The sequence below is a fragment of the Nonomuraea sp. NPDC003214 genome, from assembly GCF_053590035.1.
Map to the genome: position 1 here is coordinate 113,997 of NZ_JBSFSX010000012.1, position 100,991 is coordinate 214,987.

Below are 100,991 nucleotides of genomic sequence, written 5' to 3' on the forward strand. Positions count from 1 at the left end.
CCGATCCTGCACGGCGACGTGTCGCGGCCGGAGCCGATCACGGTCCGGTGGGCCCGTCACGCCCAGTCGCTCACGGACCGGCCGGTCAAGGGCATGCTCACCGGGCCGGTGACGATCGTGGCGTGGTCGTTCGTCCGTGACGACCTGCCGCTGCGTGACGTGGTGTTCCAGGTGGCGGCGGCGGTGCGCGAGGAGGTGCTCGACCTGGAGGCGGCCGGCGTGTCGATCATCCAGGTGGACGAGCCGGCGCTGCGCGAGCTGCTGCCGCTGCGGCAGGCGGCGCGGGCCGGCTACCTGGAGTGGGCGGTGGCCGCCTACCGGCGCGCGACGTCGGGGGTCGCCGACCGCACCCAGATCCACACGCACCTGTGTTATTCGGACGCCGACCAGATCCTCGACGCGATCGACGGCCTGGACGCCGACGTGACCACGATCGAGTCGGCCCGCTCGGGCGCCCGCATCCTGGACGCGGTGGGCTCGTTCGGGCGCGGGCTGGGCCCGGGGGTGTACGACATCCACTCCCCCCGGGTCCCGTCGTCCGCCGAGGTCGAGGCGCTGCTGCGCCGGACCCTGGCCGCGCTCCCGGCCGAGCGCGTGTGGGTGAACCCGGACTGCGGCCTGAAGACCCGCACCTACGCGCAGGTGGAGGCGGCCCTGGCGAACGTCGCCGAGGCCACCGGCAGGCTGCGCGCCGAGCTCACCCGCGACGTCGGCTGAGCCTCACTTCAGGGCCCCCATCGTCAGGCCGGACTGGATCTGGCGCTGGAAGACCGTGTAGACGATCAGCATCGGCAGGATGGCGAGCGTCAGCGCGGCGAACAGCGCCGCCCAGTCCGCGTCGTAGCCGGCGGCGGTGGAGATGTCGGCGATGCCCTGGGTGAGCACCCACTTGTCCCGCTCCTGGAGCAGGACCAGCGGAAGCTGGTACTGGTTCCACTGGCCCAGCACGTTGAAGATCGTGATGCTGATCAGGCCGGGCCGCGCCATCGGCAGCATGATCTGGAAGAACACCCGGGTGTGCGACGCGCCGTCGACCATGGCCGCCTCCCCCACCGCCGTCGGCAGCGTGCGGAAGAACGCGGCGAGGAAGAACACCGTGAACGGCATCGAGTACGCGATGTACACCAGCACCAGGCCGGCATGCGTGTTGAGCCCGATGAACGGCCCGATCAGCGGCACGCTGCCCATGTTCTGCACCACGAAGAACAGCGGCGTCAGCGCCAGGTAGACGGGGAATGCCAGGCCGGAGACGAACAGCAGGTAGACCGCCCGGTTGCCGCGGAAGGGGTAGCGGGCCAGGACGTAGGCCGCCATCGCGCCCAGCAGCATGGTCCCGGCCACGCTGAAGGCCACGACGATCACGCTGTTGACGAAGTACTGCCCGATGTTCACCTGGTCCCAGGCGCGGGCGAAGTTGTCCCAGCGCGGCGTGGCCGGCAGCGACCAGGCGTCGCCGAAGATCTCGTCCTCGCTCTTGACCGAGGCCAGGAACGTCCACAGGATCGGCACCACGGTGAGCACGGTCCACAGCAGCAGCGCCAGATGGGTGAGCGTCGCCAGTGGGCCCAGCCGCCGGCGGCGCTCCTGCCGGGCGGCCTTGCGCGAGTTCGCGACCGTCCACGAGGTCATCGTCGTCATCTCTCAGTACTCGATTCGCTCACGACGCGACAGCCGCAGCGACAGGATCGCGAAGCCGATGGTGAAGAAGAACATCACGACGCCCAGCGCCGAGGCGTAGCCGAAGCGGAAGTACTCGAACGCGTTGCGGTAGATCTCCGTCGCCATCACGGTCGTGGAGTAGTCGGGGCCGCCCTGCTGGTCGGTCATCACCCACACGATCGCGAACACGTCCAGCGCCAGGATGCCGAGGTAGACCCAGGCGACCTGGACGGTGTCCCACAGCAGCGGCAGCGTGATGCGGAAGAACAGGCTCACCCGCCCCGCGCCGTCGATCGAGGCGGCCTCGAACATGTCACGCGGGATCGAGGCCAGCCCGGCGGAGAACAGCACCACGTAGAAGCCGACCGCCTGCCACACCATGACGCCGAGCACCGACCAGAACGCGATGCCAGGATCGGACAGGAAGGAGACCGGGCCCAGCCCGAGCGCCATCAGCGGCGCGTTCAGCATGCCGCTGTCGTCGGGCCGGAACACCTGCTGGAACAGCACCGCCACCACGGTCACGGCCAGCACCTGCGGGAAGAAGAACACCACGCGGTAGAACTTCGACCCGGGCACGCCGCCCACGCCCCGCCCTCCGCTGCCCACGTTGAGCAGGAACGCGAAGAACAGGGCGATGACGATCGTGATGAGCGGCAGCAGCACGAGCAGGGCCGCGTTGTGCGTGACCGCCTTCCAGAAGACGCCGTCGGCGAACAGCCTGACGAAGTTGTCCAGCCCGACGAAGTTCGGCGTGGCGCTGACGCCCCGCCAGTCCGTCATCGCGATGTAGAACGCCTGGATGTACGGGGAGATCACGTACACCAGGTAGAGCGTCACCGGGGCCGCCAGGAACGCGGTGATGAACAGGCCCCGGCGATAGGTGTTGAACATCAGCGCGTGTACTTCTTGATCGAGGAGTCGTTCTTGATCTCGTCGGCCTTCTTCTGCAGGCGCTCCACGTACTTGGCGGGGGTGACGCCGCCGGACATGAGCTGGCCGGTGGCGGCCACGGCCTCGTCGTGCAGCTGGGCGTACCAGGTGCGCCAGCGGTAGTAGACGGTGTTGGCGCCGGCGGCGGTGAGCGCGTCGGTGGCGCTCTGCGCGCCCGGCGTCAGGTTGCGGCCCTCGCCGGCGCCCTTGACCACGGACACCGTGCGGACGAGCTCGCTGAAGTCGCCGGCCGCCTTCTTCGACAGCATCGCGCGCAGGTACTCCATGCCGCCCTGCGGGTTGGCGCCCTTCGACGGGACGATGAACGACTCGCCCGGCTGGGTGTGCAGGGTGCCGTACGGCATCTTGTCCGAGGAGGTGAAGTCGGGGATGGGGAACATGCCGTACTCGAAGTCGTCGGGCGTGGTGTCCTTCTGCTCGTTCTCCAGCCAGGAGCCGGAGGGCAGCATGGCGACCTGGTACTTGTTCTGGGCCGTCTGGGTCTGCACGTGGTCGAGGCCGGTGGTGCCCTCCATGAGGTACTTGGCGCCGACCTCGGCCCACGCCTCCGCCGCCTGCCTGACCGGCTCGGCCGACCAGGCGCCGTCGGCCAGGTTGTCGATGTTGACCAGCACCTCGTTGCCGCCGATCTTGGCGGCCATGGTCAGCAGCGGCTCGTACAGGTACTGCGGGTGCTTGCCCGCGTAGGTGAACGGTGCCATCTTGCCGGACTTCTTGATCGTCTCGCAGAGGGCGAGGAAGGCGTCCCAGGTCTTGGGGATCTCCCAGCCGTTGTCGCGGAAGGCCTTCTGCGAGTACCAGATGCCGTGGATGTAGTTGACGTAGCCGAGGACGCTGAACTTGCCGTCGTAGGTGCCGAACTCGGTCACGGCCGGGTCGAGGATGTCGCGGACCTTGACGTTGGGGTCGTCCCAGCTCGGCGCGTCGAGCAGCGGGGTCAGGTCCTGGAGCTGGCCGTCCTGGGCGAGCGCGCCCATGTCCATCGCGTTGGCGCCGGAGTTGTCGATGACGTCGGGCGGGTTGCCGCCGGCGAAGCGCGGCTGCAGGACCTTGGTGATCTCCTTGGTGGCGTTGTGCTTGATCTCCACCTGCGGGTACTTCGACTTGAACAGCGGCTGGTGGATGTCGGTGGCGTACTTGTTGCCGAACCCGCCGTCGAAGATCCAGATCTCCAGCGGCTTGTCGGCGGCCACGCCGAACGGGTTGGCCGCGCTCGTGGCGGCCGGCGCGGCCGAGGCCGTGGGCGCCTGCTGGGCGGGGGTGGCGCAGGCGGCGAGCGCGCCCGCCATCGGGGCCAGGGCGGCGGCGCGGAGGAGACCGCGCCGGGTGATGTGGGGGGTGTTCGACATTGCTGTTCTACTCCTTGGGCTACTTCATGTTCCGCGCCTGATGCGCCCTGCGTAGCGGCTTTCCAGTGCCTTGTTGTGCTCGTCGCCGCCGGCCACGTTGACCGACAGGTAGACGGGCGGCGTCTCGCCGAGCGCCACCAGCCGCTCGACCGCCTCGGTGACCACCATCTGGGCGAGCAGCGCCGAGGTGATCGTGGAGACCGCGCCGTAGCTGCCGCCCCCGGGCAGCTCCAGGATCGCGTCGCCGTAGGGGGAGCCGTTGTCCAGCACGATGTCGGCCAGGTCGAGCAGCTTGCGGCCCGACGGGTGGCGCGAGGTCATGCGGACGCTGTGGCTGACGGAGGTGATCGCGATCAGCGGGTGGCCGCGTTCCTTGACGAGCGTGGCCAGCTCGACGACGGCGCCGTTCACGCCGGAGCTGGAGACGAGCACGAACACGTCCTGCGGCTCCACCGGCGCCAGCTCGTAGATCCGGTGCGCGATCGCCGGGTCGCGCTCCAGCTCGGGGGTGAGCACGCTCGGCGGCTCCCCGCCGTACAGGACGAGGTCGCGCGGGGTGAGCCGGTTGCTCGGCACCAGCCCGCCGGCCCGGCCGGCGATCTCCATCGCGATCGCCTCGGAGTGCCCGGACCCGAACGCGTTGACCACTCCCCCGGCGCGCAGCGACGTCACGATCGCCTCTGCGGCCTGACCGACCTGCTCCACCTGCGATTCGGCCACCCGGCGGGCCGTCTCCAGGGCCTTGGATGCGTACGTCATTCAGCCTCTCTCCACGCGGTGGCTCTCCACGGCGCTGATCGTGAGCTCGAACGCCTCGTTGGTGCGCTCGTACGTGCGCTGCGCGACCGCCACGTAGACGGCGTCGAGCACGAACAGTTGCGAGTGGACGGCGGCCAGCCCGCCGAGCCGGAACGTGGTCTCCCTGCTCGCGGTGGTCAGCACCAGGTCGGCCAGCTCCGCCAGCGGGGAGCGGGCGAACGAGGTCACCGCGACCGTCAGCGCGCCGTGGCTGCCGGCCTCGGCCAGCGACTCCATGACCTCGCGGGTGCGGCCCCGGTGGCTGATGCCGATCGCCACGTCGCCGTCGCGCAGCAGCGCCGCCTCCGACAGCGCCACGTGCGCGTCGCCCGCGCTCCAGCACGGGATGCCGATCCGGCGCAGCCGCCCTTCGAGCATGGTCGCCACGTTGCCGCTGGTGGAGACGCCGACCAGGAGCACCCGGCGGGCGGCGGCCACGCGGTCGGCCACGGTCGAGACCACGGACGCGTCGAGCTGGGCGGCGGTGTCCTGGATGAGCCGGGCGTCGGCGGCGGCCATCACCTCGATGGCGGCGTCGATGGGGTCGTCGGGGCCGATCTCGTGCCCGACGCCCGCGCCCCAGCCGGCCTGCGCGGCCCGGCCCGTCTCGGTGGCCAGCGCCACCCTCAGCTCGGCGTAGCCGGAGAAGCCGAACGCCCGGCAGAACCTCGTCACGGTCGCGGGTGAGCTGCCGGCCCGCTCGGCCAGCGCGATGATCGTCGAACGGGCGGCCTCGGCCGGGTCGCCGAGAATCACCTCGCCGACGCGCCTCAGCGCCTCCGGCAGGCCGGGCAACTCGGTCTCGACGCGCCCCAGCGCTCCTGAAGTCACGAATATTCCTTCCGGATACCCGGTCTTCTGGCGAAAATTATTCTTGCTTCTCGGTCACGTCAAGACCCACAATCTGATCGTGACTTATTCGCTCGTGATCGGCGTCGACGCCGGCGCGACCTCCTCCCGCGTGGCCGTGCACGCCCTCGACGGCACCCGGCTGGGCTACGCGCGCGCGGGCGCCGGCAACCCCACGGCCCACGGGCTCGACAGCGCGGTGGCCGCCATCGCCGCCGCCACGCGCGAGGCGCTCGGCACGCATCCGGGCTCCCGCGTGGTCGCCTCCCTGGCGGGCGTCGCGGGCCACGTCCGCGAGCTGGAGCCGGCGCTGGGCAAGGTCTGGGCGGAGCTGGGCATCCCGGCGGGGCCGCAGGTCAGGGGCGACACCGAGATCGCGTACGTGGCCGGCACCCCGGAGCCGGACGGCACCCTCCTGCTGTCGGGCACCGGCGCCATCGCCGCCCGCGTCACCGGTCACCATCACCGCGCCGCGGTCGCCGACGGGCTCGGCTGGCTGCTCGGCGACGCGGGCTCGGGCTTCTGGATCGGCCGCGCCGCCGCCAAGGCCGTCGTCGCCGCCCTGGACCGCGACGAGCCGCCCTCCCTCCTGACCGAGCTCGTGCTCGGCCACTTCCTCGGCGCCGAGCGCGGCGCCACCGCCCGCGAGAGCGCCGACCGTCTCGTCCGGATCGCGCAGGCGGCCCACATGCGCCTGGCCGAGCTGGCCGCGCCGGTGAGCCGGGCCGCCGCCGAGGGCGACCCGGTGGCGCTCGGCATCGCCCGCCAGGCCGCCGCGCACCTGGTGGACACGCTCGGGCGGGTCCACCGGGGCGGGCCGATCGTGCTGGCGGGCAGCGTCCTGACCAACGACGGGCCGGTACGGGAGGCCGTGCTCGGGCTGCTGCCGGGCGAGACGGTGACGACGGCGCGCGACGCGGCGGGCGGCGCTGCCTGGCTGGCCGCCTTCGACCTGCTGCCGGAGGGCGAGCGCGCGGCGCTGCACCCCCGCTTCACCCCTTGACGGCCCCCGCGGTCATCCCGACGCCGACCCTGCGCTGCAGGAAGAGGAAGAGCAGCAGCGCGGGCAGCGCGAACAGGCTGGCCGCGGCCATCGTCGCGCCCCAGTCGGTGCCGAACACGTCGCGGAACGACGACAGCCACACCGGCAGCGTGCGCCGGTCCTGCTCCTTGATGATCAGCACGTTGACGAACGCGAACTCGTTCCACGCCGTGATGAACCCGAACAGCGAGGTCGCCATCAGCCCCGGCGCCAGCAGCGGGAACACCACCCGGCGGAAGGCCACCAGCCGGCTGCACCCGTCGACCTGCGCCGCCTCCTCCAGCTCCAGCGGGATCGCGGCGAGGAACCCGCGCAGGGTCACGATCGTGAACGGCAGCGTGATCATGAAGTAGACGCCGGTCAGCATCGCCAGCGAGTCCAGCAGCTCGGTGTCCCTGGCGATGATGAACACCGGCACCAGCAGCGCCTCCCACGGCGCCATCTGCGCGGCGAACACCATGACCACGAACGCGCCGCGCCCCCGCCAGCGCATCCTGGTGACCGCGAACGCCGCCAGCAGCGCCACCACGAGCGCCAGCAGCACGGCCACGACGGTCACGAGCAGACTGTTGCGCCAGTAGGTCCAGAACCCGGGCGCGTTCACGGCGGTGACGAAGTGCTCCAGCGTCGGCGCGGACGGCCAGAACGACGGCGTGCGCGCCTGGATGTCGCGGGTCGGCTTGAAGGCCGTCAGGAACATCCAGTAGACGGGGAAGATCGTCATCACCAGCACGGCGAGCGCGGCGGCGTTGAGCGCGAGCCTTCTCATGAGCGCACCATCCGTCGCAGGTTGGCGACCAGGGCCACGGCCAGCAGGACGACGGTGAGCAGGGCCACGGCCGAGCCCAGGTCGTACCGGTGCAGCACCCGGGCGATCTTGAACGCGTAGACGGGCAGGGTGGTCGTGGCGCCGTCGGGGCCGCCCTGCGAGAGCACCCAGATCTGCGGGAAGCACTTGGCCACCCAGATCACCTCCAGCGCGACGATCAGGGCGAACAGCTGGCGCAGCATTGGCAGCGTGACCCGCCAGAACACCTGCCAGCCGGTGCCCCCGTCGATCCTGGCCGACTCGTACAGCTCTCCCGGGATGGTCGTCAGCCCGGCGTAGAGGGTGAGCGCGCCGAACGGCACCGACTGCCACACCACCAGGACCACCAGCACGGCGAACGTCGCGGCGCCGTCGGCGAACCAGGTGTAGCCGCGGAACGACTCGAACCCGAGCGAGGACAGCGCCCAGTTGACCACGCCCAGCTCCGACTGGAACAACCACTGGAAGACCGTGGTGGCCGCGATCACGGGGGTGGCCCAGGCCAGCGCCAGCGCGCTCATCAGGGCCAGCCGCATGCCGCGCCGCAGCCGTACCAGCATGAGCGCGACGCCGGTGGACAGCACCACGATGAGCACCACGTTGATCGCGGTCCACGCGAGCGTGCGCAGCACGACCTGCCAGAACTCGGCGCCCGCCAGCAGCTCGGCATAGTTGCCGAGGCCGGCGAACTCGGCGCCGCCCCGGATGAGCTCGCCCATCCGGAAGTGCTGCAGCGAGATCAGCGCGGCCTTGAGCATCGGATAGAGCAGGAGGAAGGCCCCACCCGCCACCGTGGGCGCGATGAGCAGGTAGGGCCAGAGCGAACGGTTGCGCACGGGCTCAGGACCCGCTGTTGAGCGTCGTGGTGATGGACTCGGAGACCTTGCGGGCCTCTGCCCGCGGGTCGCCGCCGGTGAGCACCGCGGTCATGTACTGCTTGATGACCGAGGTGGCCTCGACGGCCGCCCAGTTGGGGGTGTTGGGCGTCGCGCGGCCCTGCGCGGCGCCGGCGGCCATCGCGGCCGTCGCCTCGTCACCGGCCAGCACGCCGGCCAGCGACGTGCGGTTGGGCACGAAGGCCATCTCCTTGGCCAGCTCCGTCTGGAACCGCTCGCCGGTCAGCGCCTTGACGACCTCGTACGCCTGCTCCTGGTGCCGGGAGGCGACCGGGACGATCAGGTCGGAGCCGCCGGTGAAGACCGCGCCGGGCTTGTCGGCCGTCTTGCCGGGGATGGGGAAGAAGCCGAGCTTGTCCTTGAAGCCGGGTTCGACCTCCAGGACGCGGGCCGCGATGCCCGGGGCGGCGATGATCTGCGCCACCTTGCCCTGGGCGAACACCTCGTGCTGGGGCGGGTTGGCCTCGTCGGCGTCCTTCGGACCCTTGCCGAGGGCCTGGAGCCGCTGGTAGAACTCCATGCCGGCCAGGGCCTGCGGGGTGTCGAGCACGCCCTTCCAGGCGCCGCCCTCCTGGATCGCCAGGTCGCCGCCCTCGTCCCAGACGAACCCGGCGAGGGCGTACCAGGTCTGGCCGGTCAGGTAGATGCCCTGGTTACCGCCTTTGTTTAGCTTTTTGGTGATATTCAGCCATTCATCCCTCGTTTTCGGAGGCTCGTCGATGTCCGCCTTCGCGAACAGGTCCTTGTTGTAGACGACCACCCGGTTCGCGGCGTACCAGGGGATCCCGTACTGCTTGCCGTCGATGTTCCCCGGCTGGGCCAGGCCCGGGAGCCAGTCCTCGCCCTGGAGGTCGGCGATCCTGGCGGTCAGGTCGGTGACGCCGCCGCTGGCCGCGTACTGGGCGACCTGGGTGTTGCCCACCTCGATCACGTCGGGCGCGTCGGTGCTGGCCAGCGCGGCGGTGACGCGCTCGCCGATGCCGTCCCAGGGCTGGATCTGCAGGGCCAGGTCCACGTCCGGGTGCTCGGCCTCGTAGCGGGTCTCGAACGTCCTGAGCAGGTCCTGCGTGACGCTGCCGTCCATGATCCAGACGGTCAGCCTGGCGGGGCCGGTGGGCTCCTGCTGCCCACCGCCGCCGCCGCACGCGCCCAGCGCGAACACGGCGGCCAGGGCCAGGATGCGGTTCTTCATGGCTTTCCTCGTCACGGGTTCGGAACGGTGTCCTGGAAGGCGGTGCCGGCGGTGCGGAACGCGCCCACCCTGCTCTGGATCTGCGCGGGCGAGAGGACCTCGTTCTTGGCGTGGTAGACCCAGTCGACCTGCTGCCGGTACGTGCGCGTCCCGGTCGCCGCCTGGAGGTCGATGAACCACTGGTTGAACATGATCCACATGGGCGTCTCGGGGTAGTAGATGCCGCTGTGGTCGGCGAACAGGCGGCCGTCGACGTAGTACTTGATGTGGCCGCCGGACACCTGGATCACCAGGTCGTGCCAGCCCGCGAAGCTCGTGCGCTCCTCGGTGTGCGTGTTGACGGCCTGCCACGGGTCGCCCTGGTAGGTCTCCCAGCTCGTCGCGTACAGGATGTTCGCCGGTTCGCCCCAGCCGCCGTTCGGCAGATACTCGAAGTCCAGCTCGCCGTAGTCCGGGTCCAGGTTGAAGCGGAGCGGGGTGATCGTGAAGAACGTCTGCACGACGTGCTCGCCGTCCGGGCCGCTCACCGGCGCGTCGCTGAAGCGCACCCGGGCCGCGTACGTGCCCTCGTGGAACTTGCGGTTCGCGGTGGACAGCTCGGTCTGGACGGTGCCCGAGGCGGTGCCGTCCGTCGAGGAGTCCAGCGTCAGCAGGCCGCCGGGGAACGAGACCGCCGACGCCGACCAGGTCGCCCCGGGCACGCCGGGCCCGCCCTGGCTGGAGCGCACGGTCCAGCCGCGCTGTTGCAGGCGCGGGTCCGACGCGTTCGTGTAGGTGAAGTCGTCGAACAGCTCGCCGCCAGGCCCCGGCGGATCGGTCGGGTCCGGGTCCGGCTCGCTGCCGCTGGGGTTGCCCCAGGCGAGCTGCCCGTTCACGTACACGGTCGCCTTGTCCCAGTTCGTGTAGGAGGTGTGCGGGCCGAAGGAGGGGTCGTCGCTCTGCGTGAAGCTCTGCCAGTCGGCCCGGTAGAAGCGGAGCTGCAGGTCGCGGGTGCTCGTCCCGGGGGCCAGCGTGCCGGAGGTGAAGCCCACCTCCAGGTACTGCCTGCCGTCCGCCTGCGGGACGAAGTGCCCGGTGACCGTCGAGCACGACACCACCGCCCAGGAGCAGGCGAAGCGGTACGACTCGGCGCCCTTGAGGTAGTAGCGGATCTTGATCTGGTTCAGCGGGATCGAGGTCGTGCCGTCGTTGAAGACCTGGAACCAGGGTTCGGCCTGGGCGGTCGTGGCGCCGGTCGAGCTGGTCCGGTACTGGAGGCGTACCGCCTGGTCGGCGTCGGCCGGGGCGGCGACGGCCACGGCGAGGGCGGCGGGGAGGGTCAAGGCCAGCAGGATCTTTCCGATTTTTCGGGACATGGGTGGGGTTCTCCTTGGTTCAGCGGGCCCCCGAATGGCATGCCGAAAAGAGCTGTCGTGCTCCTGGGTTTCGTGCGGCTGGGTTTCGAGCTTCTGGATTTGGCGCTTCTGGGGTCAGGCGCCGCGGCGGATGCGGCCCGCGTACAGCGCTTCGAGCCTGAGGTTGTGCGCGTCGCCCTCCGGCACGTTGGCCGACAGGTAGACCGGCGGCACCTGGCCGGCCGCCAGCAGGTCGCGCACCGTCCTGGCGACGACGAGCTGGGCGATCAGCGCGGAGGTGATGGTGGAGACGGCACCGGTGGCGCCTCCGTCGGGCAGGGGCAGCACGGCGTCGCCGTACGGGGCCCGGTTGTCGAGCACGACGTCGGCCAGGTCGGCGAGCTTGCGGCCCGAGGGGTGGCGGGAGGCGACCGCGCCGCTGTGCGCGTGCGAGGTGATGGCGATCAGGTCGTGACCGCGCTGCTTGACGAGGGTGGCGAGCTCGACCACGACGCCGTTCACGCCGGAGTTCGAGATGATCACGAACAGGTCGTCGTCGTGGACCGGGGCCGCCTCCAGGATGGCCCGGGCGACGGCCGGGTCGCGTTCGAGGTCGTAGCGGTCCAGCGCCTCACGGGGGGCGTCCCCGTACAGGACGATGTCGCGGAGGGCGAGGCGGTTGGTCGGCACCAGGCCGCCGGCGCGACCGGCGATCTCCATGGCGACCGCCTCGGAGTGGCCCGAGCCGAACGCCTGGATGACCCCGCCTCTGGTCAGCGCCCTGGTGAACAGCTCGGCGGCCTTCTCGATGGCCGGGTCGTCAGGGATCGTCCGGACGAGCTCGGCGATGTGGTCGGCGAATTGTTGCGGATTTATCGTCATAAATCTCCCTCGGGGAGTCCGTCTTCCGGCAGGCGATGCCCTTCCACGGCCCGCACCGTCACGTCGAACGCCTCCCGCGTCCGCTCGTACGTCCGCTGCGCCACCGACACGTACACCACGTCCAGCACCAGCAACTGCGAGTGGATCGCCGCGAACCCGTCGGCCCGGAACGTCGTCTCCCGGCTCGCGGTCGTCAGCACCAGCTCGGCCACCTCGGCCAGCGGCGAACGGGGATGCGACGTCACCGCGACCGTGATCGCGCCGTGGCTCCCGGCCTCCGCCAGCACCTCGATGACCTCGCGCGTCCGGCCGCTGTGCGAGATGCCGATCGCCACGTCACCCTGCCCGAGCAGCGCCGCGTCCGTGAGCGCGCTGTGCGCGTCGGACCTGCTCCAGGTGGGCACCCGCATCCGCTGCAGCCGGTACTCCATCTCGCTGGCGACCGCCGCGCTGCTCGACACCCCGAACAGCAGCACCCGCCCGGCGCCCGCCACCGCCTGCGCCACTTTCTCCACCACGGCCAGGTCGAGCTGGTCGCCGGTCTCCTGGATCAGCCGGATGTCGTTGCCCGACACCACGCCCAGCACCTTCTCCAGGCTGTCACCGGGCAGGATCTCCTGGCCGATGTCGGTCTGCCAGGTCTGCTGCTTGACCCGCCCGGTCTCGGTGGCCACGGCCACGCGCAACTCGGCGTAGCCGCCGAAGCCCAGCGCCCGGCAGAACCGGGTGATGGTCGCGGTCGAGGTGCCGCTGCGCTCCGCCAGGTCCACGATCGTCAGCCGCGCCGCCTCGCCCGGGCCGGCGAGGATGGCGTCGGCGACCTTCCGCAGGGCTTCCGGCATCTCATGCCGTTCGGTCCTGATGCGGCCGAGTAGTTCCATGTGGTGATAATTATGCTCAACTCTTGGCTTGGTCAAGGCTTGTGGCGATAATTCTTGACATGAGGCTGGTTCTGGGCGTCGACGCCGGCGGCACCTCCACCCGCGCGGCAGCCTTCACCGTGGACGGCGAGGAAGTGGGACGCGGCACCGCCGGCGGCGGCAACCCCGGCACCCTCGGCCTCGACCACGCCTGCGCCAACGTGTCGTCCGCCATCGCCTCCGCGCTCGCGGGAGCGGACCCCGCCCAGGTGGCGTCGCTCGCGCTCGGCCTGGCAGGCAACCCCGCCCTCGCCGACGCCCTGACCCGGCGGCTCTTCGCCGGCGGCGCCCCCTGCGGTCTCCCCCGCACCCTCCGCCCGCGCCTCGTCCGGAACGTCGGCGACGTCGTCACCGCCTTCTGCGCCGGCACCCCCGCCCCCTCGGGCACCGTCCTCATCTCGGGGACGGGGGCGATCGCGGCAAAAATTACCGGCCGCGCCGTGGTCGCCACCTCGGACGGCTACGGGTGGCTCCTGGGCGACGACGGCTCCGGCTTCTGGCTCGGCCGCACCGCCGCCCGCGCCGCCCTCCGCGCGCTCTCGGAAGGCCGGCCCTCACCTCTGGTCGACCTGGTCACCCGCCGCCTCCTCCCCGCCTCCCCACCCCACGATCCGGCCCCGGGTCCCACCCTGGGCCCCGCCATGGGTCCGGCCCCGGGCCCGGCGCTGGCGGACCGCCTGGTCGCCGCCGTGCACTCCCGGCCGCCGCTGGCCCTCGCCGAACTGGCGCCCCTGATCTCCGAAGCCGCAGCCGCCGGCGACCCGGAGGCCGTGGCCATCGCCACGGAAGCCGCCCACCTGCTGGCCGCCACCGCCCTGCGCGTACACGATCCGGGCTCGCCCCTCGTCCTCGCCGGCAGCGTCCTCACCTCACCGGGCCCGGTCCGGGACTCCGTACGGGGCCTGCTGGGAACCGTCCACACGGCGGGAGACCCCGCCGGCGCAGCGGCCTGGCTGGCGACCTTGTCCCTCCTCGACCCGGCCGATGCCGAGAAACGCCATGCCCGCTTCGTCCCATCTTCAGACCTAAGGGGCTACTGACATAGCATCACCGCACCACCTCGCCCCAAATTCCAGCTTCGCGCAACTATCACTGAACGCCTGCGACTTCATGCGGCCTGTGTTGATCCGGTGGTATCTAGGACGGCGATGGCCTTACGCCGGTGGCCAGCCTGGGAGGGCTGCAACGTAGCTTCCACAACATCCTCCAACTTCAGCTTGGGCGTTGGCGCGTTCGCCAGGACCGCGCAGTCTGGCGTGGGCGTGGTTGGCCTACCTCTGCGACTCGGCTGTTCTTACCCTGCGCGGGGTGCGGGCCGGCCTTCGGCTCCTTCATACGCCGTGTCCACAAAGACGATGTTTCCCCGCCTGCTCAAGTGTTTGGACGATGCGCATATGCGGGCGGGACTCAGGCTGTGGGCTTGCACCGACAGGGCGCCTCCTGCCCACAGGACCGTTCTCTCTGGAGAGGCGATGACCTGAGTGATCATGTATACGCGCGACGCATTCCGAGAAGTGGACCGGCCTGGCAACGATCCGATCGATATGAACCAGCGTGCCGGCCAGCAGCAGGTAGTGCAGCCCGCCATGTTTCGCTTTGCGTAGGACCAATCCGATTATGGGTGAGCGTTCCGACAAGAGCATCACGGCCTCTGCCAAACATCGCCACGCGATGTCAAAGGAGGCTTCGTATACAGCTCCGAGCTCAGAAGGTCACCTCTTGGCACAGGCGGGGCCAGCAGGAGCAGGGCCTGCTAGCCCGCTGAACGGAGTCGCCAAACCCATCCGCCGGCACCGAGGCCATCCGGGTCGACATGGTGGCTGCTCAACCCGGGGTTGGGCGGGACAGTCGACGGCTGAACCGCATCCGCGGACCCTGGTCGTGGCGGATGTGGTTGTGGTGACGAGTCCGCATATCAGGGCCTTCGCCATGCCATCAGGCGCACGCCAACCTCACCTTTAGGCCGTGATCAGCAGTCGGCCGCACACGAATGAAGACGACCCACTGGGCCGGTGAAAGCACACCAGACAATAGCGCTGAACACCTATTCTACCGAATAATCACACAGTCGCCGCCCCGCAGGGCAGCTTCTGAGACAGCAGCTCAAACTATTGTCTCTCTTATACGCTAGCGCCACTCGAGCGATCAGCAGGGGGATTGGTATTACGTACTTTCTCCCACCTATTTAAGTACACAAAAGATCGAGGTCAGCCTCGCATTGGGCGACATATGGCCGCGCTATCAGACTCACAGCGAAGGCTTACATCGGCCACATAAACAGTCTTCACCATGGGATGCTGCAAAATTGCAAGAAGTGGCGCAGCACCATAATTCTCGTAGATCATTCCATAGATCTTTCCCGCGACAGCAGCCGCCCGCAGTCTTTTCAAACTGAGGCCAAATGACTTCAACACAGGCTCGTCCATCGGCGTGAGCGTAGAAACCCATTCCCTAAAGGACGCCACATACGATTGCTCATCACACGATCGCTGGCAATAGATGCTGTTTCCGAGAGGCAACTCACCTTCTCCATAAGAAAGGAGGGCGCGCTGCGGTTCGGGCAACCCTAGCTTCGCATCAAAAACATCGCCCTCAGCCATTGGTTTCACGAGTTCTACCAAGACAGTCACTTCCACACTCTCTCCCATATTCGAAAGAAACTCCCGCGCCTCCTCCTTACCATCTGCACGTGTGTGTGCGGAACCAAATACTTCGAGAGCCCGGCCGAGACGGGTCCTCGGGAAGCTGGAAATCTGTACGCCCGTCGAATCTACGGCAGGTGAGACTGTTATTTTCAATGCACCGGAGCGTCCTGCCATCACGTCGCCAAGACGATACGCCGAATAAGATGTAGTTAAGCCTTCCCCAGAATCCCCGAGTACTGGCCCCGGGTACAGTCCATAATCGGGATGGGCTACCCACAAGGCACTTTCTGTGAGATTCCGAAAGTCTTCTGGATCCCGCAATGCACTCGTAGAATATGAGCCAATGCTGCAGCTACCTATAAGTGCCGCCGCTACCCATAAGGAGACCCAAAGCCGTAGAGTGCCGATCGCCATTCTCACCGCTTCGATCATCATCCGCATCCTAGCTGAACACCCGATGGGTTGGCGAACGGCTGCACGCCCGCCAACCCATCGGAACAGATCATTATGCGTCGCGCCGACTATTGAGGCTTCGTATATTTGCTATATGTGGTCAGGCGTAGCAGTTTACCATTCTTTGTCGCCTCGCCTCCGCATGGCGTGTTTATAGAGACTGGCCTAGACGTGGGAGGGACATAAACATCCTTGCCCACGGACCAGGATGCAAAGTTAAGCGGCCGGCTTGTTCTGCTGCTTCGCCTCCGCCACCGCTGCGCGCAGGGCCGCGTCGGGGTCCTCCGGGCGGGGGAACGTGGTGACCGACGGACTTGAGGGTTCCTGGGGGTCCGGCTCGGCCGCCGCCTGCCTGACCGGTCCTGCGACCAGCAACGATGCTGCCACCGTGAGCACCGTCGCCGACACGAGACTTCGGCCCGGTTTCCTGAGGAGCCGGGTCCTTCTTCCTAACTCGTTCACAAACACCTTCAATCCCCGTGAGTCTGGATTGTCAGGTTTGATCATCGAGCGGTAGGTCTATTCGATCAATATGGCGTAGATCACAATAAAATCAATATAAAAACCCGTAACTTTTGCCCTGTTACCGACGATTCCAGACGGGTACGGCTACCCGGCAAGAGGAAATTCGAGTTTCCCTTTTCCGGTGGATCGGTTGCCGCCTTCAGGGCGTGATCGTAAGGTCACAGCCAGCACTGGAATGAGCGCACTGGAGGCGCCGTGGGCAAGCATGAGCGGGATCCGAAGAAGGACAAACCGTTCACCCCAGACAAGCCTCAGCCGGACGCCAGAAAAGGGGGCGACGGAAAGCACGCCGGTGGCAGCGGCACCAAGAAATGACGCCGACAGGTCCCGTACGGGAGGGCGTACGGGACCTGTCGGATTCGTCGGACGTCAGGCGGTCTTGGTGAAGCGGAACGACGTCAGGCCGTTTCCGTCGTTCCAGACGTCGGCGGCGGTCGAACGGCCGAGGCTGTTGATGCGGCGCACCTCCAGCACGATCCTGGTCGGCTCGTCGACGGTGATCCGCTCGCTGATCGGGCTGGTGGTGTTCTGGCCGATGTGACCGGCGCCGTTCCCGGCGCGGGTGTGGTCGGCGATCTGGTTGAGTATCCGCGCGCTGCGCGGCAGGAGGGTGTTGGTCGTGGCGTTGCGGAGGCGGCCGACGATGTACGTGTTGACCGGGGGAACCCCTGAGAGCCGGGTGCGGACGTTCAGGTCGAGCGAGTAGGTGCCGGCTTCGGGCAGGGTGACCGCGAGCCGGGTGTTGACCCAGGTGCCGGACGCGGTCGGCTGCAGGTTGACCCGGGCGGGCAGATAGGAGATGCCGGACGGCATCGGGTGGAGCTGGGCGACGGCGGCCGCCGGGGAGACGGGGGCCGTGACGGTGCCGCCGATGGCCAGGGCGGCGGCTGTGGCGGTGAGCGCGGCTGCACGGATGAGGGTGTGCATGAGGGGCTGACCTCCCGATAAAGAGGGACTGGGTCTGGTGACGCCCACTCTATGAATTACTCAGAGTATCTGTAAGGTTACTATCCGTTTTATGGTTACAGTCCCCATTGCTACAAATGCGCGTCAGTGAAACGCGGGGAGGAAAGTTGAATGGGGCGGAAAACGTCCCCGGGGTTGAAGCGCTGATCGCGGAGATCGGCCCGGTGGACGGCCCGATCGCCTCGGCGCTGCGCGCGGTGCATCGGCACCGGTTCGTCCCGTCCGTCGGGCTGGCTCATGCGCCCGACGACACGGTTCGCCTCATCGACCGGGACGCCGATCCGGCTGACTGGATGGCGGCCGTCTACACCGACACCAGCATCGTGACCCAGCTGGACGACGGCAGGAGCGCCGTCGAGGATCTGGACGGCGACTACACCTCGTCCGCCTCGGCGCCCAGCACCGTGGTCGAGCTGCTGCGGTGGCTCGGCGCCGAGCCCGGGCAGCGGGTTCTGGAGGTGGGCACCGGCACCGGCTGGACGGCCGCCCTGCTCTGCCACCTGGTGGGCGCGGCGAACGTGACCTCGATCGAGATCGACCCCGTGGTGGCGGGCCAGGCGGCCTGGAGGCTCGCGGAGGCGGAGCTCCGTCCCCATCTGGTCGTGGGGGACGGGGCGGACGGGTGCGCGGAGCGCGCGCCGTTCGACCGGGTGCACGTCACGTGCGGCGTCCGGACGATCCCGTACGCCTGGGTCCGCCAGGCCCGGCCGGGGGCGGTGATCGTGCTTCCCTACAGCCCGGGGTTCGGCACCAGCCACGGCCTCCGGCTGGTCACCACCCGAGACGGCGCCGCGTACGGCCGGTTCCCGGGGTTCGCCTCGTACATGATGATGCGCTCCCAGCGGCCCCGCCCGGTCCGGCCGCCGCGCGGGCCCGAGGACAGGCGCCATCTGACCACCCGCGTCGATCCCCGGACGATCGCGCACGCCCCGGCGGGGGCGGATCTGGCCGTCGCGGCGCTGACCGGCGTGGCCTGTCACGGCAGCGCGGAGCCCGACGAGGACGGGGAGCTGTATCGGATGTGGCTGTCGGACCCGGAGGACCCGGGGTCGTGGGCGGTCGTGGACTGGCGGCCGGACGCCGAGGAGTACGAGGTCTTCCAGGTGGGCGGCCGGCCGCTGTGGGACGAGGTGACCGACGCCTACTTCCGGTGGGTGAGCTGGGGTGAGCCGGGCCGTGAACGGTTCGGGATGACGGTCACGGCCGACGGGCAGCGGGTGTGGCTGGACGACCCTGGGCGACCGCTGTAGCCGGCCGATCTGCTCTGTCCGCGGCCTATCGGACATCCCTACATGTCCGTAGAAGCACGGGCAATTCACCGGGGCCCTTCACGACGCATGTCAATTTCTGTAAGACAGAGTCGAGGTGAGGGATGGACCTACGCCATATCCGGTACGCGATCACCATCGCCCGTGCCGGCAGCCTGCGCCGAGCCGCGGCTCTTCTGCGCGTCGCCCAGCCGACCCTGTCGGAACAGCTCAGGGCGCTGGAGAGGGAGCTCGGCGTCGAGTTGTTCAGCCGTTCGCCGTCCGGGGTGCAGCTCACCGAGGCGGGCGAGGTGTTCCTGGCCCAGGCGACGGTCGCGGTGGACGCGCTGGGCCGGGCGGCCACGGCGGCCCGGGGCAAGGGGCGGACCGCCAGGCTGGGCGTGGCCGACGGGCTGGGCGACGTGGCCGCCCGCCTGCTCGCGCAGCTCCAGCAGGCGCGGCTGCGCATGGCGCCGATGGGCACCGCCGAGCAGCTCGTCTCGCTCATGGACGGCACGCTCCAGGCGGGCCTCGGCTACGCGCCGGGGTCGCTGCCGCGCGGGGTGGCGCGCGTGCTCGTCCACCGCTCCCCCGTGCGCGCCCTGCTGCCGCGCGACCACGAGCTGGCCGCGTACGTGCGGCTGCCGCTGGCGGCGCTGGCGGGCGAGCCGCTGGTGATGCCGGAGTCGGAGGCGGTCGCGGGGGCGCGCCGGTTCCTGGAGGCGTTCGTGCGCCATCGCCTGCATCCCCGGCTGGGGCCGTCGGCGGCCACGCACGACACGGTCGTCGCCATGGTGGGCGAGGGCGCGGGTTACGCGCTGTGCGTGCGCGAGGGGGTTCCGGTGCCGGAGCGGCTGGCGTTCGTGCCGATCGAGGAGGAGGTGCCGCCCATCGAGGTGGTGCTGCTGTGGAACCGCCAGGCGGACGTGCAGGACGTGGTGAGCGCGGCGCGGCACCTGGCCCGATCTGGATAGCACTATTATCCAGTGATGCGCATGTCCGAACTGAGCGCCGAGTCCGGCGTGCCCATCGCCACGATCAAGTACTACCTGCGCGAGGGCCTGCTCCACCCGGGCGAGCAGACGTCCGCCACCCGGGCCGAGTACGACGCCACACACCTGCGCAGGCTGCGCCTGATCCGGGCGCTGCTGGAGGTGGGCAGGCTGCCGGTGTCGGCCATCAAGAAGGTCGTGGAGGCGGTCGAGGACGAGTCGCTGCCGGTCCACACGATGCTCGGCACCGCCCACTACGCGCTCAGCCCGCGCGTCGAGCCGGAGGCGACGCCCGAGTGGGACGCCGCGCTGGCCGAGGTCGACGCGTTCCTGGCCGGCCTGGGCTGGAAGGTGGAGCCGGAGGCGCCCGCCCGGCACGAGCTGGCGCACACGGTGATGCGGATGCGCCAGCTCGGCCACACGCCCGAGCTGGCCCCGTACGCAGCGGCGGCCGGCAGGCTGGTCGAGGAGGTCGAGATCGACACGATCCCGTACGACGGCCCGCGTGACGCCGCCGTGGAGGCGCTGGTGCTGGGGACGGTCCTGTACGGGCGGGCGTTCGACGCGCTGCGCCGCCTGGCCCACGAGTCGACCTCGGCCCGCCGCCTGTCCGGCAGTTCCTGAAATTCCGGTTGCCGGCGGCCCGCGCCGCTCGGCAAGATCGAGCATGGCGCTGACACCCGAGCTCGTCGCTTACTACGCCCAGGACCTGGAGCACGAACGGCTGCGCGAAGGGCGCAACCGGCTGGAGCTGTGGCGCACGCAGGACGTGTTGCGCCGGACGCTGCCCCCGGTCCCGGCCCGGGTGCTGGACGTGGGCGGCGGCACCGGGGTGCACGCCGAATGGCTGAGCGCCGACGGCTACGAGGTCGAGCTGCTGGACCCGATCCCGCTGCACGTCGAGCGGGCCGCGCGGCTGCCCGGGGTGCGGGCCCGGCTGGGCGACGCGCGCCGCCTGCCGGTGCCCGACGCGAGCGCCGACGCGGTCCTGCTGCTGGGCCCGCTCTACCACCTGCCCGAGCGCGCCGACCGGGTGCGGGCGCTGGCGGAGGCCCGGCGCGCCGTGCGGCCGGGCGGGCTGGTGGCGGCCGCGACCATCAACCGCTACGCGGCCGTGCACGGCACCATCCAGCTCGGCCACTACGTGCGCGCGCCGGAGCGGCAGGCCGCGCTCGCCGCCGCGACCGGCGGCGTCATGCTGTCGCCGGGGCGCGGCTTCACCGCCTACTTCCACGATCCGGACGACGTGCCGGGCGAGTTCGCCGACGCCGGGTTCCCCGAGGTCGGCAGGTACGGGCTGGAGGGGGCGTTCTGGCTGTACGGGGACCTCGACGACTGGCTCGACGACCCGGGGCGGCGGGCGCTGCTGCTCGACGCCCAGCGGGTCATGGAGTCCGAGCCGTCGCTGCTCGGGGTGAGCGGTCACCTGCTCACGCTCGCCCGGCGCCCTCTCTGAGCAGCCCGACGATCCCGGCCAGGCCCTCGTCGCCGTGGCCCTGCGCGACCCGCCGGGCCATCAGGTCCATGAACGGCGTCAGCAGCCCGGGGTCGACGCCCTGCTCCCGCGAGGTGTCCAGGAACGTGGCGTTGCCCGCGGACATCATGGCCAGGTTGGAGTGCACGCCGAGCGTGTAGTCGCCGCTCTCCAGTTGGGCGGCCATGCCGTGGGCGGCACCGGACATCGCGCCGAGCCAGCCGGCGAGCAGCGTGGCGAACCGCGACAGGTCCACCTCCTTCTCGCCGTCGACCAGGGCGAAGGCGTGGGTGGTGCCGGCGAGCATCGCGGTCATGGCGCTGAGCAGCGCGACGTCGTACAGCGCCGCGTGGCCGGCGTCCGAGCCGACGTAGTTCACCGCCGCCGGGACCTCCAGCGCCTCCCGGTGCCGCTCGAACAGGGCCTGGTCGCCGCTGTAGAGGATGTAGCCGCCGCTCTCCGGGACGCCGATCATCGGCGGGACGGCCATGATGCCGCCGTCCAGGAAGCGGGCGCCGCGTTCCTCCGCCCAGCGGGCGCGCCGCCTGCCCTGCTCGGGGGTGCCGGTGGTCAGGTTGATCAGGTCCTTGCCGGCCAGGTCGGCGCCGTCCAGCGTCGCGCCGACGGAGTCGTCGTCCAGCAGGCACAGGATCACGGGACCGGTGGCCGCGGCCACCGCCTCGGCGGCGCTGCCCGCCGCGCGGGCGCCCGCCTCGACCAGCGGTCCGGCCTTCTCCGGGGTACGGTTCCAGACGGTCAGCGGGTGCCCGGCGGCGAGCCAGGACCGGCCCAGCGCGGCGCCCATGTCGCCGAGGCCGAGCAGGGTGATGGGAGTCTTGGACGTGTTCATGCCGTCCAGGCTCGCGCCCGCCCCTGATCAAGATCAAGAACGCACTTTATTGTGGGTGGTTACCTTATGGTGGGTTCATGACCAGGCGGGATACGTACGTGTGCGGGATCGACGCGGCGATCGACGTGGTCGGCGGGAAGTGGAAGGTGCTCATCCTGTGGGAGCTGAACGACGGGCCGTGCCGGTTCGGCGAGCTGCGACGCGGGATTCCCGGTGTCACCGAGAAGGTGCTCACCTCGCACCTGCGCGAGCTGGAGTCCGACGGGATCGTCTTCCGGGAGGAGGCGGTCGAGGGGGCGGTGCGGCGCGTCACCTACGCCCTCACCCCACTCGGCGTCTCGCTCAACGCGGCGCTCGCGCCCCTCGGCGCGTGGGGGCGTGAACACCTGCTGAACGGGCGCGCCGCCCACGACCACGCGGCGGCCTCCTAGCCTCGGCCTCAGAAGCAGGTCAGGCCGGGGTTCTGGGCCGGGGCGCAGGGGCCCTGGTTGCCGCCGCCGTCGACGACCTGCCCGGCCGGGGCCCAGATCATCGGCCCGGCGTTCCCGGCGCCGACGTTGCGCGCGAGCATGATCCGGGTGGCCTCGGCGCCGTCGGTCCACACGTGGATGCCGCCGCGCACCGGGTTGCCGCCCGGGTCGCTCACGCCGCTCGGCCGGTGCCCGTTGCGCCAGAACACGTTCCGGATCGCGCCTTCGGGGCTGGCCGCGGGAACCTGGTTCATCAGCAGCATGCCCGCCGTGTGGTTGCCGCTGAACACGTTGTCCCGGACGACCACGTTGCGGAAGCCCGTGGCCCGCAGGCCGATGTCGTTGCCGGTGAACAGGTTGCGCTCGACCACCCCGGCCGCCTCCGGCTGGTAGACCTCGCCGGCCCTCATGGCGACGGCGGCGTTCCTGAACACGTTCCCGGCGAACCGGTTGCGGCGGCTCTCCACGCCCGTGCTGACGGGGAAGGCGTCGAACGTGTTGCCCGTGTAGACGCCGCGGTCGGACTGGACGACGTTCAGCCACCCGGTGGTGAGCCGGCTGTCGCGGATGGCGGAGCTGTTGGCGTCGCGCAGCACGACCCCGCCCGTCACCGAGCACCGGTCGACCGTGACCGCGCCGAGCTGCCTGTCGAGCCCGTCGAGCCGGCAGGTGGCGGGCGTGCCGCCGATCGTCAGCACCCCGGCGAACACCCGCACCGGCGCCGCCGCGAACCGCACCGCCTCGATCGTGAGCGGCGAGCTCAGGTCCTTGGCGAACTGGTGGATCCCGTACGTGAATCCGCTGATGGCGCCGTCGCGCACGGTCACGCCCGCATGCCCGGCCACGTCGATCCCCCTGCCGGCGCCGGAGCCGGTGACCGTGTGGCCGGCGAGGTCCACCACGACGCCGTCGGCCCCGATGACCAGGCCGCCGCCCGCGCAGTTCAGGTCGGCGTCGAGCGTGACGTCGGCGGTCACGACGTCGCCGCAGGCGACCGCCGCCGTGCGTGCCCCGGCGGGCACGGCGAGCGCTGCCGTCGTCAGGGCCGCGCACAACGCCGCCGCCACCACTGCCCGTACCGTCATGAGGTCTCCCGTCCCCGTAGCTGACCGGCGAGCGCCAGCATCCCCCCGTGGACGCCGCCCGGTGAAGCGCGGAACCGGACGCCGAAAAGGGATGAAACCATGACGGTCCTGGGCCTTCCCGGCATGCCCCTAGGGTGATCACATGACTGAACTTGATCGCATTCGCTGGCAGTTCGACCTGAGCTGGTCGCTGCTGACCCTCCACCTTGACCAGCTCACCGACGAGGACGCCCTGTGGGAACCGGTGCCGAACTGCTGGACCGTGCGACCGCGCCCCGACGGCACGTGGACCGCGGACTTCTCCCTGGAGGAGCTCGACCCGATCCCGCTGCCGACGATCGGATGGGTGATGTGGCACATGGGCATGTGGTGGGAGAACACGTACGCCGGATGCTTCGGCGACGGCGCCTCCGCCGACTGGGCCGCCGTGGCGGCGGCCACCACGTGGCCGGGCGACGTGCGCTCGGCCGTGACCTCGTTGACCGGCCACCACGACCGCTGGCGCGCCGCCCTGGACGCGCTCTCCGACGCCGACCTCGACGCGACGGACCGCACCACCTGGTTCGCCGAGGGCGGCCTGACCCTCGGCCACGTGCTGGCGTGGGCGAACGTCGAGCTGATGAAGAACGCCGCCGAGATCGGCAGCCTGCGCCTCCAGCGGGCGAACCTCCGCTGACCGCCGCGTACACCCTCTCTGTGACCGCCGAGTGCTCTCGCTGCTGAACGAACTGTATGACGGGCCCGCGGCGCCGGCCGTCGGGGCGTTCCTGGACGCGGTGGACTCCGTCATGAACAGCAACACCTTCCTGCTCAAGGTGCGCGCCGACGTGCCGGTGACCGGCGGCGACCCGGCCGAGGTCCTGGCCGCGTTCCTGCGCGATCCGCTGTTCGAGGAGATGATGCTCGCCGTCGACCGGGGCCGGGGGTGGTGGAACCTCCAGGACGGCGACGGCCCGCTGGTGGTGGATGACCCGGTGCGGCCGGACGTACGGGAGCTGGGCGCGGACGGGTTCTGGCGGCGGCTGCGCTGGATGGTGCGGGAGGCGTTCAGTCCTTACGGGCGGCGCCTGGACGACGAGGCGGCCGGGGCGGTGCTGGGGCCGTTGCCGGAGGCGCTGTTCGGGGGTGACGTGGCGGGGTGGTCGTTCTGCGAGGTGCGGCCGGACTTCCTGCGTGGCACGGGCTATTACTCAGGTGCGGCTTGTGCGGGCTTGGCCTACTTTGATGGTGGAGAGTCGGACACGGCCACGTTCTTCTACCGTGGGGATGTCTTCTACCTGCTGCTGACCAACGGGTCTCCATGACGCGGCGGCGGGCCGGTGATCGGGTGGCGGTTGTCGAGGTGTGAGGGGCGGGTGGCGAATGCGGGCGTCAGATGGTCTGCGGGCGGTGGCCGCGGCCCGGTCCGTCGCCTCGTCGCTCGGCCTGGCGGCCGACGACGCGGTCGTGCTCCAGGACTCCAACAAGCTCACGCTGCGGTTGACCCCGTGTGACGTGCTGGCCAGGGTGGCGCCCGAGGCGGAGCACGTCGCGCCGTTCGAGGTCGAGCTGGCGCAACGGCTCGCCGCGACCGGCAGCCCGGTGGCCGCGCTGGACCCTCGGGTGGAGCCGGGCGTGCACGAGCGTGACGGATTCGCGATCACGTTGTGGACGTACTACGAGCCGGTGACGCCGGACGCGGTCGCGCCACCGCCGGACGCCTACGCCCGGGCGCTCGAACGGCTGCACCACGGGATGCGCACGCTCGATGTCGCCGCGCCGCACTTCACCGATCGGGTCGAGGAGGCTCTGCGGCTCCTGGCAAGCCGTGACCGCACCCCGGCGCTCTCCGACGAGGACCGGGACCTGCTCGGCGACACGTTGCGAACCCTGGGCCGGGCCGTGGACGAGCGTGGCGGCGCCGCCCAGCAGCTGCTGCACGGCGAACCCCACCCGGGCAACGTGTTGACGACGAAGGACGGGCTGCTGTTCGTCGACCTCGAGACGTGCTGCCGCGGACCCGTGGAGTTCGACCTCGCCCATGCGCCCGAGGACGTGGGCGAGCACTATCCGGGCGTGGACCCGGGCCTGCTGCGCGACTGCCGGACCCTCGTACTGGCGATGGTCACCACGTGGCGCTGGGACCGCGACGACCAGCTCCCGGACGGGCACCGGCTGGGCGTGGAATGGCTCGCCCAGCTCCGCGCCACCCTCGATGCCGCCTCGCATCGCGCTGGTTGACGCCGTTTCTCACGAAGCCATCGAGGTGGCGCGCATGGCCAGGTAGCGGGCGAAGGCCTCCTGACCGTCGGGCACGAACGGCCAGCGGCACATCGCCAGCCGCAGCTCCGCCTCCCCCATCCAGCCGTACCACGGCACCTCGGCCGGGTCCGGACGCAACGGGCCGGTGATCACCGCCTCGTGCACCCCCATCCAGTACGGGCCCAGCATGCCCCGGCACAGGAACTTGACGACGAACTCCACCGGCGCCCCCACGCCCAGCTCCTCGGCCAGCTCCCGGCGGGCCGCCTCCTCGTAGGACTCGCCGATGTCCACCCCGCCGCCGACCAGCACGTCGTAGTAGCCCGGGAAACGGGGGGAGTCGTCAGGGCGGCGGTGCACGAGGATGCGGCCCCGCTCGTCCCTGCACACGGTGGTGGCGATGCGGTGCAGCCAGCCCCGCCGGGTGGCCTCGTCGCGATCCGCGACACCGACCACGTCGTCCTGCTCGTTCACCAGTTCTATACGTTCGTCCACGGGGCCACGATCTCAGACGGGTGTGACAGTTTCGACACCCCTAGGGGGACGCGGGGGCGGGTTGGGGGTCGGGGGCCGGTCGTCGTGGGGGTGGGTGGGCGTTGTCGCGCTCCTGCCGTGGTGTTCTCCGGGCCGCCCATCCCCGGCGGCTGACGCCGCGCCACCCGTCCAGGCGGCTGACGTCGTGTCACCCCCCATCCGAGCCGGCTGACGCCGCGCCGCCCATCCCAGGTGGCGGACTCCGGGCCGCCTCTCCGCGGCGGCTGGCGCCGCATGCCCTCACGGGCGGGGCGCTGCGCGCCGGGCAGTTCGGACGTTCTTCCAAGGCGGCTCACGCCGCAGCGGAACGCCCCGATGCCGCCGAAAGGCCCACTGGCCACAGCCCACTCGCATCGTCAAGCCTTTCGGGGCGCAACGCCTCGCCTGTGAGGGCCTTGCGTTCCGGTGTGGGCCGTCCACCGTGACCGCGTGAACCGCCCGGCGCGAAGCGCCCCCATGTGAGGACGATGCCCTGCGGCGCCAGCCGCCCTGGAAGGACGTCCGAACCACTCGGCGCGCAGCGCCCGGCCCGTGAGGGCCTTGCGGTGCGGCGCCAGCCGCCCTGGAAGGACGTCCGAGCCGCCCGGCGCGCAGCGCCCCACTCGTGAGGGCCTTGCGGTGCGGCGCCAGCCGCCCCAAACGACCGGCTGAGCCGCCCGGCGCGAAGCGCCCCCACGTGAAGACGACGCCCTGCGGCGCCAGCCGCCCTGGAAGGACGCCCGAGCCGCTCGGCGCGCAGCGCCCCGCCCGTGAGGGCCTTGCCGTTTGGAAGGTCGAGACCGTAGGTGCGCAACCCCGGTGACCGGTTAAAGCCGTTAGGCGGTTAGTCGGTGATCGTGGTGGGGCGTTTCAGGAGCCAGAGCGCCGCCCGTTGCAGCAGGGTCCGGTGGATCTCGTTCTCGTACGACCGCGTGTCATGCCCGAGCGCGTCGTAGAAGACCCTCCCCCGCCGCACCGGCCGGGCCCAGATGAGCGGCTGGCCGTGGGAGGAGGCGAGGGGCCGGACGTCGGGCAGCACGTCGAGGTCGCTGTACACCTCGTCGACGACGTCGAAGTCGCGCAGCCCGTCGACGATGGGGTGGCCGCCGTGGACGCGGACGCCGGTCCAGCCGAGCGGCGGGTGGTGGGACTTGGGCCAGGTCCAGCAGCCGCCGAGGACGCGGGGCCAGCCTTGCCAGTCGTCGAAACAGATGGACGCCGTGTGCATGCACAGCAGGGCGCCGCCGCGGTCGAGGTGGTCGAGGAGGGTGGTGCGGGCTTGGGCGGGGAGGTGGAAGCGCCATTGGTCGCGCTGGTCGGCGAAGCGTTCGTGGGTCATCTGCCAGCGCAGCGCGTTGATGGTGATGAGCTGGACTTCGGGTGGTTCGCTGAGGGCGCCGGCGATGTCTTCGGTGGTCTCGGATTCGACGCCGACCTCGGCGAGCGCGTCGGCGAGGGCGGCCGACGTGGCGTCGAAGTCGTGGTACAGGCCTCCGGAAAGGATGAGATTTCGCGCCATTTCCCAAGCTCATCATGCTCATCGCGGTATTTCTACCCATCGGCTGTCACATTCGGTGATGCCGGACCGTCCTCTCGGGAGGAGGGAAGGAGCGGGCATGCTTGATACGGGTACCCTGCCCGGCATGACGGGGACCGCTGAGTTCGAGGAACACCGTCCCGCCCTGCTCGGCCTGGCCTACCGGCTGCTGGGCAGCATGTGGGACGCCGAGGACGTGGTGCAGGAGGCGTGGCTGCGCTGGCAGGGCACGGATCGTGACGTGGTCCGTGAGCCGCGCGCGTTCCTGATCACGGTGGTGTCGCGGCTGGCGCTGGACCAGCTCCGCTCGGCCCGGGTGAAGCGGGAGGCGTATCCGGGGCCGTGGCTGCCTGAGCCGGTGGCGTCGGCTGAGGCGGGGCCGCTGGACACGGCGGAGCTGCGGGACACGGTGGCGTACGCGACGCTGCATCTGATGGAGCGCCTGTCGCCGCCGGAGCGGGCGGTGTTCGTGCTGCGGGAGGCGTTCGAGCTGCCGTACGACGAGATCGCGGAGATCGTCGGCGCGTCGGTGGCGAACGCCCGGCAGATGCACCATCGGGCGTCGGTGCGGCTGGCGGAGGGCCGGGACCGGTTCCGGCCGTCGTCGCGGGAGCACGAGGAGCTGCTGGCGCGGTTCATCGCGGCGGCCGGGGACGGCGATCTGGGGCCGTTGACGGATCTGTTGCACGAGGACGTCGTGATGTGGAGCGACGGCGGCGGCCGGGTCCGGGCGGCGCTGCGGCCGATCGAGGGCCGCGACAAGGTGCTGCGGTTCCTGGAGGGGGTGCTGGCCCGCTACGAGTACGGCGGGCTGTCGGTGGTGGACGTGAACGGCCATCCGGGGATCTGGATGGAGATCGGCTCCGATCATCAGCTGGTCGTCCTCGACTGGCACGAGGGGCGCGTGCGGGGCATGTACGGCGTGCTGAACCCGGACAAGCTCGCCCGGGTGCGGGCGTCGTCTCTATAGTCGCCGTTATGGATCTCGGCATCGCAGGCAAGGTCGCACTCGTCACGGGTGGCAGCGCGGGCATCGGGCTGGCCGCCGCCCGGAGTCTCGCCAGGGAGGGGTGCCACGTGTGCGTGTGCGCCCGCAGTCCGGAGAAGCTGGCGGACGCGGTGGTGGAGTTGCAGGAGTTCGGCGGCGTGGTGCACGCGGTGCTGGCGGACGTGGAGGACCCGGAGGCGGCCGAGCGGGTGGTGCGCGAGACGCAGGACGTGGTGGGGCCGGTCGACATCCTGGTCGCCAACGCGGGCGGGCCGCCGCCGGGCCGGTTCGTGGACGCGAGCCTGGCCGAGTGGGACGTGGCGGTGCAGCGCAACCTGCTCGGCACCGTGCGGCTGGTGCGGGCGGCGCTGCCGGGGATGCGCGAGCGCGGCTGGGGCCGCATCGTGACGGTGACGAGCCGGTCGGCGCGGGAGGCGATCGACGGGCTGGCCCTGTCCAACGCGACGAGGTCGGCCGTGGCGGGCATGGTCCGCACGCTGGCCCGTGAGGTGGGCGGCGACGGGGTGCTGGTCACGAACGTGATGCCGGGCCCGATCGACACCGACCGGCTGCGTGAGGTGGCGGGCGGCGAGGACGGGCTGGCGGAGCGGGCGGCCGTCGTGCCGCTGGGCCGGATCGGCCGGGCCGAGGAGGTGGGCGACGTGGTGGCGTTCCTGGCGAGCGAGCGGGCGTCGTTCGTGAACGGGATCTCGATCCTGGTGGACGGCGGCGAGAGCCGCGTCATCGCCTGACGAGGGCCCCGGCGGCCTCGCCTGGCCGGAGTCCGTTCCCTGCCGCATGACATCCTTCTCCCAAGGACGATGTGAGAGGCAGGGGAATGGACAAGCCGGTCATCGTGACGGTCGACGACGATCCTGGCGTGTCGCGGGCGGTGGCCCGCGACCTCAGACGCCGCTACGGCCGCGACTACCGGATCGTCCGCGCGGAGGCCGCCGTGCAGGGCATCGAGGCGGTCAAGGAGATGCGGCTGCGTGGTGACGAGGTGGCCGCCATCCTGGCGGACTACCGGATGCCGCAGATGAACGGGGTCGAGTTCCTGGAAAAGGCGATGGACATGTACCCGTTCGCGCGACGGGTGCTGCTGACCGCCTATGCCGACACCGACGCGGCGATCCAGGCGATCAACGTGGTGGATCTGGACCATTATCTGCTCAAGCCGTGGGACCCGCCGGAGGAGAAGTTCTACCCGGTGATCGACGGGCAGCTCGACGCCTGGCAGCGGACGGACCGGGTGCCGGTGGCGGAGCTGCGCGTGGTGGGCGACCGCTGGTCGGCGCCGTCCTACCAGGTGCGTGACTTCCTGGCGCGCAACCACGTGCCGTACCGGTGGATGCTGGCCGAGGAGCCCGACGGGGCGCAGCTCGTGGCGGCGGCGGGGCAGGAGTGCCGGCTGCCGCTGGTGGTGACGTCCGACGGGTCGTCGCTGCAGGCGCCGGACCAGTCGACGCTGGCCTCGGCGGTGGGGCTGTCGACGACGCCGGCGACGGACTTCTACGACCTGATCGTGGTCGGCGGCGGCCCGGCGGGGCTGGGCGCGGCCGTCTACGGCGCGTCGGAGGGGCTCAACACGGTGCTGGTGGAGGCGCACGCGTCGGGCGGGCAGGCGGGGCAGAGCTCCAGGATCGAGAACTACCTGGGCTTCCCCGACGGCGTCTCGGGCCAGCAGCTCGCCGACAGGGCGCGCAGGCAGGCGCTGAAGTTCGGGGCGGAGCTGCTGACCGCGCGGAAGGTGACGCATCTGGAGCCGCGCGGCCAGGCCCGGGTGATCGGGTTCAAGGACGGCGGGGAGATCGCGGCGCACGCGGTGATCCTGGCGACCGGCGTGACCTACCGGCGGCTGGACGCGCCGGGCCTGGACGACTTCGTCGGCCGGGGCGTCTACTACGGCGCGGCCCTGACCGAGGCGCCGTCGTGCAGGGACAGCGAGGTCTACATCGTGGGCGCGGCCAACTCGGCGGGCCAGGCGGCCGTCCACCTGTCGGGGTACGCCAGCCGCGTGCACCTGCTGGTGCGCGGTGACGGCCTGGAGAAGTCCATGTCGCACTACCTCGTCGAGCAGATCCAGGCGATCGGCAACATCGAGGTGCACCTGGAGAGCCAGGTGACGGGCGGTGCGGGCAACGGGCACCTGGAGAGGCTGTCGATCGCGCGCAAGGGCGAGGAGCGGACGGTCGAGGCGCAGTGGCTGTTCGTGTTCATCGGCGCGGAGCCCTACACCTCGTGGCTGGGCGAGACGGTCGAGCGGGACGCGAAGGGGTTCGTGCTGACGGGGCCCGACCTGGTGCAGGGGGGCAGGCGGCCGCGTAACTGGACGTTGCGCCGGGAGCCGTACTTCCTGGAGACGAACGTGCCGGGCGTGCTGGCGGCGGGTGACGTGCGCGCCGAGTCGATCAAGCGGGTGGCCTCGGCCGTCGGGGAGGGCGCGATGGCCGTCGCGCTCGTGCACCGCTACCTGGAGAAGCAATGAGCCCGGTATCTGGAGAAGCGATGAGCACTGTGGACATCGATGAGCTGCGCAAGCTCTTCCTGTTCGAGCGGCTGACCGACGAGCAGCTCGGCAAGCTGGCCGACAGCGGCAGGATGCGGGAGTTCGAGGAGGGCGCGGAGATCGTCCGCCAGGGCGAGCCGGCGGAGTGCTTCGCGGTGCTGGTGGAGGGCGAGGTGCAGATGATCTCGGAGACCGTCAGCGCCGGGACCGTCGCCATGCCGCGCACCGGGCAGCCGGGCGTCTACGGCGGCGCGACCTCCGCCTACCTGGGTGACCGGGCGCCGCAGACCTACCAGCACACGTTGCGCGCGACGGCGCCGTCGCGGGTGTTCATCCTGCCGGCGCGCAAGTTCGCCTACATCGTGGCCGAGTGGTTCCCGATGGCGATGCACCTGCTGGACGGGCTGCAGTCGGGCGGCCGGTTGCAGCGGGAGATCATCGACCGGCGGCAGCGGCTGACGGCGCTGGGCACGATCACGGCGGGCCTCACCCACGAGCTGAACAACCCGGCCGCCGCGGCGGTGCGGGCGGTGAGCGAGCTGCGCTCGCTGATCAGGTCGTCGCGGGTGGAGCTGGCCAGGCTGGCGGAGAACGGCATCCCGCCGGAGCGGCTGCGGGCGCTGGTGGAGATGCAGGAGGCGTGCATGGAGGCGGTCGGCAAGCTGCCGGCGCGCACGCCGCTGGAGATCTCCGACGCCGAGGACGAGCTCGGCGAGGCGCTGGACGAGCTGGGCGTGGAGGACGCCTGGGAGCTGGCTCCGGCGCTGGTCAACGCCGGGTTCGGCGGGGAGCACCTGGAGAAGGTGCGGCTGAAGGTCGGCGAGGAGCACGCCCCGGCCGCGCTGCGCTGGCTGGCGGAGGCGGTGGAGATCTCGCAGATGCTGGGCGAGGTGACGGAGGCGACCGAGCGGATCACCTCGCTGATCGGCTCGGCCAAGCAGTACTCGCAGATGGACCGCGCCCCGTTCCAGGTGCTGGACGTGCACGAGCTGCTGGACAGCACGGTCGCGATCTTCCGCGGCAAGATCCCGCCGGGCATCACGGTGACGACCGACTACGACCGGACGCTGCCGCCGATCCCCTGCTACGGCGGCGAGCTGAACCAGGTGTGGACGAACCTGATCCACAACGCGCTCGACGCCATGGGCGAGGAGGGCACGCTGACGATCCGGACCGCGCACGACGAGGACGAGGCGATCGTGGAGATCGGCGACACCGGCCCCGGCGTGCCGGAGGCGATCCGGGACCGGATCTTCGAGCCGTTCTTCACCACGAAGTCGGTCGGCCAGGGCACCGGGCTGGGGCTGGACATCTCCTACCGGATCGTGGCGGGCCGGCACGGCGGCGACCTGAAGGTCCGGTCGGAGCCGGGCGCGACCTGGTTCGAGGTGCGGCTGCCGCTGCGCGAGCCTACAGCGGGTCCGTCACCATCCGCATGAGCCGGGGCACCACCTGGTCGGCGGCGACGCGGAAGCCGTCGTGCTCGAACTCGTTGGTGACCCAGGCGCGCACGTTGCCGACCCGGGCGGCGGTCTCCAGCGAGAGGCCGGCGTCGACGTACATGTCGTCGTGGTAGACGACGGCGGCGACGGGCACCTCGTTGGCGGCCAGCCGGGCCGGGTCGTAGAGCGGCGGCCAGTCGTCGGCGGCGGCGAGGATCTCGGCGGCGCCCTTGAAGGGACGCAGCGCGCGGATGTCGTCGAACATCCACGGGTAGATCATCTCGCCGGTGAACATCTCGAACGTGTCGAAGTCGGCGGGGCGCAGCCGCTCCGCCGACCAGCGGGTGGCGGCGCCCTGGGCGTAGATGGACTCGTGCAGGACGGCGTAGAGGGGGCTGCCGACGAAGCCGGTCTCGATCATGACCGCGTAGAGGAACTCGTCGGACAGGCGGTCGCCGTGCCACGCCTCGGCGAGCTGCCAGTGCAGGCGTTCGGAGCCGTCGCCCATGCCGAGCTTCTTGCCGAGGGTGCGGAAGCGCTCGACGGTGAGCCGGTCGCCGTCGGGCAGCAGGACCTCGTTGCCGGCCAGGTGCTCGGCGATGCGCCTGGCGCGCTCGGCGTCGCCGGGGTAGCGGCGGTGGTGGCGGGCGACCTTGGCGCGGACGCGCTCGTACGTGCGCGTGTAGACGTCGTCGGCGGTGGCGTCGAGGCCGGGCAGGCCGCCGGTGATGTGGCAGGCGCGCAGCGCCTCGGGGGCCTGCGACAGATAGGTGAGGGTGACGAAGCCGCCGTAGCTCTGCCCCCAGGTCTCCCACTGCTCGATGCCGAGGGCCTTCCTGATGTGCTCGCAGTCGGCCACGATGGCGTCGGCGCGGTAGTGGCGCAGCCGGGCCGCCAGCTCCTCGTCGGTGCCGGTGGCGGTGGCGGGGCTGCTCAGGCCGGTGCCGCGCTGGTCGAGCAGGAGCACCCGGTGCGTCTTGAGCACGTGCCGCCAGTGCGCCTGGCCGGTCAGCCGGGGGGACTTGCCGCCGGGCCCGCCCTGGAGGAACAGCGCCCACGGCAGGTCGCCGGTGTGGGCGGGGTCGCGGATCTCTCGGGCGAACACCTGGATCGTGGCGCCGCCGGGGTCGGCGTGGTCGAGCGGCACGGTGAACACATGGTCGGCGGCCGTCAGGCCGGGCATCGTGACTTTCACGCCCAGCACCTTACGGGCTGACCAACCGGCCGTCCTCCCGGTAGATCCAGTAGCGGCGCAGCATCTTGAGCACCACGGAGACCTGGAGCGCGGTGATGCCGGGCAGGTGGGCGAGGTCGCGCGTGAGGAAGTCGCCGAGGTCGTCCTCGTGGCGGAAGACGCCCTGGTGGATGACGGAGGTGGTGCCGGCGACGATGGAGACGTAGCGGGCGGACGGGTGGCGGGCGAGCTCGTCGGCGACCGGCTGGATGGCGCCGGGCGAGACGGTCAGCGCGATGACGACCTCCAGCGAGTAGCCGAGCAGCGCGGGCTCGATCTCGACGCGGGGGCGGACGACGCCGCGCCGCAGCAGTGACTGGATCATGCGGTAGGCGGTGGACTGGCTGAGGCCGAGGGCGCGGGCGGCCTGCGCGGCGGTGATGCGGCCGTCGGTGCGCAGCAGGCGCAGCACGCCGTGCTCGTCGGCGCCGCGGGCGGGCTCCTCGGCCTGTTCGGCGGGCTCCGACAGGGCGCGGACCTGGGCGTCGTCGAGGCGGTGCAGCCGCCAGGAGTCGGCCTTGGTGAGGGCGCGCAGCACCAGCTCGGAGTGGGTGGCGACGATGCCGGGGACCGAGGGGATGCGGGCGGTGAGCAGTTCGCGGGCCTGCGCCCGGTCGACGGGGTGGACGGCGCAGTAGACGTCGGACTTGCCGGACGTCTCGGCGACGAGCTGGGCCTCGGGCAGGTCGGCCAGGGCGCGCGCGACGCGGCTGGAGGCGCCGGGCTCGGTGGTGACCCAGACGTGGCGCGGGTTGCCCTCGGCGCGGGCGGCCCAGTCGACCTGGCCGATCACCCGCAGGATGCGCTGCTCCTCCATCCGGGCGAGCCGCCGCCCGGCGGTGCTGGCGGACATGCCGAGCACGTCGGCGAGGGCGGCGGCCGAGGCGCGGGGGGCGATCTGCAGCGCCGCGACCAGGTCGAGATCGGCGTCGTCGAGCATGTCAAGACTGTATCTTCCAGCCAGGCGTGTTTGGACGACTGATTCAGCCAGCCAGAACATTTTACTTGCCAAAATCGGTCATCGCCCCTGTAATGGGTGACCATTAACGGGAAAGGAGCCTGACCGATGAACGGCCTGCTGCGCGTCCTGGGAGGGATCGAGCGCCTCGGCAACAAACTGCCGCACCCGTTCTGGCTGTTCGTCATCCTGGCGGGAGTCCTGGCACTGGTGAGCTGGGGCCTGGCCGCGGCCGGCGTGTCCGCGGTGAACCCGGCCAGCGGCAAGCAGGTGGTGGCCAAGAACCTGCTGTCCGCCGACGGCGTCACGACGATGATCGACGGGGCCATCGACAACTACACGTCGTTCGCGCCGCTCGGCACGATCCTCGTGGTGATGCTCGGCGTGGCCGTCGCGGAGCGGTCCGGGCTGCTGGCCGCGGTGCTGCGCTCGGGCGTGGCCAAGGTGTCGCCCCGGTGGGTGACGTTCGCGCTGGCCTTCACCGGCATGGTGTCGCACGTCGCCTCCGACGCCGCCTACGTGGTGCTGATCCCGCTCGGCGCGCTCGCCTTCCGCGCGGTCGGCCGCAGCCCGATCCTCGGCATCGTGGTGGCGTTCGTGTCCATCTCCGCCGGTTACGACGCCAGTCCCCTGGTGACGCCGGTCGACGCCATCCTGTCCGGGCTGACCACCGCCGCCGCGCAGACGATCGACCCGGCCTACGTGGTCACGCCGCTGGCCAACTACTACTTCTCGATCGCCTCCTCCGTGGTGCTCGCCGCCGTGATCACCGTGGTGACCGAGCGGGTGCTGGCCCGCCGGGTCGAGTCGCTGCCCGTGGACGAGGACGCCGAGGAGGACGACCTCGGCTCGCTCACCCTGCGCCCCGAGGAGCGCCGCGGCCTGCGGGCCGCGCTGATCGCACTGGTCGTGTTCGTCGTCGCGCTGGTGCTGGCCGTGCTGCCCGCCGGATCGCCGCTGCGCGGCGAGGGCGGCAGCCTCGTCCAGTCGCCGCTGCTCGGCTCCATCGCGATCTTCCTCGCGCTGGCGTTCCTGGCCGCCGGCTGGGCGTACGGCAAGGCGGCCGGGAGCATCACCAGCAGCCGCGACATCCCCGACTTCATGGCGCACGGGCTGCGCGAGATGGCGCCGATCCTGGTGCTGTTCTTCGCGATCTCGCAGTTCCTGGCCTTCTTCAAGTGGACCGGCATCGGCGAGATCATCGCGATCAACGGCGCCGACCTGCTGAAGTCGGCCGGGGTGTCGGGGCCGGTGGTGTTCCTGGGCATCCTGATCGTGGTGACCGTGATCAACCTGGTGGTGACGAGCGGGTCGGCGCAGTGGGCGCTGGTCGGGCCGGTGTTCGTGCCGATGCTCATGCTGCTCGACATCCCGCCGGAGTACACCCAGGCGCTCTACCGCATCGCCGACTCCTGCACGAACGCCATCACCCCGATGAGCCCGTACTTCGTGATGGCGCTCGGCTTCCTGCAGCGCTACCGCCGCTCGGCCGGGATCGGCACACTGGCTTCGATGACCATCCCGCTCGCGTTCACCCTGCTCGTCGTCTGGACGCTGCTGTTCCTGGTGTTCTGGTGGCTCGGCATCCCGCTCGGCCCCGGCGCGCCCGTCGCCTAGGAAGGATCTCCCTTGTCCATCACCGACTGGAGCCGGCAGGCTCTGCCGGCCATGCTCGACGACATCAAGAACCTGGTCGAGCTGGAGACGCCCAGCTACGACAAGGCGGCGCTGGCCGCCGGGCTGCGGGCGGTGCGCGCGCTGGCCGTCGAGCGGCTCGGCACGCCGGACGACGAGGTCGTGCACGACGGCGGCGCGCACGGCGACGTGCTGGAGCTGACCTACCGGGGCACCGCGCCCGGTGAGGTGCTGATGATGAGCCACTACGACACGGTGTGGCCTGCCGGGACGCTGGCCGGGTGGCCGTTCGCTGTGGTCGACGGCAAGGCGACCGGGCCCGGCGTGTTCGACATGAAGACCGGGCTGGTGCAGTCGATCTGGGCGCTGCGGGGGCTGCGCGAGCTCGGGCTGCCGCATCCGGGCGTCAGGTTCCTGTTCAACGGTGACGAGGAGATCGGCAGCCCGGCCTCGCGGCAGCACATCGAGGCCGCCAGCGCCGACGTGCTGGCCAGCCTGGTGTTCGAGGCGTCGCTGCGCGGGGCGGTGAAGACGGCGCGCAAGGGAGTGGGCCTGTTCGACGTGACGGTGACGGGCGTCGAGGCGCACGCCGGGCTCGACCCGACGGCGGGCGCGAGCGCCGTGCACGCGCTCGCCGAGCTGGTCACGGTGATCGCCGCCGGGGGCAGGCCGGAGCTGGGCACCACCGTGAACGTCGGCCTGATCAGCGGCGGCACCGGCCGCAACGTGGCCGCCGGGCTCGCCACCTGCGGCGTCGACGTGCGGGTCAGCGACTTCGCCGAGATGGAGCGGATCGACGCGCTGTTCGCGGGCCTGCGGCCGAGCGACCCCCGGGTGAGCGTGTCCGTGGCCGGCTCCTGGAACCGGCCGCCGATGACGCCGAACCCGCCCTCGCGGCGGCTGTTCAAGGAGGCGCAGGCCACGGCCGCCGCCCAGGGCTGGACCCTGGAGGAGGCGTCGGTCGGCGGGGCCAGCGACGGCAACTTCGTCTCCGGGCTGGGCCGGCCGGTGCTCGACGGCATGGGCGCGGTCGGCGACGGCGCGCACGCCCGGCACGAGTACGTGCTGGTCGAGCACATCCCGGAGCGCACCGCCCTGACGATCGGGCTGATCTCCGCGCTCGCCTAGCGGGACCCGCCGGGTCAGCCGGACCGGCGGCCGTACCGGGCATGGAGGGCGGACTTGTCGGGCTTGCCGGAGCCGGTGCGGGGCAGGTCGTCCATCAGCCACAGCCGCCGGGGCTCACAGGCCGGGCCGAGCGCCCCGCGCACCAGCTCGCGCAGCTCCGGCTCATCGGCCCGCCCGGCGACGGCCGCCCCCACGCCCCCGTCCGGCAGCGCGAACACGGCAGCGTCGGACACCCCGGGGTGCCCGGTGAGCACCTGTTCGACCGGATAGGCGTGCACGCCGGGCGGCAGCCCGCTCCCGGCCCGGTCCACCAGGAACAGGTGGCGGCCTTCCGCGGGCGGCGTGAGGCGGCCGAGGTCGCCGGTGCGGACCCAGCCGTCGCGCAGCGTGGCCGCGGTGAGCCCGGGATCGCCCAGGTAGCCGGTCATGACCTGCGGCGAGCGCGTCCACACCTCGCCCACCTCGCCGTCCGGCACGCGAGCCCCGCGCTCGTCGCGGATCTCCAGCTCCACCCCCGCCACGGCCCGGCCCACGGACGCGAGCAGCCCCGGCCGCGCGTGGTCGGCGGGCGACAGGGTGGTGACGAACCCGCCCTCGGTCAGCCCGTACGACTGCCGCACCACGCGGCCCAGCGCCTCGACGGCCTCCCGGCTGCGGGCCGGCACCGCCGGGGCTCCCCCGTACAGGATCTGGCGCACGCCGGGCACGTGGCCGAGCCGCCGGGCCAGGCCGTAGAAGCCGAACGGCGGCCCGGCCAGCACATGGGTGACGCCCTCGCGGGCGATCAGCTCGCGTTCGCGCCCGGCGTCCTCGCCGGTCGCCAGGACCGCCGTGCCGCCGGTCGCCAGCGTCCACAGCGCGGTCAGCGTGGGCAGGTGGAAGCCCGGCCACACCAGGAAGCGCCACGCCCCGGGCCCAATCAGCGCCCTGGCCGCGCCGAGCTGCGCGGCCTCGACGGCATGGCTGTAGGCGACGGCCTTGCGCTCCCCCGTCGTGCCGTTGGTGAACGTCACCGACGCCAGGCCCCGGCCGGCCGGGATCGTCGCCGTCCCGGCGCCCGCGGTGGCGAGCAGCCGGTCGAGCGGGCCGTGGACGGGCACCGGGCAGATCCGCAGCAGCGCCTCGGCGTCCTCCTGCCGCCCGGCCTCGTACAGCAGAGTCGTGGCGCCCGTCGCGCGCATCGCGCGGGCGGCGGTCTCCGGCGGCAGCCCGGCGGGCACCAGGATGGCCGGGCAGCCGAGCGCGAGCGTCACGAGCCGTCCGGCAAGCGACTCCGGCCGACCGCCGTACAGCAGGGCGATCGCCTGCCCGGCGCGCACGCCGCGCGCCTCCAGAGCGGCGGCGGCCGAGGCCGTCATGGCCAGCACCCGCTCCCCGCTCAACCGCTCCTGCCCGCACACCAGCGCGTCCCGGGGCCCGGCCGCGGTCAGCCCGCGCACCAGCGCCTCCCCGAACCCGGGCGTCCGGGCGGGCCTGGACCGCCCGGAGGCCCGGCGGCCGGCCCGCAACGGGTCCGGCCCGCCGGGCGGAACCCGGCGGGCCGTCGTCCCGCTCATCCCGCCCGCCTGCCCAGCAGCACCGGCAGCGACCGGGTGCTGTTGCCCAGCACCGTGCCCAGCGGCCGGGTGCCGCTGGCGGGCCCGGCGAGCTTCATCTCCGGGAAGGCCGTGAACAGCGCGGCCAGCGCCACCTCGCCCTCCATCCGGGCCAGCGGCGCCCCCAGGCAGAAGTGCGGCCCGTGCCCGAACGACAGGTGCCCCGACTGCGGCGCCGCCGCGTCGAACCGGCAGGCCCGCTCGCCGTACTGGTCGGGGTCGCGCCCGGCGGAGGCGAAGCAGGCCAGCACCGCCTCCCCCTTCCGCACCGTGACCCCGTCGATCTCCAGGTCCCGTACGGCGTAGCGCATCGGGAAGTGGGCGACCGGCGAGTCCCAGCGCAGCGTCTCCTCCACGACCGCGCTCCACGGCAGCGAGCCGCCGAGCACGAGGTCGAGCTGGCCCGGCTGGGTGAGCATGGCCCGGATGGCGTTGGTGATGAGGTTGACGGTCGTCACGTGCCCGGCGATGAACAGCAGCTCGATCGTGTCGAGCAGCTCCGAGCGCGTCAGCCGCTCCCCGTCCTGCTCGCGCACGCTGATCAGGTCGGTGATCACGTCCTCGCCCGGCGTGCCGCGCCGCACCTCGATGACCTTGTCGAGCAGCACGTACAGGGCGTCGCGGGAGCCGCTGACGTCGTCCGGGCCGTCGCCGACGCGGGCGGCCACGTCGGTGAGCTCGTGCAGCTCGTCGCGCATGCCGGGCGGGATGCCCATCAGCTCGGAGATGACGTCGCGCGGCAGCGGGTAGGCGTAGTGCAGCCGCAGGTCGACGGGCTCGGGCGGCAGTGCGGCCAGCTCGTCGACGAGCGCGGCGGCCATCCGCTCGATCCTGGGCCGCAGCCCCTGCACCCGGCGGGCGGTGAACGCCTTGATCAGCGGCCCGCGCAGGCGCTTGTGGGTCTCGCCCTCGGAGTTCAGCATGGACGTGTCCGAGGTGATCTTCTCCACGGCCGTGGCCTTGCGGACGGCGGCCCGGCCCTCCGGAGCCCAGTGGCTGACGTCCCTGGACAGGTCGGGGTGGGCCAGCACGGCCGCCAGCGTCGCGTAGCGGGTGGCCGCCCACGCGCGCACCCCCTCGACCTCGACCGGGACCAGCGGCCCCGCCTCCCGCAGCCGCTCGTTGTCGGCGTGCACGTCCGGGGTGGCCGGGTCGAGCACGAAGGCCCGCCCGGTCTCCCGGCTCTCCTGTTCGGTCGTCATGGTCATCCGGCCCTTTCCACGGCCAGGTCCGCGACGTCGAGCCACGGGTCCTTGCCCAGGTAGAGATCGCGGACGAGCTCCCCGGCGGCGGGCGCGTTGCACAGCCCGTGCCCGGAGAACCCGGCCGCGTACAGGAACGCGGGCGGCCCTGGCCGGTGCCCGATGAACGCCGTCTTGTCCGGGCTGGCGTCCCGCACGCCGCTGATCGCCGGGTGCAGCGCCACCCCGGCCAGGCGCGGGTACGTGTCGGCCAGCCGCTCCGCGACGCGGGCGCGCCAGGCCTCCCTGTCCCGGTCCGGGTAGCCCATGCCGATCAGGATCCGGTCCCCGCGCAGCCGCATGAGCAGGCCGCTCGCCGCGTGCAGGGTGACCGGGACGGACGGGATGGGCGACAGCTCGGTCAGCGGGTCGGTCAGCAGCAGCTCCTGGGTGACCGGCTCGGTGAGCGGCAGGTCGACGCCCGCCGACCGGGCGAGCGGCGCGGACCAGGCGCCGGCGGCGCACACGACGGCCTCGGCCGTGATCGTGCCGTCGGTGGTCTCGACCCGGCCCCGGTCGGGGTCGACGGAGAGCACCGGGCAGCCGGTGCGCAGCTTCGCCCCGGCCCGCCTGGCGCCCTCGGCGTATCCGGCCACGATCGCCGCCGTGTCCGACACGTACGCCTGGGGCGACCAGGCGGCGGCCAGCAGCGGCAGGTCGGGGCCGACGAGCGGGTTGAGCCGGCGGGCCTCTCCCGCGTCGACGAGCTCGACCCGCACCCCGGCCGCCCGCTGCGCGGGCAGCTCGGCCTCGATCGCCGCCACCTGTTCCGGCTCGGTGAGCAGCACCAGGTAGCCGACCTGCCGCAGCGGCACCTGGGCGGCCGGCCGCGACCCGAAGGCCTGGTAGGCCTCCAGGCTGCGGACGGCCATCGCCGAGCTGACCGGGTTGCCCGCGAAGTACGACCTGACGACGTCGGCCGTGGCCCTCGACGCGCCGGACCCGAGCTCGCCGCGCTCCAGCAGCACGGTGCGCACCCCGGCCTCGGCCAGGTGGTAGGCGATCGACAGGCCGATGACCCCGCCGCCGATGACGACGACCTGCGCCTGCGCGTTCACCCGAGCGCTCGCACGCGCCGCAGGTGGTCGCCCACCTGCCAGGGGAACAGATGCAGGTTCCAGCCGCCGAGGCAGTTGACGTACAGGGCCATGTGCGACATGACCGCGACGAAGTCCTCGCGGTCGTCGAGCCGGTCCAGGACGTCGAACAGCCTCTCGGTGAACCCCCACAGCGTCTGCAGGCCGCAGTAGCCGAGGAACTCGGCCGGGGTCTTGGCCAGGACCCTGGCCATCTGGTGCAGCGACTCCATCGGCATCTGCTCGTAGGCGGCCCGCACCAGCCCGCCGTAGCAGGCGTAGCCGAGCGGCCGGGTCTCGCCGTTGACGAACAGCAGGGTCGTGAGGACGGTCTCGAAGCTGCCCGCGTTCGAGGTGATGCGGCCTTCGTGCAGGTCGACCAGCTCCTGCGGCGGGACCAGCCAGATCCGCTCGGTCTCGGCGTGCAGGTCGGCGATCAGGGCGTCGACCTCCGGGTCGGAGACGGTCAGGCGGGGCAGGCTGTGCCCGAAGCTCTCACCGGCCCTTCTGACCTCGGCGATGACGGGTTTCTTGGTGCGGTAGACCGCCTCCCAGACGGCCTGGCCGGCTTCGACGAGCGTGTCGAGGTCGCCTTCGGTGATGCGGCCGATGGGCGTGGCCGGCATCGGCTCGGTGAGTTCGCCGTACTTGATCCCGAGGTGTTGCAGCCGGGATGAGAAGATCGTGCCGTCGGGCACGGTCCGCCGGTCCACCGAGTGCGTGGCTGCTTGGTGCAGCATCTGGTGGACCGGTGCTACGTGATAGAGGTGATGGCCCGCCACCAGGGCATGGCCCTGCAGGCTGCGGTACGGCAGCGCGTCCCACAGGCTCTGTGCCAGAGCGGCGTTGCGCTCGTCCAGTTCTGCCGTGACGGCCATGCCCAAGCTGGGCCAGCCGATTTCTACGCGTCTCACAGTAGTCACAGTGTGTATTTGTACCCATGCATATCGTGACATATCAGGAGGGGTGCCTGGTTGTCCTTTGCGTTGTTACGCTCGGCTGGCCAAGTAAGCGCTTCCTTGCCCCCGGAGGGACGATGCACTGCGATCCACGGTTCGCCCGCGTGCGCGAGGTGTTCGAGCGGCAGTTCGCCGACGGACAGGAGCTCGGCGCCGCCTTCGCCGTCTACCATCGCGGCGAGCTGGTCGTCGACCTGTGGGACGGGATCGCCGACCGGCACACCGGGCGGCCGTGGCTGCGCGACACCCCGGCGTTCGCGTACTCCTGCACCAAGGCGCTCACCGCGACCGTCCTGCTCCAGCTCGCCGAGCGCGGGCTGGTGGACCTGGCCGCGCCGGTGGCCGACGTGTGGCCGGAGTTCGCCGCCCGTGCGGTCACCGTCGAGCATCTGCTCACCCACCAGGCCGGGCTGCCGGTGATCGAGACGCCGGTGCCCGTGGCGGAGTTCGGCGACCAGCCGGCGATGGCCGCCCGGCTGGCGGGCCAGGAGCCGCTGTGGGAGCCCGGGTCGGCGCACGGCTATCACGCGCTCACGTACGGGTTCCTCGTCGGCGAGGTCGTGCGGCGGGTGACGGGCAAGTCCGTCGGCGAGCTGGTGGCGGCGGAGATCGCCGGGCCGCTCGGGCTGGACCTGTGGATGGGCGCGCCGGACGACGTCATCGCCCGCGCCGCCCGGATCACGGGCCCCGCCCGCCGCCCCGCGACGCCCGCCCCGGAGCCCGCCGCGGAGCCCGTCCCGGAGGCCCCCTCGGAGACCCCTTCGGAGACCGTCGCGCCCCGTGAGGCCCCTGGTGGGGGTGACGTGATCGACCGGATGGCCGCGGCGGCGCGGGACCCGGAGAGCCTGATGAACCGGGCGCTCGGTAACCCGGCGATGCGGCTCCTCGACGGCGGCGCGAACCACCCCGTCATCCTGCGCGCGGGCTGGCCGGCGGCGGGCGTCGTCACCACGGCCGCCGGACTGGCCGGCTTCTACCGGGCGCTGGTGGCGGGCGAGCTGCTGCGGCCCGCGACGCTGGCCGACGCGATCCGGCCCCGGGTCGCGGGGCCCGACCGGGTGCTGGTGGTCGACAGCTCGTTCGGGCTCGGGTTCATGCGGCCGTCGATGACGTTCCTGATGCCGTCGCGCACGGCGTTCGGGCACAGCGGGATGGGCGGGTTCCTCGGGCTGGGCGATCCGGAGCACGAGCTGGCCGTGGGCTACGTGATGAACCGGATGGCCGACATGGTGTCGGGCAGCATGCGGGCCTACCACCTGACGGAGGCGGTGTACGCGTCGCTGCCGGATATTTCGTGACAACCGGAACCTCGGGTGAGAACGTCGAATCCTGGACGGTCTGCCTTGGGGGTTCCACTTGGTCCCTGGTTATCGCGACGTACGCCAGCTGGGCGAGGGCCGGACCGGCCGCGTCTTCCTCTCCACGTACCAGGCCACCGGGGCGCACGTGGCCGTCAAGTACCTGAACGCCACCCTGCGCCGCGACGACGCCTTCATGGCCCGCTTCGCCGAGGACGCCGCGATCCTGGTGGACCTCGACGACCCCGGCGTGGCCAGGACGTACGAGTACGTGCGGACGGGCAGCCGGGCGGCGGTCGTGACCGAGCTGGTCGACGGGGTGTCGCTGCGCGCGATCCTGGCCGAGCACGGCCGGGTGCGCCCCGAGGCCGCGCTCGCCCTGGTCAAGGCCGTGCTGGGCGGTCTGGCCGCCGCCCACGAGCGGGGGCTGGCGCACCGCGACGTCCAGCCGGGCAACGTGCTCGTCCAGGCCGACGGGGCCGTCAAGCTGACCGACTTCGGCGTCGTGGCGCACGCCGAGGAGCCCGGCGTCCCGCCCGGCAGCCCGCCGTACATGTCGCCCGAGCTGTGGACGCGCGGCGAGGCCGGGCCGCCCGCCGACCTGTACGCGACGGCGTGCGTGCTCTTCGAGGCCGTACGGGGCCGCGTGCCCTACCGGGGTGACAGCGTCCCGGCGCTGCGCGACAGGCACCTGGTGGAGCCGGTGCCGCTGGAGGTCGCCCCGGACTCCCTGCGCAACCTGCTCCGCCTCGGCCTCGCCAAGGACCCCGCCGCCCGGTTCGCCTCGGCCCGCCGGTTCGCCGCCGAGCTGGAACGTGACGCCCTCACCGCGTACGGGCCCGAATGGGAGAAACGCGGACGCCGCCACCTGGGCGAGCTGGCCACCCTGCTGGCCCTCCGGTTCCCGCTGGCCGACGCGGCCCCGGCCGCACGCCCTCGCGCAGAGGTCACTGCTCGCAGCTCCCCCGCCGCCTCCCCGTCCGGGGACGCGCCCCGGCCCTCCCGTGGGGCGCGGAGGGGGCGCGGGACGGCGTGGGCGGCCGGGGTGCCGACGCATCTGTGGCTGGCGGGCGCGACGGTGGTGGCGGTGGCGGTCACGCTGCTGATGGCCGAGGGCCGGGTCCCGCCGGGCGCGGTGCTGCTCCCCCCGGACGACACTCCGAGCGCGCTGGACCCGGTCACCACCCTCGACAGGCGCGACCCGCCGGACACCCCGCCGCCCGGCACCGCGCCCCCCGCCGACCGCCGCGCCACGCGCACGCCTACACGCACGCCGCCGTCCACGCCCCGGGCCCCTACGGCGACGGCGTCGGCGGTGCGGCCGTCCGCCGCGCCCACCCCGTCCCCGACCCCGCCCCCGACCCCGACCCGGCCGCCGGCTCCCCCGTCGGTGCGGGAGGCGGGCGTCCTGGCCTGGGACGGCTCGGCGGGCTCGGTGCGCGTCCTGGCCGACGGCCCGGGCCCCGTACGCCTGCGGATCGCGTACCTGCGACGGGAGAACGGCGGCGAGGCCCGCGAGGTGGGCCAGGAGACGCACACCCTCACGGGCCGCACCGCGTACACGGCCCAGGTGGGCCGCACCCCTGCGGCGGTGCCCTGCGGCGACCGGGCGTACCTGGCGATCCTCGCCATGACGGAGCCGGCCGCCGCCAACGGCCCCCAGATCCGCGAGGTGCCCGTGGACGGCCCGCCGTGCCCGACCCGCACCCCCGCCACGCCGTCCCCGTCGCCCGCCACCACCCGCCCGACCCCGGAGGCTGCCCCGGCCACCGGCTGAGGCCGGGCACACAGCAGGATGCGGCGGCGCGCCCGGACGCCGGATGCTGGGAGCACGACCAGCTCAGGGGAGGCCAGTGTGAGGCTCGGCAACGTGCTGATTCCCGTCACCGATCTGGACCAGGCGATCGCGTTCTACGGGCTGCCGGTGCGGTTCCGGGACGGCGACAGGTTCGCGGCGCTGGACGCGGGCGGGGTGACGATCGCGCTGGCCGGTCCGGCCGAGCACGTCACCGCGTCGGCCGCGCCCTCGTACCGGGTGGACGACACGGCGGCGGCGGTGGCGGAGCTGGCGGCGCGCGGCGCCGAGGTGGTGCGGGCGCCGGAGGCGGGGCCGCACGAGACCCGGGCGGTGCTGCGCGACCCGTCGGGCAACGTCTTCGTGCTCTATTCGCCGCTCTGAGCGGCGCCCCGGACCGGCAGCCCGTCGCGCACCCAGGCGGCGGGGGTGACGAACAGCCCGGCCGCCTCCACGAGCACCGTGCCGTCGGGCGCGCTGATGCGGCCGCCGGCCCAGTTCTTGCGGCCCTCCGACCGCGTGTGCTCGGCCGTGGCGACGACGGGGGCGCCGTACGGGACCATCGCCCGGTAGGTCATGGTGAGCGAGACGGTCACGCCCGCGAACCCGGCGGCGGCGTTGGCCTGGCCGAGCAGGTGGTCGAGCACCATCGCGCTGATGCCGCCGTGGACGCCGCCGGGCGGCCCCTCGTGCAGCGGCCGGAACGTCACCTCGGCCCGCACCCCGGCCGCTGTCCGCTCGACGACGAGCGGGAGGGCGAACGGGTTCGCCGCGCCCACGACGGCGTTGCCGAGGGCGCGCAGGCTGCCGTCGGGGGCGATCTCGTACGGGTGCGGGGCCTGGCCGGTGGATCCGCCGAGCCGCCTGGTCAGGGCCTCCAGCTCGGCGGCGACGGCGGCCAGCTCGTCCGGGGGCGCGCCGGTGGTGGCCACGGCGTCCATGAGGCGTCTGGTCCGCTCGGCCAGCTCGGTCAGCGCCTCAGCTCTGGCTCCGTCGGTGGCGGCCTCGATCGTCATGATGGTCCACGCTACCGAATTCCGTTCTAAACGGGAACGACACGCCCGGTTCGGTAGATCTTTTGAGGTTTTATCACCTTTGTCGTGACACTTCCGTAACATAGCTGACCTGCGGTATCGGCCATGGACAACGGATGGCAGTGTCTTTGCGCGTGCTTGACCTGCCGTTACGTGCCGGTAGCCTCCTGCATCACGGACGAACACAGGTCTCCGGTTCGTCACGACCGTCCCAGGACTACCCCTGGTACCCCGGGACGCTCGTGCCGAAACCGGCCCGGCTCGGAAGGGTTCCCCCGCACTTCCATGACGACCCCAGAGATGAAGAAGTTCATCGATCTTCTCGAGAGCCAGCTCGGCTACTCGGAGAAGGCCGGCGCGTACACCAAGTTCGGCGACTGGTACGGCTCCAACGTCGAGTTCGACGCCGACTACACCGGCGCGCCCTGGTGCGACATGTTCCTCTCCTGGGCGGCCACCAAGCTCGGGTACGAGGAGTGGATGGGGCAGTTCGCCTGGACCGTGGCGCACGCCAAGTGGTTCAAGCGGCAGGACGCCTGGGGCACCAAGCCGCAGCCCGGCGCGTTCGTCTTCTACGACTGGAGCGGCACCAACGACATCGACCGCATCGACCACGTCGGGGTCGTCACCCGCGTCGAGGGCGGCCGGATCTTCACCATCGAGGGCAACATCGACGGCGGCGTCGCCAAACGCAAGGAACGCGACACCAGCAAGGTCGTCGGCTACGGCTACCCGTGGAAGATCAAGGAACGGCTGGACGAGAAGGAGGCCCAGCGCGTCCTGAAGGAGGCCGGCACCCGATCCGCCGAGGCCGGCACCTCCCAGCCGTCCGAGCAGCTCACGACGCTGATCCCGCGCGCCGAGAGCGACCTGCGCATTCCCCTCGCCGCCCCCACGCCCGGCGCCCGCACCGGCTCGCTGCAGAACCTGGAGATCGCCTCGCCCGACTCCGGGCGGACCGAGTCAGGGCGCACCCAGCCCAAGACCGAGTCCCGCACGCGGCCCGACGCCCCCGCCACGGCCGCCAAGCCCTCCAAGGACGCCAAGACCGCCACCGCGCCCCAGTCCCAGGTGGGAGCGCCGTCCACCGACGGCAAGGCCGCCTCCGCCGCGCCCAAGCCCGGCAAGCACGCCAAGCACTCGACCGCCGACACCAGCGCGGCCACCACCGGGCCGATGCCCGCCATCGTGGACGCCTCCATCGCCACCCCGGCCGCGCCCGCCGACTCCACCACGCTGGTCACCTCCGCCCTCGTCGCGGCGCTCGCGGTGCTGGCCATCGCCAAGACCAGGAGCCTGCGCCTGCGCCCGGCCGGCCGTGCCGTCGCCGCTGTCGCCGCGCCTCCCGCCGCCCCGGCCCACCGCCGCCGCAAGCCGCGCAAGCGCGTCTCCCTGGCCGCCAGGCGCGACGCCGTCGAGCTCGCCGCGCCGCCCAAGCTCCTGGACGCCGCCGAGCCCGTCAGCGCGCTCCGCTCCCTCCAGGACACCGCCACGCCGGTCACCACCCCGCGTGAGCCCCTCGTCGTCCCCACGCCCGCACCGGCGACCACGGGGCCGTTCGAGCCCATCGTCATCCCGGTCACCGCCTCGGTCGCCCCCATCGTCATCCCCCCGGCGACCACCCCCTTCAACGCCTTCACCCGCCTCCCGGAAACCACCGGGGAGTTCGCCCGCATCCCGGCAGGGACCGGGGAGTTCGACCGCCTGCCGGAAACCACAGGCGAGTTCGCGCGCGTCCCGGCGACCACCGGGGAGTTCGACCGCATCCCGGCGACCACTGGGGAGTTCGCGCGGCCGGTGTTCTCGGACGGGGCCGCGCTCGTGCCCGGGGGCAGCGCCGACACGTTCGACGCGTTCGACGCGTTCGCCCGGCCTCCCGTCCGCCAGCACGGTTACGCCGGGCGGCGGAGGCGCTACGAGCACCCGATCGAGGAGCCGGGGTTCGCCGCCGACGCTCCCCCGCGCGGGCGCCGGCACCGCAACGGGGGCGTGTCGCCGCAGTACCTGGAGCCGTTCGCGCAGGACGCGCCGCTGCGTGGCCGCCGCCACCGCACGGCCGCCCAGCAGGCCCGTACGGCGGCGCACCAGCAGATGGCGCTGACGGGCCCGCCCCAGCGGCAGTCGTCGGAGGACACCGCCCCCTCCCGGGGCGGCGGCGCCCGCCGCACGGCCCACCAGCGCCGGGGCCGTCACCGCGCCTGACCGGACCCCCGGGCCGGAGGGCGGGCGACGGGCCCGCCCTATGCTCGGGAGGACCACGAGCCGCGAAGGAGCCTCATGTCCTACCCCGAACCCCGCTATTTCGGCGAGAGCGGCGAGCGGAACGCCGTGCTGCGCCCCGCCGACGCGCCGCCCGACCTGCGGATGGGCGGCGGAGGCGCCGCCCACTACCTGGGCACGGGCGCGAGCACGAACGGCGCGTTCGGGCTCTACCGGTGGGAGATGGGGCCGCGGCCGTCAGGCCCGGCGCCGCACTTCCACCGGACCATCACCGAGTCCTTCTACGTGCTGTCCGGCACGATCTGGCTCTACGACGGCACGACCTGGATCGACGGGAAGCCGGGCGACTTCCTGTTCGTGCCCGAGGGCGGCGTCCACGCCTTCCGCAACGAGTCCGGCGAGCCGGCGTCGATGCTGATCCTTTTCACGCCGGGCGCGCCGCGGGAGGCGTACTTCGAGGAGAGCGTGGCGCTGATGGCGAGCGGCCGGCAGCCCAGCGCCGAGGAGCTGGCCGACCTCTACCTGCGCCACGACCAGTACATGGTTTAGATCAGACCCAGGGCGAGCATCGCGTCGGCCACGCGGCGGAAGCCGTCGATGTTGGAGCCGGCGACGTAGTTGCCCGGCATGCCGTACTCGTCGGCGGTCTGCAGGCAGCGGCCGTGGATGTCGCGCATGATCTCCTGGAGCCGGTGCTCGGAGAACTCGAACGTCCAGGAGTCGCGGCTGGCGTTCTGCTGCATCTCCAGGGCGCTGGTGGCGACGCCGCCGGCGTTGGCGGCCTTGCCGGGGCCGAAGGCCACGCCCGCGTCAAGGAAGACCTTGATGCCTTCGGGCGTGGTGGGCATGTTGGCGCCCTCGCCGACGGCCAGCAGGCCGCCTTCGACGAGGTGGGCGGCGTCGCGGCCGGTGATCTCGTTCTGCGTGGCCGACGGCATGGCGACCTGGCAGGGCACCTCCCACACGCTGCGGCCGGGCACGAACGAGACGTGCTCGCCGCGGCGCTCGGCGTAGACGTCGAGCCGGGCGCGCTCGACCTGCTTGACCTGCTTGAGCAGCTCCAGGTCGATGCCCTTGTCGTCGAGGACGTAGCCGGAGGAGTCGGAGCAGGCCACGACCGTGCCGCCGAGCTGCTGGACCTTCTCGATGGTGTAGACGGCGACGTTGCCGGAGCCGGAGACGACGACCCGCTTGCCGTCGAACGACGTGCCGCGCGCCTTGAGCATCTCGTCCACGAAGAAGGCGCACCCGTAGCCGGTGGCCTCGGTGCGTACCTGGGCGCCGCCGTAGGCGAGGCCCTTGCCGGTGATGACGCCGGACTCGTACCGGTTGGTGATGCGCTTGTACTGGCCGAACAGGAAGCCGACCTCGCGCCCGCCGACGCCGATGTCACCGGCGGGGACGTCGGTGTACTCGCCGATGTGGCGGTAGAGCTCGGTCATGAAGCTCTGGCAGAAGCGCATGATCTCGCGCTCCGAGCGGCCCTTGGGGTCGAAGTCGGAGCCGCCCTTGCCGCCGCCGATGGGCAGCCCGGTGAGGCTGTTCTTGAAGATCTGCTCGAAGCCGAGGAACTTCACGATTCCCAGGTAGACGGACGGGTGAAAGCGCAGGCCGCCTTTGTACGGGCCGAGGGCGCTGTTGAACTCGACCCGGAAGCCGCGGTTGATGTGCACCTCGCCGCGGTCGTCCTCCCACGGCACGCGGAAGATGATCTGCCGCTCGGGCTCGCAAATACGCTCTATGATCTTCGATTCGGCGTATTCAGGGTGCTTGCCGAGCACTGGGCCGATGCTTTCCAGCACCTCGCGCACCGCCTGGTGGAACTCGATCTCCCCAGGATTGCGGCGCAGGACGTTGTCATAGATCGACGACAGTTTCTCGTGCAACACGGATTCTCCCCACTCATTTGCATTCGCCCCTCACCTTAAGAGGTGCGCATTTGTGAGAAGTCGCCGGGACCCCGAAACGGGTCGCACGCTGCGTGACGGACTCTTACTCTGTGTGGCGAACGCGAACCCCCACGAGGAGACACGATGATCCGCGACTTCGCCCTGGCCGCCCTCGCGGGCGCCGCGCTCGGCACCGCCTCCCCCGCGCAGGCGACCGACGTGCCCGCCTACACCTGCGACAACCTGCGCGGCGACCCGGCGACGACCGTGCTGTACGGCTCCTGCGAGGCCACTCCTGGGGCGGTCACCTCGGGTGCGTTCACCGGCGAGGTGACCGGCCAGACCCGGCAGTACGCGATCCGCATCCGGTGCACCGGCGGCGGCCGGGCGGCGCTGCCGGGCGAGGTCCTGATGCAGGACTGCACCCGCGTCGGTTAGCTCCCGCCGTGGGCGCCCTCGACGGGCCGGCGGCCGGGCAGCAGCCGGACGAGCCCGCAGCAGGCCACGAGGGCCGCGGCGACCACCGTCAGCCCGGCGGTGACGCCGCCGGCGGTGTGGAGGTAGACGGTGGTGATGGCGGCGGCGCCGACGCTGTTGGCCAGTTGCTGGCTGGCCGACAGGGCGCCGCTGGCGCTGCCCGACTCCCTGGCGTCGACGCCGCCGAGCGTGACCTGGTAGACGCTGCCGAAGCAGGAGCCCAGGCCGAGCCCGATGACGAGGACGGGCGGGACGAGCGCCCAGACGGCCGGTCCGGTGCCCAGCACGAGCAGCCAGAGCGCGCCGGTGAGCGTGATGAGCAGCCCGGTCAGGATGAGCCTGCGGCCGAGGCGGTCCAGCAGCCGGTGCGAGGCGACGGAGGCGACGACGATGCCGGCGGCGAGCGGCGCCAGGCTGGCGGACGCCTGGGTGGGCGTCCGGTGCAGCGCGTCCTGGAGGAAGAGCGCGAGCAGGAACAGCAGGCCGGAGACCGCGGCGTTGAACACCAGGCCGAGGGTCAGCCCGGAGACGAAGCCGCGGTTGCGCAGCAGTGAGGGTTCGATGAGCGGGCTCGGCGCGGTGCGCTGACGCCGGGCGAACAGGACGAAGAACGCCGCTCCCGCCGCCAGGCAGGCGACGGCCCGGGGCGTCCAGCCGTGGCCCGCGCCGTCGATGAGCCCGTACAGCAGGCCGAGCATGGCGGCGGCGAGCAGGCCGGAGCCGGGGCCGTCGACCTTGACGGCGCGCTCCCCCTCGTCGCGGGGCAGCAGCCGGACGGCGAGGACGACCGCCAGGCCGCCCAGCACGATGTTGATCAGGAACATGGCGCGCCAGCCGAGGCCGAGCAGGTCGGCGTCGATGAGGACGCCGGCCAGGATCGGCCCGCCGATGGACGCCAGGCCGAGGGCGGGGGCGAAGACGCCGAACGCCTTGCCGAGCTCCTCGCGGGGGAACACGGCGCCGAGGATGCCGAACCCCTGCGGGATCAGCAGCGCCCCCAGCGCCCCCTGGAGCAGCCGGAAGACGACGATCGAGACCGGGTCCCAGGCCAGGCCGCAGGCGACGGAGGCGAGGGTGAAGCCGGTGACGCCGATGAGGAACAGGCGGCGGCGGCCGTACTTGTCGCCCAGGCGGCCGCCGACGACGAGCAGGACTCCCATGGACAGCGCGTAGGCGCTGCCGAGCCATTGGATGAGGGGCTCGCCGCCGGACAGGTCGGCGGCGATGGTGGGCGCGGCGAGGTTGGTGATCGTCGCGTCGAGGAGGTCGAGGATGGCGGCGAACAGGACGACGGCCAGGACGGCCCAGCGTCTCCGGCCGGTGGTCACAACTGTGGACAAGGGGGGTTCTCTCGTTCAGCGCCGGGTGAAGGCGGCGGCGTTCTCGGCGGCCCACTGGCGGAAGGTGCGGGCGGGGGTGCCGAGGAGGGTCTGGGTGGTGTCGGCGATGGCGGCGGGCTGCCGGGAGGCGGTGGCCCACCAGGCGAGGAGCGATCCGGCGGACGCGGCCGGCATGTAGCGGGCGAGCTGGCGCTCGGCCTCCTCGTGGGTGATCCGGACGACGGGGATCTCGTGCCCGGCGACCTCGGACAGGATGGCGAGCTGCTGCCTGAAGGTGAGCCCTTCGGGGCCGGTGAGCGTGATCGCGCGGCCCCGGAGCCGGGTGCCGGTCAGCGCCTCGCAGGCGACGTCGGCGATGTCGGCGGAGTGGATGGGCGCGAGTTCGGCGTCGGGGTAGGCGAGCTGGACGGGCCGGCCCTGGCTGATGTCGTACGCCCAGGCGAGGGCGTTGCCGGCGAAGGCGTCCGGCCGCAGGAACGTGCTCGGCAGGCCGGAGGCGGTCAGGGCCCGCTCGACCAGGAGGCTCTGGCTCGCCATGGGGTCGGTCTCGGCGTCGGGGCTCAGCACCGACGAGGACGACAGCAGGACGACGTGGCCGACGCCGGCGGCCTGGGCGGCCTTGGTGAAGGCGTCGATGCCGTCGGGGTCGGGATAGAGGAAGACCTGCTCGACGCCGTGCAGGGCCGGGCCGAACGTCTCCGGCCTGTCGAGGACGACCTCGCCGGTCTCGATCCCGGCGGGGACGGTGAGCTCGGCGGGGCGGGCGCTGGCGGCGCGGACGGGCAGCCCGGCGGCGTGGAGGCGGGCGACGAGCGCCTGGGCGACCTGGCCGCGGGCGCCGGTGACGAGGATGGTCATGGCAGCTCCATTCATTGACTGAAGACACATGCATGACAGCATGCATATAAAATCCTGTCAACATGTGCCCTCGGAGGTACGATTTACAAATGACGGACGATGAGCTGCTCGACGCCGTGGGTCCCGCGTTCTCCAAGCTGAGGCGCACCTCGCTGCTGGAGGTCGAGAACCCGATCTCCGCCAAGGACCTCAGCCGGACGCTCGTGCTCAACATCGTCCTGGAGCACCCCGGCGAGGAGGTCACCGTCGGCGGGGTGGCCGACCTGCTCGGCGTCGACCCCTCGGTGGCCAGCCGGATGGTCAGCGACAACATCAAGGCCGGCTACCTCGTCCGCGCCGCCTCCCAGCAGGACGGCCGCCGCACCGTCCTGCACCTCAGCCCGGAGGGCCGGGAGCTCATGGCCCGCTTCCGCCGCCACCAGCGGGCCGCCTACGAGTTCATCACCGCCGACTGGTCCGAGCGCGACCGGCTCGACTTCGCCCGCCTCATGCTCAAGTACGTCGACTCCCTGGCCACCCTCAGCGCCCGCAGGGCCCAGGACCCCCGGTAAAACCGCTGGCCGCGACGGCATCGGGCTGGCACACTTCCGACGATGCGCGCGTACGTCGAACAGATGGCGGCCAGGCTGGCCGAGGTGCCCGGGGTGCGGGGCGTGATGCTCGGCGGGAGCCGGGCGCGCGGCGAGCACGGGCCGGGCTCCGACTGGGACCTGGGCGTCTACTACCGGGGCGAGCTGGATCTCGGCGCGCTACGGGCGCTGGCCGGGCCGGGGGTCGAGGTGGCCGGGCCGGGCGGCTGGGGCCCGTGGGTGAACGGCGGCGCCTGGCTGACCGTCGGCGGCGTCGCGGTGGACTGGATCCTGCGTGACCTGGACCGGGTGGAGCGGGTGTGGGCCGACTGCCGGGAGGGCCGCTACGAGGTGGCGATCCAGGCCGGGCATCCGCTGGGCTTCTGGTCGCCGTGCTATCCGGGCGAGGTGGCGCTGGGCCAGGTGCTCGCGGATCCGTCGGGCGAGCTGGCGCGGCTGCGCGCGGAGGTCGCCGTCTATCCGGAGCCGCTGCGGCGGGCGCTGACGGCGGGCGCGTGGGAGGCGGAGTTCCTGACCGGGATCGCGGCCAAGAGCGCGGCCCGCGCCGACGGGCTGCACGTGGCGCTGTGCCTGTCGCGGGCGTTCGGCGTGCTGGCCCAGGCGCTGTACGCGGCCGATCGGCGCTGGTGCCTCAACGAGAAGGGCGCGCTGGCGGTCGCCGGGACGCTCCCGGCCGCGCCCGAGGGGTTCGCCGGGCGGGTGCGGGCGATCCTGGGCGCGCTCGGCCAGGACGCGGAGCCGCTGGCGGCGGCGGTGGAGGAGGCGCGGGCCCTGGTGGCCGAGACCCGCGCCGCCCTGGAGTGAGCCTCAGACGGTGACGCGCTCGGGCTCGCGGGCGGGCTCGGCGGGCCGCTCGTCCTCCTCGCCCTCCACCGACAGGTTGGGCAGCAGCCGGTCTAGCCAGCGCGGGCACCACCAGTTCCACCGCCCGAGCAGCACCATGGTCGCCGGGACGAGGAAGCCGCGGATCAGCGTGGCGTCCACCGCGATGGCCACCGCCAGCCCCACGCCGAACGTCTTGACCATCGGGTCGGGGTAGGCGATGAACGCGGTGAACACCGCGACCATGATGAGCGCCGCCGAGGTGATCACCCGCCCGGTGGAGCCGAGCCCCTCGGCCACGGCGCGCCGGTTGTCGCCGTGCTTCAGGTACGCCTGCCGCACGGCCGTCAGCAGGAACACCTCGTAATCCATCGACAGCCCGAACAGCACCGCGAACAGCAGCAACGGCACGTACGTCTCGATCGGCACGCTGAAGAACAGCGTCTCCAGGTACGAGGCGCCGGCCGGCGGGTCCATGCCGACGAGCCCGCTGCCGAGCCCGATGGAGAAGACGAGCGCGAGCGCCCCGAACGCGGTGCCGAGCGAGACCAGGTTCATCAGCGCCGCCTTGATCGCCACGATGGGCGCCCGGAAGGCCAGCAACAGCAGCAGCGCGCTGAGCAGCACCACGACGGCGATGACCAGCGGGGTGCGTTCGGAGATGCGGTCACCGGCGTCGGCCAGCGCGGCCACCTCGCCGCCCACGTGCACCTCGAACCCGGGCAGGTCCAGCCCTCTGATGGCCTTGACGACCTCCAGGGCCTCGGGGTCGCTGGGCGCGTGGTCGGGGATGACCTGGACCATCATCACGGTGCCGGACTCGCCGATCTCGCCGTCGGAGACGTGGCGGACGCCGTCGACGGTCTCGATCTCGTCCCGGAGCCGGTCCAGGTCGGCGTCCGTCACCGCGTGCGGCACCGTCGCCACGACGCTGACCGGCCCGTTGCTGCCGGGCCCGAACCCGACCTCCATGAGCTCGTACGCGCGCCGTCCCGGGTCGTCCTTGGCCCCGTAGCCCTCGTCGAGCGGCCCGAGCTGGAGCGACAGCGCGGGGGCGGCGAGCGCGCCGAGCAGCAGCACGCTGCCGATGAGCACCCGCCAGGGCCGGCGGGCCACCCACGCGCCGAGCGACCCCCACCCGGACGATTCGGGCCGCCTGCCGAGGAACGGCACCTTGAGCGCGTTCACCCGGTGGCCGAGCAGCCCGAGCTGGGCGGGGACGAGCGTGACGGCGGTGAGCACGGCGGTGACGACGGAGATGCCGGTGACCCAGCCGAGGGTGCGCAGCAGCGGGAAGCCGCCGAACATGAGCGCGCTGAGCGCGATGATGACGGTCCCGCCGGCGAATACCACGGCCCCGCCGGAGCTGGACACGGCGCCGCGCACGGCCTGCCGGACGGTGAGCCCGGTGGCGAGCAGCCGCCGGTGCCGCGACAGCAGGAACAGCGCGTAGTCGATGCCCACGCCGAGGCCGATCATCGTGGCCATGATGCCGGCCTGCTTGGGCACGTCCACGACGTGGCCGAGCAGCCCGATCACGCCCAGGCTGGAGGCGACGCTGACGAGCGCGGTGAAGATCGGCACGAGGGCGGCGGTGAGCGTGCCGAAGGCGAAGACCAGCACGAGCAGCGCGCACACGACGCCGATGACCTCGCTGGGCCCGGTCTTGATCTCCTTGTCGGCGGGGTTGCCGCTGGCGGCGGCGACGACCTCCAGCCCGGCCTGCCTGGCGGGCTCGGCGGCGTCGGACAGCGCCTGCGCCGTGGCGGCCTGCTGGGTGCTGTCGTGGCCGCTCAGCCGGACGGTGATCAGGCCGATCTGCAGGCTGGGCGACATCCCGGCGGCGCTGTAGGGCGTGCTGACCTCGTCGACGTGCGGCTGCTCGCGCAGCCGGTCGAGCGCCCGCTCGACGGCCGCCTTGCGCGGCTCGTCCAGCAGCGACCCGTCCGGCGAGTAGACCAGGAGCTGTACGGTGCCGCCGACCTCGTAGCCGGGGCCGAAGCCCGCGCGCATGAGGTCGTGGGCCCGCTGGCTGTCGGTGCCGGGGATGGCCACGTCGTTGCTGACCGGGCTGCCGAACACGAGGCTGCCGCCCATGAGCGCGGCGGCGGCGATGACCCATAATGCCAGGACGAGCCGGCCACGCCTGGCACACCATTCGCCCAGCCGGCCCAGAAAGCGTGACATCTCGCCTGTTCCCCCGTCCTGTACGCCCGTACAGGGATTTACGATAAAGCAGGCACGCCCCGGTGGAAATGAGACGATGACCACACCTGACGACACCCGCAGCCGCATCCTGGCCGCCGCCAGGGAGCTGTTCGCCGAGCGCGGCTACGCCCGCACCTCGCTGGCCGACATCGCCGCCGCCGTGGGCCTGACCAAGACCGCCGTCGCCTACCACTTCCACCCGAAGGACCGGCTGGCCACCGAGCTGCTAGCGCCGTGCGTGGAGGACATGCTCACGCTGCTCGGCACCGAGTTCGGCGGCGACAGGCGGGCCTTCGCCGAGGCGCTGACCGGGTTCGTGGTGCGCCACCGGGCGGTGGTCCGGCTGTTCATGGAGGACCTGGGCGGCGCCGACGACGCCCCGCCGGGCTCCACCGGCGAGGCGGTGCGCACGTTCCGCGACGAGTTGTTCGCCCGGCTGACCGGCCCCGACCCGGACGACGAGGCGCGGCTGCGCGGCTGGGCCGTGCTGGGCGCGCTGCAGCTCGGCGTCACGCAGACGATGGACCTGCCGGAGGAGCGGGTGCGCCGGTCGCTGGTGCGCGCGGTGCTGACGCTGGCCGGCTAGAGCCCGAGGACGTCGCGTTCGACCCGGTCGAGCGCGAGCCGCACCGCGCCCAGGGCCACGCCGTCGTCGCCGAACGTGGAGGTCACCACCTCGGGCCCGCTCAGGCACAGCTCGGCCAGGTGGCGGCGGAGCGGCGTCAGCAGCACGTCACCGGCCTGGGAGTAGGCGCCGCCGATCACCAGCAGGTCGGGGTCCACGGCCAGCACGAGCGCCGAGGCGCCGATCGCCAGGTTCTCGGCGTAGCGGTCGACGGCGCGCAGCGCGGCCCGGTCACCCGCCACCGCCCCCGCGAACACCTCCTCGGCGCTGCCCTCCTTGACCAGGGAGGTCGCGGCCTCCTCCCAGCCGACCTGGCGCAGCGTGCCGATCTCCCCGGCCGCGCCGGAGCGGCCCGGGTGCAGCCTGCCGCCGATCAGGATGCCCGCGCCGAGCCGGTGCCCGGCCAGGATGTAGACGACGTCGGAGGCGTGCTGGGCGCTGCCGCGCCAGTGCTCGGCGAGCGCGGCCAGGTTCGCGTCGTTGGCGGCCAGCGCGGTGCAGCCGAACCAGCGCCCGGCGATGCCCGCCAGGTCGACGCCGGTCCAGCCGGGCAGCGTGAGCGACAGCGACACCCGGCCCGAGCGGTCGACGATGCCGGAGGTGCCCGCCGCCAGCGCCCACACCCGGGTGCGGGCCACGCCGGCGCCGTCCACGCAGGCCAGGCAGGCGCGGCGGGCCACGTCGAGGCGTTCGGGGGCGGGCGCGCCGGCGGCGACGGGGACGCGCTCGCAGGCGACGACCTCGCCGTTGAGGTCGGCCAGCGTGACCACGACCCGGTCGCCGCTCACGTCCACGCCCACGACGTGGCCGGCGTCGGCGCGGAAGCCGAAGCGCCGGGCGGGCCGGCCCATCACGCCCCCGTCGGGCGGCACCTCCCGGACCCAGCCGCGCTCCCCCAGCTCGTCCAGCACCGCCTCCACGGTCTGCCGGGACAGCCCGGTGATGCGGCCGAGCTGGGTCAGCGTGGCCACGCCCTCCCGGCGCAGCGCGCGCAGCGTCACCTGGGTGTTGACCTTGCGCACCAGCGACGCGTCACCCGGCCGGAGGTCGGTCACTTACGAGACCTCTTTCCATAAGTTTCCTATTGACGAGTATGAGCCAGGATCCTAGCATCGGCCGACATACGTTAATCGGTTACATATGTGGAGGCGCACATGGTGACTCTCGCCGTCGTCGGCGCGGGTTCGCGGGGGACCGCGTACGCCCGCCACGCCGTCGACTCGGGCCTGGCGCGGGTGGTCGCGGTGGCGGACCCCGTGGCGAGCCGGCGCGACAGGTTCCCCGGCGCCGCGCCGTACGGGGACTGGCGCGAGCTGGCGGCGCTGCCGCGCCAGGCCGACGCGGTCATCATCGCCACCCAGGACCGCGACCACGTCGAGCCCGCGGTGCGCTTCGCCGAGCTGGGCTACGACATCCTGTTGGAGAAGCCGATGGCGGTCTCCGAGGACGACTGCCGGGCCATCGTCGCGGCGGCCGAACGCTCCGAGGCGATCTTCGCGGTCTGCCACGTGCTGCGCTACACGCCCTACACCCGGGCGCTCAAGGCGCTGCTCGACGCCGGGCGGATCGGCGAGATCGTCAGCGTCCAGCACCTGGAGCCGGTCGGCTGGTGGCACCAGGCCCACTCGTACGTGCGCGGCAACTGGCGCCGGGCCGACGAGTCCACGTTCATGCTGCTGGCCAAGTCCTGCCACGACCTGGACTGGCTGGTGCACCTGATGGGCAGGCAGGTGCGCAGGGTGTCGTCGTTCGGCGGGCTCAAGCACTTCCGCCCGGAGAACCGGCCCGCCGGGGCGACCGCGCGCTGCCTCGACTGCCCGGCCGAGCCCGGCTGCCCGTACTCCGCCCGGCGCATCTACCTGCCGCTGGCCGGGCAGGACCGCTGGCCGCTGTCGGTGCTCACCGACGACGTCTCCGAGCAGGGGGTCCTGGAGGCGCTGCGGACCGGCCCGTACGGCAGGTGCGTCTACGACTGCGACAACGACGTGGTCGACCACCAGGTCGTGAACATGGAGTTCGAGGGCGGCGCGACCGCCTCGTTCACCATGACCGGCTTCACCCCGGCCGCGCACCGGCAGACCCGGATCTTCGGCACCCGGGGCTCGATCGAGGGCGACGGCGAACTGCTGACCGTGCACGACTTCGTCACCGGCCGCGCCGAGACCGTCGACACGCGGGCCACCGGCGACGGCACCGCCGCCGGCGGGCACGGCGGTGGCGACGAGGGCCTGGTCAGGGCGTTCCTCGCCGCCGTGTCGAGCAGGGACCGCACGCCGATCCTGTCGTCGCCGGGCGAGAGCCTGCACAGCCACCTCATCGCCTGGGCCGCCGAGAGGTCGCGGCTCGACGGCGAGACCGTCACGCTGGAAGGAACCCCCACATGAGAACACGGCAGATCACGGCCCTGCTGGCGCTCGGCGCGAGCCTCGTGGCCTGCGGCTCGTCCGATCCCGAACCGGCCGCGCAGGGCGGCGGCGACGGGCGCGGGCCGATCACGTTCGTCGGCGGCAAGTTCGAGGCCGAGTCGGTCCAGAAGATCGTCGACGCCTGGAACGCCGCGCACCCGGACGAGAAGGCGACCGTGGTGCTGCTGCCCGAGGCCGCCGACGAGCAGCGCAGGAAGCTCGTCCAGAGCGCCCAGACCAAGTCCGACACCGGGGACGTGATCCTCATCGACGCGGTGTGGACCAGCGAGTTCGCCGCCAACCGGTGGATCGACGAGCTCAAGCTGGACACCTCGGCGTTCCTGCCGCCCACGGTCGAGACCGGCAAGTACCGCGGCAAGCTGTACGCGATGCCGATGTTCACCGGCACCGGGCTCCTCTACTACCGGACGGACCTGGTCAAGAAGCCGCCGAAGACCTGGGACGAGATGAGGCGGATCTGCGACGAGGTCCTGCCCGGGCAGAAGGGCATGGCCTGTTACGGCGGCCAGTTCGACAAGTACGAGGGCCTGACCGTCAACTTCTCCGAGGCCGTGCACTCCGCGGGCGGCGAGCTGGTCGACGCCTCCGGCAAGCCGCAGGTCACCGGTGACGGCGCCAAGAAGGCCGCCCAGTTCCTGGCCGACGGGTTCAAGAGCGGGATGATGCCGAAGGAGGCGATCACGTACAAGGAGGAAGAGGGACGGGTCGCCTTCCAGGACGGCAAGCTGCTCTTCTACCGCAACTGGGCCTACGGCTACGAGGCCGCGCAGAAGACCGACGGGTCCAGCAAGGTCGCCGGCAAGACGGACGTGGCGCCGATCCCCGGGCTGGACGGGCCGGGCGCGGGCACGCTCGGCGGCAACAACCTGGCCGTGTCGTCCTTCTCCAAGAACAAGCAGACGGCCAGGGACTTCGTCGCGTTCATGACCAGCGCCGAGCAGATGCGGGCGTTCGCGCTGTCCAGCTCGATGCCGGTGGCCACGGCAGCCGTCTACGACGACCCGGAGCTGATCAAGAAGTATCCGTATCTGCCGGCGCTCAAGGAGGGCATCCTGGCCGCCAAGCCGCGCCCGAGCGCGGTCCGCTACGGTGACGTGACCGCCGCCATCCAGGAGTCGGCCTACGCCGTCGTGACCGGTGCCAAGCCCGTCGACCAGGCCATGACCGAGCTGCAGGCGGCGCTCGGCCCGCTGCTCCAGCCGTGATGAGCAGGCCGCGCGGGCAGTCGTGGCTGGCGGCCGCGATGCTCTCCCCCACGATGATCGTGCTGGCGCTGGTGGTGTTCTACCCGCTGGTGGCGGCGATGCGCGAGTCGTTCTACACCAGCGGGCAGACGCTGGACGCGGACGGCTTCGTGGTGGAGGGCGAGCGGTTCGCCGGCCTGGCCAACTACGCCGGCGTCGCGGGTGAGCGCTTCCTGAACGCGGCGCTCAACACGACGCTGTTCACCGTGGTCACGGTCGGCCTGGAGGTGGTGCTCGGCGTCGCGATGGCGCTGGTCATGCAGCGCGCCTTCCGCGGCCGGGCCATCCTGCGGGCCAGCATCCTCATCCCGTGGGCGGTGCCGACCGCGGTCGCCGGCCTCATGTGGAAGTGGATCTTCCAGGCCGACGGCGTGGCGAACGCGCTGCTCGGCACCGAGATCCTGTGGACGGCCGACGGCCCGTGGGCCAAGCTCGCCGTGGTCGTCGCCGACGTGTGGAAGACCGCACCGTTCGTCGGCCTGCTCGTGCTGGCCGGGCTGCAGATCATCCCGTCGGAGGTGTACGAGGCCGCGCGGGTGGACGGCGCCTCGGCCGGGCAGCGGTTCCGCCGGATCACGCTGCCGCTGGTCAAGCCCGCGCTGCTGGTGGCCGTGCTGTTCCGGCTGATGGACGCGCTGCGGGTGTTCGACCTGCCGTACGTGCTCGTCGGGCCGCGCAAGCACTCGGTCGAGACGCTGTCGGGGCTGATCTGGGACGAGGCCACCCGGGTGCACTACGGGCCCGCCTCGGCGTACGGGACGGCGCTGTTCGTCTACATCGCGGTGATCGCGTTCGTGTTCGTCAAGCTGCTGGGGGCCGACCTGCTGAGCGACGTGCGGCAGCGGCGGAAGGAGGCCCGCGATGTGGGGTAGGGCCGGGATGATCGGCATCGCGCTGTACTGCCTGGTGCCGTTCTACTGGATGGTGGTGTCGAGCTTCCGCCGCACCTCCGACATTTACGAAATTTCGCCACTTCCCAGCCCGTGGTCGCTGGAGAGCTACGACGCGGTCTTCGCCGAGGGCATGGGGTTCGGCCGGTCGCTGGTCAACAGCCTCGTCGTCGCCGGCACCACGACCGCGGTCACGCTCGTCATCGGCACGCTGGCCGCCTACGCCCTGGCCCGGCTGCGCTTCCGGGGCAAGAACGTGATCCTGGCCCTGGTCATCGCGGTCTCCATGTTCCCCGGGGCGCTGCTCATCGTGCCGCTGCTCAAGCTGTTCACCTCGATCGGCTGGATCAACAGCTACCAGGCGATGATCGTGCCGTCGATGTCGTTCGCGCTGCCGCTGACCATCTGGAACCTGACCACGTTCTTCCGGCAGCTCCCCTACGACCTGGAGCAGGCCGCGATGATCGACGGCTGCACGCCCTTCGCCGCCTTCCGCCGGGTCATGGTGCCGCTGGCCGCGCCGGGCATCTTCACCACGGCCATCCTGGCCTTCATCGCCACCTGGAACGAGTTCATCATCGCGGTCACGATGGTCAACGACCAGGACGTCCAGACGGCCACCGTGCGCATCGCGCAGTTCACCGGGGCGGCCAAGTTCGACACGCCGTTCGGCACCCAGATGGCCGCGGGCGTGCTGGTCACGATCCCGCTGGTGCTCATGGTGCTGTTCTTCCAGCGCCGCATCGTCTCCGGGCTCACCGCCGGGGCCCTCAAGTGACTCTGCTACCTTTGTCCACTTCTTTCTGTTAAGTCGGTTGTGGAGGTGCGGGGCATGCGGCGGCGGCACGGAACGGTCATCGGCGGCGTCCTGGCGGCCTGCCTGGTCGCGGGCTGCTCCGGACTGCCCGGCCCCGACCGGCCCGCCCGTCAGCAGCCCCCCTCCCCGTCCGCCGCCCCGGCGGCGGCCGTGGTCTCCCAGCAGGAGGCCGCCGCCGTCCTCGACGACTACGTCAAGCGCAACAACGCCGCCAACAAGGCCAGGAGCGACGAACTGCTCGCCGCGTACGAGGCCGGCTCCAGCTACGCCATCGACCGCGCCGCCTACGCCTCCAGCCGCGCCCTCTCCAGGACGACCGAGTACGTGCCCTTCGGCTACACCCGGCCTGCCTTCCACGCGCCCACGCCCACCTGGTTCCTGACCACCGCCCTGTGGAAGGGCCGGACGAAGACCGCCGACACCCCCACGTACCTGCTGTTCACCAAGGAGGCGGACGGCTGGCGCCAGGTGTACGCGCCCGACGTCTTCTCCGGCATCGGCGGCGCCCCCGAGCTCGCCACTCCCGCCGCCGAAGTGAAGCCGGCCGACGCGACCGGGCTGCTCATGTCCCCCGCCGACTTCGCCAAGAGCTACGCCGCCCACCTCGGCGGCAAGAGCTCCACCCGCTTCGCCGCCGACGAGCTCACCACCTCCGCCGCCAGGAACCGCCGCAACATGGCCCCGTACGCCAAGCTCAAGGAGGTGGTCCGGCCCGCGTCGCGCTACCCCTCGTACGCGCTGCGCACCGCCGACGGCGGCGCCCTCGTCTTCACCACCTTCCAGCGCGCCCGGCGCTACGACGTACGCCAGGGGCCGCAGCGCAACTACGTGTTCCAGAAGGACAACGGCCTCATCAAGGGCAAGTTCTACACGTACATGAACGTCACGGACCTGCTCCAGGTGGCGGCCCACATCCCGCCGAAGAGCGACGAGCCCGCCCAGGTCAAGGTGATCGCCTCCTACACCGGCATCATCAGCGGCGACGGCCGCTGACCCCGCCCGCGTTCAGGGCTTCGCCGGGGCTCCGGGGGTGGCGGTCGGCTTGTCGGCCGGCTTACCGGTCGGCTCGGACGGGTCCGGGCCCGACTGCGGCGCCAGCCCCACCGTGACCACCACCGCCGCCCCCTTCCTGGCGCACCCGCCCGCCTCCAGCGACTGCGCGATGGCCAGGTTCACCTGCGACTCGTCCGCCACGACCTGGCCCTGCACCGTGATCTCGAACCCGGCCCCGCGCAGCGTGCCGGCCGCGTCCTCCCGCGACCGGCCGATCACCGACGGCACCTCGACGCCCCGCCGCGACACGGTGAGAGCCACCGGCGTACCGCCCGCGACCCGGCTGCCCGCCTCCGGCGAGGTGGACAGCACCCGGCCGTCCGGCTCCGGCCCGCACCTCCTCGTCACCGGCCCCACCGCCAGCCCCGCACCGGCCAGCGCCGCCTCCGCGGCCTCGCGGCCCGTCCCGGCGAGCGACGGCACCGGCACCCCCGCCGACACCCGCAGCGACACCGCGGCCCCCTTCTCCACGGCGACGCCCGCCCCGGGCCGGCTCCCGAGCACCAGGCCGATCTTCCGCCCCGAGTCCACCAGCGACACCTGGCCCGCCACCAGCCCCGCCCGCTGGAGCGCCCGCACCGCCGCCGCCCGGCTCAGCCCCGCCAGCGGCGGCACCGGCACCCGCACCGGCTTCGCCACCGGCGGATCCGGCTCCCCCGGGCCGCGCTGCCCCTCGTCCTCCGGCGGCGTGGCCTCCTCCACCGGCGACACGGTCGCCGCCGTCGCACCCGGCCCCGCCGCTCCGCCGCCCTGCGGCATCCGGTCGTCCCGGCTGAGCGCCGGCCCCAGCAGCATCCCCAGGATCGCCACACTCACCACCAGGGCGCCCGCCACCGCCACCCCGGCCCGCCGCGCCGCCCGCCGCCCGCCACCGGACGGCGCAGGGGGCTCCGAGCTGACGGGCAGCCGGTAGCCGGAGGCCGCGCCCGTGGCCTCGGGCTCGGCCAAGGGCCTCGACCGGGCGACGCTCCCTCCCGTGGGTCCAGGGCCTACCGGTCCTTCAGGGCCCGAGATGTCCGTACGGGGCGCCGGGACGGCCACGCCCGGGCCGCTCAGGACGTGGGCCGGCGGCGACCGGAGGACCGAATCGGGCAGCCCGCCGGAGTCCCCCAGCAGCGCCAGCAGGAGATCCCTGCTGCTGGGCCGGTTACGCGCGTCCTTGTCGAGACAGGCGGCGACGAGCACGCGGAGCTGCCCGTCGAGCAGCCCCAGCTCGGGCGGCGCGGTGAGGATGCGGTGCAGCACCGGCGCCACCGAGTCCTGCCCGAACGGCGCGGCCCCGTTGGCGGCGAAGCACATCGTCGCCCCCCACGAGAACACGTCCGCCGCCCCCGTGACCGCCGACGCGGTGATCTGCTCGGGCGCCATGTACGCGGGGGTGCCGACGCCCCGCCCGCTCACGGTGGCGGCCGCGTCCAGCGCCCTGGCGAGACCGAAGTCGATCACGCGCGGGCCGTCGGAGCCCAGCAGCACGTTCTGCGGCTTGAAGTCGCGGTGCACGATCCCGGCCCGGTGGATGGCGGCGATGGCGGTGGCGGTGCCGACCGCGAGCCGTTCGAGCGCCCCGCCGCGCCGCGGCCCGGTGAGCATGACCTCGCGGGCCAGCGACGGCCCGTCGACGTACTCGCTGACGATGTACGCCCTGCCCTCGTCGAACCCGGCGTCGACCACCTGGGCCGTGCAGAACCTGGCCACGTGCTTGGCCAGCTCCACCTCACGCAGGAACGCCGCCCGCTCGTCCCCCACGGGGCCGTGCAGCAGCTTGACCGCGTAGGCGTCGTCGTCCCTCGTCCCGAGGTACACCACACCCTGGCCGCCCTCGCCCAGCCTCCCGGCCAGCGCGTAGGGGCCGAGTGTGCGCGGGTCCCCCGTTCTGAGGGGCTGCGCCGTCGGCACGGGTAGCCTCCCCTCGCCGCCACCCCTGTTTCCCTTCCACTGAAGGCAACCGGTGCCGGGGAGTCAACGGTGACCGCGCCATCGCCGCCTGACCGTGACACTCCGGCTCACGGAGTGCGCGAGACCGTGCCCGAATACGTCACATCATGCTGTCCCTGGCGGATGACCGAGATGCCCATCCGGTCGGCGTCGGAGGTGGGCAGCAGGTGCAGGGTGCCGGGGTGGCACTCCTTCCCGGCGACGTCGCCCAGCGTGAACACCAGGCCGCGCGAGGTCGGGCTGAGCTCCCCGGTGCAGTGTAGGTCCGCGCCCCAGCGCATGCGCGACTCGCGCTCGCCGTCCAGCCTGATCTCCACGGGGAACACCCGGCCGGCCGTCGGGTGCCGCGCCGACCCGGTCCACGTCCCGTCCACGGGGCTCGCGCCGTCCATCCCCATCCAGTACGTGACCCCGGCGGCGGCGGCGAGCACCACGGCGGCCACGCCGATCCCCCACGGCAGCCACCGCCCCTTCCGCCCCCGCCTCCCCACAGCCGGGAACCCCCCGGCGGACCCCGAACCACCGGCGGACGAGCCGCCCGACCCGCCCCTCGGCACGAACCCACCCGAGGCAGCCCCACCCGACGCGGCCCCACCCGACGCGGCCCCGCCCAGCGCGAGACCGCCCGACGCGGCGTCCCCGGCCGCATGTCCGCCTGACGCGGCGCCATCGCCCGCAAAGCCCCCCGGCCCGATGCCGCCCGACACCGAGCCGCCCGTACCAGCGCCGCCCGTACCGGCGCCGCCGGCCGTGGAACCGTCCGGCCCGGCGCCCCACCCCGGCGCGCCCCCCGAGGAGGCCCCGGACGCGGCCCCCGAGGAGGCCCCCGAAGGAGCGACCCCGGGCAGCGGCGCGGTGGGATCGACCAGCGCGGCCAGCGCGCTGCGCCCGGTCCCCCGCCGGCTCCGCCCGCCCGGCGTGCGCCCGCCCTCCGTCACCTGCGCCCCCGACAACGACCCGCCGGCCGCCCCCAGGGAAGGTCCCGTCAGCGGCCCACCGACCGGCCCCGAGGCCGACCCCGTCAGCGGCCCGCCACCCGGCCCCGACGCCGGCCCCGACAACGCCCCGCCGGCCGCCCCCAGGGCCGGTCCCGTGCCCGGGTCCGTCGTGTCGTCGGGCATCTGCCATTCGAGGGTCTTCCCGTCCGGCTCCGGACGCGCCCCCGGGTCGACGGCGGCCATCGCGCCGGTGGTGAGCACGTCGCCGCCGGTCAGGTCCTGGCCGAGCAGCAGCCCCAGCACCTCCTCGGCGCCGGGCCGGTCGGCCGGGTCGCGGGCGAGGCAGGCGTCCACGATGCCACGGAGCCGTCCGGACAGGTTCCCCAGGTCGGGCCGCCCGTACAGGATCCTGGCCAGCACCTCCTGGTGGGTCCCGCCGGCGAAGGCGTGGCGGCCGGTGGCGGTGTAGGCGACGGTGAGCGCCCAGGCGTACAGGTCGGCGGCGGGCCCGGCGGGCAGGCCCTCGATACGCTCGGGCGCCAGGTAGGCGGGTGTGCCCATGGGGATGATGCCGGTGGTGGCGGTGCCGTCGGCGAGCCGGGAGACGCCGAAGTCGATCACGCGGGGCCCGTCGAGGCTGAGCAGCACGTTGCCGGGCTTGAAGTCGCGGTGCACGACGCCGGCGCGGTGGATGGCGACCAGGGCGGTGGCGGTGCCGATGGCCAGGCGGTGCAGGGAGCCGCCGGTGCGCGGCCCGGCGGTGATGACGTGCTCGCGGAGGGAGACGCCGTCGACGTACTCGCTGACGAGGTAGGGCTGGTCGCCTTCGAGGTCGGCGTCGAGGAGCTGGGCGGTGCAGAAGGGCGCGACGCGGCGCAGCGCCTCGACTTCGGCCAGGAACCGGCGGCGCACCACCGGGTCGGCCGACAGGCTGGCGTGCAGCAGTTTGATGGCCACCTTGGTCCCGTCGCCGGAGTGGCCGAGATAGACGACGCCCTGGCCGCCCTGGCCGAGCCGCCCGGAGATCCGGTACGCGCCCAGCCGGCGCGGATCATCGGCACGGAGCTCGGACATAGCCCGCCATTATGACAGGGGTGAGATAAGCCTCGCGTACTCACCCTGAGCCGCCTCAGGTTCGGGGCTGCCACGGGCTGCCACGGGCTGCCCCAGAGCATCCCACGGGGCGCGATAGCCTCGGGGGCGTGCTGGAAGAGATCGCGGCGACGCGTTACGTGACGCCGCTGCGCGAGGGCGGCTCGCTGCCGGGGGTGGTCGAGGCCGACGACCTCGGCACCTATGTCGTGAAATTTCGTGAAGCAGGCCAGGGCCGCCGGGTGCTCGTCGCGGAGATCATCTCCGGCGAGCTGGCCCGCCGCCTCGGCTTCCGCACCCCCGAGCTGAAGGTCATCGACCTCGACCCGCAGCTCGGCGTCCGCGAGCCGGACGAAGAGGTGCAGGACCTGCTCAACGCCAGCACCGGCCGCAACCTGGCGGTCGACTTCCTGCCGGGCGCGCTCGGCTTCGAGCCGCTGGCCTGGCAGCCCGATCCGGCGTTCGCCGCCGACCTGATCTGGTTCGACGGCCTGATCCACAACGTCGACCGGAGCTGGCGCAACCCCAACCTGCTGCTCTGGCACCGCGACATCTGGCTCATCGACCACGGGGCCGCGCTCTGGTTCCACCACAACTGGAAGGGCGCCGACCCGCAGCGCCCGTTCGACGCCGGTGACCACGTGCTGGCGCCGTTCGCGGGCGACCTCGGCCGGGTCGGCCTGCACGAGCGCGTCACCCGTGACCTGCTCGAAGCGGTGACCGCCCTGGTGCCCGACGACTGGCTCGACGACGAGCCCGGCTTCGCCTCCGCGCAGGCCGTCCGCGACGCGTACGTGGAGCATCTGCTCCAGCGCGCGCACGGGCCGCGCGCGTGGCTGGTGCGCGGCGAGCCCGCGGCGGGCCGCCCCGGCCCCGGCTCGGTCGGCGAGTTCTGGCGAGGAGGCCGCGCGTGACCAGGGACGTCTACGAGTACGCGATCATCCGCGTGGTGCCAAGGGTGGAGCGCGGCGAGCAGATCAACGCCGGCGTGCTCCTCTACTGCCAGCCGCGCGCCTACCTGTGCGCCCGCGTCGAGCTCGACGCGGCCCGGCTGCGCGCGCTCGACCCGGCCGCCGACGTGGGCTGCGTCGAGCAGGCGCTGAGCGCGTACGAGCTGGCGTGCGGCGAGGACTCGGGGCCGCTGGCGCGCGAGTCGCTGGGCGGGCGGTTCCGCTGGCTGACGGCGCCGCGCAGCACGATCGTGCAGACCGGCCCGGTGCACGCGGGACTCACGGGCGACCCGGAGGCCGAGCTCGACCGGCTGTTCGGCAAGCTCGTCCGCCTCTGAGGGGGTCAGGCGGGCCGCCGCACGGCGAACGTGCCGCGCCCCCTGACGGTCTCGACCAGCCCGGCCTCCTCCAGCTTGCGGATCGCCCGGTCCACGGCCGTCCGGCCGACCCCGTACTCCTTCCGCAGGGCGGGGCGGGACGGCAGCCGGGTCTCGCCGCCGGTCACGACGCGCTCGCGCAGGCGCTCCAGCACGTACTGCTCGGCGAGGCCGCCGTCGCCGCCGCCCCCGCCCGGATGGCGCCACGACGACCACGGGACAGGGCACGGCCCGGCGTGCTCGGGCTCGGGGCAGAGCAGCAGCTCGATCCGCTTCTGCAGCTCCCTGGCCTGCTCCTCGGTGGCGTAGACGTCCACCCCGACCTTCCACGTCTCTCTCGGCTCCGGCACGATCTTCCCTTCCTTCCGCGCAAGACCATTCTCGTATCCTGAGACGAGGCGTAGCATCCCGTTTATGGCGGTCCTGCATCCCCGGCGGGTGGCCTGGGAGGGCGCGCGCGTCTTCGTGGCCGCGGCCGGCACGGAGACCTACTGGTGGCTCAGCGAGGCGATCGGCCGCTATCTGGGCGTGATGTACGAGCTCCAGCTCGCCGAGACGCGGCTGCGGCTGCAGTCGGACGGGCGGAAGGTGACGCCGCTGCTCGAATCGGGCGCCTGGCGGGCTCGGCTGGACGAGCTGCTCGACGAGTGCCCCGGCTACGCGTCGATCCTCACCCAGCTCGTCGAGGAGACGGCGGCGCGGCTCAGAACAGCACGGACATGAACGTGTCGACCTCGCGGAAGCCGACCTTGCGATAGACGGCCCGCGCCGCGTGGTTGTAGTCGTTGACGTACAGCGAGACGACGGGCGCGAAGCAGGCGAGCGAGGCTTCGACGACGGCGGCCATGCCCGCCACGGCGAGGCCGCGGCCGCGCAGCTCGGGGTGCACCCAGACGCCCTGGATCTGGCACGCCTGCGGGGTGACGGCGCCGATCTCGGCCTTGAACGCCACCCGGCCGTTCTCGATGCGGGCGTAGGAGCGGCCGATGCGGATCAGCTCGGCCACCCGGGTGCGGTAGAGGGCGCCGCCGTCGCCGAGGTTGGGCGAGATGCCCACCTCCTCGGTGAACATCGCGACGCACGCCGGCAGCAGCGTCTCGAACTCGTCGGGCCGCACCCGCCGCACCAGCGGGTCGGACGGCACGGGCGGCCGGTGCGAGGTCGCCATGACGGGCTGGGCCCAGCGGATGGCGCGGGCCGGGCCCCAGTGCGGCTCCAGCCGCTCCCACAGCAGCGACACCGCGTCGACCGGGCCCACGATGGACGAGCAGCGCCGCCCCTGCTTGCGCGCCCGGTCGGCGAACGCGTGCACCGCCTCGGGCCCGGCGCCGACCGGCACCAGGTTGGCTCCGGCATAGCAGAGCGAGGCGATGGCGCCGCGCGGCCCGAAGCCCCACATCTGCCCGCCGAGCCGCGCCGGGTTGAGCCCGACGCTGCGCACCCGGGAGGCGACGAAGACGTTCGCGACCGGGTCGGTGTCGAGCAGCGCGAGCACCTCGTCCCGGTCGCTGTCGTCGAGGACACGCGACGCCGATGTACGCAGCATCACATGGTCAGACTACGCGAACACCCCTGGATTAGCTCATCTGGACAGCGCCTCGGTGAGCCTTTCGTGACCTCCCGTCCCGCCTGACAGCATGTGGGCGGCCGGGCGGGGCTCCGGCACGGCCCGGCAGATGGCCCCGTCGGCGGGCAGGGTGCCGTCGGCCAGGTACGCGGCGAGGTGGCGGTCGACGCACTGGTTGCCGCCCAGCGAGACGCCGTGGTTGCCGCCGGTGTCGACGACCATGCGCGCGGTCGCGAAGTGCCGCTTCATCGACATCGCGCCCGCGTACGGGGTGGCGGCGTCGTCGCGCGACTGGATCATCAGGATCGGCGGCAGCCGCCACGAGCCGTGCACCTTGACGGGGGTGCCGCCGGGCACCGGCCAGAACTTGCACGGCGCGTTGAACCAGGCGTTCGGCCAGGTCAGGAACGGCGCGTGGCGGTGCATCCGGGTCATGTCGGCATGCCAGGTGGCCCAGTCACGCGGCCAGGCGGCGTCGCGGCACTGGATGGCCAGGTAGACGGCGTAGCCGTTCTCGTCGGCGGCGTCGTTCTTGCCGTGCTTCTCGTACGCGGCGAGCAGCGGCTTGGTGTCGCCCTTGCGCACGTACGCCGACCAGGCGGCGGCGAGCTCGGGCCACACGCGGTCGCTGTAGCCGCCCACGGTGAAGGTGTCGTCGAGCTCGCTGGCCCCGACCACCCCGCCCGCCGGCCGGTCGTGCAGCCGGGCGCGCATCGCGTTCCAGGCGAACCCGGTCTGCCGGGCGGTGCGGCCGAGCCGGTAGACCGAGTTGTGCCGAGCCGTCCAGTCGAGGAAGGCGCGGTGCCTGCGCTGGAAGGCGCGGTCCTGGGCCAGGTTGTTGGCGTACCAGACGCCGTCGGGGTCGACGGAGCTGTCCATGACGAGGCGCTTGACCCGGCTGGGGAACAGCGTGGCGTACACGGCGCCGATGTAGGTGCCGTAGGAGTAGCCGAGGTAGCTGATCTGCTTCTCGCCGAGCGCGGCGCGGATGCCGTCGAGGTCCCTGGCCACGTTCTCGGTGGTCATGTGGGGCAGCAGCCACGACCAGAAGTCGCCGCACCGGTTGGCGTACTCGGCGGCCCGGCCGAGCAGCACCTGCTCCTCGGCGGCGGTGCGGGGCACCGCGTCGGGCCGGGGCGCCCGGTAGTAGGTCTCCGGGTCGACGCAGCGCATCGCCGGCCGGCTGGCGCCGACGCCGCGCGGGTCGAAGCCGACCACGTCGTAGCGGTCGCGCACGCCGGCGGGCAGCACGGCGGCGACGTACTGCGCGAGGGTCCGCCCGGACGCCCCCGGCCCGCCCGGGTTGACGAGCAGCGTGCCCAGGTGGTTGCCGTCACGCGGCACCTTGGCCTTGATCCGGTTGATCGACAGCTGGATCGACTGTCCCCACGGCTCCCGGTAGTCGAGCGGCACGCGTACGGTGCCGCACTCCATCGTGGCCGCCGCGGCCGTCTTGCGCTCGGCGGCCGGGCACTTCTCCCATCTGACCCTGTCGGCGGCGGCCTGCCGCACCTCGGCGGTCACCGCGACCGGCGCCACCCCGACGACCAGCGTCGCCGCACCGGCGACCAACCCCACGAACCGTTTCACCCGGTCCCCTCCCCCACTTCATAGGCGAAGGGAATGCTCCCGTACGTAGCCGCCCGGTGACGGTGGGTATGGAGAAATACTTGCCATCCTGTGATCACTCCGTGGTGAGTGATCGCTCCTGGGCGTAGAGGTCGAGGCGGTCGAAGGCGGGCCGCCAGTCGTCGCGGTAGGCGACGCGAATCTCGTCGGGCATGCCGTCGAGGATGCTCGCGGCGGCCTCGTCGGCGCGCCCGTCGAGGACCCACGGCAGGTAGGTGGTGTCGTCGTGGCCGATCCGGTGGCGGTGCGCCGCGCCGAACCCGGCCCACTGCTCGGCGGTCAGCACCGCGTCGACGAGGGCGAGCCCGTCGGCCTCCTCGTGGCGCAGGTGGCCGCGCAGTCCGGTGGCGAGCTCGTCGATCAGGCCGGCCAGCCGCTCGGCGCCGTGGTCGCGGTCGGCGAGCGCGGCGTCCACGGCGCCGAGCAGCGGGTCGATGGCGGCGTGCTCGGCCTCCATGGCGTCGAGCAGCAGGAGGTCGTCGGGGCGTGCGGCGAGCGCGGCGCGCATGGGGGGCCACAGCGCCTCGTCCTCGGCGGTGTGGTGGACGGTCAGGAACCTCTTGAACAGCGACCACCCCGCCCCGGCGGCGAGGACCCGGCGGGGCTCGTCCCCTGCCCGGGCGGCGACCCTGGCGAGCCGTTCCAGCTCCCGCCGCAGCGCGTCGTGCATCGCGTTCATCATCGTGAAGTCGAGTGCCATGTCAGCGACCATAACCATCCACACATTAATCGTCAACAGCCTAACTAACAGTTCGCCTAACCATCACGGGTCTCGGGTAAGCTGCCGCCCGGAGGTGTGATCGGTGACGGAAGGGACTCTCTCGGAGACGCTGCGCGGCTCCGTCGGGGCGCTGCTGCGCAGGGTGTATGCGCGCTTCACCGCCGAGGCGCTGGGCGCCGACCCGGCCTCGCGCGACTACGTGGTCCTCGACACGCTCGCCGACCAGGACGCCGGCTCCCAGCACGACCTCGCGGAACGGCTCGGCATCAACAGGACGATCATGGTCCGCCTGATCGACAGGCTCCAGGACTCCGGGTACGTGACCCGCACGCGCAACCCCGCCAACCGGCGCTCGTACGTGCTGTCGATCACCCCCGAGGGCCGGGCGGCCCGCGACGCGATGCGGCAGGCGGTCGCCGAGCACGACGCGCGCATCACGGCCGCGCTGACCCCGGCCGAGCGGCGGCGGCTCGACGAGCTCCTGAGCCTGCTGCTCCCGGAGCCGGAGCCGCTGCGGACGACCGCCTACCTGGTGGCGCAGGCGCACTACCGGCTGCGGCGCATGGGGGACGCGCTGCTGGCCGACGTGGGCCTGCGGACCCGGCACTTCGGCTCGCTGGCCGCGATCGAGGAGCTCGGCCCCTGTCCGCAGCAGGCGCTCGCCGAGCGCATGCACATCTCGGAGCCGACGGCCGCCCAGATCGTCGACGAGCTGGTGCGGCTCGGCCTGGTGGCCCGGGGCCAGGACCCGCACGACCGCCGCCGCTACGCGCTGGAGCTGACGCCCCTGGGCCGCGAACGGCTGGTCGTGGTGCGCGACGCGGCGGCGAGGCTGCGCGAGGACGTCCGCGCCCTGCTCGGCACGGAGGCGACGGAGGAGCTGCGAGCGCTGCTCGGCAAGCTCCTCACGTCATGAGGAGTGCATCTCCTTGGTGGGCCAGGAGCCGTCGGGGGTGAACTGCGGCCCCCAGTAGTGGGGGTTGACCTCGCGCAGCGTGAGCGCGCGCCAGCCGCCGGCCCCGTCGGGCACGCCGACCTCGACGCCGGGCCCCCACAGCGCCAGCCGCTCCTGGCAGACGCCGCAGGGCGGCAGCACCAGCAGCGCGTCGCCCTCCCGGAAGACGCAGACGGAGGCGGTGACCTTCGCGTCGAGCGTGTAGGCCTGGCACAGCGCGCCGGTCTCGTGGCACAGCGACACGCCGCCGTTGAGGTTGTCGAGCCCGACGCTGGTGAGGATGCGGCCGTCGTCGAGGTAAACGGCGGCGGCGCCGCCCTCCTCGCCGGCCGGCCACCGGCGTTCGAGCTGGGCGATGGCCGCGTCGACGAGCTGCTGGTCGAGCCGCATCAGCCGACCGTCACCTGCACGCCCGAGCTCTCGTCGTCGTCCAGGTCGACCTCGACGCCCATCTCCTCGGCCAGGCGCAGCGCCTCCTCGATCAGGGTCTCGACGATCTGCGACTCCGGCACGGTCTTGATGACCTCGCCCTTGACGAAGATCTGGCCCTTGCCGTTGCCGGAGGCGACGCCCAGGTCGGCCTCGCGGGCCTCGCCGGGGCCGTTGACGACGCAGCCCATGACCGCGACCCGCAGCGGCACCTTCAGGCCCTCCAGCCCGGCCTGGACCTGCTCGGCCAGCGTGTAGACGTCGACCTGGGCGCGGCCGCACGACGGGCAGGAGACGATCTCCAGGCCGCGCTCGCGCAGGCCGAGCGACTCCAGGATCTGGTTGCCGACCTTGACCTCCTCGACCGGCGGCGCCGACAGGGAGACGCGGATGGTGTCGCCGATGCCCTCGGCCAGCAGCGCGCCGAACGCGACGGCGGACTTGATCGTGCCCTGGAAGGCCGGCCCGGCCTCGGTGACGCCCAGGTGCAGCGGGTAGTCGCACTTGGCGGCCAGCAGCCGGTAGGCGTTGATCATGACGACGGGGTCGTTGTGCTTGACCGAGATCTTGATGTCGCGGAAGCCGTGCTCCTCGAACAGCGAGCACTCCCACAGCGCCGACTCCACCAGCGCCTCGGGCGTGGCCTTGCCGTACTTCTGCAGCAGCCGGGGGTCGAGGGAGCCGGCGTTGACGCCGATGCGGATCGGCACGCCGTGGTCGGCCGCGGCCTTGGCGATCTCACCGACCTTGTCGTCGAACTTCTTGATGTTGCCCGGGTTGACCCGCACGGCCGCGCAGCCCGCCTCGATGGCGGCGAAGACGTACTTGGGCTGGAAGTGGATGTCGGCGATGACCGGGATCTGCGACTTCCTGGCGATGATCGGCAGCGCGTCGGCGTCGTCCTGGGACGGCACGGCGACGCGGACGATCTGGCAGCCGGAGGCGGTGAGCTCGGCGATCTGCTGCAGGGTCGCGTTGACGTCGGCGGTCACCGTGGTGGTCATCGACTGCACGGAGACGGGCGCGTCGCCGCCGACGGGCACGCTGCCGACCATGATCTGCCGGGAGTGGCGGCGTTCGGCGAGCGGCTTGGGGCGGAGCGTCGGGATGCCGAGTGCTACAGAAGACATTTCAACCCTTGAGTGTCGACGACGTTGTCCAGTTTAGGTAGCTAGCGGGACTGCCCGGCCGCGAGCTCCGCCGCGCGGGCGCGGGCCCAGGCGTCGGCGGCGAGCACCTCCTCGACCGAGCCGGCCGGGGTGACCTCGTGCTCGTCCACGACGCGGGCGACGGTGTCGACGATCGCCAGGAACGGCAGCCGGCCGCCGATGAACGCCTCCAGGCACGCCTCGTTGGCCGCGTTGTAGACGGCGGGAGCGGTGCCGCCCTCGGCGCCGACGTGCCTGGCCAGCGCCACGGCGGGGAAGGCGGCGTCGTCGAGCGGCTCGAAGGTCCAGGTGTGGGCCCTGGTCCAGTCGACGGGCCGGGCGGCGCCGGTGACGCGCTCGGGGTGGCCGAGCGCGAGCGCGATCGGCAGCCGCATGTCGGGCGGGCTGGCCTGGGCGATGGTCGAGCCGTCGACGTACTCCACCATGGAGTGGATGATCGACTGCGGGTGGACGACGACCTCGATGCGGTCGAAGCCGATGTCGAACAGCAGGTGGGCCTCGATCACCTCCAGGCCCTTGTTGACCAGGGTCGCCGAGTTGATGGTGATCATCGGGCCCATGGACCAGGTGGGGTGGGCCAGCGCCATCTCGGGCGTGACGTCGGTCATCTCCGCGCGGGTCCGGCCGCGGAACGGCCCGCCGCTCGCGGTGACGACCAGCCGCCTGACCGCGTCGGGGTCGTAGCCGTGCGGCCCGGAGGCCCACAGGCACTGCTGCAGGGCGGAGTGCTCGGAGTCGACGGGCAGGATCTGGCCGGGCTTGGCCAGCCGCTTGACCAGCGGGCCGCCAATGATCAGGGACTCCTTGTTGGCCAGCGCGAGCGTGCGCCCGGCCTCCAGCGCGACGAGCGTGGAGGTGAGGCCGAGCGCGCCGTTGATGCCGTTGAGCACGGTGTCGCACGGCCGGGCGGCGAGCTCCGCGACGCCGTCGGGGCCGGCGAGCACCTCGGGGGCGGCGCCGAGCGCGGCCAGCGCCTCCTTCAGGGCGGGCACGGCGGCGGGGTCGGCCACGGCGACGGCCTCCGCCCCGGTCTCGGCGGCCCGCCGGGCGAGGAGGTCGACCTTGCCTCCTCCGGCGGCGAGCGCCGCGACCCGGAAGCGGCCGGGGCAGGCGGCGATGACGTCGAGGGCCTGCGTGCCGACGGAGCCGGTGGAGCCGAGCACGACCACGGAGCGGAGGGACTGTTCATGCACGGATCCATTGTCCCCTCCGCCCGGCCCGCGCGGGCACCGGGAGGCCCAGGTGGTCAACCGGAGTGACCCCAGAGCACCCAGTATGCAAATGCCGGAATATCCCCATATCCGAATCCGCATAAGCCGAGAAATCGCGATATTGCGCAGTTACCTTCCAACCCGAGATCCGGTCCCGGGAGGTAGAAAAATGCACCGCGGAGTCACCCTGCTCGCCGCCTTGACCCTCGCCCTGCTCCCGGCCGCGCCCGCACACGCGGAGCCCAGGCCCGCGCAACGGGCGGCGGCCGACTCCGACCGCGAGCGGCAGGCCGTCCTCGACTACTGGACGCCCGCCAGGATGGCCGCGGCCCGGCCGCTCGACGTGGCCGCGCCGCACGCCAAGGCCGCCGCCACCGCCGGCAAGCCGACCGAGGGCGCCCCGTGGACCGCCCCGCCCACCGGCGCCTCCGGCGTGCAACTACGGCAGGCGCCCAACAGCGGCGGCCGCCCGTGGACCGGCGGCGGCGTGGTCGCCAAGGCCGCCGGCCGGGTGTTCTTCACCACCCAGGGGCGCAACGCCTCCTGCTCGGGCAGCGCCGTGACCAGCGCCAACAAGAGCGTCGTGCTGACCGCCGGGCACTGCGTGAAGATGGGCGGCGCCTTCCACACGAACTGGGTCTTCGTCCCCGGCTACGACGCCGGGCAGCGGCCGTTCGGCACCTGGCCGGCCACCCGGCTGCTGACCACCCAGGAGTGGAACGCCACCGAGGACATCAACTTCGACGTCGCCGCCGCCGTGGTCGCACCTCTGGAGGGGCGCTCGCTGACCGACGTGGTGGGCGGCCAGGGCGTCGCGTTCAACCAGCCCAGGCGCCGTCAGATGTACGCGTTCGGCTACCCGGCGGCGGCGCCGTACGACGGGTCCGCGCTCGTCTACTGCAGCGGCCGGGCCTTCGACGACTTCCTGCTGAGCCAGGACCTCGGCCTGACGTGCGACATGACCGGCGGTGCGAGCGGCGGTCCGTGGATGCTGAATTTCAACGAGGCGACCGGTCTCGGCACGCAGAACTCGGTCAACAGCTTCAAATACAGCTTCGCCCCCAATTGGATGTTCGGCCCCTATTTCGGGACGGAAGCCCAATCGGTCTACGAGGCCGCCCAGAACACCGCCACGACCTGAGGTAATTTACCGAAAGTAGTCACAAGAACACATCTCGTGGTGCACACTCGGGGGGCATGACGCTGACCACCCCCGTGCTGGCGGCCGCGCCCCTGGTCGCCGGACTCCTGGGGCCCGCGCTGATCGGCGCCGCCCCCGAGCAGCACCCCGGCCGCCAGGTCGCCGTCCCCGCCGCGGCGCACGGCGACATCGTCGAGCACGTCGCCGCCCGCGGCCCGGCCGACCAGCGCCGGGTGCTCGACTACTGGACCCCGCAGCGCATGTCCAAGGCGCTGCCGATCAGCCTGCTCGGCCTGGTCACCCAGGGCGGCCTGCTGGGCGGCCTCACCGACGCCAAGGAGTCCGGCGGGACCAAGGGCCTCGGCGTGACGGAGCTGAAGAAGGACCTCACCGATCTCACCAGCTCCAGCAAGCTCACCGGCACGCTCAACGGCCTGACCGGGGGCACGGGCCTCGGCGCCGCCCCGCAGCTGGCCAACCGCTCGATCGAGCTGGCCCCCGTCAAGCCGCGCCCGCAGCACCAGTCGTCCCGCCCGCTGGCCACCACCTCCGGCTCCCGGTGGGCCGTCGGCGGCGCGGTGGCCAGGACCACCGGCCGGGTCTTCCTCACCATGTCGGGCGTCGACTTCGTCTGCTCGGCCAGCACCGTGCGCAGCGCCAACCGCGACGTCGTCCTCACCGCCGGCCACTGCGTCAAGGACGGCACCGGCGCCTGGGCGCAGAACTGGACGTTCGTCCCCGCCTACGGCACCTCGGGCCGCAAGCCGTACGGGCAGTGGACGGCCCGCCGCATGTTCGTGGCGGGCCCGTGGTCGCGCAGCGCCGACGACAGCTACGACGTGGGCATGGTGGCGCTGGCCACGTCCGGCGGCAAGCACGTGGCCGACGTCGTGGGCACCCAGGAGATCGCCTTCAACGCCAAGCGCGGCGGCCACGCGTTCGGCTTCGGCTACCCGGCCGACCCGCCCTACGACGGCAGCCACCTGGTCTACTGCGCCGGCAAGCTGCGTGACGACCCCTACGGCGACACCCACGACCAGGGGCTGGGCTGCGACATGACGGCGGGCTCCAGCGGCGGGCCGTGGATGTCGGGGTTCGACAGCGCCACCGGCAAGGGCACGATCACGTCGCTGAGCAGCTTCAAGTACAGCAACGACCAGCGCACCATGTACGGCCCGTTCCTGGGCGAGGCGGCAAGGAAGCTGTTCCTCACGGCGGAGCGCGCCTGACCTCCGGGCGGCGCAGGTCGTCGACGTAGAGGGCGAGCAGCGCGCCCTCGTCGGGCAGGGCCGAGAACATGATCTGGCGGCGGAGCTGCGCGATCGTCAGGAGCTTGTCCATCCCGGCCCACGACCAGCTGTACGGCGCGGGCTCCCAGAGGTCGGGCAGCGACAGCTTCAGGTGCAGCTCCCGCAGGTCGTCCTGCGACCAGACCGGGCGCACGGCGACCAGGTCCACCAGGCTCTGCCATTCGGCGAGCGCGCACTGCGAGCGCCACAGCAGGGCGTAGCTGCGCCACTCGGTCACCACGTCCTCGTGTCCGGGCATGAACTCGCTGGCCCGCAGCTCGGGGGCGCACACGAGGGCGAGCACCATGAGGTTGGCCGAGTAGTAGGCGTATCGGCGCTGCGGCCCGGCGATCCACGGCCGGTAGGCGGCGATGGCGGAGTCCTCGCGCGCGTCCAGCTCCCGGAACAGCCGCAGCACCACCGCCCGCCACCGGTCGGGGTCGTCGGCCAGCTCCTGGAGGAACGAGACCACGGGCAGCCGTGAGGCCAGCGTCGCCCAGGACAGCACGGTGCGCAGCAGCCCGTCGTGCACGCCGGTGAGCACCAGGCTCGACTCCTGGGCGACCAGCTCGCGCAGCAGCGAGGCGACGAGCCGGGCGATGAGGAACTCGCCGAACGTCGCGTGCAGGAACTCGAAGGTGTGCAGCACCTCGCCGTCGCGCACGACCTGGGCGCGGTGCACGAAGAAGGACCTGGCCACGGCCTCGTGCCCGCCGCCGTGCCGCCGGACCGGCGCGGGCTCGCGCCGCCGTTCGGGCAGCAGCACCTCCAGGTCGGCGTCGACCTCCTCGACCGTGGCCCACTGCCGTCCCCGGTTGAACATGGAGGAGGCGACGAACGACAGCCGCAGCAGTTCCAGCTCCACCTGCCTGGCCACCTGCTCGCGCGGGTGGAGCTTCTCCAGCGCCCGTTCGGCGTAGCGGGTCATCAGCCGCTCGTACAGCTCGGCCTGCCCGAGGGTGCCCGGTTCGCGGCGCAGCGCGTTGCCGTCGGCGTCGTAGAAGGCCAGCATGAGCAGCAGCAGCGGTGAGCCCGCCAGGTGCCGCTGGGTCATGGCCACGTCCAGGGTGAACGGCTCCAGCCCGGCGGCCGGGAAGTAGTCGGCGTTGACGGCGTTCCACACCTCGAGCCAGCGCCGGGTGGCGTCGGGGCCGAACGGCTCCAGCCGGGTGACCACGGTGCCCTCGGGCAGCCCGGCACGGTGGGCGACGGCGGTGCGCGAGGTGACGACGACGGCGACGGCCCGCCCGGCGTCGGCCTCCTCGTGCTGGAACCTGGCGACCTTCATCAGGTAGTCCGACTGGCGCACGCCGGTGGCCTGGAGCAGCTCGTCGAACCCGTCCAGGATGATCACGGGCAGCGCGCCGCCGGCCGACCTGGCGATGGCCGGCCAGTCCTGGCGTTCGCCGCTCAGGTGGTGGACGGCCTCCTCGATCTGCTCCTGGATGCCCGCTCCGGCCGACACTTCACGCAGCGGCACCCGTATCGGCAGGAACGGCGCGTCGCGCAGGCGGGCGGCGAGCACCTTGCTCAGCACCGACTTGCCGGAGCCGGGCTGGCCGAGCACGAGGAGGGGCGCCTCGGCCGCCGCCGACGAGGTCAGGAACCCGGCCAGGAACACGGGCAGGTCGGAGCGGATCGGGTGCCCCTCCCACCAGGCGTCGCCGCTCGGGTCGTCGCCGGGCGCGATCCGCGCCGCCCTGAACTGCGGGGTCACGTACGCCTGCGCGAGCGTCGGCAGCCGCAGGCCGATCGGCAGGGCGCCGGTCTCGGCGATGGGCCGGACGAGCGCCGCCTGGTGCAGCCGGTCGAGCGCGGCGGCCCGCTCGGGCAGCGGCTCGCCGGTGGCGACGAGCGAGATGAGCCGCTCCAGCTCGGCCATGCCGGGCAGGCTCGGCTGGTGGTCGGCGATGCCCGCCCAGAACGCGAGCTCCGGCACGTCCCTCGCCAGCGTGCGGAAGCGGTCGGTGTAGCGGAGCACGGCCATCTCGGCCAGCTCGTCCCCGTAGGCGGCGGCGGTCCACTGCCGGTCGTGGTCGCCGAGCCGCTCCCACAGGCCCAGCTCCCTGACGTGGGCGAGCAACTGCTGACCGAGCCCGAGGTAGTAGCCGCGCACGGCCGCCACGGTCTCGTCGAAGGAGGTGTGCGGCGAAGGGCACAGCGGCGCGGCCAGCTCCCAGTAGTGCCGCCCGCCGCCCTCGCCCGCGTGCAGCTCGCCGGGCGCGAACGGCAGGTCGAGCGTGTCGACGGCCTCGACGTAGGCGGTGACGACGAGCACGGCGTGCGCGGCCTCGAACCTGTCGGTACGGGAGCGCCAGGTGCTGCCGGGACGCCATTCGCGCCAGCGTCCCAGCAGCTCGGCCCCGAGTTTGACCAGGGCCGCGCGGGCCTCCATCACCCCCGCGACGGGCAGGAGCGCGACGGTTCCGGTGCTGACCAGCGCTTCGAGCGCCGGATCAGCGCCGCCGAGTAATCGGACAGCATCGATGTACCGGTATTTGTCCCCCATGCAGCATCGCCGCCTTGGATGGGCCGTTGGTCAAAGGGTGATACCCGTCAATACCATCACTTTCTCGTAAGTAAGATCTTCCATCGCCGATCGCAGGCCCTCACGGCCGATCCCGGAGTCCTTGACCCCGCCGTACGGCATCTGGTCGGCCCGGTACGACGGCACGTCACCGATGATCACGCCGCCGACTTCCAGCTCCCGGTTGGCCCGGAAGGCGGCGTCCAGCGACCGGGTGAACACCCCGGCCTGCAGCCCGTAGGCCGAGTCGTTGACCATCGCGTACGCCTCGTCGATCGAGGCGGCCTTCTGCAGCACCATGACGGGGCCGAAGACCTCCTCGCGGGAGACCTTGGCGTCGGCCGGGACGTCGGCGAGCACGGTCGGGGCGATCGTGGCGCCCTCCCGGGTGCCGCCGGCCAGCACGCGGGCGCCGGCGTCGACGGCCTCGCGCACCCACTGCTCGACCCGTTCGGCGGCGGCCTCGGAGACGAGCGGGCCGACCTGCGTCTTCTCGTCGGCCGGGTCACCGGTGACGAGCCCGGCGACGGCGGGGAGCAGGCGCTCGACGAACGCGTCGTACACCGGCTCCTCGACGATCACCCGCTGCACGGCGATGCAGCTCTGCCCGGCCTGGTAGTTGGAGAACAGCGCCACCCGCTTGGCCGCCCAGTCGAGGTCAGCGTCGGCCAGCACCACGGCTGCCGCGTTGCCGCCCAACTCCAGCGTCACGTGCTTGCGCGGCACCTGGTCGGCGATGGCGTAGCCGACGGGGGCCGAGCCGGTGAACGACACCACGGGCAGCCGGGGGTCGGCGACGAGCGCGGCGGCGCGCTCGTTCTCGATGGGCAGCACCGAGAACATGCCGGCGGGCAGGTCGGTCTCGGCCAGGATCTCGCCGAGCACCAGCGACGACAGCGGCGTGGCGGGCGCGGGCTTGACGATGACCGGCGCGCCGACCGCGATGGCGGGCGCGACCTTGTGCGCGACCAGGTTGAGCGGGAAGTTGAACGGCGTGATCGCCAGCACCGGCCCCTTGGGCACGCGCGAGACGTAGGCCAGCCGCCCGGCGGCGGCGGGCTCGGTGTCGAGCCGCTGCACGTCGCCGGACCAGCGCCGGGTCTCCTCGGCGGCGAACCGGAACGTGGAGATCGCGCGGCCGACCTCGCCGCGCGCCCAGAAGATCGGCTTGCCGTTCTCGGCGGTGATCAGGTGGGCGAGCTCGTCGGCCCGCTCGGCCAGCCGCCGCGACACGTGCGCGAGCGCTTCGGCGCGCACGTGCACCGGCAGCGCGGCGGCCTCGCCGGCCACCGCCCGCGCGGCCGCGATCGCCTCCTCGACCTGCTCGCCGGTCGGCACCGAGTATCGGCCGACCTCGCGCCCGTCGAGCGGATTGGTCACGCTCAGCTCGGCGTCCCCGGTGGCGGGGCGTCCGGCGAGCCAGAAGGTACGCACGTCCATACCCACGACGTTATGCCAAGCGGACAGAGGGGGATTTACACCAGGCTGCACAAGACTCCCGCCTGGCCCCACCGTTACGTACAAGCCCTCTTGTATACCCACTGTGTAACAGAAGTAGGCCTAATTCAGGATGTTTACGATGCGGAGCGGTTTGAACGGTCTCTGCCCTGGCTAAGTCATCGATGCGGGTCCCTCAGCGCGGCGGGCCCCCGAGCAGAAAGGCGTGGGCCCATGACCTCCTCGGCGCCGCTTGGGCTCCAGGGCGCCTACCTGCTGGGCGAACGGGCCGGCCAGGACGAGCTTCGTTCCAGACTGCTGGACGTCGCGGTGAACCTGCTGGTCACCGACGGAGCCGACAGCCTCACGATGCGCAGGATCGCCACCGAGGCCGGCTGCACCACCACCGTCATCTACACGATGTTCGGCAACAGGGAGGGGCTGGCCGAAGCCCTCTACCTGGAGGGGTTCGAGCGCTTCCGGCGCATCCTCGACGCGGTGCCGCAGCGCCGCGACCCCTTCGAGCACCTGACGGCGCTCGCCCCGGCCTACCGGCAGGCGTGCCTGTCGGAGCCCGGCTACTACAGCCTCATGTTCGAGCGGGCGATCCCCGGTTTCGAACCCAGCGAGCGCGCCCGCACCCTCGCCCGGGCGGCGCTCAACATCTTCGACCGGGTGATCGCCGACTGCATCTCGGCGGGGCGGCTCGTCCCCACCCAGCCCCGCAAGATCGCCGACGCCCTCTGGGCCGCCGCCCAGGGCGCGATCAGCCTCGAACGCGCCGGTCACCTGCGTGACGGCCGCACCTTCGAGGCGGTGACCACGGCCACGATCTGCTGCTACCTGGTGGAGCGCGCCTAGCGCCTGGCCGCCTCCAGGGCGAACCACAGCTCGGCCCGCACCGCGGGGTCGTCGAGATCGCGTCCCAGCAGCTCGGCGACCCGCCGCATCCGGTAGCGCAGCGTGTGCCGGTGCACGCCCAGCCGCTGCGCCGCCGCGTCCCAGTGCCCGTTGCACTCCAGGTACGCGCGCAGCGAGGCGACGAGGTCGGGCCGCGCCCCGTAGGCGGTGAGCGGTCCCAGCAGCGCGGTCGCGAACGCCTGCGCCACGGCCGGGTCCAGCAGCCCGACGAGCCCCTGCCCGGCCAGCTCGGCGAAGCGCACCACGCCGCCCCGGCTCGCCGCGCGGGCCCGCACGGCCTGGTCGATCCCGGCCCGCAGCTCGCCGTAGCGGCAGGCGGTGCTCACCCCCACGGCCCCCTCGACCGCCCCGGCGACCTCGTCGGCCGCCCCTTCCTCCACCAGCACGACGCCGGCGCCACCGGCCGCCCCTCCTTCCACCGGCGCGCCGCCGCCCGCCGCGCGGGGCAGGCGGGTGGCGAACACCGTGGCCTCGACGCTCTCCAGGGCCTCCGCCGGGACGGCCAGCACGGCGAACGGCTCGCCGGGCAGCCGGCCGCCGAGCGCGTCCAGCACCGCCCGCGCCCGCTCGTCCTCCCCCGCCAGCAGCAGCTCCAGCACCGCCTGCCGGACCCGCCGGGCGGCCTCCCGCTGCGCGCCGCCCTGCTCCAGGGCGAGCGTGAGCAGCGACCCGGCCGCGTTGATCACCGTGTGGGCGACCGGCGTGAACGCCTCCCGCGCCCCCACGGCGAAGTACCCGCGCGGCCGCGCCCCGCCGCCTAGCGGCTGGAGCACGACGTGGCCCTCGGGCCCGGACAGCGACAGGCTGGCGGGCATCCGCGTGCCGCGCAGCCGGCCGAGCTCCCCCGTCACCGCCTCGGCCCGTGCCCCGCGCGTGGCGTGACGCACCTGCCCGGTCTCGTCCAGCAGCACCGCCCAGCCGCCGACCTCGGCGGCCAGCCGGTCGACGACCGCGTGCAGCCCCTCGGGCCGCAGCGCCGCCCGCGTCAGCCGCCCCTGCGCGGCGAACGCGCGGGTGATCTCCTCGTACTGCTCGGCGGCCAGCAGCTCGCCGACCGTCTTGCCGATGGCGATGAACGGCGTCTCCCGGGGCACCTCCAGCAGCGGCAGCCCGGCCTCCTCTGCGGCGGCCACGAGCGCGGGCGGCACCTCCTCGTGGGAGAGCCCGACCCCGAAGCCGAGCCCGGCCACGCCCCGCGCCACCAACCGGGCAACATAGCCGGAAAAATCACCTTCCAGGCGCATCCCGGTGGTGAGCAGCAGCTCGTCACCCTCCAGGAACGGCGTCGGATCCTCCAGCTCGCTGACCGCCACCCAGCGCACGGCCGAGTCCAGCGGGCCGGCCAGCGACCGCAGCCCCATCCGCCGCACCACGGTCCGCAGCGAAGGCGCCATCGCGAGTTGTCCATTCCGGCAAAGGTGAGCACCCACAGTGTGCCATATCGCCCTATCGGAGCAGGCGGGCGGCCACCGTACCGTCAGAGCCATGAGCATTCCCCAGGAGCGTCGCCTCGTCACCGCCATCCCCGGCCCCAAGTCGCAGGAGCTGCTGGCCCGCAAGCAGGCCGCCGTCCCCCCGGGCATCGGCACCACGCTGCCGGTCTTCGTGACCCGCGCCGGCGGCGGCGTGCTGGAGGACGCCGACGGGAACTCGCTGATCGACTTCGGCTCCGGCATCGCCGTCACCAACGTCGGCAACGCCGCCCCCAAGGTGGTCGAGCGCGTCCAGAAGCAGGCCGCCGACTTCACCCACACCTGTTTCATGGTCACCCCGTACGAGTCGTACGTGCGCGTGTGCGAGAAGCTGAACGAGCTCACGCCGGGCGACCACGAGAAGCGCACGTTCCTGGTCAACAGCGGCGCCGAGGCCGTGGAGAACGCGGTCAAGGTCGCCAGGCTCGCCACCGGCCGCCAGGCGGTCGTCGTGTTCGACCACGGCTACCACGGCCGCACTCTGCTCACGATGACGCTGACGGCCAAGAACATGCCGTACAAGCAGGGCTTCGGCCCGTTCGCGCCCGAGGTCTACCGGGTGCCGCTGGCTTACCCGTTCCGCTGGCCGACGGGCCCCGAGAACTGCGCCGAGGAGGCCGCCGCCCAGGCCATCGACATGATCGGCAAGCAGATCGGCGCCGAGAACGTGGCCGCCGTGGTGATCGAGCCGATCGCCGGCGAGGGCGGCTTCATCGAGCCCGCCAAGGGCTTCCTGCCGAGGATCGCCGAGTTCTGCCGCGCCAACGGGATCGTGTTCGTGGCCGACGAGGTGCAGACCGGCTTCGCGCGCACCGGTGACCTGTTCGCCTGCGAGGACGAGGGCGTGGTGCCCGACATCATCTGCACCGCCAAGGGCATCGCGGGCGGCCTGCCGCTCGCCGCGGTGACGGGCCGGGCCGAGCTCATGGACACCGTGCACGCGGGCGGCCTCGGCGGCACCTACGGCGGCAACCCGCTGGCCTGCGAGGCGGCGCTGGGCGTGCTGGAGACCATCGAGGAGGAGGACCTGGTCGGCCGCGCCCGCCGCATCGGGGACGTGATGATCCCGCGGCTGCTGGCCATGAGCGAGCGCTTCGACGTGATCGGCGACGTCCGGGGACGCGGCGCGATGATCGCCGTCGAGCTCGTCGTGCCGGGCACCAAGGACCCGAACCCGGCCGCCGTCCAGGAGGTCGTCCGGCGCTGCCACGCGGAGGGGCTGCTGGTGCTGACCGCGGGCACGTACGGCAACGTGCTGCGCTTCCTGCCGCCGCTGGTGATGCCCGAGCACCTGCTTGAAGAGGGGCTCGGCATCCTGGAGAAGGCTTTCGCCAGCCTGTAGATAAACCCGCAAATCGGGCATCCAGCTTGTTGCTGGATGCCCGATTTTGTTGGTGTAAGACCTGTCGTCCGGGTAGAGAAATCACCTGGCCTTGACGCGAAGCTAGCGGAGCACGGACGCGGCCGGGGTTATAACGGATCCGACATGAAGCCGGGCGAGCGCCGCGGGGAGCGTGATGAACTGGGGTCCGACCAGAACGGCTGGGGAGATGTTGACGTTCGACCCTGAGGGCATGAGCTGGGCGCAGCGCCAGGGCGACGCCTGCGTCGTCTGCCACAAGCGGTGGCCGCGTCCGCGCGTGCGGGTGGGTCGCTTCCCCGACGACATGACGGCCCTGGCCTGCACCGACTGCGCCGAAGCCCTCATCCCGTCGCCGCTGGCCACCGTCGTGGCCTTCCCGTCACGCTGACCACGGCGCACTGACCAGGCCGCACTGGCCACGCCAACACCGGCCACGCGCACAGCCCCGTACCCACCGGGGCCGCCTCTCGGGAGACGAGACGCCCCAGGGCGGGGGGACCGCCCGGGGGCGTCTCAGCAGGCGCGCTCAGCGGGGGGATAGGGCGCGCCCGCCGCGGGCGAGGTCACCGGCCGGCCGTCACTTCGCGAGCTCGCGCCACCGGGCGGTCCAGGTGGCGTAGTCCACGCACTCTCCTTCCGGCGGACGGCAGTCGCCCGGCGGCCGCACCGCGAAGGCGATGCGGTCGAGCCGTGGTGACCTGGTCGCACCGTACGCCTCACAGACGGGTTTGGCGCGGCCTTTGCACGCCTTGGTATTGGCCGGCGCCAGCCCGAGCCACGCGGCGGCGTCACGCTGGGAGCCGGGGTCGGTCATCCGGTTGAGCCAGAGGTAGGCGCAGCCCGTGTCGGTGACGCCGGACCCGAGCATCCACGAGTCGGCCCACCCGGTGGCCTTGCGCGCGGCTACCGCCTTGACCTTCTTGCCGGCCTTCTCCAGCAGCATCCGGTGGTAGGGCGTCGCCTGGGCGTAGTCGATCGAGCCGGTGGCGAAGCCCTTGATCAGGTCGAGCGGGTTCTTCCAGTAGGTGCGGTCCTCCTGGCCCTCCAGCCCCTCCGCCACCCGGTCGAGCTGGGTGGCGGTCAGCTCGAACGGCCGGTCGACGGCGTCGTCGACGAGCGCCGCGTCGGCCAGCGTCAGCGGGCTGTCCTTGAGCATCACGCGCCCGGCCTTGAGCACCTGGCCCAGGTCGCCGCCCTTGACCCGCTCCGGATCGTAGAGGAACTCGTGATAGCCCCACAGGAACGGCACCCCGTAGGCCTTGCCGGAGTCGCTCACCAGCTCGCGCAGCGGCTCCAAGAGGTCGTCGTAGCCTTCGATCTCGGCCGTGTCGATGGGCTGCACCTGCTTGGCCTCGATCATGGAGGCGGCCAGCACCGGATCGGCGGCGATCACGTCGTAGGGCCGCTCGGCGACGCGGGCGGCCATCTCCTCGGGCGTGGAGACCGTGTCGAGCCGGGCCACCCGGCAGCCGGTCTCCTTCTCGAACGTGCCCGTCCAGTTGGCCTGCGGGCTGGTGCCGCCGTATTCGGCATAGCCCCGGTAGGCGAGGATCTGCAGGGTGCCGTCGCGCTGCGTGGGGCTCGTCGTGGGCTTGGGCGACGGCGTGGCCGCGCCGGTGCCGGCCAGCATCGCCAGGGCGGCCAGGGCCAGGGCGGGAGCGCGTCGGAGATCCACGCCCTGGAGCTTACCGGGGCCCCGGGCGGGCGGAGCCGAAGCCCGCCCGCCTGTGGACAACCTACTTGTTCGTCGGGAACCCCAGGTTGACGCCGCCGTGGGACGGGTCGAGCCAGCGGGAGGTGACGACCTTGCCGCGGGTGTAGAAGTGCACGCCCTCGGTGCCGTGGGCGTGCGTGTCGCCGAAGAGCGAGGACTTCCAGCCGCCGAAGCTGTAGAACGCCATCGGCACCGGGATCGGCACGTTGATGCCGATCATGCCGACCTCGATCTCGTTCTGGAAGCGCCGGGCGGCGCCGCCGTCGTTGGTGAAGATCGCGGTGCCGTTGCCGTACTCGCCGGCGTTGATGACCTCGACGCCCTCCTCGTACGAGCCGACGCGGACGATCGACAGGACGGGGCCGAAGATCTCCTCGACGTGCACCCGCGAGCCGGGCCTGACGTGGTCGACGACGGTCGGCCCGAGCCAGAACCCGGGCGTCTCCGACGCCTTGCCGCCGCCGCGCACCGGCGTCTCGCGGCCGTCGACGACGACCTTGGCGCCCTCCTCGACGGCCACGTCGAGGTAGGAGGCGACCTTGTCGCGGTGCGGGCCGGTGACGAGCGGGCCCATCTCGGAGGCGGGGTCGTCGCCGGGGCCGATGGTCAGCCGCTCGACCCGTTCGACGATCTTCTGCACGAGCTCGTCGCCGACGGGGTCGACGGCCAGCACGACGGAGATCGCCATGCACCGCTCGCCCGCCGAGCCGAACCCGGCCGACACCGCGGAGTCGGCCACCAGGTCGAGGTCGGCGTCGGGCAGCACGAGCATGTGGTTCTTGGCGCCGCCGAGCGCCTGGACCCGCTTGCCGTGGGCCGATCCGGTCTCGTAGACGTACCGGGCGATCGGGGTGGAGCCGACGAACGAGACGGCGCGCACCTCGGGGTGCTCCAGCAGCCGGTCCACCGCCACCTTGTCGCCCTGCACGACGTTGAACACGCCGTCGGGCAGCCCGGCCTCCTGCCAGAGCCGCGCCATGAGCAGCGACGCCGACGGGTCCTTCTCCGACGGCTTGAGCACGAACGCGTTGCCGCACGCGATCGCGATCGGGTACATCCACATCGGCACCATGGCCGGGAAGTTGAACGGCGTGATCCCGGCGACGACGCCGAGCGGCTGCCGGATCGAGTAGGAGTCCACGCGGGTGGACACCCCTTCGGAGAAGCCGCCCTTGAGCAGGTGCGGGATGCCGCAGGCGAACTCCACGACCTCCAGCCCGCGGGCCACCTCGCCGAGCGCGTCGGAGTGGACCTTGCCGTGCTCGGCGGAGATCAGCGCCGCCATCTCGTCGCGGTGGGCGTACAGGAGCTCGCGGAAGCGGAACAGCACGTGCGCGCGCCTGACCAGCGACGTGTCGCGCCACGCGGGGAACGCGGCCGCCGCGGCGGCGACCGCCGCGTCGACGTCGGCCGCCGACGCCATCGCGACCGTGCCGCTGACCTCCCCGGTCGCCGGGTTGAAGATCTCGCTCGTACGGGGGTCACCGTCGACGAGCTTTCCGCCGATCCAGTGCTTGACTGACTTCACTGCTGCGCCGCCTCCGCGTTGATGACTTCGAGCGCGCCGACGATGATGCCGAGCCCCTCGGCGGCCTCGTCGACGGTCAGGGTGAGCGGCGGCGCCATGCGGATCGCGGTGCCGTACAGGCCGCCCTTGCCGGCGAGCAGGCCGGCCTTCTTGGTCTCCTCCATGAAGCGGGCGGCCTGGGCCGGGCTCTCCAGCTCGACGGCGAACATCAGTCCCTTGCCGCGCACCTCCTTGACAATGGGCAGGCGGGCGGCGGCCTCGCGCAGGCCGTCGATGATGATCTTGCCGGTCCTGGCGGCGTTGGCCTGGAGGTCGCGGTCGAGGACGTAGTCGAGGGTGGCGTTGGCGGCGGCCATGGAGATCGGGTTGCCGCCGAACGTCGCCAGGCCGACGGCGGGCAGGACGTCCATCAGGTCGCCGCGCGCCACGACGCCGCCGACGGCGAACCCGTTGCCCAGGCCCTTGGCGAACGTCATCATGTCGGGCGTCACGCCGTGGTTCTGGATGCCGAAGAACGCGCTGCCGGTGCGTCCCCAGCCGGTCTGCACCTCGTCGGAGATGAACAGGATGCCCTGTTCGTCCAGGACCTCCTTGTAGGCGGCGAACAGCCCGTCGGGCGGCATGGTGAACCCGCCCACGCCCTGGATCGGCTCGGCGATGAGCGCGGCGACGTCGCCCGCGACGGCGGTGGCGAGCACGTGGCGCAGGTCCTCGGTGCACGCGCGGATGTAGTCGGCGTCGGACAGGCCCTTGAACTGGGTCAGGTGCCGGTCGGTGCCGTGCAGGAAGTGCGCGTTGAGCGGGGAGAGCGAGTTGTTCTTCCAGGCCCGGTTGGAGGTGACGCCGATGGCGCCGAAGCTGCGGCCGTGGTAGCTCTGCCGCATGGCGAGCACCTGGTCGCTCTTGCGCGCGCAGGTGGCCAGGAGCAGGGCGGTCTCGTTCGCCTCGGTGCCGGAGTTGGTGAAGAACACCTTGGCGTCGGGGATGCCGGACAGCCTGGCGATCTTCTCGGCGAGCTCGACCTGGCCGCGCAGCAGGTAGACGGTGCTGGTGTGGACGACGCCGGTGGCGAGCTGGCGCTCGACGGCCTCGCGCACCTCCGGCACGTCGTAGCCGATCATGTTGGTCAGGATGCCGGCGAAGAAGTCGAGGTAACTCTTGCCGTCGGCGTCGACGACACGGTTGCCCTTGCCGCTGACGATCTCGATGGGCTCGTCGTAGTTGAGGCTCACCCAGGCGGGGATCACGGCCCTGTGGCGCGCGAGAAGCTCGGACATGTCTTGAGTATCGCTGTTGCCGCGACTTCCCCGGAACGGCAAGATGTCGGCCTGTCGCCGAATTGGCTTACATACTGTCGACCCGGGGCCGAGAAGAGGTTTCGTCGGGATGGGTGATGGTATGGCTACGTCTAGCAGGGAATATGTGAGATCGCCCCTCCAGGGGGAAGCCTTCTGGAGCACCGTCCAGAAGACGCGACAGGCGGTCTGGCGACCGTCGTAAGACCGCCGGATCGGGGGAACCCAATGCGCAAGACGCTCACGGGTCTGGGGCTGGCCTTCTTCCTGACGCTCGCCCCGGCCGCGGCCGCCACGGCGGACACACCCGTTCAGGCCGCGCAGAGCCAGGTCAATCCGTCACCTCAGCCGACCGACACCCGGGACGAAGGCGGCAGCAACGCCGGCCTGTGGGGCCTGCTGGGCCTGCTCGGGCTGCTGGGCCTGACCGGCATGCGCAAGCAGAAGAGCCAGGTCGGCACGGCCGAGCACATGACCAACCGGCCGCACCGCAACCCGTAAGGTCCTCGCGCGGGATCCCCGTGCCGGCGAGCCCGGCACGGGGATCCCCCGTCCACCGGCCCCCCGTCCCTTAGGGGATCACCCGTCCGCCTGCGGGCGTACGGCCGGCGTACGGGCTACGCCGCCGGAGGCACCCGCAAAGCCCACTCGCGGGCGACGACCGGCGCGGGTCCGGTCCGCCACCATCGGGTCATCACCACAGCAGACCCGAGGAGACCGGCATGACGCTCGCCCTGGACCACGCCCCCGCCACCACCCACCCCGGACCGCCCAAGCTCGACCGCGACCAGCTCCGCCAGGCCCAGCAGGACACGCTCGCCACCCCGCGCATGAAGTACAGCCTGCTGGCCAGGATGATGTTCAAGCCCGTGGACCTCATGTACGGCAAGGAGGGCTCGTACACGAAGTTCGCCATGCTGGAGATCATCGCCCGGGTGCCCTACCAGGCGTGGGAACGGATGGGCTACTGGGCGGTGCACCGCCACAGAGGCCGCTCGGCGCTGGCCCGCCGGGTCTTCGAGCGCATCGTCGAGGCCCGCGCCGACCAGGACAACGAGCAGTGGCACCTGCTCATCATGCAGGACCTGGTGCAGCGCTCCGGGCACCGTCAGGGCTGGCTGCTGCACCGGGCCGCGCCCTGGCTGATCGCGTTCTTCTACTACCACGTGTCGTGGGTGCTGTTCCTGGTCCGGCCCGACTGGAGCTACCGGCTCAACGCCGAGTTCGAGGATCACGCCGAGCACGAGTACATGACGTTCGTGGCGGACAACCCGAACCTGGACTTCGTCCCCGACCCGGGCGCCTACGCCGCCGAGTACGGCCGTTACCGCTCGGTGGCCGACCTGCTGCGGCAGATCGGCCACGACGAGCGGACGCACAAGCTCGACAGCCTGCGGAGCATGCGCGAGCCCCGCATCCGCTAGGCGCTCACCGGCTCGGGCGCGGTGTCCGGCGCGGTGGCGGCGGGCCGGAGCACGAGGAGCGCGAGCAGCGCCGCGGCCAGGCAGAACCCGGCGCCCACGAAGCAGCCGACGTGCATCGCGTCGGTGAACGCCGCCTTGGCCGGCTCGACCAGCTCGGGCGTCCGGAACGCGACGCCGATCGACTCCCTGGCCGCCTCGGGCGCGCCCGCGGGCATGGACGAGGTGAACACCCCGGCCAGCACGCTGCCCAGCACGGCGATGCTCAGGGCCAGGCCGACCTGCTGGACGGTGTCGTTCATGGCCGAGCCCACCCCGGCGTGCTCCAGCGGGATTGCGTTCATCAGCGACGCGTACGCCGACGGTCCGGCCAGGCCGCCGCCGACGCCCATGAGCACGAGCCCGATCAGCAGCCCCAGATAGCCGGTGGTGGTGGCCATCACCAGGAACCCACCGGCCATGACGGCCAGCCCGGAGGCGATCAGCGTCCGGTTGGCGACCCTCTTGCCGAGCCCGGCGCCGACCCCGTTGAAGATCGCCGCGGCCACGGCGTAGGGCAGCAGGGCCAGCCCGGCCTTCGTCTCCCCGTAGCCCAGCACGAACTGCAGGTACTGCGTCAGCATCAGCATCACGGCCCCGGCCCCGAACGCCATGAGCAGGATCGAGAACGACGCCCCGCTGAAGTTGCGGTTCCTGAACAGCCGCAGCGGCAGCATCGGATGGGCCGAGCGGCGCTCCCACCACACGAACACGCCCAGCGTGACCACGGCCAGCGCGATGATCACCGGGTCGAAGACCCGCTCGATGATCACGTAGACGGCGGCGGTCAGCCCGACCACCGACAGCACCACGCCCACCGGGTCGATCGGGCGCCCGGCGCTGCGGGTCTCCGGCATCAGCACCAGCGCGGCCACGATGGCGATCAGCGCGATGGGGATGTTCAGCAGGAACACCGACCCCCACCAGTAGTGCTCCAGCAGGAAGCCGCCGAGCGTCGGCCCGATGATCACGCTGATCATCGCCACGCCGCCCCAGATGGCCATGGCCTTGCGCCGCTCGTCCGCGTCGAAGACCGTCATCAGGATCGACAGCGTCGACGGCATCAGGATGGCCCCGCCGACGCCCATGAGCGCGCGCGACCAGATGAGCTGCCACGGCTCCCCGGACAGCACGGCCAGCACCGAGGCCCCGCCGAACAGCGCCAGCCCGATGATCAGGAACTTCCGGCGGCCGAACCGGTCGGACAGGCTTCCCGCCGTCAGCAGCAGCCCGGCGAAGGCCAGCACGTACGAGTCCAGGATCCACTGGATGTCGGACGGCGTCGCGCCCAGGTCCTCGATCAGCGAGGGGATGGCCAGATTGAGCACCGTGCCGTCGACGGACAGCACGAGCAGCGACAGACAGAGTACGGCGAGGACCCACCAGCGACGGGGGTCTCGCACAGCGTTCGATTCCACTCGCACACTGTACGACAACACTCGTACAGTGTGCGAGTGGAATTATCCTGGGAGCATGACCAAGCAGTTCAGCACCGTCTGGCTCCGGGAAGCCCGTCCCGCCAAGAGCACCGGCCGCAGCCGCGACGAGATCGTCCACGCCGCCGTCGAGCTGCTCGACGCCGACGGCCTCGACGGGCTCAGCATGCGCAGGCTCGGCGCCAAGCTGAGCGCGGGCGCGACCAGCATCTACTGGTACGTGGCCAACAAGGAGGAGCTGCTGGAGCTGGTCTACGACGAGATCTGGGGCGAGCTGCGGCTGCCCGAGCCCACGGCGGAGACCTGGCGGGTCACCGCGTCGGCCTTCGCCCACGACATGCGCCGGGTGATCCTGCGCCACCCCTGGTCGGCCTCGCTCATCGGCCGCCTGCCCGCGCTCGGCCCCAACGCGCTCGGCGCCGCCGACACCCTGCGCAGGAGCTTCCACCTGGCCGGCTTCGAAGGGCTGGAGATCGACTACGCCAACACCACGCTGACCTCGTACGTGTTCGGCATCACGATCCCGGAGGTCGCCTGGGCCCAGAAGGTCGCCGAGAGCGACTACCCCGACGAGAGCATCCGCGAGTCGGTCGCCCTGCTGGCCGCCGACTATCCGGACCTGGCCAGCCGCATGAACGAGGTGCACAACTCCGACATGGACTCGGTGCGCGAGATCGCCTTCAGCTTCGGGCTCGACGCGGTGCTCGACGGGCTCACGGCACGCCTGGTCGCCTAGCAGATTGTCAGCCTGTGCGGACTCGATCTTACAAGCTGATCGGATAGGCTCGCCTCGTGCTCCCCACCATCGCCGACATCCTCGCCCTGGAGAGCGTCCGCCGGGGCAACCCGCGCGTGGTCGCGGGCGCGGACCGGCTCGACACCCGCGTGCGGTGGGTGCACGTGGGCGAGATCGCCGACATCGCGCAACTGCTGCGCGGCGGCGAGCTGGTGCTCACCACCGGCGTGGCCCTGCCCGACGACCCCGACAAGCTGGCCGACTACATCGGCGAGCTGTCGTCCGTCGGCGTCTCCGGCCTCATCGTCGAGCTGGGCCGCCGCTTCGTCCACGAGCTGCCCCGCGCCGTGGTCAAGACGGCCGAGGAGCACGGGCTGCCGCTGGTCGTGCTGACCCGCGAGACCCCGTTCGTGCAGATCACCGAGGCCGTCCACGCCCGGATCATCGACATCCAGCTGGAGGAGCTGCGCGCCTCCGAGCAACTGCACGAGGTGTTCACCGAGCTGTCGGTCGAGGGCGCCTCGCCGGCCGAGGTGCTGGCCCAGGTCTCCCGGCTGTCGGGCCGCCCGGTCCTGCTGGAGAACCTCGCCCACCAGGTGCTGGCCTGCGAGTCGGCGGGCCGCGACACCGGCACGCTGCTGGCCGGCTGGGAGACCAGGTCCCGCGCGGTCGCCCCGGCCGAGCGCACCGCCTACGACGCCGCCTCCGGCTGGCTCGTCACCACCGTCGGCGCCCGCGGCCAGGACTGGGGGCGCCTCATCCTGCTGTGCGACGCCCAGCCGTCGCCGCGCGAGCTCGTGCTGGCCGAGCGCGCCGCCACCACGCTCGCCCTCGGCCGCCTGCTGGAACGCCATCAGGAATCGCTCGAACGCCAGGCGCACGGCACGATCATCACCGGCATCCTCACCCACGCCTACGCCGACCCCGACGAGGCCGCCGCCCGCGCCAGGGCCGTCGGCGTCCCGCTCACCGGCCGCAGGCTCGTCAGCGTCGTCATCCGCCCGACCGACCTGGCCGAGCAGGCGCTCGACGGGCAGGCCGAGCTCGGCGAGCTGGCCGAGGCCACCGCCGCCGCCTGCCGCGAGGCCCGGCTGCCCGCCCTCGTGGGCGCCCTCGACCAGGACCGCGTGGGCGTGCTGCTGCCGCTGCCGCCGCGCACCGCCGTCGAGCCCGCGCTGACCTCGCTCGCCGAGCGGCTGCGCGCCCTGTCGAAGTCCGGCGGCGCGTTCGTGCTCGCCTCCGGCTCGGTGGTCGAGTCGATCCGCGACGTGCGGCGCAGCTTCCTGGAGGCCGAGCAGGTGGCCGACGTCGCGGTCCGCCAGCCCGACGGCCGCCCCTTCTACCGGCTGCCCGACCTGCGCCTGCGCGGGCTGCTCCACCTGCTGCGCGACGACGCCAGGCTGCAGACGTTCGCCGAGCGCGAGCTGGGCGCGCTGCTGGCGCACGACGCCCAGCGCGGCGGCGACCTGACCCGCATCCTGCGCATCTACCTCGACGCCGGGCGCAACAAGGCCGTGGCCGCGCAGAAGGCCCACCTGTCCAGGCCCGCCTTCTACGACCGGCTGCGCCGCCTGGAGCGCATCCTCGACACCGACCTGGACGACTCGGAGTCCTGCCTGTCGCTGCACGTCGCACTGCTGGCCCTGGAGTCGTTCCGCCGCAACGCCCGTCCCGAATGAGGTCGCGCCGCCTAGCGTCTGCGGTGTGCCCCTCTTCTACAACCCCCTGGAGGCGGCGGCCCACCGGCTGTCGCTCGTGCCCCCGATGTTCGACTACTTCGCCGCCCTGGGCGTGCACGCGATCATCGCGGCGGCGCGGCTGGGCCTGTTCGACGCGCTGCGCGACGGGCCGCTGACCGGCGACGAGCTGGCCGCCGCCCGCGGCCTCGACGGGCGCGCCGCCCGGGTGCTGCTCGACAGCCTCGCCGCGCTCGGCTACCTGCGCCGGCGGCGCGGGCGCTACGCGCTCACGCGCGCCTCCCGCCGCTGGCTCGTCACCGGCTCGGCCACCAGCCTGCTGGAGGGGCTCACGTTCTGGGAGCGTACGGCGTGCGTGATCTGGCCGGAGACCGAGAAGGCCGTCCGCGACGGCACGCCGCCCGTCCCCCTCTACACGCTGACCGAGCAGGACCCGGAGCTGTCGCGCTCGTTCCAGGCGTGGACGGCGGCGCTCGCCGGGCAGCAGGCCCCGGCGGCGGCCCGCGCCATCCCCGTCCCCCGGCACGCCCGGCGGCTGCTCGACGTGGGCGGCGGCCACGCCCTCTACAGCGTGGCGCTGCTGCGCCGCCATCCGGCGCTGCGCGCCACCGTGCTCGACCTGCCGCAGGCGCTCCTGTCGGCGGCCGAGCACCCCCGCCTGACGTTGCGGGCCGGCTCGTTCCTGGACGGCGACCTGGGCGGCGGCTACGACGTCGTCCTGCTGTTCAACGTCATCCACCTGCTCGACGACGCCGAGACGGCGGCGCTGCTGCGCCGGGTGTCCGCCGCCCTGAACCCCGGCGGCGTCGTGGCCATCGGCGACCAGTTCGGCGACCGCCTCTTACCCGGGCGGGCCAGCCGCGGCCTGATGCGGCTGCTGGACCTCAACTACCTCGTCGCCGGCGGCGGCCGGGTGCGCGCGTTCGCGCAGGTCGCGGACCTGCTGCGGGAGGCGGGCTTCGACCGGCCGCGCCACCGCCGCCCCTGGCGCTCCCCCGTCACCCAGCTCGCCCTCGCTAGAACCCCATCGCGGCACGTACCTCGTCCAGCGTCTTGATCGCCCGCTCGCGGGCCGCCGCGTTGCCCTCGGCGAGCACCTCCCTGGCCTCCGCCACGGTGTGCTCGCGGCGCCGCGCCCTGATCGGGGCCAGGAACTCGTTGACCGCCTCGGTCGCCAGCGCCTTGAGCCGCGACGCGCCCCCGTCGCCGATCTCGTCGGCGAGCTCCTGCTGCGTCCGCCCCAGGCACAGGGACGCCAGCGTGAGCAGGCTCGCCACGCCCGGCCTGTTCTCCGGGTCGAACGTGATCAGCCGCTCGGAGTCGGTGGGCGCCTTGCGGATCAGCGCCGCCGTCTCGTCCTCGGTGGCCGACAGCGCGATCGCGTTGCCCCGGCTCTTGCTCATCTTGCCGCCGCCCAGCCCCGGCAGCAGCGGCTGCTCGCCCATCATCGCCTCGGGCACCGGGAACACCGGCCCGTACCGCTCGTTGAACCGCCGCGCCACCAGTCTGGTCGTCTCGACGTGCGGCAACTGGTCCTTGCCGACGGGCACCAGCGTGCCCTTGCAGAAAAGGATGTCGGCCGCCTGGTGCACCGGATAGGTGAACATGAGCCCGCTCACCACCTGCTGGCTGCTGTGCGCGATCTCGTCCTTGACCGTGGGGTTGCGCCCCAGCTCGGCCACCGAGATCAGGCTCAGGAACGGCAGCATCAACTGGTTGAGCTCGGGGATCGCGCTGTGCTGGAAGATCGTCACCTTCGCCGGGTCGATGCCGACCGCCAGGTAGTCCAGCAGCAACGCGTCGATGTTCTGCTGGATCGCCCCCGGCAGATCCCGATCGGTGATCACCTGATAGTCGGCGATCAACACATACATCTCGTACGTGTCCTGCAGCCGCACCCGGTTGGCCAGCGAGCCGAAGTAGTGGCCCAGATGCAGCGGCCCGGTCGGGCGGTCACCGGTGAGAACGACGTGGTTCATGCTCTGCTCCTCCTGAGGTGTCTCATGCCGTCCCAGGGAGGAGCGCGTCGCGCCGGGCCGCCCTGAGGACGGCCCGTGCATGCGGATGTCAGTGGCCGTCTCGCGGCCACCACCACATGCTGATGCGCTTCATGCACCCATTGTATGGGCGGATCAAAGATGCCAGCCATACCCGGTGTCAATCTCGTAACCTCTTCCACCGTTTGGCGTGTTTCGAGGACCCCGGGACCAAGATCACGCCAGGATGGGTCGGATTGTTTTCCGCCCTCTGGAGTTCTGATGTCTCGACGCACCATCGTCGCCGGCTTGGCCATGGCCGCGACGTTCACGGTGACCACCGTGCCAGGCGCCGCCGCGGAGCAGGTGGCGGTGAAGTTCCCGTCGGCCAAGTTCCCGCTCGGCCCCCGCTCGGTGCCCACCAAGACCATGACCGCCGTCGCGCCCGGGATCGACCTGTACGACGTGAAGGCCGGCAGCGCCACCGACGGCTACACGGTGACCGTGCTCATGCCCAGCGGCCGCGACTACGGCACCCGCGCCACCGCGGAGGCCAGGGTGGCCGAGGTCGAGGCCGCGGGCGAGACCGCGAGCCTGCAGAAGGTCATCCGCCCGCAGGTCGCCGACGCGCCCGCCCAGGAGATCTACATGGTCCGGGTGGGCCTGTGGTCCTTCAAGGACAAGGCCGAGGCCGACAAGACGGCCAAGAAACTCAAGGAGGCCGGGCTCAAGGTCAAGACCGACTACCTCGGCGACGACGGCCTCAAGACCACCGGCCCGTGGAACGTCAAGGTCGTCATGATCGACGCCCGCACGTTCCGCGGCTCGTACGCCGCCTCCCTGGGCACCAGCGTCGCCAAGCGGGAGACCGTCTCCGCGATGGCCAAGGCGCAGGGCGCCATCGCGGCCATCAACGGCGGCTTCTTCAACATCCACACCGCCAAGGAGCTGCGCGGCGAGCCCGTCGGCGCCTCCGTGGTCGCGGGCCGCCTGCTCAGCGAGGCCGTCCCCGGCCGCTCCGCCGTCGTCCTGCGCGGGCGTACGGCACGCATCACCGAGCTCAAGTCGGCCGTCACCGCCGTCTCCCAGGACGGCGCCCGCGCCCCGGTCGCCGGCGTCAACCGCGCCGCCGCCACCGACGAGCTCGTCCTCTACACCGAGGAGTACGGCGCCAAGACCCCCGCGAACGGCGGCGCCGACGTCGTCCTCGACGCGGCCGGCAAGGTCGTCGGCGTGCGCGCCTCCGGCTACGCGGTGCCCAAGGGCGGGCGCGTCCTGCACGGCAGCGGCGCGGCAGCCGACTGGCTCGCCGAGCACGCCGTCGAAGGCGGCACCGTCCAGGTGCTGACCAAGCTCACCGACCTGCGCACCGGCAAGACCATCAAGTTGACGCCCGACCTTCACGTGGTCGCCGGCGGCGTCGGCCTGGTCCGCAACGGCCGCACCAAGATCATGGCCAAGCGCGACGGCCACGACTCGGTCAACATGATCCTGCGCCGCCACCCGCGCACCCTGCTGGGCACCACCCGCAACGGCAGCCTCATCCTCGCCACCATCGACGGCCGCAAGCCCGGCATCACGGTCGGCGCGAGCTTCACCGAGGCGGCCCAGCTCATGCGCTGGCTCGGCGCCACCCAGGCCATCAACCTGGACGGCGGCGGGTCGACGGCGATGGTCGTGGGCAAGAAGGTCGTCAACCAGCCGGCAGACGGCCGCGAACGCGCCGTCGGCGACGCCCTCCTCGTCCTGCCGCCCCGCTGACCACCCTCCGGCCCTGCCCCGTTCGAGGGGCAGGGCCGGTTCTTCTCCAGAACGCAGAAAAGGCCCCCGGGATCACCCCGAGGGCCTACTTCGCCACACAACGCAGAGAAGGCCCCGACACTGAATGTCGAGGCCCTCTCTGAAAGATTGTCCGGCGGTGACCTACTCTCCCACACCCTCCCGAGTGCAGTACCATCGGCGCAGGGAAGCTTAACTTCCGGGTTCGGAATGTA

93 protein-coding genes and 1 rRNA gene (1 of these 94 only partly in view) are annotated in these 100,991 nt (G+C 72.3%); 46 read left to right on the plus strand and 48 right to left on the minus strand.

The features are described from left to right. Positions 1 to 717, plus strand: the final stretch of a protein-coding gene (gene metE, locus ACWDXC_RS33975) for a 5-methyltetrahydropteroyltriglutamate--homocysteine S-methyltransferase (RefSeq protein ID WP_449988905.1). The gene continues 1,461 nt to the left of window position 1, outside the view; 717 of the gene's 2,178 nt are visible here — the last part of the coding sequence; its start codon lies off the left edge, out of view; it ends in the stop codon at positions 715 to 717. 3 nt (positions 718 to 720) lie between these two features. On the opposite strand, the gene ACWDXC_RS33980 is transcribed toward metE, so the two are convergent. The 5 genes from ACWDXC_RS33980 to ACWDXC_RS34000 are packed head-to-tail and all read right to left on the minus strand — an operon-like array spanning position 721 to position 5,591. Further along, entirely contained in the window at positions 721 to 1,638 is a 918-nt protein-coding gene (locus ACWDXC_RS33980) for a carbohydrate ABC transporter permease (RefSeq protein WP_246646093.1), read from the minus strand. 3 nt (positions 1,639 to 1,641) lie between these two features. After that, positions 1,642 to 2,553 carry a carbohydrate ABC transporter permease gene (locus tag ACWDXC_RS33985; RefSeq protein ID WP_219510181.1) on the minus strand — a complete coding sequence of 304 codons (912 nt, stop codon included), beginning with the start codon at positions 2,551 to 2,553 and terminating at the stop codon, positions 1,642 to 1,644. Further along, a complete protein-coding gene (gene ngcE, locus ACWDXC_RS33990; RefSeq protein WP_449988910.1) occupies positions 2,553 to 3,962 on the minus strand; it encodes an N-acetylglucosamine/diacetylchitobiose ABC transporter substrate-binding protein in 1,410 nt (469 codons plus the stop codon). Before ngcE ends, ACWDXC_RS33985 begins: the two co-directional genes overlap by 1 nt. A 24-nt stretch (positions 3,963 to 3,986) precedes the next feature. After that, complete coding sequence (locus ACWDXC_RS33995) at positions 3,987 to 4,721, minus strand: sugar isomerase domain-containing protein (RefSeq protein ID WP_219510179.1); 735 nt, start codon at positions 4,719 to 4,721, stop codon at positions 3,987 to 3,989. Further along, positions 4,722 to 5,591: a MurR/RpiR family transcriptional regulator gene (locus ACWDXC_RS34000; protein ID WP_308126007.1), complete on the minus strand. Its 870-nt coding sequence runs from the start codon at positions 5,589 to 5,591 to the stop codon at positions 4,722 to 4,724. Positions 5,592 to 5,670: 79 nt separating this feature from the next. On the opposite strand from ACWDXC_RS34000, the gene ACWDXC_RS34005 reads away from it, so the two are divergent. After that, positions 5,671 to 6,612 (plus strand): N-acetylglucosamine kinase, encoded by a 942-nt coding sequence (locus ACWDXC_RS34005; protein ID WP_449988914.1) that lies wholly within the window; start codon positions 5,671 to 5,673, stop codon positions 6,610 to 6,612. Here ACWDXC_RS34005 and ACWDXC_RS34010 read toward each other — a convergent pair. From ACWDXC_RS34010 to ACWDXC_RS34035, 6 genes are all read right to left on the minus strand, one after another. Further along, on the minus strand, positions 6,602 to 7,420 hold the full coding sequence (locus tag ACWDXC_RS34010; RefSeq protein WP_219510177.1) for a carbohydrate ABC transporter permease: 819 nt from the start codon (positions 7,418 to 7,420) through the stop codon (positions 6,602 to 6,604). The genes ACWDXC_RS34005 and ACWDXC_RS34010 overlap by 11 nt on opposite strands. Next, on the minus strand, positions 7,417 to 8,295 hold the full coding sequence (locus ACWDXC_RS34015; RefSeq protein WP_449988917.1) for a carbohydrate ABC transporter permease: 879 nt from the start codon (positions 8,293 to 8,295) through the stop codon (positions 7,417 to 7,419). The genes ACWDXC_RS34010 and ACWDXC_RS34015 overlap by 4 nt, the downstream gene beginning before the upstream one ends. A 4-nt stretch (positions 8,296 to 8,299) precedes the next feature. Continuing rightward, entirely contained in the window at positions 8,300 to 9,547 is a 1,248-nt protein-coding gene (locus ACWDXC_RS34020) for an extracellular solute-binding protein (protein ID WP_449988919.1), read from the minus strand. 11 nt (positions 9,548 to 9,558) lie between these two features. Further along, a complete protein-coding gene (locus tag ACWDXC_RS34025; RefSeq protein WP_364183651.1) occupies positions 9,559 to 10,902 on the minus strand; it encodes a cellulose binding domain-containing protein in 1,344 nt (447 codons plus the stop codon). Positions 10,903 to 11,016: 114 nt separating this feature from the next. Then, positions 11,017 to 11,763, minus strand: a complete 747-nt coding sequence (locus ACWDXC_RS34030) for a sugar isomerase domain-containing protein (RefSeq protein ID WP_449988920.1) — start codon at positions 11,761 to 11,763, stop codon at positions 11,017 to 11,019. Beyond that, on the minus strand, positions 11,760 to 12,644 hold the full coding sequence (locus tag ACWDXC_RS34035) for a MurR/RpiR family transcriptional regulator (RefSeq protein WP_364183653.1): 885 nt from the start codon (positions 12,642 to 12,644) through the stop codon (positions 11,760 to 11,762). Before ACWDXC_RS34035 ends, ACWDXC_RS34030 begins: the two co-directional genes overlap by 4 nt. A gap of 59 nt (positions 12,645 to 12,703) precedes the next feature. Between ACWDXC_RS34035 and ACWDXC_RS34040 the strand changes: the two genes are divergently transcribed. Further along, positions 12,704 to 13,723 carry an N-acetylglucosamine kinase gene (locus tag ACWDXC_RS34040; RefSeq protein ID WP_449988923.1) on the plus strand — a complete coding sequence of 340 codons (1,020 nt, stop codon included), beginning with the start codon at positions 12,704 to 12,706 and terminating at the stop codon, positions 13,721 to 13,723. A gap of 1,167 nt (positions 13,724 to 14,890) precedes the next feature. Here ACWDXC_RS34040 and ACWDXC_RS34045 read toward each other — a convergent pair. From ACWDXC_RS34045 to ACWDXC_RS34055, 3 genes are all read right to left on the minus strand, one after another. Then, positions 14,891 to 15,760 carry a hypothetical protein gene (locus ACWDXC_RS34045; protein ID WP_449988926.1) on the minus strand — a complete coding sequence of 290 codons (870 nt, stop codon included), beginning with the start codon at positions 15,758 to 15,760 and terminating at the stop codon, positions 14,891 to 14,893. 237 nt (positions 15,761 to 15,997) lie between these two features. Then, on the minus strand, positions 15,998 to 16,168 hold the full coding sequence (locus ACWDXC_RS34050; protein ID WP_449988929.1) for a hypothetical protein: 171 nt from the start codon (positions 16,166 to 16,168) through the stop codon (positions 15,998 to 16,000). Between the two features lie 507 nt (positions 16,169 to 16,675). Then, positions 16,676 to 17,233, minus strand: coding sequence for a hypothetical protein (locus ACWDXC_RS34055; RefSeq protein WP_449988932.1), 558 nt, complete (start codon positions 17,231 to 17,233; stop codon positions 16,676 to 16,678). 146 nt (positions 17,234 to 17,379) lie between these two features. Here ACWDXC_RS34055 and ACWDXC_RS34060 point away from each other — a divergent pair, with 146 nt between their 5' ends. From ACWDXC_RS34060 to ACWDXC_RS34075, 4 genes are all read left to right on the plus strand, one after another. Continuing rightward, positions 17,380 to 18,522 carry a methyltransferase domain-containing protein gene (locus tag ACWDXC_RS34060; protein ID WP_449988934.1) on the plus strand — a complete coding sequence of 381 codons (1,143 nt, stop codon included), beginning with the start codon at positions 17,380 to 17,382 and terminating at the stop codon, positions 18,520 to 18,522. Positions 18,523 to 18,644: 122 nt separating this feature from the next. Further along, positions 18,645 to 19,493 carry a LysR family transcriptional regulator gene (locus ACWDXC_RS34065; RefSeq protein WP_219510164.1) on the plus strand — a complete coding sequence of 283 codons (849 nt, stop codon included), beginning with the start codon at positions 18,645 to 18,647 and terminating at the stop codon, positions 19,491 to 19,493. Between the two features lie 15 nt (positions 19,494 to 19,508). Further along, on the plus strand, positions 19,509 to 20,135 hold the full coding sequence (locus ACWDXC_RS34070; protein WP_219510163.1) for a MerR family transcriptional regulator: 627 nt from the start codon (positions 19,509 to 19,511) through the stop codon (positions 20,133 to 20,135). Between the two features lie 43 nt (positions 20,136 to 20,178). Then, positions 20,179 to 20,967, plus strand: a complete 789-nt coding sequence (locus ACWDXC_RS34075; RefSeq protein WP_449988938.1) for a class I SAM-dependent methyltransferase — start codon at positions 20,179 to 20,181, stop codon at positions 20,965 to 20,967. Here ACWDXC_RS34075 and ACWDXC_RS34080 read toward each other — a convergent pair. Next, positions 20,942 to 21,844 (minus strand): NAD(P)-dependent oxidoreductase, encoded by a 903-nt coding sequence (locus ACWDXC_RS34080; RefSeq protein ID WP_449989093.1) that lies wholly within the window; start codon positions 21,842 to 21,844, stop codon positions 20,942 to 20,944. The two genes, ACWDXC_RS34075 and ACWDXC_RS34080, sit on opposite strands and share 26 nt — an antisense overlap. A 68-nt stretch (positions 21,845 to 21,912) precedes the next feature. On the opposite strand from ACWDXC_RS34080, the gene ACWDXC_RS34085 reads away from it, so the two are divergent. After that, positions 21,913 to 22,266 (plus strand): winged helix-turn-helix transcriptional regulator, encoded by a 354-nt coding sequence (locus ACWDXC_RS34085; RefSeq protein WP_449988941.1) that lies wholly within the window; start codon positions 21,913 to 21,915, stop codon positions 22,264 to 22,266. Between the two features lie 8 nt (positions 22,267 to 22,274). On the opposite strand, the gene ACWDXC_RS34090 is transcribed toward ACWDXC_RS34085, so the two are convergent. Next, positions 22,275 to 23,390 (minus strand): right-handed parallel beta-helix repeat-containing protein, encoded by a 1,116-nt coding sequence (locus ACWDXC_RS34090; RefSeq protein WP_449988944.1) that lies wholly within the window; start codon positions 23,388 to 23,390, stop codon positions 22,275 to 22,277. A 142-nt stretch (positions 23,391 to 23,532) separates the two neighbouring features. Between ACWDXC_RS34090 and ACWDXC_RS34095 the strand changes: the two genes are divergently transcribed. The 3 genes from ACWDXC_RS34095 to ACWDXC_RS34105 all read left to right on the plus strand — a co-directional run bounded on the left by ACWDXC_RS34095 (position 23,533) and on the right by ACWDXC_RS34105 (position 25,610). Further along, entirely contained in the window at positions 23,533 to 24,066 is a 534-nt protein-coding gene (locus tag ACWDXC_RS34095; protein ID WP_449988947.1) for a DinB family protein, read from the plus strand. Positions 24,067 to 24,178: 112 nt separating this feature from the next. Further along, positions 24,179 to 24,694, plus strand: coding sequence for a hypothetical protein (locus ACWDXC_RS34100; protein ID WP_449988950.1), 516 nt, complete (start codon positions 24,179 to 24,181; stop codon positions 24,692 to 24,694). A 58-nt stretch (positions 24,695 to 24,752) separates the two neighbouring features. Beyond that, positions 24,753 to 25,610, plus strand: coding sequence for a phosphotransferase (locus ACWDXC_RS34105; RefSeq protein ID WP_449988952.1), 858 nt, complete (start codon positions 24,753 to 24,755; stop codon positions 25,608 to 25,610). A gap of 9 nt (positions 25,611 to 25,619) precedes the next feature. Here the strand turns inward: ACWDXC_RS34105 and ACWDXC_RS34110 are convergent, their stop codons facing one another. Then, positions 25,620 to 26,126 (minus strand): NUDIX hydrolase, encoded by a 507-nt coding sequence (locus tag ACWDXC_RS34110; RefSeq protein ID WP_357585391.1) that lies wholly within the window; start codon positions 26,124 to 26,126, stop codon positions 25,620 to 25,622. An 862-nt stretch (positions 26,127 to 26,988) separates the two neighbouring features. Beyond that, positions 26,989 to 27,663 (minus strand): ThuA domain-containing protein, encoded by a 675-nt coding sequence (locus ACWDXC_RS34115; protein WP_219510154.1) that lies wholly within the window; start codon positions 27,661 to 27,663, stop codon positions 26,989 to 26,991. Between the two features lie 124 nt (positions 27,664 to 27,787). Here ACWDXC_RS34115 and ACWDXC_RS34120 point away from each other — a divergent pair, with 124 nt between their 5' ends. The 4 genes from ACWDXC_RS34120 (at position 27,788) to ACWDXC_RS34135 (ending at position 32,617) form a co-directional block, all read left to right on the plus strand. Continuing rightward, positions 27,788 to 28,651 carry an RNA polymerase sigma-70 factor gene (locus ACWDXC_RS34120; RefSeq protein ID WP_449988955.1) on the plus strand — a complete coding sequence of 288 codons (864 nt, stop codon included), beginning with the start codon at positions 27,788 to 27,790 and terminating at the stop codon, positions 28,649 to 28,651. 8 nt (positions 28,652 to 28,659) lie between these two features. Next, entirely contained in the window at positions 28,660 to 29,421 is a 762-nt protein-coding gene (locus ACWDXC_RS34125) for an SDR family oxidoreductase (protein WP_364183693.1), read from the plus strand. A gap of 86 nt (positions 29,422 to 29,507) precedes the next feature. After that, entirely contained in the window at positions 29,508 to 31,157 is a 1,650-nt protein-coding gene (locus tag ACWDXC_RS34130; RefSeq protein ID WP_449988958.1) for an FAD-dependent oxidoreductase, read from the plus strand. 20 nt (positions 31,158 to 31,177) lie between these two features. Further along, on the plus strand, positions 31,178 to 32,617 hold the full coding sequence (locus tag ACWDXC_RS34135) for an ATP-binding protein (RefSeq protein WP_449988961.1): 1,440 nt from the start codon (positions 31,178 to 31,180) through the stop codon (positions 32,615 to 32,617). Here ACWDXC_RS34135 and ACWDXC_RS34140 read toward each other — a convergent pair. After that, entirely contained in the window at positions 32,589 to 33,815 is a 1,227-nt protein-coding gene (locus ACWDXC_RS34140) for an alpha/beta fold hydrolase (RefSeq protein WP_449988964.1), read from the minus strand. The genes ACWDXC_RS34135 and ACWDXC_RS34140 overlap by 29 nt on opposite strands. A 10-nt stretch (positions 33,816 to 33,825) precedes the next feature. Next, complete coding sequence (locus ACWDXC_RS34145) at positions 33,826 to 34,794, minus strand: Lrp/AsnC family transcriptional regulator (RefSeq protein WP_449988967.1); 969 nt, start codon at positions 34,792 to 34,794, stop codon at positions 33,826 to 33,828. Positions 34,795 to 34,920: 126 nt separating this feature from the next. Between ACWDXC_RS34145 and ACWDXC_RS34150 the strand changes: the two genes are divergently transcribed. Together ACWDXC_RS34150 and ACWDXC_RS34155 are read left to right on the plus strand one after the other, a co-directional pair. After that, positions 34,921 to 36,429 (plus strand): AbgT family transporter, encoded by a 1,509-nt coding sequence (locus ACWDXC_RS34150; protein WP_449988970.1) that lies wholly within the window; start codon positions 34,921 to 34,923, stop codon positions 36,427 to 36,429. Between the two features lie 51 nt (positions 36,430 to 36,480). Next, on the plus strand, positions 36,481 to 37,575 hold the full coding sequence (locus tag ACWDXC_RS34155; protein ID WP_449989095.1) for a M20 family metallopeptidase: 1,095 nt from the start codon (positions 36,481 to 36,483) through the stop codon (positions 37,573 to 37,575). A 14-nt stretch (positions 37,576 to 37,589) separates the two neighbouring features. Here ACWDXC_RS34155 and ACWDXC_RS34160 read toward each other — a convergent pair whose 3' ends face one another. Genes ACWDXC_RS34160 through ACWDXC_RS34175 form a run of 4 tightly spaced genes read right to left on the minus strand, consistent with a single transcriptional unit; the run spans position 37,590 to position 42,401 of the window. After that, positions 37,590 to 39,131, minus strand: coding sequence for a class I adenylate-forming enzyme family protein (locus ACWDXC_RS34160; RefSeq protein WP_449988972.1), 1,542 nt, complete (start codon positions 39,129 to 39,131; stop codon positions 37,590 to 37,592). Next, positions 39,128 to 40,372, minus strand: coding sequence for a cytochrome P450 family protein (locus ACWDXC_RS34165; protein WP_449988974.1), 1,245 nt, complete (start codon positions 40,370 to 40,372; stop codon positions 39,128 to 39,130). Before ACWDXC_RS34165 ends, ACWDXC_RS34160 begins: the two co-directional genes overlap by 4 nt. Positions 40,373 to 40,374: 2 nt before the next feature. Then, positions 40,375 to 41,469, minus strand: a complete 1,095-nt coding sequence (locus ACWDXC_RS34170; protein ID WP_449988977.1) for an NAD(P)/FAD-dependent oxidoreductase — start codon at positions 41,467 to 41,469, stop codon at positions 40,375 to 40,377. Continuing rightward, positions 41,466 to 42,401: a cucumopine synthase-related protein gene (locus ACWDXC_RS34175; RefSeq protein ID WP_449988980.1), complete on the minus strand. Its 936-nt coding sequence runs from the start codon at positions 42,399 to 42,401 to the stop codon at positions 41,466 to 41,468. The genes ACWDXC_RS34170 and ACWDXC_RS34175 overlap by 4 nt, the downstream gene beginning before the upstream one ends. A 122-nt stretch (positions 42,402 to 42,523) precedes the next feature. On the opposite strand from ACWDXC_RS34175, the gene ACWDXC_RS34180 reads away from it, so the two are divergent. The 3 genes from ACWDXC_RS34180 to ACWDXC_RS34190 all read left to right on the plus strand — a co-directional run bounded on the left by ACWDXC_RS34180 (position 42,524) and on the right by ACWDXC_RS34190 (position 45,923). Beyond that, the gene (locus ACWDXC_RS34180; protein WP_449988983.1) at positions 42,524 to 43,744 is read left to right on the plus strand and encodes a serine hydrolase domain-containing protein; all 1,221 of its coding nucleotides are present in this window, start codon (positions 42,524 to 42,526) and stop codon (positions 43,742 to 43,744) included. A 58-nt stretch (positions 43,745 to 43,802) separates the two neighbouring features. Next, a complete protein-coding gene (locus ACWDXC_RS34185) occupies positions 43,803 to 45,521 on the plus strand; it encodes a protein kinase domain-containing protein (RefSeq protein ID WP_449988986.1) in 1,719 nt (572 codons plus the stop codon). A gap of 78 nt (positions 45,522 to 45,599) precedes the next feature. Continuing rightward, positions 45,600 to 45,923: a VOC family protein gene (locus ACWDXC_RS34190; RefSeq protein WP_308125985.1), complete on the plus strand. Its 324-nt coding sequence runs from the start codon at positions 45,600 to 45,602 to the stop codon at positions 45,921 to 45,923. Here the strand turns inward: ACWDXC_RS34190 and ACWDXC_RS34195 are convergent. Next, positions 45,908 to 46,555: a PaaI family thioesterase gene (locus ACWDXC_RS34195; protein WP_449988990.1), complete on the minus strand. Its 648-nt coding sequence runs from the start codon at positions 46,553 to 46,555 to the stop codon at positions 45,908 to 45,910. The genes ACWDXC_RS34190 and ACWDXC_RS34195 overlap by 16 nt on opposite strands. A 303-nt stretch (positions 46,556 to 46,858) precedes the next feature. On the opposite strand from ACWDXC_RS34195, the gene ACWDXC_RS34200 reads away from it, so the two are divergent. Together ACWDXC_RS34200 and ACWDXC_RS34205 are read left to right on the plus strand one after the other, a co-directional pair. Continuing rightward, entirely contained in the window at positions 46,859 to 48,775 is a 1,917-nt protein-coding gene (locus tag ACWDXC_RS34200) for a CHAP domain-containing protein (RefSeq protein WP_449988993.1), read from the plus strand. 75 nt (positions 48,776 to 48,850) lie between these two features. Next, positions 48,851 to 49,342, plus strand: coding sequence for a cupin domain-containing protein (locus ACWDXC_RS34205; protein ID WP_449988996.1), 492 nt, complete (start codon positions 48,851 to 48,853; stop codon positions 49,340 to 49,342). On the opposite strand, the gene gdhA is transcribed toward ACWDXC_RS34205, so the two are convergent. Continuing rightward, positions 49,339 to 50,682 (minus strand): NADP-specific glutamate dehydrogenase, encoded by a 1,344-nt coding sequence (gene gdhA / locus ACWDXC_RS34210; protein WP_449988999.1) that lies wholly within the window; start codon positions 50,680 to 50,682, stop codon positions 49,339 to 49,341. The two genes, ACWDXC_RS34205 and gdhA, sit on opposite strands and share 4 nt — an antisense overlap. A gap of 144 nt (positions 50,683 to 50,826) precedes the next feature. Between gdhA and ACWDXC_RS34215 the strand changes: the two genes are divergently transcribed. Continuing rightward, positions 50,827 to 51,120: a hypothetical protein gene (locus ACWDXC_RS34215; protein ID WP_449989002.1), complete on the plus strand. Its 294-nt coding sequence runs from the start codon at positions 50,827 to 50,829 to the stop codon at positions 51,118 to 51,120. Here ACWDXC_RS34215 and ACWDXC_RS34220 read toward each other — a convergent pair. Together ACWDXC_RS34220 and ACWDXC_RS34225 are read right to left on the minus strand one after the other, a co-directional pair. After that, a complete protein-coding gene (locus tag ACWDXC_RS34220) occupies positions 51,117 to 52,499 on the minus strand; it encodes an MFS transporter (RefSeq protein WP_449989005.1) in 1,383 nt (460 codons plus the stop codon). The two genes, ACWDXC_RS34215 and ACWDXC_RS34220, sit on opposite strands and share 4 nt — an antisense overlap. A gap of 15 nt (positions 52,500 to 52,514) precedes the next feature. After that, positions 52,515 to 53,357 carry an NAD(P)H-binding protein gene (locus ACWDXC_RS34225; RefSeq protein ID WP_449989008.1) on the minus strand — a complete coding sequence of 281 codons (843 nt, stop codon included), beginning with the start codon at positions 53,355 to 53,357 and terminating at the stop codon, positions 52,515 to 52,517. A gap of 89 nt (positions 53,358 to 53,446) precedes the next feature. On the opposite strand from ACWDXC_RS34225, the gene ACWDXC_RS34230 reads away from it, so the two are divergent. Both ACWDXC_RS34230 and ACWDXC_RS34235 read left to right on the plus strand, forming a co-directional pair. Continuing rightward, positions 53,447 to 53,908, plus strand: coding sequence for a MarR family winged helix-turn-helix transcriptional regulator (locus ACWDXC_RS34230; RefSeq protein WP_449989011.1), 462 nt, complete (start codon positions 53,447 to 53,449; stop codon positions 53,906 to 53,908). A gap of 42 nt (positions 53,909 to 53,950) precedes the next feature. Then, positions 53,951 to 54,751, plus strand: coding sequence for a nucleotidyltransferase domain-containing protein (locus ACWDXC_RS34235; RefSeq protein ID WP_449989013.1), 801 nt, complete (start codon positions 53,951 to 53,953; stop codon positions 54,749 to 54,751). Positions 54,752 to 54,754: 3 nt separating this feature from the next. Here the strand turns inward: ACWDXC_RS34235 and ACWDXC_RS34240 are convergent, their stop codons facing one another. After that, complete coding sequence (locus ACWDXC_RS34240; RefSeq protein ID WP_449989015.1) at positions 54,755 to 56,956, minus strand: MMPL family transporter; 2,202 nt, start codon at positions 56,954 to 56,956, stop codon at positions 54,755 to 54,757. Between the two features lie 76 nt (positions 56,957 to 57,032). Here ACWDXC_RS34240 and ACWDXC_RS34245 point away from each other — a divergent pair, with 76 nt between their 5' ends. Further along, the gene (locus ACWDXC_RS34245) at positions 57,033 to 57,563 is read left to right on the plus strand and encodes a TetR/AcrR family transcriptional regulator (RefSeq protein ID WP_219509845.1); all 531 of its coding nucleotides are present in this window, start codon (positions 57,033 to 57,035) and stop codon (positions 57,561 to 57,563) included. On the opposite strand, the gene ACWDXC_RS34250 is transcribed toward ACWDXC_RS34245, so the two are convergent. Then, positions 57,560 to 58,657, minus strand: coding sequence for an ROK family transcriptional regulator (locus tag ACWDXC_RS34250; protein ID WP_449989017.1), 1,098 nt, complete (start codon positions 58,655 to 58,657; stop codon positions 57,560 to 57,562). The two genes, ACWDXC_RS34245 and ACWDXC_RS34250, sit on opposite strands and share 4 nt — an antisense overlap. A 99-nt stretch (positions 58,658 to 58,756) precedes the next feature. On the opposite strand from ACWDXC_RS34250, the gene ACWDXC_RS34255 reads away from it, so the two are divergent. Genes ACWDXC_RS34255 through ACWDXC_RS34275 form a run of 5 tightly spaced genes read left to right on the plus strand, consistent with a single transcriptional unit; the run spans position 58,757 to position 63,972 of the window. Continuing rightward, entirely contained in the window at positions 58,757 to 59,986 is a 1,230-nt protein-coding gene (locus ACWDXC_RS34255; RefSeq protein WP_449989020.1) for a Gfo/Idh/MocA family protein, read from the plus strand. Continuing rightward, a complete protein-coding gene (locus ACWDXC_RS34260) occupies positions 59,983 to 61,233 on the plus strand; it encodes an ABC transporter substrate-binding protein (protein ID WP_449989023.1) in 1,251 nt (416 codons plus the stop codon). Before ACWDXC_RS34255 ends, ACWDXC_RS34260 begins: the two co-directional genes overlap by 4 nt. Beyond that, positions 61,233 to 62,144: a carbohydrate ABC transporter permease gene (locus ACWDXC_RS34265; RefSeq protein ID WP_357593554.1), complete on the plus strand. Its 912-nt coding sequence runs from the start codon at positions 61,233 to 61,235 to the stop codon at positions 62,142 to 62,144. The genes ACWDXC_RS34260 and ACWDXC_RS34265 overlap by 1 nt, the downstream gene beginning before the upstream one ends. Then, the gene (locus tag ACWDXC_RS34270) at positions 62,134 to 62,940 is read left to right on the plus strand and encodes a carbohydrate ABC transporter permease (protein ID WP_219509850.1); all 807 of its coding nucleotides are present in this window, start codon (positions 62,134 to 62,136) and stop codon (positions 62,938 to 62,940) included. The genes ACWDXC_RS34265 and ACWDXC_RS34270 overlap by 11 nt, the downstream gene beginning before the upstream one ends. A gap of 54 nt (positions 62,941 to 62,994) precedes the next feature. Further along, positions 62,995 to 63,972, plus strand: coding sequence for a hypothetical protein (locus ACWDXC_RS34275; RefSeq protein WP_449989026.1), 978 nt, complete (start codon positions 62,995 to 62,997; stop codon positions 63,970 to 63,972). Positions 63,973 to 63,984: 12 nt separating this feature from the next. On the opposite strand, the gene ACWDXC_RS34280 is transcribed toward ACWDXC_RS34275, so the two are convergent. Both ACWDXC_RS34280 and ACWDXC_RS34285 read right to left on the minus strand, forming a co-directional pair. Beyond that, positions 63,985 to 65,928, minus strand: a complete 1,944-nt coding sequence (locus ACWDXC_RS34280) for a protein kinase domain-containing protein (protein ID WP_449989029.1) — start codon at positions 65,926 to 65,928, stop codon at positions 63,985 to 63,987. A gap of 107 nt (positions 65,929 to 66,035) precedes the next feature. Continuing rightward, positions 66,036 to 67,979: a serine/threonine-protein kinase gene (locus ACWDXC_RS34285; RefSeq protein WP_449989032.1), complete on the minus strand. Its 1,944-nt coding sequence runs from the start codon at positions 67,977 to 67,979 to the stop codon at positions 66,036 to 66,038. A gap of 128 nt (positions 67,980 to 68,107) precedes the next feature. Here ACWDXC_RS34285 and ACWDXC_RS34290 point away from each other — a divergent pair, with 128 nt between their 5' ends. Together ACWDXC_RS34290 and ACWDXC_RS34295 are read left to right on the plus strand one after the other, a co-directional pair. Next, positions 68,108 to 68,911: a HipA family kinase gene (locus tag ACWDXC_RS34290; protein WP_449989034.1), complete on the plus strand. Its 804-nt coding sequence runs from the start codon at positions 68,108 to 68,110 to the stop codon at positions 68,909 to 68,911. Further along, entirely contained in the window at positions 68,908 to 69,285 is a 378-nt protein-coding gene (locus ACWDXC_RS34295; RefSeq protein ID WP_449989037.1) for a DUF3037 domain-containing protein, read from the plus strand. The genes ACWDXC_RS34290 and ACWDXC_RS34295 overlap by 4 nt, the downstream gene beginning before the upstream one ends. Before the next feature lie 5 nt (positions 69,286 to 69,290). On the opposite strand, the gene ACWDXC_RS34300 is transcribed toward ACWDXC_RS34295, so the two are convergent. After that, positions 69,291 to 69,674, minus strand: a complete 384-nt coding sequence (locus tag ACWDXC_RS34300) for a GntR family transcriptional regulator (protein ID WP_449989040.1) — start codon at positions 69,672 to 69,674, stop codon at positions 69,291 to 69,293. A 64-nt stretch (positions 69,675 to 69,738) separates the two neighbouring features. Here ACWDXC_RS34300 and ACWDXC_RS34305 point away from each other — a divergent pair, with 64 nt between their 5' ends. Then, positions 69,739 to 70,047, plus strand: a complete 309-nt coding sequence (locus tag ACWDXC_RS34305) for a hypothetical protein (protein ID WP_219509864.1) — start codon at positions 69,739 to 69,741, stop codon at positions 70,045 to 70,047. Here the strand turns inward: ACWDXC_RS34305 and ACWDXC_RS34310 are convergent. From ACWDXC_RS34310 to ACWDXC_RS34320, 3 genes are all read right to left on the minus strand, one after another. Beyond that, a complete protein-coding gene (locus ACWDXC_RS34310) occupies positions 70,028 to 70,870 on the minus strand; it encodes a GNAT family N-acetyltransferase (RefSeq protein WP_449989098.1) in 843 nt (280 codons plus the stop codon). The two genes, ACWDXC_RS34305 and ACWDXC_RS34310, sit on opposite strands and share 20 nt — an antisense overlap. A gap of 36 nt (positions 70,871 to 70,906) precedes the next feature. Then, positions 70,907 to 72,481 carry an alpha/beta hydrolase gene (locus ACWDXC_RS34315; RefSeq protein ID WP_449989043.1) on the minus strand — a complete coding sequence of 525 codons (1,575 nt, stop codon included), beginning with the start codon at positions 72,479 to 72,481 and terminating at the stop codon, positions 70,907 to 70,909. A 94-nt stretch (positions 72,482 to 72,575) separates the two neighbouring features. Continuing rightward, complete coding sequence (locus tag ACWDXC_RS34320; RefSeq protein WP_449989046.1) at positions 72,576 to 73,220, minus strand: hemerythrin domain-containing protein; 645 nt, start codon at positions 73,218 to 73,220, stop codon at positions 72,576 to 72,578. A gap of 103 nt (positions 73,221 to 73,323) precedes the next feature. Between ACWDXC_RS34320 and ACWDXC_RS34325 the strand changes: the two genes are divergently transcribed. Continuing rightward, positions 73,324 to 74,157 (plus strand): MarR family winged helix-turn-helix transcriptional regulator, encoded by an 834-nt coding sequence (locus ACWDXC_RS34325; protein WP_449989049.1) that lies wholly within the window; start codon positions 73,324 to 73,326, stop codon positions 74,155 to 74,157. Here the strand turns inward: ACWDXC_RS34325 and ACWDXC_RS34330 are convergent. Genes ACWDXC_RS34330 through dxr form a run of 3 tightly spaced genes read right to left on the minus strand, consistent with a single transcriptional unit; the run spans position 74,152 to position 76,987 of the window. Further along, entirely contained in the window at positions 74,152 to 74,586 is a 435-nt protein-coding gene (locus ACWDXC_RS34330) for a cytidine deaminase (protein ID WP_449989052.1), read from the minus strand. The two genes, ACWDXC_RS34325 and ACWDXC_RS34330, sit on opposite strands and share 6 nt — an antisense overlap. Beyond that, positions 74,586 to 75,755 (minus strand): flavodoxin-dependent (E)-4-hydroxy-3-methylbut-2-enyl-diphosphate synthase, encoded by a 1,170-nt coding sequence (gene ispG, locus ACWDXC_RS34335; RefSeq protein WP_219509868.1) that lies wholly within the window; start codon positions 75,753 to 75,755, stop codon positions 74,586 to 74,588. The genes ACWDXC_RS34330 and ispG overlap by 1 nt, the downstream gene beginning before the upstream one ends. A 41-nt stretch (positions 75,756 to 75,796) precedes the next feature. Continuing rightward, the gene (gene dxr, locus ACWDXC_RS34340) at positions 75,797 to 76,987 is read right to left on the minus strand and encodes a 1-deoxy-D-xylulose-5-phosphate reductoisomerase (RefSeq protein ID WP_449989056.1); all 1,191 of its coding nucleotides are present in this window, start codon (positions 76,985 to 76,987) and stop codon (positions 75,797 to 75,799) included. A 187-nt stretch (positions 76,988 to 77,174) separates the two neighbouring features. Here dxr and ACWDXC_RS34345 point away from each other — a divergent pair, with 187 nt between their 5' ends. Together ACWDXC_RS34345 and ACWDXC_RS34350 are read left to right on the plus strand one after the other, a co-directional pair. Beyond that, entirely contained in the window at positions 77,175 to 78,146 is a 972-nt protein-coding gene (locus ACWDXC_RS34345; protein ID WP_219509870.1) for a trypsin-like serine peptidase, read from the plus strand. Between the two features lie 56 nt (positions 78,147 to 78,202). Beyond that, complete coding sequence (locus ACWDXC_RS34350) at positions 78,203 to 79,375, plus strand: trypsin-like serine peptidase (RefSeq protein WP_449989059.1); 1,173 nt, start codon at positions 78,203 to 78,205, stop codon at positions 79,373 to 79,375. On the opposite strand, the gene ACWDXC_RS34355 is transcribed toward ACWDXC_RS34350, so the two are convergent. Together ACWDXC_RS34355 and ACWDXC_RS34360 are read right to left on the minus strand one after the other, a co-directional pair. Next, positions 79,356 to 81,944: an NACHT domain-containing protein gene (locus tag ACWDXC_RS34355; protein WP_449989062.1), complete on the minus strand. Its 2,589-nt coding sequence runs from the start codon at positions 81,942 to 81,944 to the stop codon at positions 79,356 to 79,358. The two genes, ACWDXC_RS34350 and ACWDXC_RS34355, sit on opposite strands and share 20 nt — an antisense overlap. Before the next feature lie 30 nt (positions 81,945 to 81,974). Next, complete coding sequence (locus ACWDXC_RS34360) at positions 81,975 to 83,402, minus strand: aldehyde dehydrogenase family protein (protein ID WP_219509873.1); 1,428 nt, start codon at positions 83,400 to 83,402, stop codon at positions 81,975 to 81,977. Positions 83,403 to 83,633: 231 nt separating this feature from the next. On the opposite strand from ACWDXC_RS34360, the gene ACWDXC_RS34365 reads away from it, so the two are divergent. Further along, positions 83,634 to 84,260 (plus strand): TetR/AcrR family transcriptional regulator, encoded by a 627-nt coding sequence (locus tag ACWDXC_RS34365; protein ID WP_219509874.1) that lies wholly within the window; start codon positions 83,634 to 83,636, stop codon positions 84,258 to 84,260. Here ACWDXC_RS34365 and ACWDXC_RS34370 read toward each other — a convergent pair. Next, on the minus strand, positions 84,257 to 85,714 hold the full coding sequence (locus ACWDXC_RS34370; protein WP_449989066.1) for a PucR family transcriptional regulator: 1,458 nt from the start codon (positions 85,712 to 85,714) through the stop codon (positions 84,257 to 84,259). The genes ACWDXC_RS34365 and ACWDXC_RS34370 overlap by 4 nt on opposite strands. A gap of 91 nt (positions 85,715 to 85,805) precedes the next feature. Between ACWDXC_RS34370 and gabT the strand changes: the two genes are divergently transcribed. Both gabT and ACWDXC_RS34380 read left to right on the plus strand, forming a co-directional pair. Beyond that, on the plus strand, positions 85,806 to 87,134 hold the full coding sequence (gene gabT / locus ACWDXC_RS34375) for a 4-aminobutyrate--2-oxoglutarate transaminase (protein WP_357593566.1): 1,329 nt from the start codon (positions 85,806 to 85,808) through the stop codon (positions 87,132 to 87,134). 232 nt (positions 87,135 to 87,366) lie between these two features. Further along, a complete protein-coding gene (locus tag ACWDXC_RS34380) occupies positions 87,367 to 87,543 on the plus strand; it encodes a hypothetical protein (protein ID WP_246646013.1) in 177 nt (58 codons plus the stop codon). 189 nt (positions 87,544 to 87,732) lie between these two features. Here the strand turns inward: ACWDXC_RS34380 and ACWDXC_RS34385 are convergent, their stop codons facing one another. The 3 genes from ACWDXC_RS34385 to ACWDXC_RS34395 all read right to left on the minus strand — a co-directional run bounded on the left by ACWDXC_RS34385 (position 87,733) and on the right by ACWDXC_RS34395 (position 91,674). Then, entirely contained in the window at positions 87,733 to 88,830 is a 1,098-nt protein-coding gene (locus tag ACWDXC_RS34385; RefSeq protein ID WP_449989070.1) for an extracellular solute-binding protein, read from the minus strand. A gap of 61 nt (positions 88,831 to 88,891) precedes the next feature. After that, positions 88,892 to 90,397 carry a CoA-acylating methylmalonate-semialdehyde dehydrogenase gene (locus tag ACWDXC_RS34390; RefSeq protein WP_357593570.1) on the minus strand — a complete coding sequence of 502 codons (1,506 nt, stop codon included), beginning with the start codon at positions 90,395 to 90,397 and terminating at the stop codon, positions 88,892 to 88,894. Further along, entirely contained in the window at positions 90,394 to 91,674 is a 1,281-nt protein-coding gene (locus ACWDXC_RS34395) for an aspartate aminotransferase family protein (protein WP_219509880.1), read from the minus strand. The genes ACWDXC_RS34390 and ACWDXC_RS34395 overlap by 4 nt, the downstream gene beginning before the upstream one ends. A 246-nt stretch (positions 91,675 to 91,920) precedes the next feature. Here ACWDXC_RS34395 and ACWDXC_RS34400 point away from each other — a divergent pair, with 246 nt between their 5' ends. Further along, a complete protein-coding gene (locus tag ACWDXC_RS34400; protein ID WP_219509881.1) occupies positions 91,921 to 92,193 on the plus strand; it encodes a WGxxGxxG family protein in 273 nt (90 codons plus the stop codon). Positions 92,194 to 92,414: 221 nt separating this feature from the next. Beyond that, entirely contained in the window at positions 92,415 to 93,116 is a 702-nt protein-coding gene (locus ACWDXC_RS34405) for an alternative oxidase (RefSeq protein WP_449989073.1), read from the plus strand. Here ACWDXC_RS34405 and ACWDXC_RS34410 read toward each other — a convergent pair. Then, positions 93,113 to 94,555 (minus strand): MFS transporter, encoded by a 1,443-nt coding sequence (locus ACWDXC_RS34410; protein ID WP_449989076.1) that lies wholly within the window; start codon positions 94,553 to 94,555, stop codon positions 93,113 to 93,115. The genes ACWDXC_RS34405 and ACWDXC_RS34410 overlap by 4 nt on opposite strands. Positions 94,556 to 94,625: 70 nt before the next feature. On the opposite strand from ACWDXC_RS34410, the gene ACWDXC_RS34415 reads away from it, so the two are divergent. From ACWDXC_RS34415 to ACWDXC_RS34425, 3 genes are read left to right on the plus strand one after another with little or no spacing between them, the layout of a single operon-like run. After that, positions 94,626 to 95,324 (plus strand): TetR/AcrR family transcriptional regulator, encoded by a 699-nt coding sequence (locus ACWDXC_RS34415; RefSeq protein ID WP_449989079.1) that lies wholly within the window; start codon positions 94,626 to 94,628, stop codon positions 95,322 to 95,324. A gap of 56 nt (positions 95,325 to 95,380) precedes the next feature. After that, entirely contained in the window at positions 95,381 to 97,003 is a 1,623-nt protein-coding gene (locus tag ACWDXC_RS34420; RefSeq protein WP_357593576.1) for a PucR family transcriptional regulator, read from the plus strand. A gap of 25 nt (positions 97,004 to 97,028) precedes the next feature. Continuing rightward, positions 97,029 to 98,078: a methyltransferase gene (locus ACWDXC_RS34425; RefSeq protein WP_449989082.1), complete on the plus strand. Its 1,050-nt coding sequence runs from the start codon at positions 97,029 to 97,031 to the stop codon at positions 98,076 to 98,078. Here ACWDXC_RS34425 and trpS read toward each other — a convergent pair. Then, positions 98,038 to 99,000: a tryptophan--tRNA ligase gene (trpS, locus tag ACWDXC_RS34430; RefSeq protein WP_449989084.1), complete on the minus strand. Its 963-nt coding sequence runs from the start codon at positions 98,998 to 99,000 to the stop codon at positions 98,038 to 98,040. The genes ACWDXC_RS34425 and trpS overlap by 41 nt on opposite strands. 279 nt (positions 99,001 to 99,279) lie before the next feature. Here trpS and ACWDXC_RS34435 point away from each other — a divergent pair, with 279 nt between their 5' ends. Beyond that, on the plus strand, positions 99,280 to 100,758 hold the full coding sequence (locus ACWDXC_RS34435; protein ID WP_449989086.1) for a phosphodiester glycosidase family protein: 1,479 nt from the start codon (positions 99,280 to 99,282) through the stop codon (positions 100,756 to 100,758). 149 nt (positions 100,759 to 100,907) lie between these two features. Here the strand turns inward: ACWDXC_RS34435 and rrf are convergent. Continuing rightward, a 5S ribosomal RNA gene (gene rrf, locus ACWDXC_RS34440) occupies positions 100,908 to 100,991 on the minus strand; the annotation flags it as partial.

Excerpts from the sequence above, each read along its gene's own strand:
- ACWDXC_RS33980 (WP_246646093.1), bottom strand. The coding sequence starts at position 1,638 with ATGACGACGATGACCTCGTGGACGGTCGCGAACTCGCGCAAGGCCGCC.
- ACWDXC_RS33985 (WP_219510181.1), bottom strand. The coding sequence starts at position 2,553 with ATGTTCAACACCTATCGCCGGGGCCTGTTCATCACCGCGTTCCTGGCG.
- ngcE (WP_449988910.1), bottom strand. The coding sequence starts at position 3,962 with ATGTCGAACACCCCCCACATCACCCGGCGCGGTCTCCTCCGCGCCGCC.
- ACWDXC_RS33995 (WP_219510179.1), bottom strand. The coding sequence starts at position 4,721 with ATGACGTACGCATCCAAGGCCCTGGAGACGGCCCGCCGGGTGGCCGAA.
- ACWDXC_RS34010 (WP_219510177.1), bottom strand. The coding sequence starts at position 7,420 with ATGAGAAGGCTCGCGCTCAACGCCGCCGCGCTCGCCGTGCTGGTGATG.
- ACWDXC_RS34020 (WP_449988919.1), bottom strand. The coding sequence starts at position 9,547 with ATGAAGAACCGCATCCTGGCCCTGGCCGCCGTGTTCGCGCTGGGCGCG.
- ACWDXC_RS34025 (WP_364183651.1), bottom strand. The coding sequence starts at position 10,902 with ATGTCCCGAAAAATCGGAAAGATCCTGCTGGCCTTGACCCTCCCCGCC.
- ACWDXC_RS34030 (WP_449988920.1), bottom strand. The coding sequence starts at position 11,763 with ATGACGATAAATCCGCAACAATTCGCCGACCACATCGCCGAGCTCGTC.
- ACWDXC_RS34035 (WP_364183653.1), bottom strand. The coding sequence starts at position 12,644 with ATGGAACTACTCGGCCGCATCAGGACCGAACGGCATGAGATGCCGGAA.
- ACWDXC_RS34040 (WP_449988923.1), top strand. The coding sequence starts at position 12,704 with ATGAGGCTGGTTCTGGGCGTCGACGCCGGCGGCACCTCCACCCGCGCG.
- ACWDXC_RS34045 (WP_449988926.1), bottom strand. The coding sequence starts at position 15,760 with ATGATCGAAGCGGTGAGAATGGCGATCGGCACTCTACGGCTTTGGGTC.
- ACWDXC_RS34055 (WP_449988932.1), bottom strand. The coding sequence starts at position 17,233 with ATGCACACCCTCATCCGTGCAGCCGCGCTCACCGCCACAGCCGCCGCC.
- ACWDXC_RS34065 (WP_219510164.1), top strand. The coding sequence starts at position 18,645 with ATGGACCTACGCCATATCCGGTACGCGATCACCATCGCCCGTGCCGGC.
- ACWDXC_RS34070 (WP_219510163.1), top strand. The coding sequence starts at position 19,509 with ATGCGCATGTCCGAACTGAGCGCCGAGTCCGGCGTGCCCATCGCCACG.
- ACWDXC_RS34075 (WP_449988938.1), top strand. The coding sequence starts at position 20,179 with ATGGCGCTGACACCCGAGCTCGTCGCTTACTACGCCCAGGACCTGGAG.
- ACWDXC_RS34085 (WP_449988941.1), top strand. The coding sequence starts at position 21,913 with ATGACCAGGCGGGATACGTACGTGTGCGGGATCGACGCGGCGATCGAC.
- ACWDXC_RS34090 (WP_449988944.1), bottom strand. The coding sequence starts at position 23,390 with ATGACGGTACGGGCAGTGGTGGCGGCGGCGTTGTGCGCGGCCCTGACG.
- ACWDXC_RS34095 (WP_449988947.1), top strand. The coding sequence starts at position 23,533 with ATGACTGAACTTGATCGCATTCGCTGGCAGTTCGACCTGAGCTGGTCG.
- ACWDXC_RS34100 (WP_449988950.1), top strand. The coding sequence starts at position 24,179 with ATGAACAGCAACACCTTCCTGCTCAAGGTGCGCGCCGACGTGCCGGTG.
- ACWDXC_RS34105 (WP_449988952.1), top strand. The coding sequence starts at position 24,753 with ATGCGGGCGTCAGATGGTCTGCGGGCGGTGGCCGCGGCCCGGTCCGTC.
- ACWDXC_RS34115 (WP_219510154.1), bottom strand. The coding sequence starts at position 27,663 with ATGGCGCGAAATCTCATCCTTTCCGGAGGCCTGTACCACGACTTCGAC.
- ACWDXC_RS34120 (WP_449988955.1), top strand. The coding sequence starts at position 27,788 with ATGACGGGGACCGCTGAGTTCGAGGAACACCGTCCCGCCCTGCTCGGC.
- ACWDXC_RS34125 (WP_364183693.1), top strand. The coding sequence starts at position 28,660 with ATGGATCTCGGCATCGCAGGCAAGGTCGCACTCGTCACGGGTGGCAGC.
- ACWDXC_RS34130 (WP_449988958.1), top strand. The coding sequence starts at position 29,508 with ATGGACAAGCCGGTCATCGTGACGGTCGACGACGATCCTGGCGTGTCG.
- ACWDXC_RS34135 (WP_449988961.1), top strand. The coding sequence starts at position 31,178 with ATGAGCACTGTGGACATCGATGAGCTGCGCAAGCTCTTCCTGTTCGAG.
- ACWDXC_RS34145 (WP_449988967.1), bottom strand. The coding sequence starts at position 34,794 with ATGCTCGACGACGCCGATCTCGACCTGGTCGCGGCGCTGCAGATCGCC.
- ACWDXC_RS34150 (WP_449988970.1), top strand. The coding sequence starts at position 34,921 with ATGAACGGCCTGCTGCGCGTCCTGGGAGGGATCGAGCGCCTCGGCAAC.
- ACWDXC_RS34155 (WP_449989095.1), top strand. The coding sequence starts at position 36,481 with ATGCTCGACGACATCAAGAACCTGGTCGAGCTGGAGACGCCCAGCTAC.
- ACWDXC_RS34160 (WP_449988972.1), bottom strand. The coding sequence starts at position 39,131 with ATGAGCGGGACGACGGCCCGCCGGGTTCCGCCCGGCGGGCCGGACCCG.
- ACWDXC_RS34165 (WP_449988974.1), bottom strand. The coding sequence starts at position 40,372 with ATGACGACCGAACAGGAGAGCCGGGAGACCGGGCGGGCCTTCGTGCTC.
- ACWDXC_RS34180 (WP_449988983.1), top strand. The coding sequence starts at position 42,524 with ATGCACTGCGATCCACGGTTCGCCCGCGTGCGCGAGGTGTTCGAGCGG.
- ACWDXC_RS34195 (WP_449988990.1), bottom strand. The coding sequence starts at position 46,555 with ATGACGATCGAGGCCGCCACCGACGGAGCCAGAGCTGAGGCGCTGACC.
- ACWDXC_RS34200 (WP_449988993.1), top strand. The coding sequence starts at position 46,859 with ATGACGACCCCAGAGATGAAGAAGTTCATCGATCTTCTCGAGAGCCAG.
- ACWDXC_RS34205 (WP_449988996.1), top strand. The coding sequence starts at position 48,851 with ATGTCCTACCCCGAACCCCGCTATTTCGGCGAGAGCGGCGAGCGGAAC.
- ACWDXC_RS34215 (WP_449989002.1), top strand. The coding sequence starts at position 50,827 with ATGATCCGCGACTTCGCCCTGGCCGCCCTCGCGGGCGCCGCGCTCGGC.
- ACWDXC_RS34225 (WP_449989008.1), bottom strand. The coding sequence starts at position 53,357 with ATGACCATCCTCGTCACCGGCGCCCGCGGCCAGGTCGCCCAGGCGCTC.
- ACWDXC_RS34230 (WP_449989011.1), top strand. The coding sequence starts at position 53,447 with ATGACGGACGATGAGCTGCTCGACGCCGTGGGTCCCGCGTTCTCCAAG.
- ACWDXC_RS34235 (WP_449989013.1), top strand. The coding sequence starts at position 53,951 with ATGCGCGCGTACGTCGAACAGATGGCGGCCAGGCTGGCCGAGGTGCCC.
- ACWDXC_RS34240 (WP_449989015.1), bottom strand. The coding sequence starts at position 56,956 with ATGTCACGCTTTCTGGGCCGGCTGGGCGAATGGTGTGCCAGGCGTGGC.
- ACWDXC_RS34245 (WP_219509845.1), top strand. The coding sequence starts at position 57,033 with ATGACCACACCTGACGACACCCGCAGCCGCATCCTGGCCGCCGCCAGG.
- ACWDXC_RS34255 (WP_449989020.1), top strand. The coding sequence starts at position 58,757 with ATGGTGACTCTCGCCGTCGTCGGCGCGGGTTCGCGGGGGACCGCGTAC.
- ACWDXC_RS34260 (WP_449989023.1), top strand. The coding sequence starts at position 59,983 with ATGAGAACACGGCAGATCACGGCCCTGCTGGCGCTCGGCGCGAGCCTC.
- ACWDXC_RS34265 (WP_357593554.1), top strand. The coding sequence starts at position 61,233 with ATGAGCAGGCCGCGCGGGCAGTCGTGGCTGGCGGCCGCGATGCTCTCC.
- ACWDXC_RS34270 (WP_219509850.1), top strand. The coding sequence starts at position 62,134 with ATGTGGGGTAGGGCCGGGATGATCGGCATCGCGCTGTACTGCCTGGTG.
- ACWDXC_RS34275 (WP_449989026.1), top strand. The coding sequence starts at position 62,995 with ATGCGGCGGCGGCACGGAACGGTCATCGGCGGCGTCCTGGCGGCCTGC.
- ACWDXC_RS34285 (WP_449989032.1), bottom strand. The coding sequence starts at position 67,979 with ATGTCCGAGCTCCGTGCCGATGATCCGCGCCGGCTGGGCGCGTACCGG.
- ACWDXC_RS34305 (WP_219509864.1), top strand. The coding sequence starts at position 69,739 with ATGGCGGTCCTGCATCCCCGGCGGGTGGCCTGGGAGGGCGCGCGCGTC.
- ACWDXC_RS34310 (WP_449989098.1), bottom strand. The coding sequence starts at position 70,870 with ATGCTGCGTACATCGGCGTCGCGTGTCCTCGACGACAGCGACCGGGAC.
- ACWDXC_RS34320 (WP_449989046.1), bottom strand. The coding sequence starts at position 73,220 with ATGGCACTCGACTTCACGATGATGAACGCGATGCACGACGCGCTGCGG.
- ACWDXC_RS34330 (WP_449989052.1), bottom strand. The coding sequence starts at position 74,586 with ATGCGGCTCGACCAGCAGCTCGTCGACGCGGCCATCGCCCAGCTCGAA.
- ispG (WP_219509868.1), bottom strand. The coding sequence starts at position 75,755 with ATGTCTTCTGTAGCACTCGGCATCCCGACGCTCCGCCCCAAGCCGCTC.
- ACWDXC_RS34345 (WP_219509870.1), top strand. The coding sequence starts at position 77,175 with ATGCACCGCGGAGTCACCCTGCTCGCCGCCTTGACCCTCGCCCTGCTC.
- ACWDXC_RS34350 (WP_449989059.1), top strand. The coding sequence starts at position 78,203 with ATGACGCTGACCACCCCCGTGCTGGCGGCCGCGCCCCTGGTCGCCGGA.
- ACWDXC_RS34355 (WP_449989062.1), bottom strand. The coding sequence starts at position 81,944 with ATGGGGGACAAATACCGGTACATCGATGCTGTCCGATTACTCGGCGGC.
- ACWDXC_RS34360 (WP_219509873.1), bottom strand. The coding sequence starts at position 83,402 with ATGGACGTGCGTACCTTCTGGCTCGCCGGACGCCCCGCCACCGGGGAC.
- ACWDXC_RS34365 (WP_219509874.1), top strand. The coding sequence starts at position 83,634 with ATGACCTCCTCGGCGCCGCTTGGGCTCCAGGGCGCCTACCTGCTGGGC.
- ACWDXC_RS34370 (WP_449989066.1), bottom strand. The coding sequence starts at position 85,714 with ATGGCGCCTTCGCTGCGGACCGTGGTGCGGCGGATGGGGCTGCGGTCG.
- gabT (WP_357593566.1), top strand. The coding sequence starts at position 85,806 with ATGAGCATTCCCCAGGAGCGTCGCCTCGTCACCGCCATCCCCGGCCCC.
- ACWDXC_RS34380 (WP_246646013.1), top strand. The coding sequence starts at position 87,367 with ATGAGCTGGGCGCAGCGCCAGGGCGACGCCTGCGTCGTCTGCCACAAG.
- ACWDXC_RS34395 (WP_219509880.1), bottom strand. The coding sequence starts at position 91,674 with ATGTCCGAGCTTCTCGCGCGCCACAGGGCCGTGATCCCCGCCTGGGTG.
- ACWDXC_RS34400 (WP_219509881.1), top strand. The coding sequence starts at position 91,921 with ATGCGCAAGACGCTCACGGGTCTGGGGCTGGCCTTCTTCCTGACGCTC.
- ACWDXC_RS34405 (WP_449989073.1), top strand. The coding sequence starts at position 92,415 with ATGACGCTCGCCCTGGACCACGCCCCCGCCACCACCCACCCCGGACCG.
- ACWDXC_RS34415 (WP_449989079.1), top strand. The coding sequence starts at position 94,626 with ATGACCAAGCAGTTCAGCACCGTCTGGCTCCGGGAAGCCCGTCCCGCC.
- trpS (WP_449989084.1), bottom strand. The coding sequence starts at position 99,000 with ATGAACCACGTCGTTCTCACCGGTGACCGCCCGACCGGGCCGCTGCAT.
- ACWDXC_RS34435 (WP_449989086.1), top strand. The coding sequence starts at position 99,280 with ATGTCTCGACGCACCATCGTCGCCGGCTTGGCCATGGCCGCGACGTTC.